This is a genomic window from Thalassotalea agariperforans (genome assembly GCF_053470345.1).
The window spans coordinates 1-115,343 of sequence record NZ_JBQMWH010000004.1 but is presented as its reverse complement, the minus strand read 5'-3'; the positions used below and the strand labels follow the sequence as shown (position 1 = coordinate 115,343).

The 115,343-nt window shown below is 37.9% G+C and carries 100 protein-coding genes and 1 rRNA gene (1 of these 101 running past the window's edge); 69 read left to right on the top strand and 32 right to left on the bottom strand.

Features of this window, described 5'->3' with window-relative positions; genetic code table 11:
* Both ACSLUO_RS07760 and ACSLUO_RS07755 read left to right on the top strand, forming a co-directional pair.
* A protein-coding gene (locus ACSLUO_RS07760; protein WP_448247696.1) for a methyl-accepting chemotaxis protein crosses the window boundary here: on the top strand, positions 1 to 656 show its 3' end. The gene continues 2,140 nt to the left of window position 1, outside the view; only the last 656 of its 2,796 coding nucleotides appear in the window; its start codon lies off the left edge, out of view; it ends in the stop codon at positions 654 to 656.
* A 62-nt stretch (positions 657 to 718) separates the two neighbouring features.
* Positions 719 to 997 (top strand): putative quinol monooxygenase, encoded by a 279-nt coding sequence (locus tag ACSLUO_RS07755; RefSeq protein WP_448247694.1) that lies wholly within the window; start codon positions 719 to 721, stop codon positions 995 to 997.
* Between the two features lie 7 nt (positions 998 to 1,004).
* On the opposite strand, the gene ACSLUO_RS07750 is transcribed toward ACSLUO_RS07755, so the two are convergent.
* From ACSLUO_RS07750 to ubiE, 4 genes are read right to left on the bottom strand one after another with little or no spacing between them, the layout of a single operon-like run.
* Positions 1,005 to 1,370 (bottom strand): VOC family protein, encoded by a 366-nt coding sequence (locus tag ACSLUO_RS07750; RefSeq protein ID WP_448247693.1) that lies wholly within the window; start codon positions 1,368 to 1,370, stop codon positions 1,005 to 1,007.
* An 11-nt stretch (positions 1,371 to 1,381) separates the two neighbouring features.
* Complete coding sequence (gene ubiB / locus ACSLUO_RS07745) at positions 1,382 to 3,019, bottom strand: ubiquinone biosynthesis regulatory protein kinase UbiB (RefSeq protein WP_448247691.1); 1,638 nt, start codon at positions 3,017 to 3,019, stop codon at positions 1,382 to 1,384.
* Between the two features lie 19 nt (positions 3,020 to 3,038).
* Positions 3,039 to 3,674 carry a ubiquinone biosynthesis accessory factor UbiJ gene (locus ACSLUO_RS07740; protein WP_448247689.1) on the bottom strand — a complete coding sequence of 212 codons (636 nt, stop codon included), beginning with the start codon at positions 3,672 to 3,674 and terminating at the stop codon, positions 3,039 to 3,041.
* 3 nt (positions 3,675 to 3,677) lie between these two features.
* Positions 3,678 to 4,457 carry a bifunctional demethylmenaquinone methyltransferase/2-methoxy-6-polyprenyl-1,4-benzoquinol methylase UbiE gene (ubiE, locus tag ACSLUO_RS07735; protein ID WP_448247687.1) on the bottom strand — a complete coding sequence of 260 codons (780 nt, stop codon included), beginning with the start codon at positions 4,455 to 4,457 and terminating at the stop codon, positions 3,678 to 3,680.
* A 664-nt stretch (positions 4,458 to 5,121) separates the two neighbouring features.
* Here ubiE and polA point away from each other — a divergent pair.
* On the top strand, positions 5,122 to 7,872 hold the full coding sequence (gene polA, locus ACSLUO_RS07730) for a DNA polymerase I (RefSeq protein ID WP_448247686.1): 2,751 nt from the start codon (positions 5,122 to 5,124) through the stop codon (positions 7,870 to 7,872).
* Positions 7,873 to 8,304: 432 nt separating this feature from the next.
* Positions 8,305 to 9,294 (top strand): 2-hydroxyacid dehydrogenase, encoded by a 990-nt coding sequence (locus ACSLUO_RS07725; RefSeq protein WP_448247684.1) that lies wholly within the window; start codon positions 8,305 to 8,307, stop codon positions 9,292 to 9,294.
* A 175-nt stretch (positions 9,295 to 9,469) separates the two neighbouring features.
* Here ACSLUO_RS07725 and ACSLUO_RS07720 read toward each other — a convergent pair whose 3' ends face one another.
* The 6 genes from ACSLUO_RS07720 to lysA all read right to left on the bottom strand — a co-directional run bounded on the left by ACSLUO_RS07720 (position 9,470) and on the right by lysA (position 16,654).
* Positions 9,470 to 10,729 carry a diguanylate cyclase gene (locus tag ACSLUO_RS07720; RefSeq protein ID WP_448247682.1) on the bottom strand — a complete coding sequence of 420 codons (1,260 nt, stop codon included), beginning with the start codon at positions 10,727 to 10,729 and terminating at the stop codon, positions 9,470 to 9,472.
* A 41-nt stretch (positions 10,730 to 10,770) separates the two neighbouring features.
* Positions 10,771 to 12,942: a DNA helicase II gene (uvrD, locus tag ACSLUO_RS07715; protein WP_448247680.1), complete on the bottom strand. Its 2,172-nt coding sequence runs from the start codon at positions 12,940 to 12,942 to the stop codon at positions 10,771 to 10,773.
* 33 nt (positions 12,943 to 12,975) lie between these two features.
* Positions 12,976 to 13,698, bottom strand: coding sequence for an HAD-IA family hydrolase (locus ACSLUO_RS07710; protein ID WP_448247678.1), 723 nt, complete (start codon positions 13,696 to 13,698; stop codon positions 12,976 to 12,978).
* A 33-nt stretch (positions 13,699 to 13,731) separates the two neighbouring features.
* Positions 13,732 to 14,427, bottom strand: coding sequence for a DUF484 family protein (locus ACSLUO_RS07705; protein WP_448247677.1), 696 nt, complete (start codon positions 14,425 to 14,427; stop codon positions 13,732 to 13,734).
* Between the two features lie 31 nt (positions 14,428 to 14,458).
* The gene (gene dapF, locus ACSLUO_RS07700) at positions 14,459 to 15,289 is read right to left on the bottom strand and encodes a diaminopimelate epimerase (protein ID WP_448247676.1); all 831 of its coding nucleotides are present in this window, start codon (positions 15,287 to 15,289) and stop codon (positions 14,459 to 14,461) included.
* Positions 15,290 to 15,406: 117 nt separating this feature from the next.
* Positions 15,407 to 16,654 carry a diaminopimelate decarboxylase gene (lysA, locus tag ACSLUO_RS07695; RefSeq protein WP_448247674.1) on the bottom strand — a complete coding sequence of 416 codons (1,248 nt, stop codon included), beginning with the start codon at positions 16,652 to 16,654 and terminating at the stop codon, positions 15,407 to 15,409.
* 250 nt (positions 16,655 to 16,904) lie between these two features.
* On the opposite strand from lysA, the gene cyaY reads away from it, so the two are divergent.
* From cyaY to ACSLUO_RS07665, 6 genes are all read left to right on the top strand, one after another.
* Positions 16,905 to 17,225: an iron donor protein CyaY gene (cyaY, locus tag ACSLUO_RS07690; RefSeq protein ID WP_448247672.1), complete on the top strand. Its 321-nt coding sequence runs from the start codon at positions 16,905 to 16,907 to the stop codon at positions 17,223 to 17,225.
* Positions 17,226 to 17,292: 67 nt separating this feature from the next.
* Positions 17,293 to 18,222, top strand: a complete 930-nt coding sequence (gene hemC / locus ACSLUO_RS07685; protein ID WP_448247670.1) for a hydroxymethylbilane synthase — start codon at positions 17,293 to 17,295, stop codon at positions 18,220 to 18,222.
* Positions 18,209 to 19,018, top strand: a complete 810-nt coding sequence (locus tag ACSLUO_RS07680; protein WP_448247668.1) for a uroporphyrinogen-III synthase — start codon at positions 18,209 to 18,211, stop codon at positions 19,016 to 19,018. The genes hemC and ACSLUO_RS07680 overlap by 14 nt, the downstream gene beginning before the upstream one ends.
* Positions 19,005 to 20,369: a uroporphyrinogen-III C-methyltransferase gene (locus ACSLUO_RS07675; RefSeq protein WP_448247666.1), complete on the top strand. Its 1,365-nt coding sequence runs from the start codon at positions 19,005 to 19,007 to the stop codon at positions 20,367 to 20,369. Before ACSLUO_RS07680 ends, ACSLUO_RS07675 begins: the two co-directional genes overlap by 14 nt.
* Position 20,370: 1 nt before the next feature.
* Positions 20,371 to 21,558 carry a heme biosynthesis HemY N-terminal domain-containing protein gene (locus tag ACSLUO_RS07670; RefSeq protein WP_448247664.1) on the top strand — a complete coding sequence of 396 codons (1,188 nt, stop codon included), beginning with the start codon at positions 20,371 to 20,373 and terminating at the stop codon, positions 21,556 to 21,558.
* A 12-nt stretch (positions 21,559 to 21,570) separates the two neighbouring features.
* Positions 21,571 to 23,748, top strand: a complete 2,178-nt coding sequence (locus ACSLUO_RS07665; RefSeq protein WP_448247663.1) for a sensor domain-containing diguanylate cyclase — start codon at positions 21,571 to 21,573, stop codon at positions 23,746 to 23,748.
* Between the two features lie 60 nt (positions 23,749 to 23,808).
* Here the strand turns inward: ACSLUO_RS07665 and fre are convergent, their stop codons facing one another.
* Together fre and ubiD are read right to left on the bottom strand one after the other, a co-directional pair.
* Complete coding sequence (gene fre / locus ACSLUO_RS07660) at positions 23,809 to 24,504, bottom strand: NAD(P)H-flavin reductase (protein ID WP_448247661.1); 696 nt, start codon at positions 24,502 to 24,504, stop codon at positions 23,809 to 23,811.
* Positions 24,505 to 24,605: 101 nt separating this feature from the next.
* On the bottom strand, positions 24,606 to 26,078 hold the full coding sequence (gene ubiD / locus ACSLUO_RS07655; RefSeq protein WP_448247659.1) for a 4-hydroxy-3-polyprenylbenzoate decarboxylase: 1,473 nt from the start codon (positions 26,076 to 26,078) through the stop codon (positions 24,606 to 24,608).
* Between the two features lie 190 nt (positions 26,079 to 26,268).
* Here ubiD and glpE point away from each other — a divergent pair, with 190 nt between their 5' ends.
* Together glpE and glpG are read left to right on the top strand one after the other, a co-directional pair.
* The gene (gene glpE, locus ACSLUO_RS07650) at positions 26,269 to 26,601 is read left to right on the top strand and encodes a thiosulfate sulfurtransferase GlpE (protein WP_448247658.1); all 333 of its coding nucleotides are present in this window, start codon (positions 26,269 to 26,271) and stop codon (positions 26,599 to 26,601) included.
* A gap of 8 nt (positions 26,602 to 26,609) precedes the next feature.
* A complete protein-coding gene (gene glpG, locus ACSLUO_RS07645; protein WP_448247656.1) occupies positions 26,610 to 27,455 on the top strand; it encodes a rhomboid family intramembrane serine protease GlpG in 846 nt (281 codons plus the stop codon).
* A gap of 90 nt (positions 27,456 to 27,545) precedes the next feature.
* Here glpG and ACSLUO_RS07640 read toward each other — a convergent pair whose 3' ends face one another.
* Positions 27,546 to 27,929 carry a flagellar basal body-associated protein FliL gene (locus tag ACSLUO_RS07640; RefSeq protein WP_448247654.1) on the bottom strand — a complete coding sequence of 128 codons (384 nt, stop codon included), beginning with the start codon at positions 27,927 to 27,929 and terminating at the stop codon, positions 27,546 to 27,548.
* Between the two features lie 114 nt (positions 27,930 to 28,043).
* Positions 28,044 to 29,396 (bottom strand): MATE family efflux transporter, encoded by a 1,353-nt coding sequence (locus tag ACSLUO_RS07635; RefSeq protein WP_448247652.1) that lies wholly within the window; start codon positions 29,394 to 29,396, stop codon positions 28,044 to 28,046.
* Between the two features lie 105 nt (positions 29,397 to 29,501).
* Here ACSLUO_RS07635 and ACSLUO_RS07630 point away from each other — a divergent pair, with 105 nt between their 5' ends.
* Positions 29,502 to 30,062: a chorismate--pyruvate lyase family protein gene (locus ACSLUO_RS07630; RefSeq protein WP_448247650.1), complete on the top strand. Its 561-nt coding sequence runs from the start codon at positions 29,502 to 29,504 to the stop codon at positions 30,060 to 30,062.
* 9 nt (positions 30,063 to 30,071) lie between these two features.
* On the top strand, positions 30,072 to 30,935 hold the full coding sequence (gene ubiA / locus ACSLUO_RS07625; protein ID WP_448247648.1) for a 4-hydroxybenzoate octaprenyltransferase: 864 nt from the start codon (positions 30,072 to 30,074) through the stop codon (positions 30,933 to 30,935).
* Positions 30,936 to 30,959: 24 nt separating this feature from the next.
* Here the strand turns inward: ubiA and ACSLUO_RS07620 are convergent, their stop codons facing one another.
* The 4 genes from ACSLUO_RS07620 to plsB all read right to left on the bottom strand — a co-directional run bounded on the left by ACSLUO_RS07620 (position 30,960) and on the right by plsB (position 38,033).
* Complete coding sequence (locus ACSLUO_RS07620) at positions 30,960 to 32,303, bottom strand: response regulator (protein ID WP_448247647.1); 1,344 nt, start codon at positions 32,301 to 32,303, stop codon at positions 30,960 to 30,962.
* Complete coding sequence (locus ACSLUO_RS07615; protein WP_448247645.1) at positions 32,293 to 32,640, bottom strand: Hpt domain-containing protein; 348 nt, start codon at positions 32,638 to 32,640, stop codon at positions 32,293 to 32,295. Before ACSLUO_RS07615 ends, ACSLUO_RS07620 begins: the two co-directional genes overlap by 11 nt.
* The gene (locus ACSLUO_RS07610) at positions 32,633 to 35,377 is read right to left on the bottom strand and encodes an ATP-binding protein (RefSeq protein ID WP_448247643.1); all 2,745 of its coding nucleotides are present in this window, start codon (positions 35,375 to 35,377) and stop codon (positions 32,633 to 32,635) included. The genes ACSLUO_RS07615 and ACSLUO_RS07610 overlap by 8 nt, the downstream gene beginning before the upstream one ends.
* Before the next feature lie 211 nt (positions 35,378 to 35,588).
* On the bottom strand, positions 35,589 to 38,033 hold the full coding sequence (gene plsB, locus ACSLUO_RS07605; protein ID WP_448247642.1) for a glycerol-3-phosphate 1-O-acyltransferase PlsB: 2,445 nt from the start codon (positions 38,031 to 38,033) through the stop codon (positions 35,589 to 35,591).
* A gap of 216 nt (positions 38,034 to 38,249) precedes the next feature.
* Here plsB and ACSLUO_RS07600 point away from each other — a divergent pair, with 216 nt between their 5' ends.
* A complete protein-coding gene (locus ACSLUO_RS07600) occupies positions 38,250 to 38,981 on the top strand; it encodes a substrate-binding periplasmic protein (protein ID WP_448247640.1) in 732 nt (243 codons plus the stop codon).
* Positions 38,982 to 39,101: 120 nt separating this feature from the next.
* Here ACSLUO_RS07600 and ACSLUO_RS07595 read toward each other — a convergent pair whose 3' ends face one another.
* From ACSLUO_RS07595 to ACSLUO_RS07585, 3 genes are read right to left on the bottom strand one after another with little or no spacing between them, the layout of a single operon-like run.
* Positions 39,102 to 39,521: a phosphate ABC transporter substrate-binding protein gene (locus tag ACSLUO_RS07595; RefSeq protein ID WP_448247638.1), complete on the bottom strand. Its 420-nt coding sequence runs from the start codon at positions 39,519 to 39,521 to the stop codon at positions 39,102 to 39,104.
* A 10-nt stretch (positions 39,522 to 39,531) separates the two neighbouring features.
* Positions 39,532 to 40,704 carry a porin gene (locus ACSLUO_RS07590; protein ID WP_448247636.1) on the bottom strand — a complete coding sequence of 391 codons (1,173 nt, stop codon included), beginning with the start codon at positions 40,702 to 40,704 and terminating at the stop codon, positions 39,532 to 39,534.
* Positions 40,705 to 40,747: 43 nt separating this feature from the next.
* Positions 40,748 to 42,367 carry a methyl-accepting chemotaxis protein gene (locus ACSLUO_RS07585; protein ID WP_448247635.1) on the bottom strand — a complete coding sequence of 540 codons (1,620 nt, stop codon included), beginning with the start codon at positions 42,365 to 42,367 and terminating at the stop codon, positions 40,748 to 40,750.
* 250 nt (positions 42,368 to 42,617) lie between these two features.
* Between ACSLUO_RS07585 and ACSLUO_RS07580 the strand changes: the two genes are divergently transcribed.
* Entirely contained in the window at positions 42,618 to 44,324 is a 1,707-nt protein-coding gene (locus tag ACSLUO_RS07580) for an RluA family pseudouridine synthase (protein ID WP_448247633.1), read from the top strand.
* Positions 44,325 to 44,351: 27 nt separating this feature from the next.
* Here the strand turns inward: ACSLUO_RS07580 and ACSLUO_RS07575 are convergent, their stop codons facing one another.
* The gene (locus tag ACSLUO_RS07575; RefSeq protein ID WP_448247632.1) at positions 44,352 to 47,462 is read right to left on the bottom strand and encodes an HD domain-containing phosphohydrolase; all 3,111 of its coding nucleotides are present in this window, start codon (positions 47,460 to 47,462) and stop codon (positions 44,352 to 44,354) included.
* A 390-nt stretch (positions 47,463 to 47,852) separates the two neighbouring features.
* Between ACSLUO_RS07575 and lexA the strand changes: the two genes are divergently transcribed.
* The 5 genes from lexA to ACSLUO_RS07550 all read left to right on the top strand — a co-directional run bounded on the left by lexA (position 47,853) and on the right by ACSLUO_RS07550 (position 53,634).
* Complete coding sequence (lexA, locus tag ACSLUO_RS07570; RefSeq protein ID WP_448247630.1) at positions 47,853 to 48,467, top strand: transcriptional repressor LexA; 615 nt, start codon at positions 47,853 to 47,855, stop codon at positions 48,465 to 48,467.
* Between the two features lie 364 nt (positions 48,468 to 48,831).
* On the top strand, positions 48,832 to 50,394 hold the full coding sequence (gene coxB / locus ACSLUO_RS07565; protein WP_448247628.1) for a cytochrome c oxidase subunit II: 1,563 nt from the start codon (positions 48,832 to 48,834) through the stop codon (positions 50,392 to 50,394).
* 69 nt (positions 50,395 to 50,463) lie between these two features.
* A complete protein-coding gene (gene ctaD, locus ACSLUO_RS07560; RefSeq protein WP_448247944.1) occupies positions 50,464 to 51,999 on the top strand; it encodes a cytochrome c oxidase subunit I in 1,536 nt (511 codons plus the stop codon).
* Between the two features lie 153 nt (positions 52,000 to 52,152).
* The gene (locus ACSLUO_RS07555; RefSeq protein WP_448247626.1) at positions 52,153 to 52,722 is read left to right on the top strand and encodes a cytochrome c oxidase assembly protein; all 570 of its coding nucleotides are present in this window, start codon (positions 52,153 to 52,155) and stop codon (positions 52,720 to 52,722) included.
* A gap of 30 nt (positions 52,723 to 52,752) precedes the next feature.
* On the top strand, positions 52,753 to 53,634 hold the full coding sequence (locus tag ACSLUO_RS07550) for a cytochrome c oxidase subunit 3 (RefSeq protein ID WP_448247625.1): 882 nt from the start codon (positions 52,753 to 52,755) through the stop codon (positions 53,632 to 53,634).
* Between the two features lie 77 nt (positions 53,635 to 53,711).
* Here the strand turns inward: ACSLUO_RS07550 and ACSLUO_RS07545 are convergent, their stop codons facing one another.
* On the bottom strand, positions 53,712 to 53,921 hold the full coding sequence (locus ACSLUO_RS07545; protein WP_448247623.1) for a DUF2909 domain-containing protein: 210 nt from the start codon (positions 53,919 to 53,921) through the stop codon (positions 53,712 to 53,714).
* A gap of 43 nt (positions 53,922 to 53,964) precedes the next feature.
* Between ACSLUO_RS07545 and ACSLUO_RS07540 the strand changes: the two genes are divergently transcribed.
* The 5 genes from ACSLUO_RS07540 to ACSLUO_RS07520 are packed head-to-tail and all read left to right on the top strand — an operon-like array spanning position 53,965 to position 58,132.
* Positions 53,965 to 54,756, top strand: coding sequence for an SURF1 family protein (locus tag ACSLUO_RS07540; RefSeq protein ID WP_448247622.1), 792 nt, complete (start codon positions 53,965 to 53,967; stop codon positions 54,754 to 54,756).
* A 24-nt stretch (positions 54,757 to 54,780) separates the two neighbouring features.
* A complete protein-coding gene (locus ACSLUO_RS07535) occupies positions 54,781 to 55,359 on the top strand; it encodes a redox-active disulfide-containing membrane protein (RefSeq protein ID WP_448247621.1) in 579 nt (192 codons plus the stop codon).
* Complete coding sequence (locus ACSLUO_RS07530; RefSeq protein WP_448247619.1) at positions 55,359 to 56,507, top strand: COX15/CtaA family protein; 1,149 nt, start codon at positions 55,359 to 55,361, stop codon at positions 56,505 to 56,507. The genes ACSLUO_RS07535 and ACSLUO_RS07530 overlap by 1 nt, the downstream gene beginning before the upstream one ends.
* On the top strand, positions 56,504 to 57,424 hold the full coding sequence (gene cyoE, locus ACSLUO_RS07525; RefSeq protein WP_448247617.1) for a heme o synthase: 921 nt from the start codon (positions 56,504 to 56,506) through the stop codon (positions 57,422 to 57,424). The genes ACSLUO_RS07530 and cyoE overlap by 4 nt, the downstream gene beginning before the upstream one ends.
* A gap of 45 nt (positions 57,425 to 57,469) precedes the next feature.
* Entirely contained in the window at positions 57,470 to 58,132 is a 663-nt protein-coding gene (locus ACSLUO_RS07520; protein WP_448247615.1) for an SCO family protein, read from the top strand.
* 17 nt (positions 58,133 to 58,149) lie between these two features.
* On the opposite strand, the gene ACSLUO_RS07515 is transcribed toward ACSLUO_RS07520, so the two are convergent.
* Positions 58,150 to 59,226, bottom strand: coding sequence for a polysaccharide deacetylase family protein (locus ACSLUO_RS07515; protein ID WP_448247613.1), 1,077 nt, complete (start codon positions 59,224 to 59,226; stop codon positions 58,150 to 58,152).
* 173 nt (positions 59,227 to 59,399) lie between these two features.
* Here ACSLUO_RS07515 and ACSLUO_RS07510 point away from each other — a divergent pair, with 173 nt between their 5' ends.
* Entirely contained in the window at positions 59,400 to 60,680 is a 1,281-nt protein-coding gene (locus ACSLUO_RS07510) for an MATE family efflux transporter (RefSeq protein ID WP_448247612.1), read from the top strand.
* 35 nt (positions 60,681 to 60,715) lie between these two features.
* Here the strand turns inward: ACSLUO_RS07510 and ACSLUO_RS07505 are convergent, their stop codons facing one another.
* Complete coding sequence (locus ACSLUO_RS07505) at positions 60,716 to 60,961, bottom strand: hypothetical protein (protein ID WP_448247610.1); 246 nt, start codon at positions 60,959 to 60,961, stop codon at positions 60,716 to 60,718.
* A 45-nt stretch (positions 60,962 to 61,006) separates the two neighbouring features.
* Positions 61,007 to 61,585 carry a Fe-S biogenesis protein NfuA gene (gene nfuA, locus ACSLUO_RS07500; RefSeq protein WP_448247608.1) on the bottom strand — a complete coding sequence of 193 codons (579 nt, stop codon included), beginning with the start codon at positions 61,583 to 61,585 and terminating at the stop codon, positions 61,007 to 61,009.
* Positions 61,586 to 62,068: 483 nt separating this feature from the next.
* On the opposite strand from nfuA, the gene ACSLUO_RS07495 reads away from it, so the two are divergent.
* Entirely contained in the window at positions 62,069 to 64,621 is a 2,553-nt protein-coding gene (locus ACSLUO_RS07495) for a M14 family zinc carboxypeptidase (RefSeq protein ID WP_448247606.1), read from the top strand.
* Between the two features lie 44 nt (positions 64,622 to 64,665).
* Here ACSLUO_RS07495 and ACSLUO_RS07490 read toward each other — a convergent pair whose 3' ends face one another.
* Positions 64,666 to 65,415: a ComF family protein gene (locus ACSLUO_RS07490; protein ID WP_448247604.1), complete on the bottom strand. Its 750-nt coding sequence runs from the start codon at positions 65,413 to 65,415 to the stop codon at positions 64,666 to 64,668.
* Positions 65,416 to 65,515: 100 nt separating this feature from the next.
* Here ACSLUO_RS07490 and bioH point away from each other — a divergent pair, with 100 nt between their 5' ends.
* The 3 genes from bioH to ACSLUO_RS07475 all read left to right on the top strand — a co-directional run bounded on the left by bioH (position 65,516) and on the right by ACSLUO_RS07475 (position 67,665).
* The gene (gene bioH / locus ACSLUO_RS07485; RefSeq protein ID WP_448247603.1) at positions 65,516 to 66,298 is read left to right on the top strand and encodes a pimeloyl-ACP methyl ester esterase BioH; all 783 of its coding nucleotides are present in this window, start codon (positions 65,516 to 65,518) and stop codon (positions 66,296 to 66,298) included.
* 92 nt (positions 66,299 to 66,390) lie between these two features.
* The gene (locus ACSLUO_RS07480) at positions 66,391 to 66,687 is read left to right on the top strand and encodes a hypothetical protein (RefSeq protein WP_448247602.1); all 297 of its coding nucleotides are present in this window, start codon (positions 66,391 to 66,393) and stop codon (positions 66,685 to 66,687) included.
* Between the two features lie 3 nt (positions 66,688 to 66,690).
* On the top strand, positions 66,691 to 67,665 hold the full coding sequence (locus ACSLUO_RS07475; RefSeq protein ID WP_448247600.1) for a putative metalloprotease CJM1_0395 family protein: 975 nt from the start codon (positions 66,691 to 66,693) through the stop codon (positions 67,663 to 67,665).
* A gap of 98 nt (positions 67,666 to 67,763) precedes the next feature.
* On the opposite strand, the gene pyrE is transcribed toward ACSLUO_RS07475, so the two are convergent.
* Both pyrE and rph read right to left on the bottom strand, forming a co-directional pair.
* Positions 67,764 to 68,405 carry an orotate phosphoribosyltransferase gene (gene pyrE / locus ACSLUO_RS07470; RefSeq protein WP_448247598.1) on the bottom strand — a complete coding sequence of 214 codons (642 nt, stop codon included), beginning with the start codon at positions 68,403 to 68,405 and terminating at the stop codon, positions 67,764 to 67,766.
* A 23-nt stretch (positions 68,406 to 68,428) separates the two neighbouring features.
* Positions 68,429 to 69,145: a ribonuclease PH gene (gene rph, locus ACSLUO_RS07465; RefSeq protein WP_448247596.1), complete on the bottom strand. Its 717-nt coding sequence runs from the start codon at positions 69,143 to 69,145 to the stop codon at positions 68,429 to 68,431.
* 183 nt (positions 69,146 to 69,328) lie between these two features.
* Here rph and ACSLUO_RS07460 point away from each other — a divergent pair, with 183 nt between their 5' ends.
* The 26 genes from ACSLUO_RS07460 to ACSLUO_RS07335 all read left to right on the top strand — a co-directional run bounded on the left by ACSLUO_RS07460 (position 69,329) and on the right by ACSLUO_RS07335 (position 96,453).
* On the top strand, positions 69,329 to 69,829 hold the full coding sequence (locus ACSLUO_RS07460; RefSeq protein WP_448247594.1) for a DUF255 domain-containing protein: 501 nt from the start codon (positions 69,329 to 69,331) through the stop codon (positions 69,827 to 69,829).
* A gap of 8 nt (positions 69,830 to 69,837) precedes the next feature.
* Entirely contained in the window at positions 69,838 to 70,479 is a 642-nt protein-coding gene (locus ACSLUO_RS07455; protein WP_448247593.1) for a gluconate 2-dehydrogenase subunit 3 family protein, read from the top strand.
* Positions 70,476 to 72,185: a GMC family oxidoreductase gene (locus ACSLUO_RS07450; protein WP_448247591.1), complete on the top strand. Its 1,710-nt coding sequence runs from the start codon at positions 70,476 to 70,478 to the stop codon at positions 72,183 to 72,185. Before ACSLUO_RS07455 ends, ACSLUO_RS07450 begins: the two co-directional genes overlap by 4 nt.
* A gap of 85 nt (positions 72,186 to 72,270) precedes the next feature.
* A complete protein-coding gene (locus ACSLUO_RS07445; protein ID WP_448247589.1) occupies positions 72,271 to 73,185 on the top strand; it encodes a DM13 domain-containing protein in 915 nt (304 codons plus the stop codon).
* A 109-nt stretch (positions 73,186 to 73,294) separates the two neighbouring features.
* Positions 73,295 to 74,158, top strand: coding sequence for a YicC/YloC family endoribonuclease (locus tag ACSLUO_RS07440; protein ID WP_448247588.1), 864 nt, complete (start codon positions 73,295 to 73,297; stop codon positions 74,156 to 74,158).
* A 192-nt stretch (positions 74,159 to 74,350) separates the two neighbouring features.
* Positions 74,351 to 75,574 (top strand): tyrosine-type recombinase/integrase, encoded by a 1,224-nt coding sequence (locus ACSLUO_RS07435; RefSeq protein ID WP_448247587.1) that lies wholly within the window; start codon positions 74,351 to 74,353, stop codon positions 75,572 to 75,574.
* Positions 75,575 to 75,583: 9 nt separating this feature from the next.
* A complete protein-coding gene (locus ACSLUO_RS07430) occupies positions 75,584 to 76,405 on the top strand; it encodes a hypothetical protein (protein ID WP_448247585.1) in 822 nt (273 codons plus the stop codon).
* 150 nt (positions 76,406 to 76,555) lie between these two features.
* Positions 76,556 to 76,795 carry a helix-turn-helix transcriptional regulator gene (locus tag ACSLUO_RS07425; RefSeq protein ID WP_448247584.1) on the top strand — a complete coding sequence of 80 codons (240 nt, stop codon included), beginning with the start codon at positions 76,556 to 76,558 and terminating at the stop codon, positions 76,793 to 76,795.
* Complete coding sequence (locus ACSLUO_RS07420) at positions 76,788 to 77,012, top strand: helix-turn-helix transcriptional regulator (protein WP_448247583.1); 225 nt, start codon at positions 76,788 to 76,790, stop codon at positions 77,010 to 77,012. Before ACSLUO_RS07425 ends, ACSLUO_RS07420 begins: the two co-directional genes overlap by 8 nt.
* A gap of 167 nt (positions 77,013 to 77,179) precedes the next feature.
* Complete coding sequence (locus tag ACSLUO_RS07415) at positions 77,180 to 77,836, top strand: YagK/YfjJ domain-containing protein (RefSeq protein ID WP_448247581.1); 657 nt, start codon at positions 77,180 to 77,182, stop codon at positions 77,834 to 77,836.
* Positions 77,837 to 77,840: 4 nt separating this feature from the next.
* Positions 77,841 to 78,542, top strand: a complete 702-nt coding sequence (locus ACSLUO_RS07410; protein WP_448247579.1) for a hypothetical protein — start codon at positions 77,841 to 77,843, stop codon at positions 78,540 to 78,542.
* A 6-nt stretch (positions 78,543 to 78,548) separates the two neighbouring features.
* The gene (locus ACSLUO_RS07405) at positions 78,549 to 80,027 is read left to right on the top strand and encodes a hypothetical protein (protein ID WP_448247577.1); all 1,479 of its coding nucleotides are present in this window, start codon (positions 78,549 to 78,551) and stop codon (positions 80,025 to 80,027) included.
* 54 nt (positions 80,028 to 80,081) lie between these two features.
* The gene (locus ACSLUO_RS07400) at positions 80,082 to 80,411 is read left to right on the top strand and encodes a hypothetical protein (protein ID WP_448247575.1); all 330 of its coding nucleotides are present in this window, start codon (positions 80,082 to 80,084) and stop codon (positions 80,409 to 80,411) included.
* Positions 80,412 to 80,778: 367 nt separating this feature from the next.
* Complete coding sequence (locus tag ACSLUO_RS07395; protein WP_448247574.1) at positions 80,779 to 82,344, top strand: type I restriction-modification system subunit M; 1,566 nt, start codon at positions 80,779 to 80,781, stop codon at positions 82,342 to 82,344.
* Positions 82,341 to 83,528 (top strand): restriction endonuclease subunit S, encoded by a 1,188-nt coding sequence (locus ACSLUO_RS07390; RefSeq protein ID WP_448247572.1) that lies wholly within the window; start codon positions 82,341 to 82,343, stop codon positions 83,526 to 83,528. The genes ACSLUO_RS07395 and ACSLUO_RS07390 overlap by 4 nt, the downstream gene beginning before the upstream one ends.
* A 1-nt stretch (position 83,529) precedes the next feature.
* On the top strand, positions 83,530 to 84,753 hold the full coding sequence (locus tag ACSLUO_RS07385; RefSeq protein ID WP_448247570.1) for an AAA family ATPase: 1,224 nt from the start codon (positions 83,530 to 83,532) through the stop codon (positions 84,751 to 84,753).
* Between the two features lie 14 nt (positions 84,754 to 84,767).
* A complete protein-coding gene (locus tag ACSLUO_RS07380; RefSeq protein WP_448247569.1) occupies positions 84,768 to 87,884 on the top strand; it encodes a type I restriction endonuclease subunit R in 3,117 nt (1,038 codons plus the stop codon).
* A 51-nt stretch (positions 87,885 to 87,935) separates the two neighbouring features.
* Positions 87,936 to 88,961 carry a hypothetical protein gene (locus ACSLUO_RS07375; RefSeq protein ID WP_448247567.1) on the top strand — a complete coding sequence of 342 codons (1,026 nt, stop codon included), beginning with the start codon at positions 87,936 to 87,938 and terminating at the stop codon, positions 88,959 to 88,961.
* 2 nt (positions 88,962 to 88,963) lie between these two features.
* Complete coding sequence (locus ACSLUO_RS07370; RefSeq protein WP_448247565.1) at positions 88,964 to 89,593, top strand: hypothetical protein; 630 nt, start codon at positions 88,964 to 88,966, stop codon at positions 89,591 to 89,593.
* A complete protein-coding gene (locus tag ACSLUO_RS07365) occupies positions 89,594 to 90,616 on the top strand; it encodes a hypothetical protein (protein WP_448247564.1) in 1,023 nt (340 codons plus the stop codon).
* 17 nt (positions 90,617 to 90,633) lie between these two features.
* Positions 90,634 to 91,647, top strand: coding sequence for a virulence RhuM family protein (locus ACSLUO_RS07360; protein ID WP_448247562.1), 1,014 nt, complete (start codon positions 90,634 to 90,636; stop codon positions 91,645 to 91,647).
* A 660-nt stretch (positions 91,648 to 92,307) separates the two neighbouring features.
* Positions 92,308 to 92,616 carry a helix-turn-helix domain-containing protein gene (locus ACSLUO_RS07355; protein WP_448247561.1) on the top strand — a complete coding sequence of 103 codons (309 nt, stop codon included), beginning with the start codon at positions 92,308 to 92,310 and terminating at the stop codon, positions 92,614 to 92,616.
* A 2-nt stretch (positions 92,617 to 92,618) separates the two neighbouring features.
* On the top strand, positions 92,619 to 94,037 hold the full coding sequence (locus tag ACSLUO_RS07350; RefSeq protein ID WP_448247559.1) for a HipA domain-containing protein: 1,419 nt from the start codon (positions 92,619 to 92,621) through the stop codon (positions 94,035 to 94,037).
* 1 nt (position 94,038) lies between these two features.
* Entirely contained in the window at positions 94,039 to 94,641 is a 603-nt protein-coding gene (locus ACSLUO_RS07345) for a DUF6933 domain-containing protein (protein ID WP_448247558.1), read from the top strand.
* Between the two features lie 197 nt (positions 94,642 to 94,838).
* Complete coding sequence (locus tag ACSLUO_RS07340; protein ID WP_448247557.1) at positions 94,839 to 95,783, top strand: heparin lyase I family protein; 945 nt, start codon at positions 94,839 to 94,841, stop codon at positions 95,781 to 95,783.
* 193 nt (positions 95,784 to 95,976) lie between these two features.
* Positions 95,977 to 96,453, top strand: coding sequence for a methylated-DNA--[protein]-cysteine S-methyltransferase (locus ACSLUO_RS07335; RefSeq protein ID WP_448247556.1), 477 nt, complete (start codon positions 95,977 to 95,979; stop codon positions 96,451 to 96,453).
* A 282-nt stretch (positions 96,454 to 96,735) separates the two neighbouring features.
* Here the strand turns inward: ACSLUO_RS07335 and ACSLUO_RS07330 are convergent, their stop codons facing one another.
* Both ACSLUO_RS07330 and ACSLUO_RS07325 read right to left on the bottom strand, forming a co-directional pair.
* Entirely contained in the window at positions 96,736 to 97,734 is a 999-nt protein-coding gene (locus ACSLUO_RS07330; RefSeq protein ID WP_448247554.1) for a ThuA domain-containing protein, read from the bottom strand.
* Positions 97,735 to 97,876: 142 nt separating this feature from the next.
* The gene (locus ACSLUO_RS07325; RefSeq protein ID WP_448247552.1) at positions 97,877 to 99,754 is read right to left on the bottom strand and encodes a DUF5060 domain-containing protein; all 1,878 of its coding nucleotides are present in this window, start codon (positions 99,752 to 99,754) and stop codon (positions 97,877 to 97,879) included.
* Positions 99,755 to 99,907: 153 nt separating this feature from the next.
* Here ACSLUO_RS07325 and ACSLUO_RS07320 point away from each other — a divergent pair, with 153 nt between their 5' ends.
* The 5 genes from ACSLUO_RS07320 (at position 99,908) to ACSLUO_RS07300 (ending at position 105,776) form a co-directional block, all read left to right on the top strand.
* Positions 99,908 to 100,447: a YaeQ family protein gene (locus ACSLUO_RS07320; RefSeq protein ID WP_448247550.1), complete on the top strand. Its 540-nt coding sequence runs from the start codon at positions 99,908 to 99,910 to the stop codon at positions 100,445 to 100,447.
* A gap of 278 nt (positions 100,448 to 100,725) precedes the next feature.
* Positions 100,726 to 102,270, top strand: a complete 1,545-nt coding sequence (locus ACSLUO_RS07315) for an alkaline phosphatase (protein WP_448247942.1) — start codon at positions 100,726 to 100,728, stop codon at positions 102,268 to 102,270.
* A 12-nt stretch (positions 102,271 to 102,282) separates the two neighbouring features.
* Positions 102,283 to 103,926 carry an alkaline phosphatase gene (locus tag ACSLUO_RS07310; RefSeq protein ID WP_448247548.1) on the top strand — a complete coding sequence of 548 codons (1,644 nt, stop codon included), beginning with the start codon at positions 102,283 to 102,285 and terminating at the stop codon, positions 103,924 to 103,926.
* A 107-nt stretch (positions 103,927 to 104,033) separates the two neighbouring features.
* Positions 104,034 to 104,750, top strand: coding sequence for a hypothetical protein (locus tag ACSLUO_RS07305; protein ID WP_448247546.1), 717 nt, complete (start codon positions 104,034 to 104,036; stop codon positions 104,748 to 104,750).
* A gap of 438 nt (positions 104,751 to 105,188) precedes the next feature.
* The gene (locus ACSLUO_RS07300) at positions 105,189 to 105,776 is read left to right on the top strand and encodes a porin family protein (RefSeq protein ID WP_448247545.1); all 588 of its coding nucleotides are present in this window, start codon (positions 105,189 to 105,191) and stop codon (positions 105,774 to 105,776) included.
* 180 nt (positions 105,777 to 105,956) lie between these two features.
* On the opposite strand, the gene ACSLUO_RS07295 is transcribed toward ACSLUO_RS07300, so the two are convergent.
* Positions 105,957 to 106,994 carry a precorrin-2 dehydrogenase/sirohydrochlorin ferrochelatase family protein gene (locus ACSLUO_RS07295; RefSeq protein ID WP_448247543.1) on the bottom strand — a complete coding sequence of 346 codons (1,038 nt, stop codon included), beginning with the start codon at positions 106,992 to 106,994 and terminating at the stop codon, positions 105,957 to 105,959.
* Positions 106,995 to 107,096: 102 nt separating this feature from the next.
* Between ACSLUO_RS07295 and prmA the strand changes: the two genes are divergently transcribed.
* The 7 genes from prmA to ACSLUO_RS07260 all read left to right on the top strand — a co-directional run.
* Complete coding sequence (prmA, locus tag ACSLUO_RS07290) at positions 107,097 to 107,981, top strand: 50S ribosomal protein L11 methyltransferase (RefSeq protein WP_448247541.1); 885 nt, start codon at positions 107,097 to 107,099, stop codon at positions 107,979 to 107,981.
* 195 nt (positions 107,982 to 108,176) lie between these two features.
* Positions 108,177 to 109,142 (top strand): tRNA dihydrouridine synthase DusB, encoded by a 966-nt coding sequence (dusB, locus tag ACSLUO_RS07285; RefSeq protein ID WP_448247539.1) that lies wholly within the window; start codon positions 108,177 to 108,179, stop codon positions 109,140 to 109,142.
* 17 nt (positions 109,143 to 109,159) lie between these two features.
* The gene (gene fis, locus ACSLUO_RS07280; protein ID WP_448247538.1) at positions 109,160 to 109,447 is read left to right on the top strand and encodes a DNA-binding transcriptional regulator Fis; all 288 of its coding nucleotides are present in this window, start codon (positions 109,160 to 109,162) and stop codon (positions 109,445 to 109,447) included.
* Positions 109,448 to 109,581: 134 nt separating this feature from the next.
* Positions 109,582 to 111,183, top strand: a complete 1,602-nt coding sequence (gene purH, locus ACSLUO_RS07275; protein WP_448247537.1) for a bifunctional phosphoribosylaminoimidazolecarboxamide formyltransferase/IMP cyclohydrolase — start codon at positions 109,582 to 109,584, stop codon at positions 111,181 to 111,183.
* A 183-nt stretch (positions 111,184 to 111,366) separates the two neighbouring features.
* A complete protein-coding gene (locus tag ACSLUO_RS07270; protein ID WP_448247535.1) occupies positions 111,367 to 112,203 on the top strand; it encodes a class I SAM-dependent methyltransferase in 837 nt (278 codons plus the stop codon).
* Positions 112,204 to 112,220: 17 nt separating this feature from the next.
* A complete protein-coding gene (gene purD / locus ACSLUO_RS07265; protein WP_448247533.1) occupies positions 112,221 to 113,507 on the top strand; it encodes a phosphoribosylamine--glycine ligase in 1,287 nt (428 codons plus the stop codon).
* Positions 113,508 to 114,210: 703 nt separating this feature from the next.
* Positions 114,211 to 115,343: ribosomal RNA gene (locus tag ACSLUO_RS07260) — 16S ribosomal RNA — on the top strand; the annotation flags it as partial.

The window sequence follows — 115,343 nt, the reverse complement described above, 5'->3', positions numbered from 1 at the left end:
AAACCGCAGCGGCGATGGAGGAATTAACTTCAACTGTTCGGCAAAATGCTATTAATTCAAGTGAAGCCTTTAAGCTGTCTGAGTCGGTTATAGATAAAGCGAGTACCGGTGGCAGTGTCGTTAAAAATGCCATTGTTGCCATGGAAGATATTAATAAATCGAGTAAAAAAATTGCCGATATTATTAGTGTTATTGATGAAATAGCCTTTCAAACTAATTTATTAGCGTTAAATGCTGCGGTTGAAGCAGCAAGAGCTGGTGAACAGGGTCGAGGTTTTGCCGTGGTTGCCTCTGAAGTACGTAATCTCGCTCAACGTTCAGCCAGTGCGGCTAAAGAGATCAAAGGCTTGATTAACGATAGTGTTGAAGCCGTAGGGCAAGGTACAGACTTAGTTGATAAAACCGGTAAAACCTTTACCGAATTGGTAAAAGCAATTGAAGCTGTTGGCACTATGATCGGTGATATTGAAGGTGCAGGTAAAGAGCAAGCTATTGGTATTGAAGAAGTCAGTATTGCGGTTAGCCAAATGGATGAAATGACACAAGAAAATGCGGTCTTAGTTGAAAAGTCGGCTGAGGCAAGTGGTGCTATGGAAAGCTTAGCTAAATCATTATTAGAGCAAGTAGCTTTTTTTGATAACAACCATAAAAAGTAACTTTCATGTTTAGTTGAGACAATAATATGGTTTTGAATTCAAAATTATAACTGGAAATATTAATGACAATAACTCGGATTAATGAATTTACGGCTGCTGACGGTAAAGAAGCGGAATTGTTTGAATTTTTGCAAGACTTAACGGTTTATATTAGCAATTCAGCAGGTAATGTCAGTTGTGAAGTATTAAAAAATCAACAAAACGCTAGCCATATTGTAGTGATTGAAAAATGGCTAGATGAAGCTGCCCATAAGCAGAGCTTAGCTAATTACCCAGCAGAAAAAATGCAGGCTGCGATGAGTTTGATTGGTTTACCACCTAAAGGTGAATATTTTTTATAAGCACTTATTAATGATTAAATATACACTCAATTTTGACCCCCGCAGGGTCGAAAATAAATAATTGGGTGATGTGAATTTCATTATTTATTATGCTGCGATAAGGAATGTCATATTCCGCTAAGCGTTGTTTAAAGGCGACAATATTTTTTAGCTGAAATGCGACATGATCTAAATAACTTTGTCGCTCGCCCGTTAATGCCGCCGGTCTCTCAAATAAGTGTAATAAGGGTTTATCTTGATAATACAGCCAGTAGCCAGGGCGAGAAAGGGTTGGTCTACTACCGGCTCGTAAATCAAAAATATTCTCGTAAAAAGCTTTGGTTTCCGCAATTAACTCGGCAGGCACATCAACATTAAAGTGGTCAAAAATCACAAGTTAACTCCTTATTTTTTAAAGGTGAAATAACCTGCAACAGCCGACATAAACAGGGCAATTAAAGCAAGGTTATTTTGTTGCTGATTAAATAACAAAGTAGCACTGAGCAAACCACCAACAGCAAAAATACTATAGATAAGTTTACGGTTTTGCTGTTGTTGGGCTTGAGCTAATTGCTCAATCATTTGTGCTTGTTTAACTTGTGCTTCTTTACCTGATTTTAAATAGTCGTAAATTAAGTCAGGAATTTCAGGTAACTTTTCGTTCCAAAAAGGCAGATTATCTTTAATTTTTAAGAACACGGCTTTAACGCCCATTTGCTCTTGTACCCAGTTTTCTAAAAAGGGTTTAGCGGTTTGCCACAAATCAAGCTGAGGGTAGAGCTGGCGTCCTAATCCTTCAATATAAAGCAAGGTTTTTTGTAACAGTACTAGTTGTGGCTGTACTTCCATGTTGAAACGACGAGCGGTATTAAATAAATTTACTAATACTTGGCCAAACGATATTTCTGCCAGTGGTTTGTTAAAAATAGGTTCACAAACGGTGCGAATAGCAAATTCAAACTCATCAACACTGGTGTTGGCAGGTACCCAACCGGAGTCAACATGTAGCTCGGCTACTTTACGGTAATCACGATTAAAAAAGGCAACAAAATTTTCGGCTAAATAGCGTTTGTCTTCGCGATTTAACGTTCCAACAATACCACAATCTATAGCAATCCAAGTTGGATCAGCGGGCTCGGTAGCATCAACAAAAACATTACCAGGGTGCATGTCAGCATGAAAAAAGCTATCACGAAATACTTGCGTGAAAAATACTTCTACACCACGTTCAGCGAGTAGTTTCATGTTCACACCAAGCTGGTTTAGCGTGTCAATTTCACCAACCCCAACACCATAAATACGTTCCATCACTAGCACGTTTTTATGACAAAATTCACTGTAAATTTCAGGCACGTAAAGTACTTTGTCTTCTGAATTGCCTTGACTAAAGTTACGCTTTAATTGAATCGCGTTGGCTGCTTCGCGTAATAAATCGAGTTCGTCTAAAATAGTTTTTTTGTATTCAGCAACCACTTCTTTTGGGCGTAATCGTTTGCCGTCAGCTAACCAGCGGGCCATGATATTGGCAAATAAGCCCATAACGTTAATGTCAGCTAAAATGGTTTTACTGATGTCAGGTCGCAATACCTTAATAACCACTTTGGTCTCTTGTTGACCTTGTTTCATGGTAGCGGTATGCACTTGGGCAATCGAGGCAGAAGCCAGTGGCGTTAAGTCAAAGTCGATAAAATTAGCGTTGAAAGCATCTTCACCAATGGCCGCAATAATAATTTTTTCAGCTTGCTCACCTGAAAACGGTGGTACTTGATCTTGTAATAATGCCAGTTCATTGGCGAAGTCGTCAGGTAATAAATCACGACGGGTTGATAACATTTGGCCAAATTTAATAAATACCGGGCCAAGTGCTTCAATGGCTAAACGAAAACGCTGGGCTTGGCTTTTATCTTTGTGTTGGTTACGTAACCAAAAAATACTTAACCGTGCGAGTTTGACATACCAAGGCAAGCGCTTTTTCGGTAATAATTCATCAAGGCCGAATTGTAGAAACGTTTTTACAATTTTATAAAGTCTTAAGCTACTCACGTTTTCCCTTATGCTCTGATTATGAGACTGACAATTTGTTAGATAATTGATTAATGCGCTGACTCAGTTGTTCAACCGCTTGGCTTGTTTTATCAACTGCTTGATTAAATTGTGATAATTCAGTGTTGGTGACTAATAAACGTTTTTCATGAATAAGCCATTCACTAGCATCACTTGAAATTTGGCGGGCGGCAAAAGTTGCTTTTTTATGTACCAAGCCAATTAACTGAGACAATTGATAAGTCGGTATATCACCAATATGTTTGGCTAATTCTGACTGCCAATCAATATCAATATTTTCAAACAAGCTTGCAAATTGCTGAGCAATTTTAATATCACCTTGTAAGTCGAGCTTGTCTTGTTTGATCAGTTCGGTCAGCTGTTGTTCTTGTTTTAGTTGCCACAAGGTTTCTAAGCTCGTGCTGATGATGCAGTTATTCGAACTAGCATTAACCGTAGCATCGACGTTGACTAAAATGCTGTGGTTGATCACCGTTAATGTTAACGGAAAGCCAAGTTCAGCTAATAAAATAGTTAAGCTTTTTTCATTAAGCGTTGTTAATGCCGTATTACCATTAATGTTTAATGCTAAGGCTTGCTTGATGATTTTTTCAAGGGCTGAGCACAGCACTTGTTGTGGCATAAAAAAAGACATTAATTAAAATTTATAACCTTTATGTAAAGCAACAATGCCACCCGTTAAGTTTTTATAACTGGTTTGTTCAAAACCGGCATTGTCCATCATTTCTTTTAGGGTTTCTTGATCTGGATGCATACGAATTGATTCAGCTAGGTATTGATAGCTTTCACCATCTTTTGCTACTAACTCGCCCATTTTGGGTAGAATGTTAAACGAATAGAAATCGTAGGCTTTATTTAATAACTCGTGCTCAGGTTTTGAAAACTCTAATACCAATAAACGGCCTCCAGGTTTTAATACCGAAAAGATCGAACGTAGCGCTTTATCTTTATCGGTAACATTGCGTAAACCAAAAGCAATGGTCACTACATCGAAGGTGTTTTCTTCAAACGGTAACGCTTCCGCATTGGCTTGTACATATTCAATATTTTGTACTAAACCTTTATCACGTAATTTATCGCGGCCAACATTGAGCATTGAACTGTTAATGTCAGCTAAAATTACCTTGCCTTGGCTGCCCACCAACTGCGAAAACTTCGCTGTTAAGTCGCCAGTACCGCCTGCTAGGTCCAACACTTTATTACCCGGACGAACACCACTAGCGTCAATTGTAAAGCGTTTCCATAAGCGGTGAACACCAAATGACATTAAATCATTCATTACATCATATTGGGCAGCAACCGAATGAAAAACGCCAGCGACTTTCGAGGCTTTTTCTTCTGCTTTGACCGTTTGAAAGCCAAAATGTGTGGTGTTTTGTTCGTTGTCTTGTGACTGTTGTTTTTGCTCTACCGACATGCTGATGTTCACTGCTAACTAAAATTGTAGCTAGTTTACTGCATGCGTTGGCGTTCAACAATCTAGCAAAGGCATTTGTCGATGATTTATATCAAAATAAACGCTAAGAAAGCGGCAAACATCAATTTATTACTTAGAGCGTGTTAATCTAAGTTATTGAGCGGCTCATAAATGAAAGGTGATTAAATTTTCGCTTTTAAACGTTAGTCAGATAAATGTTAAAACTAACATAGCCGCTAGAGCACGTCAGTTTTGACTTAGATAATTTAGTTATTTGGTAAGGTAATATTACTTTAAAAAAAACTTAATAATTATCTGGTATTGCTGCTTTTTTCTGGTAACCTTTCATGCGTTATTTTCTCGAAGAAGAAAAGCAACGCAAGAATAAAGTGATACTTTTAGGCAATCGAAAAGTTTTATTCACAATAAAAATAATAATAATTTTGCATAAGAAAGGGATTCTTAAACTCACCTTTTTAAACAAAATCATGAACTTACAAGTAACTAACAGAATCGGCTTTTATTTCGATGCTGCGCTTTCCTGTGTTTGTCAACAAAGTTATCCACAGTTTTTATCTATTTATCAAATATCCATAATAGCCATGGAGCTTAGCGCTCGATTGTGGCATGCTTAGCCAAATTTTTTGTGACAGTTTACAGGCACATGGCAACTTCAAAGTTATCCCCACTTATCCTAGTTGATGGTTCATCATATTTGTTCCGCGCGTATCACGTTCCTTATTTACAAGCATTATCCACTGCTGATGGTCAGCCGACCGGTGCGATCACCGGCGTTTTGAATATGATCAAAAGCCTGAAAAAAGATTACCCTAACGGTAATATTGTTGTGGTTTTTGATGCTAAAGGAAAAACTTTCCGTAATGATATGTACCCAGAGTACAAGGCTAATCGACCACCGATGCCAGACGATTTACGTACCCAAATAGCGCCATTGCATCAGATTATTGCCGCGATGGGCTTACCGTTATTAGTGATTGAAGGCGTTGAAGCTGATGATGTGATTGGTACATTAGCCGAACAAGCGAGCCAACAAGGCATTGAATGTGTTATTTCCACTGGCGATAAAGACATGGCGCAGTTGGTTTCACCACATGTTCGATTAATTAATACAATGACCAATGTTGAGTTAGACGAAGCTGGCGTTATTGAAAAGTTTGGTGTTCGTCCGGATCAAATTATTGATTATTTAGCCTTGATGGGTGACAAAGTTGATAATATTCCAGGGGTGGATAAATGCGGTCCAAAAACCGCGGTTAAATGGTTATTAGAGCATGGCACGTTAGAGAATGTGATCGCCAATGCTGATAGTGTTAAAGGTAAAATTGGTGAGAATTTACGTAGTGCCTTAGCCCATTTACCTTTATCGTATCAACTTGCCACCATTAAGCTTGATGTTGAATTAGAACAATCTGTTGAGCAGTTATTACCGGTTGAACCGGATGTTGAAACATTAACTGAGCTTTATACTCGTTATGAATTAAAACGTTTATTAGCAGACTTAAATGCACCGGCTAAAGCTGAAGGTGCTGCCGCGCAAGTATTAGCAGAATCTGCCGATGAACAATCCTTGCCAGACGGCATTGCTGCTAATTATGAAATTATTTACAGTGAAGCTGTTTTTGAAGCTTGGTTAGCTAAGATTAGCCAAGCCGACTATTTTGCCTTTGATACTGAAACTACTAGTGTTGATTATATGCAAGCTGAGCTAGTGGGTTTGTCGTTTGCTTGTGAAGCGGGTCATGCGGCTTATGTGCCATTAGCACATGATTATTTAGATGCACCTGAGCAGCTCTCAATTGATTATGTTTTAGCGAAATTAAAACCAATTTTAGAAAGCACCAGCATTATTAAAGTGGGTCAGCATTTAAAATATGACGCTAATGTGTTAAGCCATTACAACATAACCTTAGCGGGTGTTGGCTTTGATACTATGTTGGAGTCTTATTGCTTAAATAGTGTTGCCACACGCCATAACATGGATGCTTTAGCGGAAAAATATTTAGGTTATAAAACAGTTCATTTTGAAGACATTGCAGGCAAAGGCGCTAAGCAATTAACCTTTAATCAAATCGATGTTGAAAAAGCCGGTCATTATGCGGCTGAAGATGCCGATATTACCTTACGTTTACATTTAGCAATTTTTGAAAAATTGGCGAAATTACCTGGGCAACTCAGTGTTTTCAAAGAAATTGAAATGCCATTGATGTCGATCTTATCGAAAATGGAACAAACTGGGGTGTTAATTGATAGCGATTTGTTAGATCAACAAAGTGCAGCTATTGGCCAACGTTTAATGGCGTTAGAAAATGACGCCCATAACCTAGCCGGTAAAAACTTTAATTTAAGCTCGCCTAAGCAATTACAAGAAATATTATTTGTTGATTGTAAAATACCGGTCATCAAAAAAACGCCAAAAGGTGCCCCTTCAACGGCGGAAGAAGTATTACAAGAATTAGCCTTAGATTACCCCTTACCTAAATTGATTTTAGAACACCGGGGATTAAGTAAATTAAAGTCAACTTATACAGACAAGTTACCTTTAATGATCAGCAAAAAAACGGGTCGAGTTCATACATCGTATCACCAAGCGGTTACGGCAACAGGGCGGTTATCGTCTACCGATCCAAATTTACAAAATATTCCAATTCGTAGTGAAGAAGGGCGAAAAATTCGCCAAGCCTTTATCGCACCTGAAAATTATAAAATAGTGGCTATTGATTATTCGCAAATTGAATTACGGATCATGGCACATTTGTCGGAAGATAAAGGGTTAGTATCGGCATTTTCAGACGGTCGAGATATTCATCAAGCAACCGCGGCTGAAATTTTTGCTGTCCCATTAGAAGAAGTTAGCACTAACCAACGTCGTAGCGCAAAGGCAATAAACTTTGGCTTAATTTATGGCATGTCAGCGTTTGGCTTAGCAAAACAACTAGGTGTTGCTCGTAATCAAGCACAAGATTATATGGATAAATACTTTGAGCGCTATCCGGGGGTTTTACGCTATATGGAAGACACGCGTCAGCAAGCAACCGAGCAAGGCTATGTTGAAACCTTATTTGGTCGTCGTTTGTATTTGCCTGATATAAAAGCAAAAAATGCGATGCGTAAAAAAGGCGCTGAGCGAGCCGCGATCAATGCTCCCATGCAAGGTACTGCTGCGGATATTATTAAAAAAGCGATGATTGCCGTGGATGCTTGGTTAGTTGAAAATAATGATCCGCGTATAAAAATGACCATGCAGGTGCACGATGAGCTGATATTTGAAATTCACCAAGATATTTTAGATGAAACGATCAATCAATTGGTTGAATTAATGAATAATGCGGTTGAGTTATCAGTACCATTAATTGCAGAAGCAGGCTTTGGCGATAATTGGGATGAAGCGCATTAAGCTGAGTTTAATGGTTTAGTTACCCCAAGGTCAGGTTAGTTTTCATGGCCTAAAAAAAGTAAAAAGGTAAGATAAAATAGTTAGCCTCAAAGCAATTTGGGGCTTTTTTATAGTTAAAATTACTTTTTGTAACATTTATCTACGAAAAAGCACGTATTAAATGCTTGTCTACTATTGTCTTCGTAGAACAACTACTCTATACTTTCTTCATTGCTTCGGCAACACTCTCTTATTTTGAGTTTTATTTTTATTAAGCTTCCCCTTATAGCTTTAGGCCAGTGTTTAGACACTGGCCTTTTTTTATCTCCTATTTTTATACTGAATGGTATTACTCTTAAATTCTGATTTAGATCATTAATCATTGTTGATTTTTGTTTTATGATCTATCTGTAGTACGAGTACTGTTATCACTTTGTTGGTCAGGAGCATAAAATGTTTAAAGTTGCAGTGTTTAGTAGTAAACAATATGACAAGGATTTTTTACTTGCCAATAATCATTATCAGGAGCTTGAATTAACGTTTTTTGACAGTAAATTAACGCAGGAAACGGTTGAGCTTGCCAATGGTTTTGACGCGATTTCTATATTTGTTAATGATGAAGTTGATCAGCCCGTACTGACTCAGTTAAATCACTTTGGTATTAATATTATTGCATTACGTTGTGCTGGTTTTAATAATATTGATATTGAACAAGCCCAAAAATTAAACTTTCAACTTTGTCGTGTGCCAGAATATTCACCTGAAGCGGTGGCAGAGCATGCAGTAGGTTTGATGTTAACCTTAAGTCGCAAATTTCATAAAGCGTACAATCGAGTTCGTGATGATAATTTTTCTCTTGATGGGCTAATGGGCTTTAATCTACATGAAAAAACCGTTGGTGTTATTGGTACCGGTAATATTGGTTTAGCAACCTTGAAAATTTTAAAAGGCTTTGGCTGTCAGCTGTTATGCCATGATCCGGTCGAGAACCCTCTAGCGTTAGCATTAGGGGTTAACTATGTTGATTTAAATACGCTATATCAAAATGCGGATATTATCAGTTTACATTGCCCTTTAAATGCACATACTGCACATGTAATTAACGCAGAATCGCTTTCTTTAATGAAAAATAATGTCATGCTGATCAATACGAGCCGAGGTGGTTTAATTGACAGTAAGGCGGTATTACAAGCGTTAAAGCAGAAAAAAATCGGCTACCTAGGACTTGATGTTTATGAGTTAGAAAGCAAATTGTTTTTTGAAGATATGTCGGCAGAAATTATTGATGACGATGTTTTTCAACGCTTTTTAACGTTTCCAAATGTATTAATTACCGGTCATCAAGGCTTTTTTACCAAAGAAGCATTAAATACGATTGCCAAGGTCACGTTGGAAAACCTTGATAACTTATTAAATAAAAAAGCTTGTCAGAATTTGATTTAAGCCATTATTACTAAAAACTAATAATGGCTTTTGGCTTTTAGCTTTTGGCTTTTGGCTTTTAGCTTTTGGCTTTTGGCTTTTAGCTTTTGGCTTTTGGCTTTTGGCTTTTAGCTTATGGCTTTTGGCTTTTAGCTTTTGGCTTTTGGCTTTTAGCTTTTAGCTTATGGCTTTTAGCTTAATGGTGCTCTTCTTCACCCGACACAACAATTTGATTACGGCCATTTTCTTTTGCGGCAAATAAGGCTTTATCAGCAAGTTGTATGTGGTGGCCTAGATCACCGCTATCACTAAAACAAACACCAATACTAATGCTTGTTGAAATTTGGTGATCTTGATATTGCATAGCAGAAACTGCGATATCACGACGAAAATCATCTAATTTTACGTGGAGTTGATCGTTATCATCCCCGGCCATTAAAATGGCAAATTCTTCACCACCTAAACGTGATAATAAACCAGTGCCTAAATGTTTACGCATATAAAGCGTTAATAATTTTAGTATATGATCACCAGCTTCATGCCCATAATTTTCATTAACTTGTTTGAAGTGATCAAGGTCAACCATGGCCAAACAGTAGGCGAGATTTTTTTTCCGATAATAGTTAAGTCTAGCTGTGCCTTCACGGAAAAATGCGCGACGGTTCGGAAGTTCCGTTAAATAATCGGTATTAGCAGCATGTTTAATTTGCTCAATATTCTGCAAACTTTCAATATTTTGGGTGATACGACAATAAAACTCTTCTGGGCAGAAAGGTTTACGTAAAAAATCATCAGCGCCATTTTTGATGAAACGTGCTGAATGAATACCGTTGCTAGCGCCAGAAATACCAATAATTGATAGGCGATCTCGGGCATATTTTTTACGTAATTCTATTGTTAGCCCAATCCCGTTTAGCACAGGCATTTCTAAATCAGTGATCACCATTTTAATGTTGGTGTTTTTTTCTACAATATCTAAGGCCTGTTCACCATTTTCAGCAACAAATACTGTAAAATTACGACGTTTTAATAATTCAACAATATGATTTCGTGCAGAACGAGAGTCGTCAACCACTAGAATGCCAATTTTGTTGTTAGTACGCTGCCAATGTAAAATGCGTTTTAAATAGAGAAAGGCTTGGCTATTTTCTTTTGGAATATAATCGATAACGGGTTGAGCAAGGATCTCTTGACGGGTTTGATCATCCATTTTTCCGGTTAACACAACACTTGGAATGCCATGAGACAAAACACAAGCAATTGCCTCGCCTTTCGGAGCATCAGGTAAGGCATAATCAATGGTGGCGGCAAAAAATTTTGTATCGCCTTGCAGAATTTCTTCAGTTTCAGCTAATGATTTAGCCACCGTTACTTCAAAACTTAATGCTTCACCAATTTGTTTGATCACAGTGGCGATAGGCCGACTATCTTCAACAACTAACAGCTTATCTGCCATATAATTCCCCAAGTTCTTGTTATTATTTATGTCTTTAATTTTTAAATTTTTTGTAAGTTAGCGTAAGCGACGACCAGCCATTTAACGCCAACCTCTTCAAAGTTTACTTGAATTCTACTTTGTTGGCCGCTACCTTCGTAGTTCAACACAACTCCTTCACCGAATTTAGCATGGTTTACCCGTTGTCCTAAATTAAAGCCAGTATTTTCAAAAGTTTCCATGGTAAATGTTGATGAAAATCGGCCGGTAGTTACTGGTTTTGCTACTTGGTTTTGCACACGAATTTCTTCTAAACACTCACTTGGCAGTTCACGTACAAAACGACTTTGCTTGTGGTATTTTTCTTGTCCGTATAAACGACGGCTTTCAGCATGACATAAATACAGTTTGGTCATGGCTCGGGTCATACCAACATAACAAAGGCGGCGTTCTTCTTCTAAGCGGCTAATATCTTCTTGTGATTGTTGCGATGGAAACATGCCTTCTTCAAGGCCGGCAATAAAGACCAATGGAAATTCTAGCCCTTTTGCTGAATGCATCGTCATTAATTGCACGGCAGGTTCATAATCATCAGCTTGTGATTCGCCAGACTCTAACGCCGCATGAGTTAAAAAGGCGGTGAGTTTTGTTTGCTCGTTTTCTAATTCAGGATCAATTTCATAAGTTTGGCAAGCGGTGACTAATTCATTTAAGTTTTCTATTCGGGCTTCAGCACGTTCACCTTTTTCAGCTTGATACATAGCTTTCAAACCCGAGTGTTGAATAACTTTGTTTGCTTGTTGATCTAAGTTTAAATCGCAAGTGTCATCTTCAAGTTGATCTATCAAATGAATGAAATTTTGAATGGCTTTGGCGGCTCGGCCTTTGAGCTCTTCATGTTTTAGCATATGGACACAGGCTTGCCAGAGCGTAGAGCCTAAACTGCGGGCAGCATCGCGAATTAAACTGATGGATTGATTACCAATACCACGAGTTGGAGTGTTAATAATGCGCTCAAAGGCGGCATCGTCATCACGACTATTGATCAAGCGTAAATAGGCAAGCGCGTCTTTAATTTCTTGTCGTTCGAAAAAGCGTAAACCACCATAAATGCGATACGGTAAATTCGCTTGCAATAATGCTTCTTCTAATAAACGGGATTGGGCATTACTGCGGTATAAAATAGCGACTTCATCAAGTGAACCATCATTGTTTTGCCACTCTTTGATCCGGCCAGCAATAAAACGGGCTTCATCTAAATCGTTAAAAGCGGTGTAGATAGAGATTTTTTCACCGTCGTTATCTTCGGTCCATAGATCTTTACCAAGGCGATTATTGTTATTACCGATCAGTTGATTGGCGGCATTTAAAATATTTGCCGTTGAACGATAGTTTTGTTCAAGACGAATAGTTTGTGCTTCGAAGTCTTTAACAAAGCGCTGAATATTCTCAATTTTAGCACCACGCCAACCGTAAATAGATTGGTCATCGTCACCGACAATCATGACACGGCTTTGTTTTAAACCAAGAATATTCAGCCAAGCATATTGAATGGCGTTAGTATCTTGAAATTCGTCCACCAAGATATGACGGAAACGCTGCTGGTAATGTTCAAGTAAAGCGGGGTTGTTTAGCCATAACTCGTGCGCACGTAATAATAACTCGGCAAAATCAACTAAGCCGGAACGATCACAAGCTTCTTGATACGCTTGATACACTTTCACAAACATTTGCTCGGTAGGATCGTAATGGGTTTCAATGTGCTGCGGACGTAAACCTTCGTCTTTTTTACCATTGATATACCAAAGAAACTGCTTAGGTGGCCATTTCTTTTCATCTAATTCTAGGGCGCGAACAATGCGTTTTACTAAGCGTAATTGATCATCAGAATCTAATACTTGAAAACTTTGTGGTAATTTAGCTTCTTGAAAATGCATACGTAATAAACGATGTGCCAAGCCATGGAAAGTACCTATCCACATACCGTGGGTATTGCCATTAACCGTTTGCTCAACTCGGGCGCGCATTTCGGCGGCAGCTTTATTGGTAAAGGTTACCGCTAAAATACTGTGTGGTGATGATTGCTCAACTTGTACTAACCAAGCAATACGTTGCACTAATACCCGTGTTTTACCGCTACCAGCTCCAGCAAGTACCAACATATTTTGTAACGGTGCAGCGACGGCATCGCGCTGTTTGTCATTTAACGAGTCAAGTAGTTCAGAAACATCCATAAAGGTTAATACACTTTTATATTAAGGTGCCGATCAAAAGTATTTAGCAAGATCAGTCACTTGGTTTAATTCTATGTCAGGCAATACCTTGATTGGTTTGCCAACATCATAACAGTTGAGCCAGGCACTTCGACAACCAGCCCGTTGTGCGCCAAAAATATCGGCATGACCACAATCACCGACATGCAAAATTTGCTGTGGTTTTACATTCAGTTTATTACTGGCGTGATGAAATAAATCATTGGCTGGCTTTTGTTTTAAGCCCTGACCCGCATGAAAAATATGCTCAAAAAAAGGCGCTAAGCCAATAGCTTGAGTACAGACATTACCATTGCTAATGGCAATTAACCGGTAGCGTTTACTGAGCGTGGCTAAAAATTCAGGGATCTCAGCAGGTACTGCCACTTGATTACGATGTAATAAAAAGTGACTCATTGCTTTATCAGCTTCAGTTAGCGCACATTGTTCAGCTAAGCCTAGCTGCTTTAGGCCTAACTGGTAAGTTGCTCGGCGTACTTCAGTAACATCATGAATTAATAGCGGATCAGTAGTTAATACTTGTTGCTGATAAGGCTGCCAAAAGTGGTGATCTGGCGGTTGTTGAGCTTGCTTAACTTGGTATTGGCTAAAGAGTTGCTGAAAATAGCTTTGCATTGCTTGATCTGTGTTCAGCATAACTTGACGATTACTATATAAAGTATCGTCTAGGTCAAAACTGATCACTTTAATGGCGCCGAGGCGGCGATTAAATCGCAAATTTATTTCCTAATAAAATTATATGATTACAGCTTATTTAGCTGAGCTTGAATGTAATTGACGATAAATAAGCTTACCCACTAACTTACGAAATTGGCCTAATAATAAGGTGTCCATTTTAGGGTCAAAATGTTCGGCATCGTCACTGATAATAGCTAAAAACCCGAAGGTTTCGTCTAGGTGCGATAAGCGAATTAATACGGCAGATCCGCTATGACCTTCACTCCCGAAGATAGCTTGTTGCTCAGCTAATTGTAAGCGACCAAAATAAAAGGGTTCATCCGCTAAGCGGTTATTTAGCACTTCGTGACAGTCATTACGAATAATGGTGGCATGTTTAAGCGCAACGGGGCTATCGACCCATAATTTACAATCAGCTAACGATAACAACTCAGTTGTTGTGGTATGCAAGCTGTTAAGAATATCGCTTAATGATTGGCAGTCCATTAAACATAAATACAAGTCACTGTATAACGTAAATAAGCTTTCATTGTGCTGAGCAATCGTCATCAGCTGAGTAATTTCTTCTTCTAAAGTATGCACTTTTTGACGAAGTTGTTGCTGCTGACGTTCAACTAAGGATACCACACCGCGATTTTTATCAACTAACCGTAGGCTGGTTAATAAGTCAGGGTTACGCTGAAAAAAATCAGGATTATCTTGTAAATAACTACTAATTAATTCATCGGTGATTAAGTCATTAGTATCAATTAAATTTTGTTCATTCATTATTATTTTTTAGTCACAATGTTATTGTTAATTACAGCTGAATTTGGCCATCATAAACATGGACAGCAGGACCGGTCATTTTGACCGGGTGACCAGGGCCTTTCCAGAATATTTTAAGCTGGCCGCCAGGTAATTCTACCGTTACTTGTTTGGCCAGTTTTTTCTGAATTTGACCTATGACAACCGCGGCACAAGCACCACTACCACAAGCTAACGTTTCTGCTGCACCACGTTCGTAAACACGTAGTTTAACAAATTCAGGATTAACTACTTCCATAAAACCAATATTGGCTTTTTCAGGAAAACGTTCGTGGCATTCAAGTTCTTTACCTAAGGTTTCTACTGGCGCATCAGCAACAGAATCAACCGTTAATACACAATGAGGGTTGCCCATAGAAGCAACACCACAAAGTACGGTTTCGGTTTCTGTGCGCAGTATATAAGTGCCTTCGGTTTTTTGTGCCGTAAAAGGAATTTTAGCTGGCTCTAATTCGGGTACCGGCATGTTAACGGTAATTTGGCCATCACGTTCAACAAACAAGGTCATTTTCCCAGAATGCGTGGAAACGCGAATTTTATTTTTGTTAGTTAATCCTTTCATGCGTACAAAACGAGCAAAACAGCGAGCGCCGTTGCCACACTGACTAACTTCACTACCATCGGCATTATAAATACGGTAGTGAAAATCGAGATCAGGATCGTATGGCGGTTCAACCACTAAGAGTTGATCAAAGCCTATACCGAAGTTTCGATCGGCTAAATGACGGATTTGTTCATTGGATAAATAAACATTTTGGGTAACATTGTCTAAGACCATGAAGTCGTTACCTAAACCGTGCATTTTTGAAAAGTTTACTAACATTATTTTTACTACAACCTATTTAAAATTTTGCAAAGCTACAAGCTACAAGCTACAAGCTACAAGCTAGAAGCTGCAAGCCAAAAGCTTAAGGCTTAAAGCTTGAGGCTTAAAGCTTAATTAAGGCAATAATTGCTCACCTTGCCATAACTGTTCTAGTGTTTCACGTTGGCGAATAACGTGTGGTGTTTCACCATCAACTAATATTTCAACCGCACGTGGACGACTATTGTAATTTGAGCTCATGGTAAAACCATATGCACCCGCCGAACGAATAGCTAATAAGTCACCTGCTTCAATAGCAAGTTGGCGCCCTTTACCTAAAAAGTCACCGGTTTCGCAAATAGGGCCAACAATGTCGTATTCAGCAGCAGCTTTGCTGTTATCTTGTTCTACTTCAATAATCGCTTGCCATGCTTGATATAACGATGGACGAATTAAGTCGTTCATTGCGGCATCAACAATAGCAAAGTTACGGCCTTCGTTGGTTTTTAAAAACTCAACTTCGGTCACTAAAATACCGGCATTCGCCATAATGGCACGGCCAGGTTCAAAAATTAATTTTAAATCATAACCAGACAGTTTTTCTTCAATGGCTTTGGCATATTCACTTGGCGCTGGTGGTGTTTCACCATCGTAAGTTACCCCTAAACCACCACCAACATCAATGTGTGATAATTTAATACCGTTGGCGGCAAGACGGTCGATTAATCCTAAAACACGATCTAAGGCATCTAAAAACGGTGACATTTCCGTTAATTGTGAGCCGATATGACAATCAACACCTTTAACCGCTAAGCTAGGCTGAGCAGCAGCGTAAGCATATAAACTTTCGGCTTCATCAAAGCTAATACCAAATTTGTTTTCTTTTAAACCGGTTGAAATGTACGGATGGGTACCCGCATCAACATCAGGGTTAACACGTAGAGAAATTGGCGCCACTTTACCCGCTTTTTCGGCAACGCTAGCAATGCGTTTTAATTCCGCAGCAGATTCAACATTAAAACAATATATGCCTTTATCCAAAGCGTAAGCAATTTCGTCTGAGGTTTTACCCACACCTGAAAAAACCACTTTTCCGGCATCACCACCTGCTTGTAAAACACGTGCTAATTCACCTTTAGAAACAATATCAAAGCCTGAACCTAAACGTGCCATCACGTTTAATACAGCAATATTACTATTCGCTTTGACGGCGTAACATACTAAATGTTCACGGTTGCCAGCAGCTTGGTCAAAGGCATGCCAATGACGTTCAATAGTGGCACGAGAATAAATATAGGCAGGAGTGCCAAATTGACGAGCGATATCTGTAACGGCGCAATCTTCAGCATAAAGCGAGGCACCTTTGCGGTTGAAAAAATCCACGGCTATTTTTCCTGTTTTTCTACGGGTTGAACTTGATTTGGTTGTTCGTTTTTAGGCTTAGTGGGTGTTTCGTACAAAGATCCTTTCAAGCCACAGCCAGATAGGGTTACAATGATGATTAAACTAACGAAATATTTCAATTTTTGCAGACACATAAACTTATTAACGATTTGCTTCACATGATAGTCGTTTTATAATCCGATGAATAGCAAGAATTACACTCAATTGATAAAGTTTTAAAGGAAAAGCCATGAATGACAGCCAATATAATTTAATTGCTGACGAACTATTATTAGCAGTTGAAGAAGCAATTGAAGATTGTGGTGAAGATATTGATTACGAAGGCGTGAGTGGGTTATTAACGTTAACGTTCAAAAATGGCACCAAAATTATCATTAATAAACAAGCACCTTTGCACCAAATTTGGGTAGCAACAAAGTTTAATGGCCATCATTTTGAGTTAATCGACGGCTTATGGCAAGACAACCGTGGTAGTGGTGAATTTTGGCAATTTCTTTCGGCTGCCGTTAGTAAACAAGCAGGAACACCATTAACTTTGTCGGCCGAATAATAAATTAAGCTAAATATTGTCGAATAAACAGTAACTGATAAATTATCGTAAACAGTAAGAGAATTTCATGAATAATATTGTACGCATTGCTACCCGTAAAAGTGCTTTAGCCTTATGGCAAGCTGAATATGTAAAAACTCAGCTTGAGCATTTTCATCCTGATCTAACGGTAGAGCTAGTTCCTATGGTGACAAAAGGCGATATTATTCTTGATACGCCATTAGCTAAAGTAGGTGGTAAAGGGCTATTTGTTAAAGAGCTAGAAGTGGCAATGTTAGAAGGGCGTGCTGATATTGCGGTGCATTCGATGAAAGATGTGCCGGTAGAATTTCCTGAAGGGTTAGGCTTAGAAGTGATTTGTCCACGTGAAGATCCGCGTGATGCTTTTGTTTCAAATCATATTCAAAGCTTTGAAGATTTACCACAAGGCGCAATTGTTGGTACTTCAAGTTTACGCCGTCAATGTCAAATAAAAGCGTTACGCCCTGATTTAGATATTCGTGATTTACGTGGCAATGTGAATACACGGTTACGTAAATTAGATGAAGGTGAATACGACGCGATTATTTTAGCGGCGGCAGGGTTAATTCGTTTAGAAATGCCCGCGCGCATTCGTCAATTTATTGCGCCAGAAGTGATGTTACCTGCCAATGGCCAAGGTGCTGTCGGTATTGAATGTCGAACCAATGACCAGCGCATTAAAAGCTTATTAGCTCCATTAGAGTGTCAAAACACCCGTTATCGTGTGTTGGCTGAGCGTGCGATGAATCGCGCCTTAGAAGGAGGTTGCCAAGTACCGATTGGTAGCTTTGCTGAATTAACCGATGATAACTTGTATTTACGTGGCTTGGTTGGCGCAGTTGATGGTAGTCAAATAATTCGCGATGAAGTGAGCGGTCATGTTTCAGAAGCGGAAGCATTAGGCTTAGCGCTAGCCGATAAGCTATTAGCACAAGGTGCCGATGCGATTTTAAAAGCGGTATATGAACAAAACTAATATTATTCAATTGTCGGATTATAGCTCAATACCTAGGCCGTTAAATGTGTTAGTGGCAAGACCTGAGCACAAAGGGCAAGCTTTGGTTGCTAGCTTGCAAGCGGCTGCGATTAACGCTCAACATTGTGCTTTATTTTGTTATCAAGCCGTTGAAAAACCTTTTTTATGTAAGTCCTTACTTACCTTTGACGATAATGCTAAATTGATTTTTGTTAGTGTTGCCGCCGTTGAATATGCTAATGATATTTTGCCTTGTGCTGCTTGGTGTTATCAACAAGTGTTTGCGGTTGGGCAAGCCACACAAGACAAGTTAGCGGAGTTAGGTATTAATGCTATTTCACCCGAACAACAAGATAGTGAAGGGTTATTACAGATCAAAGCATTAGAAGCCGTAAACGGTGATAATGTGATTATTGTTCGTGGTGATTCCGGCCGAGAATTAATTTTTAAGACCTTGTTGCAGCGAGGCGCAAATGTGGTTTATGCGCAAAGTTATCAGCGTGTGTGGGTGACACCTCCGATGCAGGATATTAATCACTGGTACGAAAAAAAGGTGAATTGTATTGTCACTACCAGTGTCGCAATATTAGAGAATATGCTAGCTTTATTGTTAACCGACAAAAAGTTAAACGCTGAAAATCATTGGAAAAAATCCTGTTATTGGCTAGTGGCAAGTGAACGCATTGCTGAGCGAGCAAAAGCGTTAGGGTTAAATAGAGTGATTAATGCACAAAGTGCCGATAATCAGCGATTATTGGATGTGATTATTGAATTGGAACAAAATGATGACAGATAATACTGACAATAAAAATACCAGCACTTCAGCAAAAGTTACACAAAGTGATGTGGTCAGTGCAGCAGAAAAAGATGCGACAACATCTGAAGGTACAGAACAAGCTGCTCCGGTAGAAAAAACAACAACAGCAGCAAGTCGTAAAGTTTCTGCGCGCACTCAAACTAAAACAAAAGAGTTGCAGCCAAAATCGTCGGTGTCAAAAATAGCGGTAATTGCTTTGATCTTAGCTATATGCGCACTTGCCATGATGGGAAGTGCTTATTATTGGTTTATTGAACAGCAACAAATGAATCAAGCGTCGTTATTAACAAAAACGCAAAAACAGCTACAAACCCAGTTAACGCGAGAGCAAGCAGCCACAAAACAGTTATTAGCCAATCAACAACAATTGTTCGAACAGCGTTTAGCGAATATCAGCGAAGCGATAAGTGTTGATAATCAAAAAACCATTGATAAATTACAGCGTACCGTCAATCGTTTAAGTGCTACTCAACCAACTGATTGGTTAATGCATGAAGCTGAATATTTAATACGCGTGGCCGGTCGAACCATTTGGTTAGAGCGCGATACCAAAGCGGCAATCGGCTTGTTAACGGATGCCGACCAACGTTTAAAAGAGCTAAAAGATCCAAAATTTTTACGAGTACGAGAAGTTATTCATCAAGACATTGAACAGCTTAAACTGTTACCTGTGTTAAATACCGAAGAGGTATTATTGTCGATAATGGCGCTTGGGCAGCAAGTAGATCAACTACTCTTATCGTTAGCTTATGTCCCTGAAAAGAATAATGAAAACGACAATTTAGTGTTATCTGATGATGCCAATGATTGGCAAGAAAATTTAAGTAAAAGCTGGCAGCGTTTCTTAGCCGACTTTATTACCATTCGTCGTCATAATGCGAGTGTTGAGCCTTTGTTATCGCCAGCGCAACAACAAAATTTAATGATTAATTTAAAGCTAAAACTTAATCAAGCTGAGTGGGCTGTAGCTAAAGAAAAAGCGCAGTTATATCAACAAGTATTAGCAGACATACAAACTTGGTTAACACGTTATTTTGATATGGAGAAAGACGTTAATCAGCGTTTTTATCAAACCATAGCAAGTTTAAAAAATGAACGTGTGGCGATCGACTACCCTTCAGAATTAAAAGCATTAGCCGCCATTCGACAAATTATTAATAATAAAGCAATATTTTTGGATGAAGCTGAAACTAAAGAGCAGTCAGCACCTATCGAGCAACCTAAGCAAGAGGTGATAGAGTTAGCGCCTGAAGCACCACCTGAAGATACTGAACCAACTGATACACCAGCTCCAGTAGATGCTCCTGCTACAGTAATAGACGAGGCTTAATATGAAACGTTTAGTGCTGTTTTTTGTTCTGTTTTTTGCTGCGGTAGCCATTAGCCCATTATTGATTGGTGAAAAAGGTTATATTTTAATTTCGATGGGCAACATCACCATTGAATCGACCGTAGTCACCGCCAGCATTTTTCTTATTATTTTATTTATTGCTTTATTAATGTCATTAAAAGTGTTTCGCGGTGGCATCCGTTTAGGCAAAGGAACTTGGTTTCGTGTTACTACGGCAGGTAAACGCAAAGCTCAACGTCAATTCAAACAAGGCGTTGCTACTTATTTGTTAGAAGATTATGCCGAAGCTGAGCATTTATTAGTAAAAAGTGCGGATAATTCTGGTATGGCATCCGTGGCTTATTCATTAGCAGCTTTTGCTGCCCAGCAGCAATCGGCGGATGCTAATACTGAATATTATTTAGATTGCCTTAGCAAAGAAGCCTCTTCATCAGATAGTCTTGAGCAAGTGCTAGTGATCATTAAACAACAGCTGAAGTTAAAAAATTATACTAAAGCCCGAACGTTAATTGATGACTACCATAAACATATTGGCCATGACTCACGTTTATTGGCGTTAGAAATTGAATTAAGCTTAATTGAGCAACGTTTTGAACATGTTATAGCTTATTTGCCAAAAGCGGAAAAAAATAAAAAAGTTAATCAAGCGTTAATATATCGCTGGCAATATCAGGCATATTTAGGCCAATTTGAGCACTTAATCACTCAGGGTGATCAAACTAAGTTAGTAAATTATTGGCAAGATTTAGCAAGAAAAATTCAGCATAAACAATCGGTTGTTTTAGCTTATTGCCATGTTTTAGCAAAACATCAGTTAACTCAATCACTTGAGCAAGTTTTATTACCGGCCTTAAAGTTTGATGCCTCAATGGAATTTGTTAAACAGCTGCGTTTTTTACCTATCGGTCAATGCCAAGGTTTGATCACTTTAGTACAGAAACATCTTCATAAAGATAATCATAGTAGCCAGTGGTTAAGTTGTTTGGGCTTTTTAGCTTTTGCCGATAAACAATTTGATATGGCAGCAAAAGCTTATGCTAGTTTGTTTCATCAAGACGATGGTTATGACCAACAAGATGCTTTGTTATACGCTAAAGTATTAATGGCAAAAAATGAGCATCAACAAGCTAACCAGCTGCTATTGCGTTATGTGACAACAAATAAATAGGTTAACTCTTTCATGGCAGATGAGGCCAAAACAAATCTAGCAGTAACCGTTAACGCTAACCAAGCTAAGCCTTGGCTCTTTGCTATTTTGATGGGCTTGTTCGGTGCAGCCATCAATAGCATTCCTTTACCGTTATTACCTGAAATTCAATTAATTCTTGGTAATGCCGCCTATGTGTTTGTTGCAATGCATTTGTTGCCGCGGTACACCTTGGTAACGGCATTTATTACGTTAATTCCTGTTTATTTTATTTTTGGTCACCCTTGGGGATTTTTAACTTTTGGCTTAGAGGCTTGGTTTATTGCCACTATGCGTTCAAAAGGCTGGTATGTACTCATTGCTGATATGGTGTATTGGCTACTTATTGGTATGCCGTTAACTTGTGTCATTATTTGGTTTCAAGTTGTTGAGTTTACTAGCGCAGACTTGTTTACTGTGTTTAAGCAGGGATTTAATGGCCTTTGGTATACCAGTATCGCGTGCTTTTTTATGTTTATTTTTAATGAAAAATTAAAAATATATTGGCACCATCAAGCCCCCACACACCGAACCTTGCGGGCAAAATTAATGTACTCGCTGGTATTCGTTACCACAACCGCCTTATTTGGTTCAACGCTATTAATCAGTAATCATTTTATTCAAACGTCAAAAAATTTAGTGGATAAATCACTGCAAGATACGAGTAAAAATATTGCTGAGTTTATTGATTTATATATTGAAAAAAATCAACAGGGCTTAGAGCTCGGAAGCGCCTGGTTAACACAGGTTGGTGCTCAAGATTATGGCAATATTTTAACCAAAATTACAACGGTATATCCGGCTTTTAAGGCGCTTTACCTTGCAGATGAGCGAGGAGAAATACAACAAGCCATGTTAACAACCTCGGCTTATGAAAATACTTTATTGCCGTCAGCATTAGTTGCTTCAAAATTTGGAATTGAGCAACAAATTGGTGGGCAAAGCACCTCGCCTGCTTTTAAGCTTGATGGTTCCATGGCAATGCCAATGGTGGCGCTTAATACTCATTTTTCAGTAGCCACTATCGACAGCAATATTCAGGCGTTAAAACAAGATTATGTACTTGAAGGTGTTCTAGATCTTAATCAACTAGCAAAAATAGCCTCGGCAGAATTAGATAACTTATCGGTAAGTACCGTTATTGTTGATCAACAGCAAAATATTATTTTTGCTTCACCGGTACTTAATTTAGCGAGTTTAACGCCATTTTCTCATCAATTGCTGGAAAATACCCGTTACTTACAACTATCGGCAGAAGGCAATAAACGTTATGTTTTTAAAAGTGCTAAAACGAAAAATGGTTGGCAAGTTTTTTCATTAATTGATCAGTTGGCATCAAGTAATAATGTAAAAAATGAATATTTAAGCATATTTATAATTCTATTTTTTACTTTGATTATCACCGCTTATTTTGCTGATCAATATGGTCGCCGGTTAACTAAGCCACTTCGTTTTATTGTGAAGCAGTTAGCTAAACAGCATAGTAAAAAAATGCCTGAAGCCATCAGTGCGAGCTCTGAAGTTATTCATTTATATAATGAAATTGTTAGTAACAGAAATAAGTTATATCAATACCAAGAACAGTTAGAAGAAAAAGTGGTAGAGCGGACTAAAGAGCTTAATGAAGCGAATAAAAAACTTGAAAAGTTAGCACTTTATGACGGTTTAACACAAGTGCATAATCGTCGTTATCTTGATGATAACTTTGCCTTGATACAAAAGTCGGCTGAACGAAATACGGCGTTAATGTCGTTGATCATGGTAGATTTAGATCACTTTAAACAGCTTAATGATAATTATGGTCACTTGGTGGGGGATAATTGTTTAGTGAAGGTGGCCGAAATTCTTAAAGCCGCCTTTGATCGAGGCAGTGATATGGTAGTGCGTTTTGGTGGCGAGGAATTTGTCATTGTAGCGCCTTATATTACACCAGCTGCATTAGCGACCAAATTAGAAGAGTTAAGAAAAGCTATTGAGGCGGTAATATTTCATACCGGTGAAAATGAATTGTTTACAGTAACAGCAAGCTTTGGCGCCGTGATCGCGGATGCTTCGTTTTCAGGTGATGTATTAAAATGGGTGAAAAAAGCCGATGAATGTTTGTATCAAGCTAAAGACGCTGGACGCAATTGTTATCGCATTACTGATCAAGTGGCTCGATTAAATGATTAAAGATACTTATTAGGTATCTTTAATCATTTGGCTCTTGAGCCTGATCTTGAGTTTTATTCGTTAGATATAGGCAAAAGCATCGGCATACATATGCTCAACGAGAGCGCCTTTTTTAACAAAATCATCACGAATAATACCAACCATATCAAAGCGACCGGCTAAATAAATATCGTATTCGGCAAAGTTTTCAATGTCGGCCATTGCCGCTTGATGTAATAAACCTGTGCGCCCTTGCCAAGTAACATCCGGCGTTTGTACTACCGGAATAAATTGGCTGTTAGCAATACGGTTAATACACGCTTCAGTTTGAGCTAATTCATATAAGGCTGAAGGTTCACGTACACCCCAATAAACCGTGACTGCACGCTCAGAGCCTTGTTGTGCTAAATATTCAAACATTGATTTTATGTAAGAAAAACCTGTGCCGCCAGCGAGTAATAATAATGGTCGTTTACTGTCGTTGATCAACCCTGCATTGCCTAGCGGTATTTCAACGGTAACACTGGTATTGTTTTGAATACGTTCGATAACTTGCATGGCATAGCTGTTTTCATCAAAAGCGCCAATTTGCAATTCAATGAATTCACTACCGGGTGCGCTGGCAATAGAAAAAGGGCGTTTGTCGTCATCACTCATGACAAAATTTAAGTATTGACCAGCAATGAAGTCAACCTGTACTTCAGGCTTTAATAATACTTTGTAAATCGAGGGTGTTAGTGATGTCAGCGCTTCTACCTGACAAGTAATTGTTTTCATTGTGAGTTTAACCTTGAGCCATTAATGGCAATATATAAATTTTTAAATTAGTTAGGCACTATAAACAATCGTTGTTAGTGCTTGATAACGGGCAATAATGATTATTCAGCATCGATACCTAGCTCTTGCCATAAGTCATCAACTTCTTGGATCACCGCATCGTCCATGACAATAGGTTCACCCCATTCACGGTCGGTTTCTCCGGGCCACTTGTTGGTTGCATCCATCCCCATTTTTGAGCCTAAGCCGGAAACAGGAGAAGCAAAATCTAAATAATCAATTGGCGTATTATCGATTAAGGTCGTGTCGCGACTTGGATCCATGCGTGTGGTCATTGCCCAGATCACGTCTTTCCAGTCACGTGCGTTGATATCGTCATCACAAACAATAACAAATTTAGTGTACATGAACTGTCGTAAGAAAGACCAAACACCCATCATTACACGCTTAGCGTGGCCGGGATATTGTTTTTTCATGGTAACAATTGCAAGCCGGTATGAACAACCTTCTGGTGGCAAATAAAAATCGACAATTTCAGGAAACTGTTTTTGTAAAATAGGAACAAATACTTCGTTTAAGGCGACACCTAAAATGGCGGGTTCATCAGGTGGACGGCCAGTATAAGTACTATGATAGATTGGATTTTTACGTTGGGTCATATGGGTTACGGTAAAAACAGGGAAGTTATCGACTTCGTTGTAATAACCGGTATGATCACCATATGGGCCTTCAGGTGCAACTTCGTCTGGGTCGATATAACCTTCAAGAACAATTTCTGCCGAAGCCGGAACTTGTAGGTCATTACTGATACATTTAACGACTTCAGTTTTGCTACCGCGTAATAAACCGGCAAAGGCATATTCAGATAAAGAGTCAGGTACTGGTGTTACCGCACCAAGAATGGTGGCGGGATCTGCGCCTAAGGCAACTGAAACTGGATACTTTTCACCAGGGAATTGTTTTTTAAATTCATAAAAGTCTAAAGCGCCGCCGCGATGAGATAACCAACGCATGATCAGTTTATTTGGCCCTAATAATTGCTGACGATAAATACCTAAATTTTGGCGTTCTTTATGCGGCCCTTTAGTAACGGTTAATCCCCAAGTAATTAAGGGAGCTACGTCGCCTGGCCAGCAATGCTGAATAGGTAATTTGGTTAAATCGACTTCATCACCAGTAAACACTTCTTGCTGACAATTGGCTTTTTTTAACACTTTTGCCGGCATGTTCAGTACTTGTTTGTAAACAGGTAATTTATCAAGGGCATCACGAAAGCCTTTAGGTGGCTCAGGCTCTTTTAATAACGCTAATAATTTACCGACTTCGCGTAATGCTTCAACATTGGTTTGTCCCATCGCTAAGGCAACGCGTTTAGGTGTACCAAATAAATTGGTTAATACTGGAATGCTAGACCCGATTGGATTTTCAAATAACAGCGCAGGGCCACCAGCTCTTAGTGTGCGATCACTAATTTCTGTCATGGTGAGATGCGTTGAAATTGGTTGAGTAATACGTTTTAACTCACCAAGTTCTTCTAATTGCGCAATAAAATCGCGTAAGTCGTTATATTTCATGTTTAAGCTAAAAGTTTAAGCTAAAATTTGTCGGGCATTATAGCGTTTGAAAGCAATAAACGCATTGATCTATTGATGAAATCCACGGAAAACTTAGTTTTCTTGAAAAATAGCCATAAAATGCCACTGTTTTTACCGATAATATGGTAAATTAGCGACAATTTTTTCGCCTTTGTTTAGGACGTTTGTTGTGACTACACCAGAAAACCAATTTAAACATATGTCGGTTGCCGAATTAAAAGCGGCGATGGCTGACAACGCGCCGGTTGTTGTTGATATTAGAGATTTAGCTTCTTTTACTCAAAATCATATTCCGAAAGCCATACATTTAACTAATGATAGCTTAGCCGATTTTATGCGTGATGCCGATTTAGATGCGCCAACGGTTGTCTGTTGTTACCATGGCATTTCAAGTCAGCAAGCCGCGCAATATTTGATCAGCCAAGATTTCACCGATGTTTATTCACTTGATGGTGGCTTTACCGAATGGCAAGGTTTGTATCCGAACGATACTGAAAATTAGGCGACATTATGAATGAATTAAATCATCAGCTTGTCTTAATTCAACATCATAATATTGCCTTGTTGTTTGCTAATTATTTAACAGCGCAAAATATTTCGGCAAAGTTGCAAGAAAATGAGCAAGGTTTTGTGGTGTTATGTGCTCAAGCACAGGCTGAGCAAGCTAAGCAGTTGTTTGATGAATTCATTCAAAATCCACATCACCCTAAATACCAATCGGCAGCGTGGCAACAGTCGGAAGTTAGTGATGTCCGATCATCGTCACCAGCCTTGGTTGATGTGTTCAAAGCTAATTTTATAGCACATGCCGGCGTAGTAACTCTGACTATTTTTAGTTTGTGTTGGATAGTGTTTATTGCCAGTTATTTTGGTTTTGCACGCGAAGTATTCAGCAGTTTACAGTTTTATCGCCAGCTAAACCTTGATGGCCTACTTAGTGAGCCGCTGCGGATCTTAACACCAGCCTTTTTTCATTTCTCGTTATTACATATCACGTTTAATACTTTATGGTGGTGGCAACTTGGCGGTGATATTGAGCGTCAGTTAGGTAAAGGCAGTTTAATACATGTTTTATTATTAACGGCGATAGTGTCTAATGTTGGGCAATTTATGGTGTCAGGGCCAAACTTTGGTGGCTTGTCTGGCGTAGTTTATGGCTTGTTTGGTTATGTTTGGTGGCTAGGTTGGCTAAAACCTGAAAAAGGGCTAGGTATATCAAATGCGCTAGTTGGCTTTTTATTGGTGTGGCTAATGTTAGGTTATTTGGATGTTTTACCGGTGAATATGGCAAATACCGCCCATTTATTTGGCTTGCTGACCGGTTGTTTGATGGCATTATTAAAAGCTAAAAGCTAAAAGCTAAAAGCTAAAAGCTAAAAGCTAAAAATGAAAAAGGGGTATTAATTTACCCCTAACATCAATAAATATTGGTTAAATTGTTTGCGGTTAGTTATCTAGCCATTGGGTAAATAATAATTTTTTTACCAAGGGTTTACCGGTTTCTTTGGTTAATAAACTTTTTACTTTTTCTTCACACAGGCGTTGAATTTCCGTACGGCCTTTGATGGATTTTACTTTTTCTTCTTGTTGCTGACCAATAATACTAATAATAGCATCACGTAATAACGGCGAGTGATGTTCAACCACTTCTAAATTATTTGAATCTTCAATCATTAACTCGACAGTTAAGCGAACGTAGCCCATTTTTTTCTTAACCGCGACATAATTAGTGACAATTTCAGGTTCAAAACCGAAATAGGCATAATCAGCAGCCTGAGTTGGCATCATGGCGGAGATAGTTAATACGGCAAACAGGAAAATTTTCTTCATAAAATGGTTTAATTTATTTTTTTGACTGTTAATCATAATAACGCGAAATGGTTAAATTTCCTCTATTTACTGTAAAATTTTTTATAATAATTAAGTATAAGCGGTTGTTATTCTTTAATGAGTTAGGTTTTTTAGCCAATCTCGTTTGTATGCTCGCCATGCAAATAAAAAGACTTTAGTAACTTCTTCAGAATAAGCAATTAATGCCACCCAAAAAAGTGGCAGCTCAAAATAAAATGCTGCTAAAGCAGTGAGTGGTATGCTGATCACCCACATACCAAAGGTATCAATATACAAACTGGTTTTGGTTTCACCACCGGCTCTGAGTAGCCCCATGGATAATGTCATATTGGTTATTTTTAACCAACCACCAAAACAAATAATCGCAAATACTTCTGTGGCTAATTGTAAGGTTTCATCGGGTAGATTGGTAAAAGGGATAAAAAGCCATGACTCACTCATAAACATTAGTACACCAACGGTTAAACCCGAGATAGGGGCTAATAGTGCAAAGGTTTTGGCAATTGCCCAAGCTTCTTTAAAATCAGAGGCGCCAAGACGTTGGCCAATCATGATGGCACAAGCAGAAGCAAAGCCTAAAAACACCGCAATAAAAATTCCTTCTATTGGCGCTAAAACACTCATCACGGCGAGTTCTTTGGTGCCTAACTGCCCATAAATGAGTTGATAAATAAAAGTACCTAATGACCAAACACCAAAACTGAACATCATAGGCCAAACAAGCATGATGAGCTTTTTCCAAGCCTTTTTATTAATTAAACTTGGGAAATCGGCTCTGGTGGGTTTTAGATAATGTTGTGCCTTTTTCAGCACAACAAGGAGTAAAATCAAATGAAATAAACGGGATACTGTTGTGGCAATTGCTGCACCAGTAACACCAAGAGCTTCTATACCTAAACCGCCGTTAATTAACCAATAATTGAGTATGACATTACAAATAATGGCGCTGGTACTTAACAGTAAGGGTAATTTTACTTCGCCAGCACTGCGTAAAGCATTTTCATAAACCATGATGACCGCGAGGAAAAATAGGCTAGGCATAGTGAGCCATAAATAAGTTTCACCTAAACTGATAACTTCAAGGTCATTACTGCCTAAACTCATGGTGCTGTCGGCAAAATAAAAAGTCAGTATCACTATCGGGATCATCACTAATATGCCGATGCTGATACCCATTAAAATGGATTGACGAATTTTGTCAATTTTACCGGCACCAAAGTATTGCGAAGCTAAAACACCAACACCCCAGCCTAAGCCAGTAATGATCACTAAAATAACAAATTGAATACGATTCGCTAAACCAACGGCTGCAACAGCGGCATCGCCTAAGTGACTAACCATCATGATATCAATCATGCTGAGTAAGGTTACAAGGATATTCTGTAACGAAATTGGCCAAGCTAATTTGAAACTGTTTTTGATTGATGAAAAATGAATGAGTGACATAAGGCTCTTAAAATCGCGGTAAATAGGGCTTTACCCAGCAAGGGGGATAGACTGAAAAATTAACCCTGTTATTATACGCCTTAATCACGTTTTCTGTTATTAAATATGCATTCTTTATCCAACTTGTTTCCAGTAAATTTAACGGCTCAATGGCAAAATCAGCCGAGTGCGCCAATATCAGCACAATTAAGAGATTGGTTATATGAGCCAACCTCATTAACTGCTCGTTTAAATCAGCATTGCCAAAGTTTTTATGTGGAAGTATTAGGACAAGAAGTGATCGCATGTCCTGCTGATGAAGCGTGTGAAATAGTAAGTGCAGGAGAAAAGGTATTAGCACGGGAAGTGTTATTGTATTGTGATAACCAACCCCATGTTTTTGCCCGTAGTTTATTACCATTAACAAGTTTAACTGGAGAACAGGAGTTATTAGCTGAGTTAGGAGATAAACCTTTAGGTCAGGTGATTTTTAATAACCCCTCGTTAGAACGAAAGCTAATTCAAATTGCGCCTTTTAACGAGCAAAGCAGCGTTGGCCAGTTAGCACAAGCCTTATCATTAAGTGTTTCAGAGACTTTATGGGGACGGCGCTCATTATTTTACCTTGAAGCTAAACCGTTAATTGTTGCCGAAGTCTTTTTACCACCCGCCCTAGCTTACCAATAAGAATTTATCATGAATATGACGCTCACCACAAAATGGCAAGGTTTTAAACAAATTACCCGTATGGATAAACCCATAGGCACTTATTTATTGTTATGGCCAACCTATTGGGCATTATGGGTTGCCGCTGATGGTATTCCCAATTTACATTTGTTCTTGGTGTTTTCATTAGGTGTTTTTGTGATGCGCAGTGCCGGCTGTGTGATTAATGACTTTGCTGATCGCAACGTTGATGGCCAAGTACAACGTACAGAACAAAGGCCGTTAATTACCGGGTTATTAACTCCTAAAGAAGCTATTTTTATTTTTATTGCTTTGCTATTTATTGCTTTATTATTGGTACTAACACTCGAGTTTCATACCATCATGCTCTCGTTTGTTGCCGTATTTTTAGCAACACTTTATCCCTTTATGAAACGTTATACACATTTACCGCAAGTGGTGTTAGGTGCGGCTTTTAGTTGGGGTATGATCATGGCTTTTGCTGAAAGTTATGGCAGTGTTCCTAGCGTAGCTTGGTTGTTATTTGCGGCTAACCTATTTTGGACTGTGGCGTACGATACTATGTATGCGATGGCGGATAGGGAAGATGATCTTAAAATAGGTGTTAAATCTACCGCGATTCTATTTGCTCAGCACGATAAGCGCATTATTGCGTTGTTACAAATAATCACCTTAGGTTTGTTGTATACGGTAGGTGAATTGTTAGCATTTGGTTGGCCTTATTATTTATCGTTAATTATCAGCGCGGGTTTTTTTAGCTACCAGCAAATATTGATTGTTGAGCGCGATCGACAAAAGTGCTTTCAAGCCTTTCTGAACAATCACTTTGTTGGTTTAATTATATTTATCGGTATTTTTGTTGAGCATTTATAAAACCGAAATCCCCCTAAAGAGCTTTTATGTTTGATCAAGCGATTCGTTTTCAGTTGAAATGACCCGCTGTACGGTGTTGATAATTTGTTCTTTGGTTGATGGTTTCATGATGTAGCCTTTTAAACCATAAGCAGCCCATTTTTTTACTAATTCTTTATTCTTATTCCCCGTTAACGCAATAATGGGAATGTCGCGACCACCAGAAATACTACGAATTTTTTTCGTGGTGTTTAAGCCATCAAGTTTTGGCATAAACAAGTCCATAATAATTAGATCGTAACGTTTTTCTTTAATATATCGTAGGGCGACTAAACCATCTTCAGCTTCTTCGGTAATAAAGTTCTCGTGTTTTAATACCGTACTTAACATTTCACGATAAATGGCATTATCTTCAACAATTAGAATGCGATAATCATCATTCTGTTGGCTTACTTGGTTGAGATCATCGAGAATTTCCTTTGCTTGACCTTCATGCTCATCAACTTCATCGTCAAAATCAAGGGTGTCAAACATACCTGGATTGGTTTTTTCTTTTTCTTGGTTTTCTTTGGCGGTTCTTTCGATCAAATCATTCATTTTTTCGGCTTTTGTTTTGATCGATGCTTGGTGATGTATTAGCCCTTTAGCTTCTTGAGCTTTTTCTTTTACGTTGTTTTTTTGTGAGAGCAACTGCGCTAACAAACCATCTAAACCGGCATTAATATCACTTTCTAATAAAGATAATAAAGGTTTTATATGTTGCTCTGTAATTGTGTCCATTAACTCTTTTGTTTGTGCGGTGGAAAAATTATTAGGCCCTTGGAAGTTTTCCGTCGCTTTAACTATGCCTGTGTAGCTATTTTGGATATTGTTAAGTAAGCCTTGTTTCAGTTCACCACTTTGATCAATTAAGGCTGATAATTCGTTATCTACTTCATCAAACACGCTGTCACTTAACTGCACGACTTCTTCATCTTTATTGAATAAATTCAGCGCGCTATGCACTATCATGATCAAGCGGAATTTTTCATATAATGGTTGATAGACAAAATAGTTTTCAAATAAGCCTTTAATACAGCACCTAAAAGCAACACCGGCTTCTTTGTTTTTACATAATAAAATACTGAAATGTGGGTAAGTCAACTCGGCCTCGTCTAAGAGGTAAGAGTAATAAGCAACACTTTTTTCAATGCTTGAAAAGGCAAACAACAAAACCGTTGGCTGGTTGGTTTTAATATATTTAGTAGTATCATCGTTGTAGGCAACATTACAAAAATCTTTAAAGTGGCTCGTTAATATGTTTACGGCCCCTAAAACATCTTCGCTGTTTTCATGAATCATAACTATTTTTGGATGACGAGAAGCTAATCCAGCTTTTTTATTGCTCATTCATTATTGCTCCATAAACTAATTTTAATGACTGATTAATAAGAATAATTTGCTGTTTACAAGTTGCTTTATCATTGTTTAATGCGTTGTCTTCTAAGGCTTGTAATAAATCTGCCGTTTGCTCTGCGCCAATCGCTTTAGCGGAGGTTTTAATATAATGAGCTTCTTCTTTTATGGCGGCAAAGTCATTTTGATTAAACATAGCGACAATTTTTCCAATTGATTCTTTTGCTTGCTGTAGAAATTCAATTTCAAATTTTCGAATTAATTCGGCATCATCACCAATTAAGTCTTTAATGATGTTTTTATTTAATATTTGTCTCTCTGAATCAGTCATTTTTATACCACTTCTGTAAAACATCTTTTAAATGCGTTAATTGGATAGGCTTACTTACAAACTCGTCCATACCAGCAGCTAAACAATGCTGATCATCACCACTCATGGCAGCACCGGTAACCGCTATAATAGGAATTCTAGAACGCTTTTCTTTAATTTCTAGTTCACGGATTAATCGTGTCATATCGTAACCATCAATATTTGGCATGTGGCAGTCGGTTAAAATAAGTTTGTAGTTACCTGCTAGCCATTTATCTTTACCATCTTGGCCGTCATCTGCAATATCACAGGCGTAGCCTAGATTTTTGAGCTGTTTGACAATTAATTTTTGATTTAAAGGGTTATCTTCTACTACTAATATTCCGCCTTTGAGCTCTGGTGCTATTGGCTCAAGTTCTAATGGTAGCTCAAGATCGCTTAAGTCTAATTCATCAATTTCAAGCTCAAAATGACCAATCCAATTTTTCTTGATGGTTTCAATCAGTTGAATTCTAGTTATTGGTAATGAATGAGTAATGTTAGCGCCAGGGAATAATGCGCGGGCAGCTTCAACATGATCATGTCTTACGGCAACACAAATATGGTGCTCATTAAGTAAAGGAATAATAAATTCTTCCGCATATTCTTGATTAGCATGGAGATCATCAACAAAAACAAAAATGAGATCAGATTGGCTAGGAGCAAAATCTGTTTCAAATAAATTACAGCTGTAAACATTTGCCCCTTCGTCTGTTAAATATTGAGCATAGTTAGTAATTTTTTGCTGATACTGGCTATTAAAATAAGCCAATGAAATATTAACGGCGGATAAAGATTCGACATCAAGCGCTCGGGTTTCTTGGGAACGCCATAACGGTAGTTCAACGTCAAAACAAGAGCCTTTACCTTTTTCACTGGTAAGGGTAATTTGCCCCCCCATCATTTCAGTTAACTTACCACAGATGGCCAGACCTAAGCCGGTACCACCATATTTCCGAGTTGTTGAACGTTCAGCTTGAATAAAAGGTTTGAATAGTTTGTGTTGGGTTTCTTCATCAATACCAATACCGTTATCAATAATTTTAATACTGATAGTACAAACATAATCGTTAATTTCGATGACGCTGGCATCGACAGAAACACAGCCTTCTTGCTCTGTGGTTGTTTTCGTGAATTTTAAGGCGTTACCAATTAAATTGAACAGAATTTGCCGAACGCGAATTTGGTCGCCAATAATAAACATGGGAATTTTAGGATCTTCAAATAAATCTAAATGGATTTTATTTTTATTTGCCACGGGGATGAAAACTTTAATCACATTATCAATAACTTCAGCAATGGAAAATACTTGGTCTTCAAGTACTAATTTTTCAGCTTCAATTTTATTAATGTCGAGAATATCATTTAAAATATAAACTAAATTTTCGGCAGATGTTTTTGCTGTATCAATTAAATCGACTGAATCAGGGGTTTGTTTGGTGGTAGCTAATAAATCTAACGAGCCGATAATAGCGTTCATTGGCGTTCTTAATTCATGACTCATCATAGATAAAAAGTCAGACTTTATTTGATTAGCATTTTCGGCATTTTCTTTTAATTTAAGTAGTTCTTTGGTGCGCTGTTCAACGTGATCTTCAAGTTGGCTATTTAATTCTTTAAGTTGTTTTTGCGCGGTATAAATTTCGGATTGATCAATGATCACCCCGTCAATGCGGCAATTGTTTCCTAAAAAATCTTTTCCTACTTTACCTTGACTTAATAAGTACTTGGTTTCACCGTCAGGCATGATTATTCGGTATTGTTTTGAAAAATTCTCGCCTGAAGATAAAGATTGAGCCATAGCCGTTATTATTTGGGCGCGGTCATCAGGGTGATAGGTTGATTGCCATTTTTCTATGTTACCAATATCTTCCGGTTTGAGCCCTAGTATGTCATTAGTGAGGCTATTCCATTCCCATCGCCAAGAGTCTTGGTCTGTTAATTCGGCATGCCAGGTGCCTATTTTTCCAACTTCCATGGCAATGTTTTTACTTTCAATGGCTTTGTTCATTTCTGTTAGCGTATTTTTTGCTTGCGTACAGTCGGTTAAGGTACCCATAACGCTATAGGGGGAGTCATGCTCACGGTGTAATTCCCCTTTAATATGTAGCCAACGTAAGCCTTCTTCAGTTTGCAATCGAAATTCAAAATTTAATGGAATGCCATACTTAATGTGTTGTTTGAAGAAAATATCAAAAATAGAACGATCTGAATGAAATATTTGTTTTTTAAAGTCATCCCAAGATACTTCTTCTGTAATGTTTTTATTTATGAGTTTTTTAAACTTAGCACTAAAAAAAGGCGTTTTAGATTGTATTTTATATTCCCATACACCAATGTTTGCGGTATCAATGGCATGGTTTAGGCGAGCGAGAATCGCTTGTGTTTTTTGCACCTTTTGTTGTTGTGGTTGAATAAGCAGCCAGTGTAAATCATCATTAGGTGAATAATTAATACTAATATTAAAAGCATTCGATTGATTGCTTGTTGATATTAATCTTGCTTGATTTTCGAAGGAGCATTGAAGCGGCTGTTGATGTTCATTCGCTAAATTATCAAAATGGAAAACATCGTAAATATTCATGTTGATAATGTTTTTAGTGGGTAGTTTTAATAATTCACGGGCTAATTCATTATAAAAAACAATTTGGTTATTACAGTTTGTTTTAAGCAGAGGGAAAGGGAATACGTCTTGCTCTAATTGTTGTGAAACGGCCATTTTTTTCCCTACTGTCTATCATTATTTTTACTGTAACTAGTTGTCAATTAAGCGCATAAAATTAAATGACAATATATTGAGTATAGGCGGGATTTGTATTTTTTAAATGTAATGGCTGGAATTTTTCTTGTCTTAATACCAGTGACGATGTGTTGTGGCTAAGGGAATTTATAATGCGCCGCCTGTGCAGACTCAGGCGGCGCTAACTAGGTTATTGATTGTCGTTTAAGGTTTGTAATATTTTAATATCAACTAATCGACTAACTATGACGGTTAAGGCATTTAATTGCTCATTGGCAATATATAAACCATCGTCATTGGTTTCAATGTAACCAAGGGTTTTCATGTGGTTAACTAAGCTAGACTGGGCTTTTTTGTCGATAAACTCAGGTGCATGAATATTATTTAATACCGATAAACGGGTAGCGATTAACACCATGTTATCTTCCAGTGCTTTTTTAGCAATAGGAGCTGACTGAGTTAATAAATTGGTGATAATAACAAGTCGCTGAACCGTTGCTTCAGCGCATTCGCTTAATGAGCGTATTTTAGCTTGGGCTTCAGTTTCTTCAAAGACAGACCAAAATCCAGCCTTACTTTGTTTAACAATAGCTTGGCTTTCAAGTGAGGTTAATACTTGGTTAACTTGTTTTTTTACATCACTAGCTTGTTGCCATAAAAAGAACTCTGGCTTAATAATCTCTACTAATTTTTGCATTTGCTCAATTAATTCATCATTAGCCAACTTTGGAGCGTTGTCTAATAGTCGACAAACTAACGCCGGTAATAAGAAGGCATGAATGATGTTGTTACGGTAGTAGCTCATTTCTAAGGCAGCTGATTCATCTAATGAGATCACTGTGCCTAAGTTATCTTCAGAGACAGTGACTTTATTAAGCGAAATAGCATCATCAATGAGAGCCATACCATCATGCTCGGGTAACGTTAAACCTTGGCTGTAAGGAGCATCCACTTGTACCTTAATGAAAAAATCAAGCTGCTTGGCTAATGATTTTTTCGATAGCGCTTTGTTTTCACTTGCATGAAGAATGAGAGCGATCAGTGATATGCCATTTAATGCAACGGCATTATTTATTTCAGTCATTACTTGATGACTTAAGATGTTGACCGAGGGAGTTAACCAGCTGGGTTTTTGTGGCTCAATTGCGTCAATTGCTGCTTGCCAGTTTGGTACTTGCTGATCAAGAAAATTATTAATATTGATAGGCTTACCAAAATTAACAAAGCCTTTGCCGTAATTTCGTAGGTTTTTAATTGCTTTTAGTACCCCAAAAATAGATTCTTTTTTCTTTTTACTTCCGCTTAATTCTTTGTGATAAGTACCTACTTCCATAACATGCTCATAACCAATATAAACAGGCACTAAGGTAAGAGGGCGATCAATACCCCGCAATAAACTTTGAATTGTCATGGCTAACATGCCGGTTTTAGGCGCTAATAAGCGGCCGGTTCTACTGCGGCCACCTTCGGTGTAATATTTTACCGAATAACCACGTTCAAATAAGAGCCCTAAATATTCCCGAAAAATGGTGGAATATAAACGATTGCCGCGGAAACTTCGGCGAATGAAAAAAGCACCTGATTTTCTAAAAATAGGCCCTGCTGGCCAAAAATTAAGATTAATACCTGCGGCAATTCTTGGCGTTACTAAACCTTGTTGATAGATAACATAGGTTAATAACAGATAATCCATATGGCTTCGATGGCAAGGAACGTAAATAATTTCTTGGCCATCTTCGGCTAACTTGCGTAAGCGGTCGGCATTATTAACAATAATCCCGTTGTATAAACGGTTCCATAACCAGCTTAATACACGTTCACCTAAACGTACCATAGAATCGCTATAATCACCGGCAATCTCGTCCATGATTTTTAGCGCATCTTTTTTAATTTTTTGCTCGCTAACTTTTTTACTTTTTGCCTCATCTGCGATTAATCGTTTAATGGCAGGGTTCGCTAATAATGCGGTGAACATTTGCTGGCGATGCATTAAACGAGGGCCCGAGGCGGCAATAGTTTGACGATGAAAATGAAAGCGAGTAACACGTAATAATTTATGTGCTGTTTGAATATCTGAGCCGTGTTTGTTGACTAAAGAACGGAAAGAAAAGGCATTACTAAAACGGACTAAAGTATGGCGACCAAAAAATAAAACGATAAAAAATTTACGCAACCAAGTAGGCGAGGTTTGTTCTGAAAATACCGAACCAATGGTGGCTGAATTTTTTTCTTTGGTTGGTTTGCGACCCCAATTTAAATTAACGGGTACTAATTTAATATCCAATGCTTCATCTTGATGGTGTAACGCAAGTAATTCAGCACCTTCACTTAATACTTTGGTCGCCTCTTTTTCCCGCCAACCAAAAACAGGGCTTGGTTTTTCTAAACATAATGTTCGTCTAAACGTTTTGTTATTAATAACAACATCTTCAAGTGGATCTGGGAAGTTCTGTTCTTTACATGCTTTTTGTAACGCTAAAATATCGCTCGCAGATTGCGTGCGTATAATGTAAAAAATAGGTTGTTTGTCATTGTTTGTTGGTGTTGCTTGCTCTGCGCTGATCACTCGGCAACGAACTAAAAATTTTAACGGTAACTTTAATAATACATAAAAAAGTGAACGGAATGCTGACATCTTGTTTTATCCAAGCTTATTTATGACGGATATTTTAGCATTTAATATTAAGGCCGAATAGATAGTGTCTTAGCCTAATTTATCATTAAATAAATGAGGGGCATGAGAATAGCTAATATCTTTAGCTACTATTGTACTTAGCTTAGTTTCATAGTTTAATGAAAACCGTATTACGGAATAACTTAGTTTTATAACAAAGTCTGGTTAAGGGTTTATTTGAAATTTTTACTGTTTGTTTTTATTAATGCTATCTCAATAACGACTTCTGCTTGTGAAATGAAGATAGCTATTCGCGATACCGCACTGTATTCAACTAAAGATGCTGATGGTAATTGGTATGGCATTGATATTGATATTTATGAACATTTAGCTAGCGCGATATCCTGCGAGACACGTTATATTGAATTGCCCTTTGCCGATGCTTTGAAATTGTTAAAATTAGGCCAGATTGATGCCTTAACACAATTATCAAAGTTACCTGAACGATTAGCAACAATTAGCTTTGTTGGGCCGGTCCGTCATGAAATCTTTGGTTTAGTTACATCTGCTACTGTACCTGAAACTATTAGCAGCCTTGATGATATAGCAGAGTTACCCTATCTTTTTGCAAAAAGGAAAAGTACTTATTTAGGCGCTGAATTTCATCAACTGTTTACTCACAACGTAAATTTTTCGTCAAAGTTTATCGAGCTTACGAATGTTCATCCTCGTATTCAATTAATTTTAAAAGGTCGTGTTATTGGCTTTTTTGATGAATCTAATTACCTTGCATATGCGTTAAAAAACCTTAAACATTATGATCAATTAAAGCTTCATCCTTTAACGATAGATAATGGCGAGGTGTTTATCGGCTTAAGTAAAAAAAGTTTTACTGATGAACAATTAACAATATTAAATACGGCTTTTAGTGAGTATAAACAGCTAAATAGAACATCTGCCGTTCAGTAGAAATGCCTTTAATTTACAGTATCTCCGTTTTAATAAGAGCAAATAAAAAAGCTTATATTGATTAAATATAAGCTTTTTATATGATTTTACTTTTTAAGGAGTCGTTAAAAGTAGCAGTTGTTACTTAAATACTTTCACTACTTTTACCGTGTCATTTACTTTGTTGGCGTCAACATAAGCAATAGCTTCTGGATTATCGGCAACAAATTTTAGGGCTTCTTCATCAGAGCCAGATTCAACTAAAGGTTTGGCTTTACCTGAAAAAATTAGCTTTGACCAATAGGCTTTTACTTGTTTACTCGACTTACCTAGTGCTTTTTGTTCAAATTCTGTGCGGATATCATCGCCTGATTTTAAATTCACCGCTTTAATGCTATCACCACTTTGAAAAGATTTGTTTTTACCTAAAAATATCCGATTAATATCATCTTCGGAAATGCTATTACTATTGCTTGGATGGACAATAATGGCAATATCAGCCAGTGCCATTGTGCTGACAAAAGATAATGCTAGGGCTAAAGTACTTTTAAATATCTTCATAATATCCTCCTTAAAATAATGTTACTAATGCAACACGGAATAAGCCAGCATCGTTATTACTATTACTATTATTGTCGTCAGAAAAATCGGTATATTCAAATTTTAATGCTGCTGAATCATGAAAGTCATAACGTGCGCCTAGCATGATGTAGCTTTCTTCAGAATTTTGATCTGCAACAAATCCCTCAATACCGCCTTTTAATAGATCAAGATTAGAATCTAAACCAAACGGAATATCAGTGGTAAAAACATTACTTTGGTTGTCGTCAACACCGTAAGTAAGATGAACTAATACTGAGTCGAATTGATAACCGGCCATGAGGTAATATGACTTTTCTTCAGCTAATGGGGTATTTTCAATTTCTAGTTTTGTATATTCACCAACAATGATTAACTCATCAAAGTTCATTTGAAAGCCAAATTCCATAAAGCTGGCATCGTCTTTTTCAATTAAGGTGTTATTGGCGGCATCAATTAATGCTGGTGCTAATTGGGGGACGGCTTGTGAAAATCCGTTAAAACCATTAGCTAGAAAGCTTAAATCATTAAAAGGAATAGAGACGTCAGCGACAAAATAAGCGCCTCTAATGGTTAGCCAGTCATAATTAAAGGTTGAAGATAAACCTGTCATGCCATTTATATCGGGAGTTGGAGTTTCTCCAAAAGCATCGATTTCATCAGTATTACGACCATAAATACCATGGAATGTCGCATCAACATCACCTAAGGTTGTATTGTATACTGCTCCTAAACCGTCAAAGGTATCGAAGATAAGATCATAAACTCCTTTAGGTGGTGAAATCCAAGGATAGGCATAGGAAACATCTAGAAAGTCCGAGTACATGTAAAATGGCGCACGTTGGCGGCCTGCTAATACCCTTAAATTGTCATTAACGTCATAACTAACAAACGCCCATTTAAATTCAGGGTCCCAATCGTCAACACCTTTCGCGGTTAACTGAACGGTAACACCAAGACCATTCTCTAAATCACTAGAGGCTTGTAATGCCACAAGTGAACCTTGTTTAAAATTAAAGTCATTATCGTAACCATACAAACGATCATCATTTGATGTGGTTGCCCCGCCAACAATCGAAGCAAAGCCATTTAAATGTATTTCAGCATGCAACGAGCTAGATAATAATGCACTTGCTACAGCGAAAGAGAGTAATCTTTTTTTCATATTAAATTTCCTTTGTATTGTTAACATGTTGTTTAATATATTTTTATACTTTGAACTGTAAAGCTATTGCTTCCAGCGTTGAGGCAAGTTCCGATAATTCATTACTTACCGAGGCGACTTCAGACGATGCCTGTGATGCTTCGTCTGCACATTGTTGAATGTCTTCGACATGATTGACCATAATGTTTGACACTTCAGTTTGTTGCTCCGTTGATCTAGCAATGGCATCATTCATTTGTGAAATTACTGCGATAGCCGAGGTAATTTCTAATAAACTTTCACCAGCTTGGTTAGCACTCTCAACACTGGATTCAACGCCAGCAATTGAGCTTTCCATAGTACTTACGGCTTTACTTGCTGCCCCTTGTAGCTGTGCTAACATTTGATTAATTTCTTCGGTTGATTCTTGCGTTCGTGAGGCTAAATTTCTCACTTCATCAGCAACCACAGCAAAACCTCGGCCTTGCTCACCGGCACGTGCGGCTTCAATTGCGGCGTTTAATGCCAATAAGTTGGTTTGTTCTGCAATGCCTCGAATAACTTCAAGTACTACGTTAACTTTATTCGTATCTTGTTGTAATTGATTAATAATTTCAGATGATTCCATGACAATATTCGCCAGTTGTCTGATTTCGATCACTGTTTTATCGACAACTTGTTTGCCATTACTTGCTTCATTATTGGCGTTACGAGCTGAAGACACGGCATCAGCAGCGTTTGTTGTAATGTCGGCAACACTTTGACTCATTTCTTCTACGGAATGGCGTGATGCGGTAACACTGTCACTTTGGCGCTTAAAGGAATTAATGGTGTGTTCAGATAAACGTTGAATATTATTGGCGGTTTTGGCAAGTGGCATGGCGGTATTAACGACATCTTTAATAACCCCTTGTAGCTTTTCAATGAAGCTATTAAACCAAAAAACTAAATCACCAATTTCGTCTTTATTGGTGGTTTTTAAACGTACTGTTAAATCACCGTTGTCTTGGGCGATATTTTTAAGCGAAGCAATAACATTGTTTAGGCTACGACAAATTGAACTGGCAATAGGTACAGCGACAGCAAAAAGTAATAAAATGGTGACACTACCTAAGATAATCCCAACCGTAGACGTGGATTCTACTTTGCCACTGACAGACTCAAAAGCATTATTAAAAGACTTATATTTTTCATTTTGAAAGGCATTAAGTTTCTGCTGTAAGCCATTAAGTTGTTCCGCCATTTGGGTACTACGGTCACCCAAGGTATCAAAGTCCATAGTGCCATCAACCATCTCTTTTGATAGGGCAAAGGCATGTTCATAATAAACATTAAAGTCTGTTAATAATGATTTTAAAAAGGCAATATTATCTTTATCTATTTGGTAAGATGCGGTGACTTTATTGCGAAACTCGTCGGCATATTTATTGGCGGTGGTTAATAGATCTTCTTCCCCCATGGTCGCGGCATTACCTAGAGTTTCTTTAATTTTATCTAAATGAATTAAGCCGTATTCAGAGGTTCGTAAAAATTGGTATTCGACGACATAGGCACGATCTAATTGATTTACAATTTGCGACATTGCCAACAAGCTAGTAAACAGGTAAATGGCAAAGCCAACTGAGCCAACAATAGGAATCAATAAAATTTTAAATCGAATAGAAAGGGTTTTAAATGACGACATATAAAAGTAGGTTCCGTTAACTGAAAGTTAATATGATCATGTAGTTGATTATAGACACTTTTTAAAAAATGAAACGTTAATTTTTATATTTTAAAAAATATTAGGAATGACTTTGTTACGTATGTTTAACAGAGATATTCATAATTTTAACTTTTATGGTCTTTAATAAGGCGGTTAAAAATTATACCGTTGTATCGGTTACTTGTAGGTTATTGTTCGTTTTACCGTTAAAATTAACGTGTTTTTATTTATGTTTGGATGTTTTGTGAATTACCCTTTAAAAAATTCGGATTGTTTTACCCGATTTCAACAATCGATTGCAGACATTAAATTACCCGAGCGGTTTACTTTTCCTTTTTATTATCAACCTCACCAACTTGCATTGCTGGCGGCACAAGAGCTGCAGCAGCACATTAGCCAACAAGTGACTTGGCAGCACAATTTTTTTGATAAAAGTGACGATGCAGTGCCAGCAGGTAAAATGTTTGGTGTTTTAGTGGTTAAAAATCAACAAAACGAGATTGGTTATTTAAGTGCGTTTTCGGGCAAGTTAGCCGATCAGAATGTTTTGCCAAACTTTGTGCCGCCGGTTTTTGATTTGTTAGCTAAAGAAAGTTTTTTTATTAAAGAGCAACAAGTTATTAATGATATTAATAACAAGATTTCATCCTTAGAAAATTCACCTGAATTTCTTCGTTTGTTAGACAATGCTTCATTACTTTCAGAACAAAGCCAAGCAGTAATAGAAAAAGAGCGCCAGCACATCATTCAAAGCCGACAAATACGCAAGCAATGTCGAGAGCAAGCTAAAGTTAACTTATCGGTAAAAGACTATGAAGCACTTGAGCAACAATTAAGTAAAGAAAGTGTTTGGCAAAAAATTGTTTTGCGAGAGTTGCAAAGTCATTGGCAAACAAAGCTTAACGAAACTAGTGAAAAGTTAGCGTTATTGCAGACACAAATTCAGCAGTTAAAAACCCTACGGAAAAACAAATCTGCTGAGCTGCAAACCTTTATTTTTCAGCAATACCAATTTCTAAATATAAATGGTCAATACAAAAATTTAGCCGAGCTCTTTCAAGAAACGGAGAGTAAAATACCACCGGCGGGGGCGGGCGACTGCGCTGCCCCTAAACTATTACATTATGCCTTTAAGTATGGTTATCAACCTTTAGCCTTGGCGGAATTTTGGTGGGGAGCGGCACCGCAATCAGAACTGCGCCGCCATGGTAATTTTTATCCTGCTTGTCAAAATAAATGTCAGCCTATTTTAGCGCATATGCTGACTGGCATGTTAGTTGATGACAATCCATTATTGCTTAATCCTGCCGAAGGCAAACAGCTAGATATTTTGTATCAAGATGATGATATTTTAGTGGTTAATAAGCCGGCTGAGTTTTTATCTGTGCCAGGAAAAAATATTAGTGATAGTGTTTATTTACGTATTAAGCAGGCATTTCCGCAAGCTACTGGGCCATTGATTGTTCATCGTTTAGATATGTCAACGTCAGGTTTAATGGTTATTGCTTTAACAAAATCAGCCAATAAAACGCTGCAGCAGCAGTTTATCAAACGAACAGTAAAAAAACGTTATGTTGCTTTACTTGATGGGGTTATTGCGCAAGATGAAGGTGATATTGATTTACCGCTACGAGTGGATTTAACTGATCGCCCTCGTCAATTAGTGTGTTACCAGCATGGCAAATCAGCGCAAACGCATTACCAAGTGATTGCTCGCAACAAGCAGCAATCTCGGGTTTATTTTTATCCTAAAACGGGGCGAACTCATCAATTAAGAGTGCATGCTGCACATAGCCTTGGGCTAAATTCACCGATTGTTGGTGATGATCATTATGGTACTAAAGCCGAACGCTTACATTTGCATGCAGAATCATTAAGCTTTGTGCATCCTGTTACTGGGGAGCCGCTTTCTTTTGTTCAGAAGGCTGACTTTTAATATTCAGCCATGTTGGGCTGTGTTGGGTTAGGTTGTTTTTACCTGTATTTGAATATATTTGCTTATATCAACGGTATCTATTTGTGCATCAGATAGATATTTTTTGGCATACTTTAAATAAATACCTGAAGTGAGAAAGAGTTCGAAGATGTCTTGATCAACATGCTGATCTTTTACCATTTTTGATAAAATATCGATAGCGACACTTAGCGGTTTTGCTTTTTTGTAGGGGCGATCAGCCGCGGTAAGAGCTTCAAAAATATCAGCTAGTACAAGCACTCTTTCGGGTATTGAAAGATCATCTTTGGTGAGCTTTCTTGGGTAGCCAGTGCCAATTAAGGTTTCATGATGAGTAGAGGCATATCTTGGGACTTTAGCTAACTCTGGTGGAAAGGGCACATTTTCTAGCATTTTGATCGTGCTAATAATGTGTTCATTTATTTTAAACCTGTCTTCCGCAGTTAAAGTACCCCGCTTAATTTTAAGGTTGTATAGCTCACCTAAATTATATTTATATTCGGTCGGGGTAATTTTTATGCCGTGCTTTTCATCATAAGAAATGGCTTTATCATGCTGAATTAAATGTTCAGGTTTATCCGAAAGCAAATATTCCGTTGCCGGTAATCGTTCTTCAGCGAATGACACTCTGAGTTCTTCAACGGGTGAAAGCCCTATTTTGTCGTCAAAGTTTCGCTGCCAAGTAACCTTAGCAAGTTGCTCTAATCTTTGAATGTTTTTTTCATCCATGAATTCGCCACCAATATTTGAGGAAGCAATAAATGAATAGTCTTTGATTAAATCGGCTTGTTCTCGTTTAAGTTTACGTTTAAGAGCCAATTTTTGTTCAGGGTGTTGAGCAAGCTTTTGATAAAAATTTATTTCAGCATCACGCCACAATACTTCAAATCGCATTCTAATTTCGTGGATCCGGTTATAAATTGCTTCGAGTTTGGTTCCTTTATCTACGATATGTTCAGGTGTGGTGATTTTGCCGCAATCATGTAACCAAGCCGCTAAACTAAACTCTCTAAATTCATCTTCATTATTAAATTTAAATGATGCAAAAGGTTTAGAGTTATCTTCTGCCGCCGCTTTAGCTAACATGATGCCTAATTCGGGAACTCTTTCACAATGGCCGGCGGTATAGGGAGATTTATCATCAATAGCTTGAGCAATTAATTCGATAAATGATTCCATCAGGGCTTTTTGATTATTTTCATGGGCCTTAATTGATTTGCTCATATCAACCATTGACGTTGCGAGCATTTGAATTTCTCTGATACTGCTTTTTAGGGTTGTTACTTGGCCAAATTGTCTATTCTGAATTTTTTGGTTTTCTAATACCAAGCGCTTTATCGGAGAAACAATTGGTGTCGCAAACAGCCAAGAAATAGGCAAAATTAGCAGTAGACTAACCGTGGTGATAATAATGGATAATTTTATTTTTTCACGGCTTGAAGCAAGTACTGCTGATTTTGGTACTGTGATCGCAAGGTAGTCTGTTTGAGTGGGGTTTAAACTTAGCGGCATAAGATAAACGTATTTATCAGTGTCGTTTAGTTCAATTTCTAACAACGTTGAAAAGTTTTTTTGTTGTTTTATCAGCTGAGTTAACTCAGGGTTAGGTACGGTGCCAATAGTTTTAATCGCTTGTTCTTTGTTATTTGCTAACCATTTTTTATCAAGCGCTTGATGGAAACTCATGGGGACATTTTCAATGGCAAAATTTAATAAATCGATTAAATCTTGTTGTTCTTTATGTGCTAAAAAATGAATGGTATCAGGGAAAACTTTACCAGATAAATGACTTAAAGAATGGTATTGAATATTTTTGATAAAGTATTGGTTTTGTAAATATTTTAAAACAATGTCGTTGTCTAATCCGGCATCTACTTGACCTTGGCTTACTTGAGTTAATAGGGTTCGGGAATCAGCGACTTCAACTATTTTGATATCGGGGTAAGTTTTTTTTACCACCTCAATAATCGACCAGCCTTTAGGTATTGCCAGCGTTTTGTTCGCTAGGCTGGTTAAGTTATCAATTGTTGAATGGTTCGGCTGAGTAACAACGGAAAAAGGCGTTTGAAATACGGCTTTACTTAGCGGTCCTTTTTTATGATTGTTTGCGGTTGGGAAAACGGAATGCAACATGTCCAATTCATGCGATTCAAATTTTTCAACTAACTCGCTCCAAGTAAAACCATTCACAAAAGTGATAGGTAAATTGAGCATATCTGAAATGGCATAAAGTAAATCAACGCCATAGCCATGAGGCTCGCCACCAACACTAAAGTCTATTGGTGGCCAGTTGCTTTCATTAGAAATTTTAATATTGGGGTATTTAGCTAATGTTTCCAGTTGAGCTGGATTTAACGTTAACGGTGCCAGTTTGGGTAAGGCGGATGTTGTCTGTTGTTGATTTGACGCAATTAATTCACCGAGCGCATTAAAAATATACATCTCGGTTGATAATTGATTTGATTGATGCTGACTGGCTAAATAATCGGATAAATTTGATAAGGGAATATCAGCAGCTAAAACAGTGTTACTGTTTTTTAACTTGATTGAGTACGTTTGACCGGGAGCTTGTAAATGGCTAAATAAATAAGGTTGTGTTTTGTGTACTTGATTGATTTGAGCTTGTTTAAACCAAACCCTTTCTTTAGGGTTGTAATTGGTCTTTTCTGTGTGAGTTACTCGTAACTTAAAGTTATGGTCGTAATAATGTGTTTGTTTTATCTTATCTTGAATATCAATTACTAACCATCGATCACTAATTGCTGCTTGATATTGTTGACGAACGGTTTCACTGGTCTTTAAGTTGATAACTTCATAAAAGTGGCCATTATCATAACCGACATACAAGGCATAAAGCAGTGGATTGGTTTCAATGATTTGTGACAACAAGGAGCGTAGGGCTGTTTTATCTTCACTGCTTTTATCAATAATTTCTTGGCTTTTAGATAAAATACGAACGGTATTTTCTGCATTTTCATTGATGCTTTTTAAATAATTTGCGGTATTTTGAGTGGTTAAATTAAAAAGCTTAACTCTAGATTCAATTGCAAGATTTTCACTGAAATAGTATTGCAGGCCGATAGCAATTGAAGCGGTAATAATCGTTGAGAAAATAAACACGCTCACCACGGTTAAGCGTATGGAAAACTTAATTCTTCTCTTGATTTGTTTTAATAATACTAACAAGTTATTAACTATCCATGTTATCTACTTAAACATAAAACTAGCATTAACAAATTAATAAGTATAGGTTTTTTGTATTATTTTTAGGCATGAAAATCATCGATATATTAACACCATTCTCTTCAATCAATGCCTTTCTTCTAATCCTTTAAATTCTTGCTAAGCGATTACTTTCTTATACGGATTGGTATAATACCTAGCGCTTTTAATATTGCTTGATTATTTTTACGGTTAAATAGCCGCTTTATTTTAAGTGATAGTTTACTTGAGTTTATATACAGTCTGTATATACTGACAGTTATCACTGTATAAAGTAACAGGAATAATATGCGTCCATTAACCCCACGACAAGGTCAAATATTTGATCTGATCAAAGAAAAAATTGCCGAAACCGGTATGCCGCCAACTCGAGCTGAAATAGCTGATTTTTTTGGTTTTAAGTCAGCAAATGCGGCAGAAGAGCATTTAAAAGCGTTAGCCAAAAAAGGCTATATTGAAATGTTACCAGGTACTTCAAGAGGCATTCGTTTAGCCGAAGAATTTATTGAAGAAGAAGGATTACCTTTGATTGGCCGTGTTGCTGCGGGTGAACCTATTCTTGCCCAAGAACATGTGGAAGAGCATTACAAGGTAGATGGCAGTTTATTTCACCCTCATGCCGATTATTTGTTGCGAGTTCATGGCGAAAGTATGAAAGATATTGGCATACTCGATGGCGACTTATTAGCGGTTCATCAAACCACGGATGTTAAAAATGGCCAAGTAATTGTTGCCCGAGTGGAAGATGATGTCACCGTTAAGCGCTTTAAGCGTGATGGTAATATTGTTTATTTACATGCAGAAAACGAAGACTTTTCACCTATTAAAGTTGATCTTGCCAGCCAGCAATTTAATGTTGAAGGAATTGCGGTTGGGGTTATTCGAAACGCCGATTGGATGTAAACTTATATTTATTTTTTGAAAAGGATTAATCTTGATCCTTTTCTATCTCTGTCTTTCTCATCATTTTTTCATTAATTTTCATCTAACACCTATCGTAGCTCCTTTTAGAGTTAATACTCCATTGATTTTATTGGCTTTTTAAAGTAATTGCTCAAAAATTAAACATTGACCTATGTCAATATTTGAGTAATTCTAATTCTGAAAGTGAACAAAAAAATAACTAAATAATTATAAAAGACAACGGCTTTCAGCCTTTTTGTCACAATAAAATAACCGATAAACAACAGAATATGAGTCAGTGGGCTGTGTATTACTCTGTGTGCTTATTTTGTTTTCTTTTAAAGGACAGAGGAGATGTCGAGTGATGAGACGTAACCTAGGTTGGCTGTTTTTGGGAAGTATTGTTTCCAGTTCAGCTTGGGCTGATATGCAACTAAACCTAACAAAAGGTGTTACTGCAGTTAGTCGTGAAGTTTATGATTTGCATATGTTAGTCATGTGGATTTGTACTGCCATTGGCGCTGTGGTGTTCGGTGCTATGTTTTGGTCGATGATATTCCACCGTAAATCAAGAGGTGTAAAAGCAGCTACCTTTCATGAAAGCACTAAGGTTGAAATTCTTTGGACCGCAATCCCTGTTGTTATTCTTATTGCAATGGCTGTACCTGCAACAAGTACGCTAATTGATATGGAAAATAATGACAATTCAGATATTACTATCCAAGTTACTGGCTCCCAGTGGAAATGGCACTATAAATATTTTGACCAAGATATTGAATTTTATTCCGTATTATCAACACCAAAAGAACAATATCAAAACCAAAATGGCAGCTCTGCCCAAAAAGGTGAACATTATCTGCTAGAAGTGGATAAACACTTAGTGATCCCGGTGAATAAAAAAGTACGTTTTTTAATTACTTCTGACGATGTTATTCATTCTTGGTGGGTACCCGCGTTTGCGGTAAAACAAGATGCCAATCCAGGTTTTATTAACGAAGCTTGGACGATTGTTGATGAACCCGGTATTTATCGCGGCCAGTGTGCTGAGCTATGTGGTAAAGATCATGGTTTTATGCCTGTGGTTGTTGAGGTAAAAACCGAAGCAGACTACGCCATTTGGCTTGATGAACAAAAAGCGTTAATTGCGCAAGCGGCAGCTGCTGAAAAAGCCTCATTAAATGCCACTTTAGGCTTAGATGAGTTGATGACATTAGGTGAGCAAACTTACATGGCACATTGTGCTGCTTGTCACCAACCAACCGGTTTAGGTTTACCGCCAGCGTTTCCTGCTTTAAAAGGCAGCCCAATTGCCTTAGGTGAGGCTGCTGCTCATATTGATATTGTGGTAAATGGTCGTGCTGGTACTGGTATGCAAGGCTACGGTAAACAACTGACGTTAAAAGAACTTGCTGCTGTTGTGACTTACGAACGTAATGCGTGGGGTAACAATACTGGTGATGCCATTCAGGCTGCAGATGTTGGTGCTATCGTAGGTACCGCACCGGTCGGTGAAGTTGAAGCGGTTGTTGCAGAGGTTAAAGAGCAAGTTGCTGACACCATTGAAGAACTCAGCCCAACCGAAGACTTAAATAAAACCTATAGCTTAGATGAAATGATGGTTATGGGTGAAGAAGTATATGCCAGCTCGTGTGCTGCTTGTCATCAAGCGTCAGGCGAAGGTATGGCGCCGGTATTTCCTGCTTTAAAAGCCAGCCCAATTGCCCTTGGCGATGTTAATACCCACATTGATATGGTGTTAAATGGTAGTGCTAAAAATCCGGCAATGGCAGCTTTCAAAGGTATGTTAACCAATACACAAATGGCCGCAGTTGTTACTTACGAGCGCAATGCTTGGGGTAATAATACCGGTGATGTTGTTCAACCCGCGGACGTTGCTAATTTAAGCAACCAAGCAAGTGCGAAGTAAGGAGGCCTTATTATGACAACAGAAACACTTCATGATTCGCACGCTGATGGCGAGCATCACGATCATAAAATGACCGGTATTAAACGCTGGTTATACACCACTAACCATAAAGATATTGGCTCAATGTATCTTTGGTTTTCGTTCATCATGTTTTTAACCGGTGGTGCCATGGCCATGGTGATCCGAGCTGAATTATTTCAGCCAGGATTACAAATTATTGAGCCTGACTTTTTTAACCAAATGACCACAGTTCACGGCTTGATCATGGTATTTGGTGCCATAATGCCGGCCTTTACTGGTTTGGCTAACTGGATGTTACCCATGATGATTGGTGCGCCGGATATGGCATTACCGCGATTGAATAACTGGAGCTTTTGGATTTTACCTTTTGCCTTCAGTATTTTATTGATGTCATTTTTTATGGAAAGCGGTGCACCTAACTTTGGTTGGACTTTCTACGCACCGTTATCGACAACTTATAGTAATGGCAGCACAGCGTTTTTTGTTTTTGCTGTTCATATTATGGGCATATCATCGATTATGGGGGCAATTAATATAGTTGTTACCATTATGAATTTACGTGCACCAGGTATGACGTACATGAAAATGCCACTGTTTGTTTGGACATTTTTTATCACGGCTTATTTGTTAATTGCCGTAATGCCGGTGCTTGCCGGTACGGTTACTATGGTGTTAACCGATACCTACTTTGGTACTAGCTTTTTTGATGCTGCCGGAGGTGGTGATCCTGTAATGTTCCAGCATATATTCTGGTTTTTTGGTCACCCTGAAGTGTACATCATGATCTTACCTGCTTTTGGTATTGTTTCTACCACTATTCCAACGTTTTCACGTAAAAAGCTCTTTGGTTATAGTTCCATGGTTTATGCCACGGCATCCATTGCCTTCTTATCGTTTATTGTTTGGGCGCACCACATGTTTACTACCGGGATGCCGTTATTTGGCGAACTGTTTTTCATGTACTGCACCATGTTAATTGCGGTGCCTACTGGGGTAAAAGTGTTTAACTGGGCGGCAACGATGTGGCGCGGTGCTATCAGTTTTGAAACCCCGATGCTGTTTTCTATTGCCTTTGTCATTTTATTCACCATAGGTGGTTTTTCTGGCTTGATGTTAGCGATGACTCCAGTCGATTTTCAATATCATGATACTTATTTTGTGGTGGCTCACTTTCATTATGTACTGGTAACTGGCGCGTTATTTTCTATTTACGCTGGTGCCTATTATTGGTTGCCGAAATGGACAGGATATATGTACAACGACACCTTGAGTAAATGGCATTTTTGGTGCTCGTTAATTTCAGTTAACTTGTTGTTTTTCCCAATGCACTTTTTAGGTTTAGCAGGTATGCCACGCCGTATTCCTGATTACGCCTTACAGTTTGCTGATTTTAATAAATGGGTCAGTATTGGTGGTTTTGCTTTTGGTCTATCACAATTGATCTTCTTAGTGTTAGTGATCAAATGTATTCGTGGTGGTAAAAAAGCGCCGGCAAAACCTTGGGATGGTGCCGAAGGGTTGGAATGGACGGTGGCAAGTCCAGCGCCATATCATACATTTAGCACACCACCAAAAATTGATTGATTTTAAGCTGGCTAGTTTGTCCGCTATTTTTGTTGGCAATGCTCATGTAGAAATCTACATTCCGCGTTGCCGCCGCAATAGCAAACAAACTATCGGCGCTTAAATTTCAATCAATAGTTTGAACGCAATAAATGATTATAAAATAGGAAAACCATGTCAGAGCAAGAGTCACAAGTTAAGCAAACGCTTACTCAACAAGAAAATTCCGCTAAAACCGTGAAAAAATTGGTGCTAGTGGTGTTTGCTATGTTTGGGTTTGGCTTTGCATTAGTGCCTTTGTATGACGTGTTTTGTGATATCACCGGATTAAACGGCAAAACCAATACAAGTGCGGCAACTTATCAAGCGGATGGGGTTGATCGTAGTCGGGTAGTAAAGGTGCAGTTTTTAAGTCGTAACGCCAAAGGGATCCCTTGGCAATTTGAACCTATGGTTAATGAAGTAAGTGTTCATCCAGGTGAAATGAAATTAGTGAAGTTTTACGCAAAAAATGAGTCGGTACGCGATATTGTTGGTCAAGCAGTGCCATCTGTATCGCCAGGTAAAGCGGCGGTATATTTACAAAAAATTGAATGTTTTTGTTTTAATAGCCAGCCGTTAAAAGCCAGTGAGGAGGTAGAAATGGCCTTGCAGTTTTATGTTGATCCAGAGCTGCCAGCGGATATTTCAACCCTTTCTTTGTCTTATACTTTGTATGATATTACCGAAAATGCAGGCTCATAAGGCTAGCTTCTTAAAAATAGAGGAAAGACGATGACAACTAAAGAATATGAATCGTATTACGTGCCAGCACAAAGTCACTGGCCAATTGTTGGCGCTGTAGCATTATTTATGATCGCCATTGGCGCAGGTGAATATGTTTCAACATTACAAGTGGAAGAAGCTGGTTGGGGGGGCTGGGTATTACTGGCGGGCATCGCACTTATTATTTATATGGTAGTTGGCTGGTTTGCTAATGTTATTGATGAGTCAATGGCGGGTAAATATAGCCATCAAATGGACAATTCATTCAAACAAGGTATGAGTTGGTTTATTTTTTCCGAAGTTATGTTTTTTGCCGCCTTTTTTGGCGCATTATTGTATGCCCGAACTTTTTCGGTGCCATGGTTAGATGGAGCGGGTAACAACTTTATGACCGGTGAAGTATTGTGGCCTGAATTTACTGCTACTTGGCCATTAATAAAAACGCCAGATGGCACTGAAACTCAAGGAATGGGATGGAACGGTTTACCCTTGTATAACACGCTGATTTTATTAACGTCGTCAGTTACCGCTCATTTTGCTCATGTTGCTTTAGAAAATAACAAGCGTAGCCAATTAAAGCTGTGGTTAGGTATTACAGTGTTATTGGGTATTGTTTTTTTAATTTTACAAGTAGAAGAATATATTCATGCTTACACACAAATGAGCCTAACACTTGCCAGCGGCATTTATGGTAATACCTTTTTTATGCTTACCGGCTTTCATGGTTTTCATGTCACCTTAGGTACTGTGATGTTATTAGTGATGTTTTTCCGTGTGTTAAAGGGGCATTTTACTCCAGAAAACCATTTTGCTTTTCAAGCGGCAAGTTGGTATTGGCACTTTGTTGATGTGGTATGGGTGCTACTGTTTGTTTTTGTTTATATTTTATAAATAGAAATTAAGTATGGATGAGGTGTGTGGTGATGTTGTGTTACACACCTCGGTTAATTCAATAAATTGATTTAAACTTAATAAGGACGAGGGTTTGGGGTGATCACCCCAGTTACAATTAATACCAATAATAAAATGACAATTGCCGCTGATGTCATTACGCGTCGACCGATAAACTTCGACATACGGGGTTGTTCAGGATCGTTTTTATTCATGATCATTAAGGCTTTAAATAAGTTGTATATCATAAAAGCAATTAAACACACGACGATAATTTTAACTAACATTCATTTTCTCTTTTTATTTTATTAATCGGTTTTTTCATTATCTATGTCGGCAGTTCAACAATCAGCACCAACAAAACCTAATTATTTAGCCATTAACTTTTTATGGTTAGGGATTACCTTGCTGGTATTTTGTCTATTGGTCAAGTTAGGATTTTGGCAAACAAGCCGAGCACAAGAAAAAACAGAACGGCTTGACCGTATTCAGGCATTAGTTAATCAACAAGCTCTGTCATTAGATGACATTGTAAAGTTGAATAGTCAGGGTGATGAAATCATTAATGATTTACCTGTGAAGTTATCCGGTCAGTTTAATCATGAGATTATTTTTTTATTAGATAATCAGATGTTTAATGGCAAATTTGGTTATCGTGTTTTGCAATTATTAACCACCAACCATACTAAGCACGCGGTATTAATTAATTTAGGTTGGATCGAAGGTGACAGAACTCGTCAAATACAGCCAAACATTGAGGTTTTAACTGGCGAGGTGGAGTTAACAGGGCATGTGCGGTTAATTGAGCAAGGTATTATGCTAACAGAGCAAAACTTCGAACCACAGGCATGGCCAATGTTAATTCAACAAATTGAAATAAACAAAATGGCCGAATTAATTGGGGTTGAACTATTGCCCTTTGTTATTTACTTAGATAAAAAAGAATCATTGGGTTATCAAAAAAATTGGCAGCCAATAGTAATGCCGCCAGAAAAGCATCAAGGGTATGCGTTTCAGTGGTTTAGTTTAGCAATCGCATGGTTATTATTAATGATCTGGGCGGCAAGAAAAGCGCAGCTTGCTAAACAAATGAAAGCTTCACAGCCGAACAGACAACAATAAAAAGTAAAACATAAGGCTCGCAGTATGGAATTAACGGACAATAAACAAGTACGCAATAAATCTCGTAAAACCTTTATTATGGTGATTATCGCTTTTATTTTACCTGTGCTGATCGCTAAGCTGGCGCTAGAATTTAATTGGCTTGAATATGGTGTTACTAATAAAGGAGAGTTAATTAGTTCCTCAATGCGTGTTGAAGATTTTGGCGTTGAAATGGCATCACTCGCAAAAGAAAAACAATGGCTGATGTTATATGTATTACCAAAAGATTGTGAAAATCTTTGTCAGCAAGTTTTACATGGCATTAATAATACTTATGTGGCCTTAGGGAAAGAAATGCCACGTGTTACACCTACCGCTTTATATCAAAAACCTTTAACTAGCGAAGCATTAGCTTCAATTCGTGCTCATGATTGGCATATCGAGCAAGCGAGTCAAAAAGCTTTAAATAATGCTCAGCAAAGTAAATTATATATTGTTGACCCCTTAGGCAATGCTTTTATGAGCCATAATTTACCTATGGCAACAGCAGATATTCCGCCATTTGGCAAAGCAGTCGTCGCCGATATGAAAAAATTACTGAAATATTCAAAAGTGGGGTAATGATGGAGCCAGTAGCAATTAATAAAAATAAAACTGCTTCACTACGTAAACTGGTGTTAGTTAGTATTCTCTTAGCCATTTTAGTGGTCAGTTTAGGTGCATACACTCGATTAACTCATGCTGGTTTAGGTTGTCCTGATTGGCCTGGTTGTTATGGTTTATTAGATGTCCCTAAAACGGCAGAGGAAATTAGTAAAGCACAACAAGCGTTTCCTGAAAGACCTGTTGAGCCGCATAAAGCATGGAATGAAATGATTCACCGTTATTTTGCCGGCACCTTAGGGTTATTGATCCTTGCTATCGCAATTATCTCGATAAAAATAAGAAAGCAGGGTGCACCGTTTAAACTACCTTTGCTTATTCTCGCTGTGGTTATTTTTCAAGCCGCGCTGGGTATGTGGACAGTAACAATGAAATTAATGCCAGTTGTTGTGATGGGGCATTTACTTGGCGGTTTTACCACGCTTTGTTTGTTGTTTTTATTGTATTTACGTTTAGGAAATACGGGCTTAGCAAATAGTCAGTTAAGGACGAATGAATTAGCACAAGTACCTCTGGAGCAAACAGGTGCAATTAGCAAACTTAAAAATTGGGCGATGTTAGGTATTGTGATCTTAACTTTACAAATAGCGTTAGGTGGCTGGACATCATCTAACTATGCAGCACTGGTGTGTACCGAATTACCCATTTGTCAAAATGGTTGGCAAGAGCAACTCACCTTTATTGATTCGTTTGATTTAATTCCGCCTGAAAAAGAGAGTTATGAGTTTGGCCATTTAGATCATAGTGAAAGAGTCACCATTCATGTTATGCATCGAATTGGCGCCATGATCACTTTTTTATATTTAGCTTGGCTGTCGCTGATGGTTGTATTGCATCGTCAAACGCCATCCTTAAGAAGAACAGCACAAATTGTCTTTGCTTGTTTAGTATTACAAGTTGGTTTAGGAATTAGCAATATTTGGTTTTCATTACCGTTATTTGTTGCGGTAAGCCATAATGTGGTTGCCGCTTGTTTAATGTTGGCGTTAATTAAGTTAACGTATCAATTAATACAAGTTCGGGGTTTGGCGGTTGCATCCACTAATGACGTGATCGCTTCGTCAAATCAGACAATAAAGACGGTACAGGGGGCAGAAAGTTTATGAGTAACTCTAATGTAGCTCCAAGTCATACAGGCGCAATAACTACGCAGCATGCGTCTTGGCGTGACTATTATGAAATAACTAAACCGCGAGTTGTTGCTTTGTTAGTGTTAACGGCTTTAGTGGGGATGTGTTTATCTGTGCCGGGTGTGATCCCATGGCAGGTCCTGATCCCATCTATGTTAGGCATTGGCTTTTTATCGTCAGCAGCAGCGGCTATCAATCATATTGTTGATGAACGTATCGACAGCATTATGGGGCGAACACATAATAGACCTATTCCAAATGGTAAAATAAGCCAGCTTAACGCCATTATTTTTGCTGCCAGTTTAGCCATTGTTGGTTTTATTGTCTTGTATACCTTGGTTAATCCGTTAACTGCTTGGTTAACTTTGTCTGGGCTGGTCGGTTATAGCTTTGTTTATACTATGTACCTTAAGCGTGCCACCCCACAAAATATCACCATTGGTGGTTTAGCGGGGGCGATCCCTCCGTTGTTAGGTTGGACTTCAATGACCAATGAAATTCATGCTCATGCATTATTATTGGTATTATTGATTTTTACATGGACACCACCACACTTTTGGGCACTAGCGATTCACCGGAAAAATGACTATGCCAAGGTGAATATTCCCATGCTGCCAGTAACTCATGGGGTTAGTTTTACTAAAACCCAAATTTTGCTCTATACCGTACTGTTATTTGTTGTTGGGTTATTGCCTTATTTGGTTGGCATGAGCAATTGGCTATATTTAATTGGGGCCGTGGTATTAAACTTAATGTTTTTTGTTTATGCTTGGAAACTGAAATTTAGCGCGGATGAAAATACCGCCATGGATACCTTCAAATTTTCGATTGTGCACTTAATGGTATTGTTTATCATTTTGTTGCTTGATCATTATTTACTGCCGGTGAGCTAATACCCCCTAAAATTTTTAATCTTATTAATGGTTGTGAAGTATTAAATGAATAAATTGTTATATTTGATTGTGGCTGGCGTGGCGTTAGCGACGGGGATTTTTATTTATACCGCGTTAAGTAATAAAGCAGAGATGTTGCCGCAACCGGAGCATGCGCTGTATTATCAGCAAAGTCGGCTGATCAAGCCTTTTGAGATGACCGATCATCAAGGTCAGGTTTTTAACAATCAATCATTAGTTGGTAAATGGTCTTGGGTATTTTTTGGTTACACTTCTTGTCCTGATGTTTGTCCAACTACCTTACAAGAGCTTAATTTTGCGTTTGATCAACTGCAGGCGATTTCACCATTAAATCAAGTACTCTTGGTTACGGTTGATCCTAATCGTGATAGCCAAGAGACGTTGGCGCAATATATTAATTATTTTCATCAAGACTTCATTGCCTTAAGAGCAGGGCATGATGTGTTGTTTCCTTTTGCCCGTAATTTGGGCTTAATGTATGCCATTACCGATGATAACGAGAGTAAAGCAAACAACAGCTACTTAGTTGACCACAGTGCGTCGATTGTTTTAGTCAATCCTCAAGGAAAAATTGCCGCTATTTTTAAACCTCAGCATGTTCTTGGCCAGTTACCAACCGTTGATGGTGAACAGTTAGTGGCGGATTTTGCTAAAATTGTCAAACTTTCCGAAAAGCCTAAAGCCTAAAGCCTAAAGCCTAAAGCCTAAAGCGGATACCAATCGCCATTAGGTTTTAAAATCATCCAAGCTTGAGAATACCAATAATAGCGTCCGGCATGTTCAATGCTTGGCGCAGTACAATTTGCTCGTACTCTACCGCTGGGCAAGTCAGCATTAAAAACAATTTTAAACAGGCTATCGTTTGACCATACTACGTTTTGTCTGCCAATGCCGGTAACATAACAACTTAGTTGTTTTGGGTTAATATCGTCACTTATTACCTTAAATTCAGCTGATGTTAATTCACCATGTTTAAATAAAGCGTTAGCTGTAATACCTATTGGTTCAACCGCCAGTGGTAATGAATTCAATTTGTCGCGCAAGCCTGCTAACTTATCGTATGGTTGGGAGGCTGGAAAGCGTGGAATACTGGTTAAACGGGTATTTGAACCTACCGCGCCTGATTGCTGACCAAAGGCGATAAAATTGTTGTCGCTAAGCCACTGCTCAACTTCTTGGGTAAACTCGCCATACGGATAAGCAAAATAACGCCAGCTTTGGCCAGTATGTTGTTTGATCACCTCTTCGGCTTTAAGTATCGCTGCGCCTCGTTGTTCTAACCAAGCTTGCTGTGATAAGCCTTGCGGAATGCGAGCAAGAGAGTCGTGATTAAAACCATGATTGGCAATAATAACTCCCTGGTCTGCTAAGGCTTTTAACTGTTGCCATGATAAATAACTATCGGAATTACGATCAATAATGGCGGGATTTATAAAAATGGTAAACGGGTAATTAAACTTATCTAATAAAGGTTTAGCATAGGTTAAATTGTCGATATAGCCATCATCAAAGGTGATCGCTACTGTTTTATCGGGCAGTTCTGCTTTTTGCTCTAAGGCATGGATTAACGTTGATAATGCCACCACTCTGAAGCCTTCATCGGCAAGATATTGTAAGTGTTTTTCAAACTGTGCGGGTGTGATACTGGTACTTTTGGGCGTATTTTCACTGACATGGTGATATTGCAAAATTACCGCTGCGGCAGCAGGTAAGCAAAAATTGATCATTAAAAAGAAAAAGCTAATTAAGGGAAAGTGAAATTTTTTGATGTTTTTTGTCATGACATTGATCATTGTTAATATTCTGTCGTATTAAATTATTAAGCCTTCATTACTTTAAAAATACAGGTATTCTATGTAAAAACCTAGTCAGTCTTACTAATTTAACGAGATATTTTTTGCAACAAACTAATTCAACAACGTATCACAAATCATTATTTGTTTTAGCAATTCCAATGATTTTATCAAATATTACCGTGCCTTTGTTAGGCTTAGTTGATGCTGCCGTTGTAGGTCATCTTGAGCATGCCTATTATTTAGGAGGTAGTACAGTTGGTGCGATGATCATTACTTTTATCACTTGGTTATGTGGCTTTTTACGTATGTCGACAACTGGCATGACGGCACAAGCTTATGGGCGTAAAGATGAAATCGGCAATCTATTTTGCTTAACCAGAGGTTTATTGGTTGCCGTTGCTTTAGGTTTTGTTTTTATTTTATTGCAAGCTTGGTATCTAGATTTTGCCTTATGGCTCGCTGGTGGCTCAGATCAGGTTCAGTTTTATGCTCGCCGTTATAGTGAAATTCGCATTTGGGGCTTACCTGCGGCTTTAGCCAATTTGGTGATTGTTGGTTGGTTATTGGGTAACCACCAAGCTAAAACAGTGATGTGGTTGTTGGTAATTACTAACTTACTTAATTTGCTTTTTGATTTATGGTTTGTTTTAGGCTTAGAGCTGAATGTTGAGGGTGTTGCTTATGCCACCTTAATTGCTGAATATTCGGGGTTATGTATTGGCTTGTGGTTAATTTTTTCTCGGCAAAAAAACTGGTGGTTGTTAATTAAAAATAAGCTGCTATTTAATTGGCCAGATTTGTTGGCAGCGCATGCCATGAAACAATATTTTAGTTTAAATCGTGATATTTTAATTCGTACCTTATGTTTAGAAATTTGTTTTGTTTTTATTACTTTTCAAGGGGCCCGATTAGGTGATGATGTTGTAGCTGCAAATGCCATTTTGATGAATTTTTTATTGTTAATTTCTTTAGGCCTAGATGGTATTGCCAATGCTGCTGAAGTACTCGTTGGTGAGGCGAAAGGGGCAAATAATCCAAACAAACTAAAAAGTATTGTTGCTACTTCACTATTCTGGACTGGCATTTTTGCCGTGGTTTATGCTTTATTTTTTACCTTGTTTGGAGATTGGTTAATTCGACTCATTACCAGTATTCCTGAGGTGATTAAGCTAGCGCAAGATTATGTTGTTTGGTTGTGGTTAATGCCGCTATTAGCTTGTTGGTGTTATTTATACGACGGTATTTATATTGGTTTAATGCAAGCGAAAATTATGCGTAACAGCATGATCATTTCAACCTTTATTGGTTTTTTCCCGCTATGGTATTTATTACAAGAGCTGGGCAATCATGCGATTTGGGCGGCTTTCTCGATGTTTATGATTTTACGTGGTGTAACCTTGGCTTGGCATTTTCATCGGTTTGTAACCAAAGCACCATAAGAACAGTGCTAGGTTATATAATTTATGTGTGTGCGTTATTTTTTAGTTCTAGGATGGCGATTCATCATGGTCAGCATACGAGCAGCAAAAATACCAAGATAACCCCAAATAGCTAATAAACAACCTAAACCAACTAAGGCTAAGGCAAAAAGTTGTAAATATTGTACTGGTTCGGTAATAAAATAGATAAGTCCGAGTCCGATAGCAAATAGTATTAACCCCGCTAAAAAGTAACTAAAGCTTCTCGTTGGTGTTTGTCCTAATTTATATAATAAGTTCATCCTGACTCTCGCTTATCCTATTTTTATTATTTTTTACATTAACGTTTAATAATAAGAATGCTCACCGCGTTCGTGATCGGTTGCATCTTTAACACCTTTAATTTCACCGGCCATTAAGTCAATTAATTGCTTTTCAATACCGTCTTTTACCGTAACATCTATTTGACTACAACCATTACAGCCACCGCCAAATTGTAATACCGCATAGCCGTCTTCAGTAATTTCTACTAAGGTACATTCACCGCCGTGACCTGCTAGTTGTGGATTAACCTCAGACTGAAGAAAATAATGAACACGCTCAAATAATGGCGCATCATCAGCTACTTTTTTTAATTTAGCGTTTGGTGCTTTTAAGGTCAACTGTGAACCCATTTGATCTGTAACAAAATCAACTTCCGCATCATCAAGAAACGGTTTGCTGGCGCTATCAACATAAGCAGAAAAGCCGTTAAAAGGTAATTCAAGATCGTCGCTTTCTACGGCATCAGGAGGGCAGTATGAAACACCACATTCAGCATTTGCAGTGCCAGGGTTAACTACAAAAATACGAATGTTTGTACCTTCACCTTGTTGTGATAAAAGTTTTACAAAATGGGCTTGTGCGCTTTCTGAAATATTGATCATTGTGTTCTATTACTCATTTAAAGGTCTTTAAAAGTAGGTAAAGCTATTTAGCTAATTCCGACTAAAATACTCAAGTATGGTTATTCTACTCTGCTCAGCTATAGGTGGCTAGTTGATTATGTTATAACAATAAACTAATTACGCTGATTTTGGGTTAATGGTTTTTATAATTGATTGAAAAGAAATATAATTACCTGAAAATAGAATAATAGTTATGCCGAGTTTAGGTTAAATAACCTGAACTCGGGATAAGAAATTAGCTAACAATATGAAATAAATATACTTTATGATATTTCACACATTCTAGCTTGATGTTTTTTCTTAGTACAAGGCAAATTTAAGCGCCAATAGCGAGCCTATTGCAATTAAATTTAACGCAGTAATAAGGAAAAACAGCTGCTAGAAAGCAAGTTGTTATGCCGAGTTTAGGTTAAATAGTAATGTTATTCTTTCTTATAAAATTAATCTGTTGAGGTTAGAAGCATGTTTTTAAGATGTTGTTTAGTGATTTTAGGTTGTTGGAGCTTACTGATAACAACAACAGCTAAACCGGTTAGCGGCTTTTTACCTAAACAACAAAATTATCTTGATAATATCTCGGCCCCTGAGCAAGTGTTAGGTTTTGAACTAGGGCAGCGACACGCAAGACATCATCAAATACTCTCTTACTTTACAAACTTAGCGAGCCAATCAGAACGCGTTAAAATCACTGAAATTGGCGAAAGCTATCAACACCGAAAACAAGTATTAGTAACCATTTCAAGTGCAGAAAATTTAACGAACTTAGACGCTATACTTGCCAAGCGTAAATTACTGACTAAATCGGATGAATCTGAGCCTTTGGTTATTTGGCTTGGTTATGGCGTTCATGGTGATGAGTTATCAGGCGTACATGCGGCAATGGCGGTTGCTTATTATTTAGCGGCAAGTCAGGCTGTTGCGATTGAAACGTTATTAGCTGATACTGTGATTGTAATGGAGCCAAGCGTTAACCCTGATGGCTTAGATCGTTTTGTCACTTGGCTAGATACTTTTGGTGGCAAAGTTGTCAATGCTGATCCCGCTCATATCGAACATCATCAAGCTTGGCCGACTGGTCGTACTAATCATTATTGGTTTGATCTTAATCGAGATTGGTTATTGTTATCGCAACAAGAAACACAAAATCGTTTGGCTTATTATCATTTATATCAGCCTCATGTATTGGCGGATTATCATGAGATGGGGCCAAATAAAAGTTACTTTTTTCAACCCGGCGTGCTTAGTAGAACCCACCCATTAACACCCCGAAATAACATCACGTTAACCAATCAGTTAGCCAGTTTTCATGCTACGGCATTAGATAGTCATGATCGGCTTTATTTTTCACAAGAAGGGTATGATGATTTTTTCTATGGTAAAGGCTCTACTTACCCAGATATTAATGGTGGTGTTGGTATTTTATTTGAGCAAGCCAGCAGCCAAGGTTTGGCACAAAATACCGTCAATGGCGTATTAACTTTTGAATACGGTATTGAAAATAATATTTTTACATCTCTTTCAACTATTCGTGGCGCTTGGGAAAATCGTCAGGCATTAAAAAAACATCGGCTGAGCTTTTATCAACAAGCCAAAGAACTGGCTGATGATGAGGATTTTGATGGGTATTTGTTGCATGAAGCCGATGATAATTACCGGTTAAATGCTTTGTTAAGCAAGTTAGCTCAACATCAAATTCAAGTGTATGGCTTAACTCAAGATTATTCTTTAGATAAACAAGTGTTGGCAAAAAACAGCACTTATTATGTGCCGTTAGCACAACCTCAATATCGTGTTATCAAAGCCTTGTTTGAACAGCAAACTCGTTTCCAAGACAATAGTTTTTACGATATTTCCGGATGGACTTTACCGCTGGCAATGAATATCGCATTTCATGAAGTAGAAAAAACACGTTCGCTAAAGTTGACAAAAGATGTGTGGCAGCCAGTTACCCATTTTCCGGCGCAAACGGTTGAAAAAAGTTATGCTTATGCAATTGAGTGGCATGACTATTTAGCGCCGAAAGTATTAAACGAATTATTAAATAATCAGTTAAAGGTGAAAGTTGCAAGCGAGCAATTTACCGCGTTATCAAAAGGTAAAAAGCAAACCTTTGCTAGTGGTACTTTAATTATTCCAACAGCTAACCAACAACAAGCGCATTGGCTTGATACTCTTTATCGTTCCGCTAATAACAATGGCTTAACGGTATTGCCATTATCTTCAGGCTTAACGAGCCAAGGTGTTGATCTGGGTAGTCCCTCCATGGTTGATTTAATACCTGTGAATGCTTTATTAGTGGGTGGTAACGGGATTTCAGCGTATGAAGCGGGTGAAGTCAGGTTCTATCTTGAAGAAACGCTAAATATGCCGTTAACAATTGTGGAAAAAGAGCGCTTGTTAGCCGTTGATCTAAGTGCTTATAGCCATGTCATTATGGTGGATGGTGATTATCAATCGTTTAGTGAAACTATAGCTAATAAATTAACCGAATATGTAGAGCAAGGCGGGGTTATTTATGCTCAAAAGCACGCCGCTAAATGGTTAGCCGACAACCGCATTCTTAAAGCACGTTTTGCGACACAGCATTCTATTAGTAGTATGTATATTAATGGTAAATTATCTTATCAACAACAAGCGGAAATGGCTGCGAAACAGCGTATTGCTGGTGCCATTTTTGATACAACACTCGATTTAGGCCATCCATTAAGTTATGGCTATAAAAACGCTAATTTACCTGTATTTCGCAATAGTACCTTGATCATTGAAAAAATAAATGTGCCTTTTGCACAAGTACTAACTTATAGCCAAAAGCCTTTATTAAGTGGCTATACAGACGAGTTAATGCTTGAACGATTAGCTCAAGAACCGGTTTTAGTTGCCCATAATTTAGGAAAAGGGCGAGTAATTGCTAGTAGTGATAATTTATTGTTTCGAGGTTATTGGTTAGGCACAGCGAAATTATTTGCTAACAGTTTGTTTTTTGCCAAAGTGTTTAATAATCAATATTCGCGTTAGCCAATAGTTTACTTAACCCTCTTGCCATCGGGCAGTTTAGGCGGTTAAATTTTTTCTATTGCTAAAGCGATAGCGATGACAATAATGTGCTTAACACCTGATTTTTTGAGTAGCTTTGCCAGCTCGTTGACTGTTGTGCCAGTGGTTACAACATCATCAAAAATTATCACCTGTTCGGGTAAGGTTTTTGTGTTCATTGTTAAGTTAGGATTTAAGCGAAAAGCATTTTTTAAGTTTTTACGGCGTGCAACCCCAGTTTTACCTACTTGTTTTTCGGTGGCTTTGTGGCGTATTACTAAATTATTTTGATAATTAAGCGCGAGTTGTTTGCAGATATGCTTCACTATTAAATGGCTTTGATTATAACCCCGCTCTTGCCAGCGATTAATATGGATAGGCATATTGATAACAACACTGTTGTTTGTGCTAAGTTGTAATAAGCTTTGGCGATGCTGAAAGATAAATAAATGCGCTAATAATTCGGCCAGTTCAAACCTATTTTGATATTTTATTTGATTTAACCAGACATTAAACGGCCATTGATAAGGTGCTAGGCATAACAATTGATCTATATGTTGATGGCTGACATGTTGTGCTACTTTGGGCCAAACTAATAAATTATCGTACTGCTTATGAAAATAAGGCAAATCGGCTAAACAATATTGACAAATTAGCGGCATGGTTTGGCATTGTCCGTTACATAACAAACATTGACTAATATGCGCTTTTATTGTTTTTAGCTTTAATTTAGTTAATTGCTGGTTAACGCGGTTAAATACTCTAATCAATGTCATATTTAGCTCTTGATATAAGCTAACCTGAGTTGAGCTTATATAGTCCCTTAGGTAAAATAACGAGTTCCTTTTCGAATTATAAATAAGCATGAGCAATAAGTTGAAATTTTCCAGTTTTGGTAGTGGTACTCCGTTAGTTTTTATTCATGGCTGGGGGGTAAACTCTGCGGTATGGCAACCAATAATTGAGCCTTTAGCTAAACATTACCAAGTAATCACCATTGATTTACCCGGCTTTGGTGAAAATGCTCATGTTCAACTTGACGATTATTCGTTAGCAAATATTGCTAATTTAATAGTACAAAGTATTGGTAAACCAGCAGTGTATGTAGGTTGGTCGTTGGGCGGCTTAGTTGCAAGTGAAATTGCGCTATTGATGCCAACGCAAGTTTTAGCTTTATGTACTGTCGCCAGCTCTCCCTGTTTTATGGCGCAAGATGATTGGCCGGCAATAAAGCCCGAGGTATTAAAAGGCTTTCATCAACAATTAGCTGAGAACCCAGCATTAACCATTAAAGGCTTTTTAAAAATTCAAGCTATGGGAAGCCCTAATGTTAGGCATGATATTAAAGTCATCAATGATTTAGTGATGCAATATCCGATGCCAGAAAAAGATATTTTAGATAAGTCTTTATCCTTGTTAGAAACGACCGATCAACGGCTTAACTTAACTGATATAGCACAACCCTTTTTACGTCTTTATGGTCGTTTAGATGGATTAGTGCCAAGGCAAGTGGTTAAAAAGATTGATCAATTGGCGCCTCATAGTCAGTCGCATATTTTTCAACAGGCGTCACATGCACCGTTTATCTCTGAACCAGAAGAATTTTCTGCACATTTACATGCGTGGCTACTCACTCAAAACCTTGTTATCGCTAATTAAGATAAAAAAGCAAAGATTTACTTTTAAGATTTTTTGTATAATAATTAACCACAATAGATTCGTGAAAGTAAACTGTTGTATCAGGAGTTATTATGGAAATTCAATCAGCCTTTAATACTGGCATACAAGGTTTTAATAATGCTCAGCAAGATGCTAACGAAGCTGCATTAGCGATTGCTAGTGAAACCACATATAACGCTGAAGACCCTACTCAAGGGCAAGCGGTTAATGATAGCGTTGTTGCTCAAAATACCACTTCAGGTGATTTATCAAAACTGAATCAAGAAATTGTTAAATTAAGAGTCGCCGAACACCAAGCCGCAGCTTCGGGTGAGGTTATAAAAACAGCCGATGAAACACTAGGTACTTTGTTGGACGTAAGAGTGTAACTGATGAATATTACCTCGCAAATTAATACGCCGCCTTTAGCGACGGTGGTTAACCCACCGACGGATAGCTTGCGTCGTGATAATTTACAGCGAGAAGTGATCACTCAACCGGCAGCCGTTAGTCGACCAGCGGCGGAAAAGGGCACTGCATCTGATAAAGATAAAGCGAAAACGCCGGCGCAAAATAATGAACATATTGATTTTGCTAATATCAAAAAGCAGGCAGAAATTGCTAATTCCACGATTTCAGATCAAAGTGAGCAAGAACCACAAGAAAAAGAGAGTTCACCAGAGCAACCCGTAGCCGAGCAAGAAGAAAAAGCTGAAAAAAACTCGGCGCAAGATGAGCAAAAATCGCCACAAGCAGAGTTTGCTGAGCAGCAAGAAATTCATCAGTTGTCACAACGCGATCGGGAAGTACGCTCTCATGAATTAGCCCATGCTGCCGTTGGTGGTCCTCATACGGGTTCACCAAACTATGAATTTACGGTTGGCCCTGACGGAAAAAAATATGCGACGAGTGGCGAGGTCTCAGTAGATTTATCACCGGTTTCGGGCGATCCACAAGCAACCATAACTAAACTGCAAAAAGTGCATGCGGCCGCTTTAGCGCCGGCTAATCCGTCAGTACAAGATACTAAAGTTGCTGCCCAAGCTGCCCGTTTAATTTTACAAGCACAATCTGAGTTACTGGCGCAGAAATTAGAAAAAACTGAATTTTCAGGTAAAACAGCACCAGCAACATCACCAACGCTGGATAGATTTGCCATTGAGCAATCAGAGAATCGTGATGAGAAAAAAAGCAGCAGTAATAATTTTGATCAATTTATTACTGAAACCTTAAATGCGCAGGAGCAAGTTGCGCCAAGTCGTTCGGAAGATGTTACAGCTCGTGCAACTCGAATTGAAAGTTTTTATCAGTCAATCACACAAGCTTACGATAAACCACCATTAAGCCACTTTAAATTATCGGCTTAACTACTACGCTATTAACTGTATTTAAATAACAAATTTTAAGCACAACAAAGCCCGTTTATACGGGCTTTTGTATAGTGACGTTAGTATTTTTGTGCCACTTAAATACCATAATCAACACGGTATTGTTTAATATTCGCTAAATGTTCAGCCATATCACTTTGTGTTTCTAAATAAGTGATTAAATCAGCTAAGGTAACAATAGAAATCACTTTAGTGCCAAAGTCACGCTCTACTTCTTGAATAGCGGATAACTCGCCTTTTCCTTTTTCTTGACGATCAAGGGCGATTAACACGCCGGAAAGTTCAGCTCCATGGTTTTGGATAATTTCCATTGATTCACGAATAGCGGTGCCGGCTGTGATCACATCGTCAACCAACATGACTTTACCCGCAAGTTCAGAGCCCACTAAACTACCACCTTCACCATGAGTTTTTGCTTCTTTACGATTAAAACAATAAGGCATATCCATATTGTGATGATCAGCCAGTGCAACGGCGGTAGTTGTAGCGATTGGAATACCTTTATAGGCTGGGCCAAATAGTAGATCAAAAGGAATGCCTGAATCGGCAAGGGCAGCAGCATAAAAGCGCCCTAAACGCGCTAAATCACCACCGGTATTAAATAAACCTGCATTAAAAAAATAAGGGCTTGTTCGGCCTGATTTTAAGGTGAATTGACCAAATTTTAATACATTTTTGCTTAAGGCAAATTCAATAAATTCTTGTTGATATGCTTTCATAATATTTCCTGAAAATCTTCTGTTTAACTATTTAATGCGGCTTTTTGAATGTCGAATAATTCATTAATGCTGTGTTTAGCTAATTTCATCATTTCATTCATTTCATCAAAGCTAAATGGCTCTTCTTCAGCAGTGCCTTGAATTTCAATTAATTTACCTGTTTCTGTCATCACAACATTCATATCTGTCTCAGCAGCAGAATCTTCAGGGTAATCTAAATCAGAAATTGGCTCACCGTTATAAATACCAACAGAGACAGCAGCAATCATATGCTTTAACGGATTGGTTTTAATAATATCTTTCGCACGCATATAGTTAATTGCATCAACTAACGCAACACAAGCGCCGGTAATTGATGCTGTACGAGTACCGCCATCGGCTTGAATAACATCGCAATCAATGGTGATCATGTTTTCGCCCAATGCCGTTAAATCAACTGCTGCACGTAAAGCACGGGCGATCAAACGAGAAATTTCTAAAGTACGACCACTTTGTTTGCCACTGGCGGCTTCACGACGCATACGGGTATGAGTAGAACGCGGTAACATACCATACTCAGCCGTTACCCAGCCTTTACCTTGACCTTTAAGGAAACGAGGAACACCCTCTTCAACGGTTGCTGTACAGATGACTTTCGTATTACCAAATTCAATTAAAATTGAACCTTCAGCATGAGCTGTAAATTGACGAGTAATGGTGACCGGACGAATTTGGCCGTTAGTTCTGCCGCTTGGACGCATAAGAGTTCCCTGTTAGTAATTAATTGCTGCGCATTATAATGTTTGTCTGACTATTTTGACAGCACCGAAGCCGATTATCTCGGTAGGTAAATAAGTATACGGCTCAAATAAATTGAAATATAGTTTAGTGAACTAAGGTCTTAATGTAGGCCTACAGTCAAGTGTAATAAATTGGACGTTTTCATGAAGTTTTTAGTATTAGTGTTTTTAAGTTTCTTATTGTTTAATCCAACTGTTTTTGCCAGCCAAGCGTTACCGGCTTATAGCCAGCATTATGATGATACTCGTAACCCGTTTGATGATGCCAAAGCGGCTATTAAATTGGCGAAAGCAAGCAACCGTAATGTGCTTATTGAAATTGGCGGTAAGTGGTGTGGTTGGTGTACTAAAATGGATGCCTTTTTAACGGCAAACCCTAACGTTGCCGAGCAGCTACATAAACACTTTGTTGTGATTAAAGTTAATGTTAGCGACAGTAATGAAAACGAAGCCTTTATGAAAGGTTTACCTCCTGTGTTAGGTTATCCCCATATGTATGTTGCATCCGCAAATGGCAAAATGTTGTTATCAAAAGATACCGCAGAGCTATTAAATAATGGTGAATACTCGGTAGATAATTGGTTAGCTTTTATTGATAAATGGCGACCTAATGCACTTTCAGGCAACGAACAAGTGACGGAATAGGGGATCTGATGACTTCATTTTTTGATGTTTCGTACCAAACGCCTAGTTGGCTTAAACAAAAGTTAACCCGTCGTCATTTATTAAAATCAGCGGCTGGCGCAAGTGCCGTTGCGGCACTACCACGATATGCCTTTGCTTCTAAAGCCGATATGGCAGCGATTGTTAAAACCGACCCTTGGTTAACGCTTGATGCGGTATTGCAGCATTTATTGCCGAGTTCAGAATCAGGTCCTGGGGCGGTTGAGATACAAGCAAGTAATTATCTTTATCAAACATTAACTCAACAGCCGATTGATGATGAAGAAAAACAGTTCATTAATAAGGGCGTAGGTTGGTTAAATGGTTACAGCCAAAGCCAAAAAGCAAAAAAATTCGTGCAACTAACAACCGCTGAAAAAGAAGCAATGTTACGGGCGATTAGTGGCTCGCAAGCCGGAGAAAACTGGCTGAATACCTTAATTAATTATTTGTACGAAGCCATGTTGTCACCACCAATTTATGGGGGCAACCCAAGCGGTATTGGTTGGCAGTGGTTACAGCATCAAGCAGGTTTTCCATTACCTGCAACCGGCCAACGTTATTATGAAATTCCGGGTCGATACCAAATAAAAGTTAACAACGTGCCAGTTGAGGAAAAAACCAAATCATGAGTTTTGATATTTGTATTGTTGGCAGCGGTGCTGGCGCATCCCCCGTTGCTTATACCTTGGCGAAAGCGGGCGCAAAAGTTTTAGTGTTAGAAAAAGGCCCGTGGTTAACCGAAAAAGAGTTTTATAAAGACGAATTAGCCATCAGTTTACGTGATGCCTACAACCCAAGTTTAGCCGATGAACAGCATGTAATTGAAGATGAATATGTTAGAGACGACGGCACCAGCTATTGGCACGGCGAGCCAACGAGTGAGTCAGGTTGGAGTTTTTGGAGTGGCACTGTTGTTGGTGGTTCGTCAAACTTTATGAGTGGCTATTTTCATCGTTTAAAACCAAACGACTTTCGGTTAAAAAGTGAATTTGGTGCTATTGAAGGCGCTAACATTGTTGATTGGCCAATTAGTTATGATGAATTAGAGCCGTATTATGCCATGGTTGATAAGATTGTTGGTGTGTCTGGAAAAGTCACTAACCATCCTTTTCAAGAGCCACGCTCAGCTGATTTTCATTTTCCGCCGTTAGCAGAGCATCCTATTTCAAGTTGGATTGATAAAACCGCAACTGAGATAGGTTTTCATAGTTTTCCTGTACCACGGGCAGTGTTATCCACGCCAGCCATGGGGCGAAACAGTTGTGAATATTCTGGCTATTGCTCAAGTTATGGTTGTTCATCAGGTGCTAAAGGTAGTGGTAGGGCGGCATTATTAAACCACGCGGTTGCTTCTGGAAATTGTACGATCAAGCCACATGCTAAGGTGTTTAAAATAGCCACTGATGAGCAAGGTGAAATTTCGGGTATTCATTATTACGACAAAACAGGCAAGGTAAAGGTTGCACAGGCAAAATATTATGTTGTGGCATGTCAGGCGATTGAAAGTTCACGTTTATTGTTGGCGTCTACCGGTAAAAAATTTCCTAATGGTTTAGCAAATAACCATGGCCAAGTCGGTAAAAATTTAATTTTTAGTGCCGGCGGTACTGGTAAAGGTGATTTCTTTTTTGACGACTTAACCGAGCAACAAGCCGCGCAATTAAAAACCGTAGGCCCTTTTATCAACCGAGCATTACAAGATTGGTATGAAATTGACGATAAAACTTTTGGCGGTAGTAATCCTCAAGGTAAGGCAAAAGGCGGCACTATTGATTTTCTGTTTCATCAAAACCCTATTGCTAGAGCTATGGGCAGTCAATGGGATGAAAACGACAATTTAGTTTGGGGCGAACAGTTAAAGCAAAATTTAATTACCGAATTTACAACCTATAAAACTTTACGCTTTGAAGTGTTTAATGATTGGTTGCCAACCGATAATTGTTTTGTGACTTTAGACGATAAAATTACCGATAAATGGGGTGACCCTGTAGCAAATGTTCGTATAGGTTTTCATCCACATGATTTAAAAGTGGGGGCTTATTTAGCCGAAAAAGGCGAGCAATTACTTAATGCCATGGGGGCAAAAAATGTCACTTCATCCGTAAGTGGTGCACCCCCAACCAATTTAATGGCGGGCGGCTGTCGATTTGGTGATGATCCTAAAAGCTCCGTGCTTAATAAATACTGCCAAGCCCATGAAGTGGATAATTTATTTGTTACCGATGGTTCGTTTATGCCAACGGGAGGCAGCGTGCCTTATACATATACCATTTATGCTAATGCCTTTCGAGTGGCAGAGCATATTAAACAGCGCTGGCAAATTAATGCGTCATAGTTATGTAAATGTTATACATTTGTGAAAGTTTTTTAAGTTTTAAAGGTCTAAAGTTAAAGAGACTTAACTTTCAAGAGACGTGAACATGAACAAAAAACTTGCTGCTATTACACTTATTTCTTTAGGGCTGTTTGCATGTGGTGGTAGCGGCGGTTCAAACTCTGAAACACCAACACCAACACCAACACCAACACCAACAACATATACGGGGATTTTTGTTGATTCTCCCGTGCAAGGCTTAAAGTACCAAACGGCCACACAAGCAGGCACAACTAATGCGATGGGAGAGTTTATTTACCAATTAGGAGAAAAAGTAACATTCTCGATTGGTGGCATTACTTTTCCAGAGGTTGATGTTAAAGCAATCATTACGCCTTTAGATATTTTTCAGACCGAAAACCTTGAGCATAGTGGCGTAATCAATATGCTGCGTTTATTACAAACTCTTGATGTTGACGGTAATGCTGAAAATGGCATTGAATTAAGTTCGTTAATTCATACCTTAGCGGCGAATTTAACCATTGATTTCACCAGCCAGACTTTTGAAGAGCAAATCGCTGAATTTGTGATTGATAACAATGCCATTAACATCAGTTTAATTTCAGCCCAGCAAGCGCTCGCGCATTTTAGAGAAACGTTGATGATATCAGAGCCAAGTAGCTGTGGTGACGATCATGCCAAAGTTGGCTTTACCGGTAGTTTTAATACCTTAGCGCATAATGTTAGCGGAACAGCAGAAATTATTGACAACTGCACCATTAAAATTAACAACTTTACCTTTGATGGTGATGGACTAAGTGTGTTTTTTTATGGCGGTATTAATAGTGACTTTGAAAATGGTTTTGCTATTGGCAGTGATTTACTCGGACAAGTATTTAGCAATGAAACAGTAACAATTAAATTACCAAATAATTATAGCCTTGATGACTTAACGGATTTAAGTGTTTGGTGCGTGCCTGTAAAAGTTAATTTTGGCAGTCTTACTTTCACCGCTCCCTAATTGTAAGTGCTACTCAGTGATTATTAGCGGCTAGCACTAGCTAGTTAATATTCACTGAGGCATAATCCCTATCATTATTTTTTTGATCTTTTCAGTATAGGGATAGTTTATGATCCACAGTATGACAGCATTTGCCCGCCATGAAGTTAAAGGCGACTGGGGTAATGCCGTATGGGAAATTCGCAGTGTAAATCAACGCTTTTTAGAAACCTACTTCCGCCTTCCTGAGCAATTTAGAAGCATTGAACCCGTATTAAGAGAGCGTTTTCGCAAGCAACTTAACCGTGGCAAAGTAGAATGTAATTTACGATTTACCGCTAATGAAGCAAGTAAAGGTAACCTTTCGTTAAATCAAAACTTAGCTAACCAGCTTATTCAACATGCCAACTGGGTAAATGAACAAACCCTAAATAGCCAAATTAATCCGATAGAAATTATGAAATGGCCAGGTGTAATGGAAGCGGAAGAAGCGGATATGAGCCTTATTCAAGCTGAAGTATTGGCCGGCTTTGATCAAGCATTAACTGATTTTATTGCTGCGCGTGCCAGCGAAGGCGAAAACTTAAAAGCGCTGATCATTCAACGTTTAGATGGCATTACTGATGAAGCTGACAAAGTAAAAGCATACATGCCTGAGGTTATTCAATGGCAACGTAGCCGTATTATCGATAAATTTAACGATGCAAAAATTGAATTAGACTCAACGCGCGTAGAGCAAGAGTTAGTACTTTTAGCGCAAAAAATGGATGTAGATGAAGAAATTGATCGTTTATATAGCCATGTAAAAGAAACCAAAAGCATCCTCAAAAAAGGTGGTGCTCAAGGCCGTCGTTTAGACTTTATGATGCAAGAATTTAACCGCGAAGCAAATACCCTAGGTTCTAAATCTATTAACGCAGATATCACTAATTCAGCCGTTGAACTTAAAGTGTTAATTGAACAAATGCGTGAGCAGATCCAGAATATCGAATAATGTTTTTCTTTGTTCTTGTATGTAAATAAATCATTGTAAAGCCTCACTTTTGTGGGGCTTTTTGTTTTCTGTTGTTCTATACTGTTTCGTAAAGTTAACTTTAAAATGGTTACTAAAATGGTTACTAAAGTAATTAGTAACCATTTTGTTTGATGGTTTTAGTATTTTAGTAACCACTAGAGAAAAATATCTATGAATGACAAACAGATACGAGCATTTATAAAAACAGGTGAAATTGCCCGAAAGCAAATTAGCGATGGATTATATATTAGGGTTCAAACAGCCGGTAAAGCCTATTGGGAAGTTAGATATAGCATGAATGGTAAAAGAAGGTTTATGCGTATTGCTGGCGGTCAATATCCGAGTATGTCTTTAGCTGTTGCAAAATTAGAGTCTGCTCTGATCAAACAAAAAAACAGAGAAGGTATCGATCCACTTGCAGAGCGTGTTCGAGAAAGTAAAGTAACAATTAAAACAGTTAATCATCTTTTTGATGATTGGTACGTTGAGTTATCAAAAAGGCTTAAATTCCCTAATATCCCTAAAAGAATATATCAAAAAGAAATTAAGCCACTTATCGGTGATTTGGCCATAGAACAAGTTAACGCTCGTGATATAAGAACTATTATTCAAAAAGTATCGAATAGTGGCCGCCCTTCAATTGCTAATGACACTTTAGCTTATTGTAAGCAGCTTTTTAATCATGCATGTAAACTAGACTTAGTTACTGCTAATCCCGCAAGCGCTTTTAAAGTATCTGACGCCGGCGGTATAGAAAAAAGCAGAGACCGTATTCTTGATACTAAAGAGCTTGAAATTGTTTTTAGTATATTTAGAGAAAATCAAAATATATTTACTCGTGATAATTATTTAGCCGTAGCTTTATTGGTTAGTTTAGGAGTGCGAAAAGGAGAATTAATTGCAGCTAAATGGCAAGAGTTTGATATTGAAAAACAGCTGTGGAATATGCCTGAAGAGAGGAGTAAAACAGGCGTTGCTATAACAATCCCTTTAACTGAAAGCGTGCTCAACTGGCTTAAAGAGTTAAAGGTGAGATCTGCAGGATCCGAATATGTGTTCCCATCAAGGCGAGCGAGTAAGCGTCGAGGCTACATATCGGATGACACTTTAAACCATGCTTTGGCAAAAATGTTTGGTATGAAGGTAGATAGCAACAAGGAACCTTACCCTAACTTACTAGGTAATGCTGGCGTGAAACATTTTACAGTACATGATTTAAGAAGAACCTGTAGAAGTTTATTAGCTAAAGAGGGGGTGGCTGGGCATATAGCTGAAAGGTGTTTAAACCATAAATTGAAGGGCGTAGAAGGGATATACGATAGGTATGACTATTTTGATGAAAGAAGAGAGGCACTAGATTTATTAAATCAGGTTTTATCTCCAATTATAATATAAGAGTATGCAATGTTTTCAGATAAAGAATTAAAGCTACAAATAGCCGATATGAATAACATGATTTTTCAAGATTCTGTTAAACCAAGGCTAAGCCAACTCGGTATAGAAATACCAGAAAGTGAATTGTTAGAAGTTCTTATGGGAGATGATGACCCTTTTGAAAAGCTACTTCAGCATATTGAAAATAAAATTAATGCTCTCTCAAAAAATAAAAACCTTTATTTAGGTATTAGCAATGATGAAATGAATATGCGTTTTGGAACCGAACTAGGGAAGTTGTCTGATAATGTAGATGTTTTAAGAACGTATGTTGAAGCTGCTAGAAAATTGAATAACAACATAACATTATCTAATACTGATTTAGATATATTTCTTAAAACTGCTTTTGCTGCTGGTAGATTATCAGGTTCGCATGATACTAAAATGTTATGTCAACGACATATGGAAAATGGGGTTAAGAGTACTATAAAAACCCCTACTAGTGCTGGTCGAGTCACTAAAGAAAAATATAGACCTGTACAACAATTAGTCGAATCAATGTTAACGCATTTAAATCAAAGTAAAGAATTTAGAGCCTCTACATCAAACATTTCGGAAGCAATATCTAGCTTATTAGTAGATTTTTCAGCGATTGGTGATAATAAAAACATTGATTCGTTAAAGGTATATGTCAATAGATTTCCAACAAAACGTAATATAGAAGACTTGCTTAAAGGTAAAAATAAATCTTGGGAAGATAAAAGTTTAAGAATAATTCAATATAAAAAAGTTAAAGAAATACTCACAAGTAAATTTACAAATAAAAAAATAAAAAAATTATTAATTCATTGATTATCAATGTTGTAGAGTATTTTATATACGCATGACACTGTTAGTAGGATGCTCTTAGCGCATCAAGCATTAATAATTAGCCTCGAACATAGTAATACAATATAGAGCATGATTAGCTCATTAGTACGAACTTAATCTGAGGTAGATATTATGAATACATCACCAACCCCTTTCATTCAGTCAACTGATCGCCTAGTACGCGAAAAAGAGAGACAATTAATTACACAGCTAAGTAGAACCTCTGCATGGAATCTTGAACAACAAGGATTATTTCCCAAACGAAGAAAATTAAACCCTGCGGGTGGTTCATCAGTGTGCTGGCTGTATTCAGAGCTAATGGCGTTTGTTAATTCTAGAGAGGTTGTGGGGGCAAAGGTAAGTCATGATTAATAAATCTAAACCGCCTATTGAACATTATATCGAAGAAAATCGGCTAGTGCGTAAGCCTGAAATACAAAAATTACTAGGTATAAGTAGGGCTACATTGTGGCGAAAAATTAAATCAGGCAATTTTATTGCGCCAGCATTGGTGCAAAATGGTCGTTCAGTTTGGCTTTTTAAAGATGTCTTAAGGTATATGGAAATACTAAAACAAAAAAGGGAGTGATAGAGCTTCATAGTTTTATGTGAGGATGAAACACTTTGAAACAAAGCTTCCTTTTAACTTGAGATAATTAACGTCTTGTATCTTTATATTCAATCAGTGTGTTAGCTGTTTTTAGCAAGAGGTTCAAGGCGGATATTAAGTAATATAACCGATCTTGAATATTTTACATGACCTTTTTAATAACTAAAGAGAATTCAATACTTTTTCCATTTAAAGATCATTCTTATCCTGTTTACAAAACTGATAAAGGTCTAAATAAAAAAGCATTAATTCGTTTATTTACTTTAATTGAAAAATATAAATCTCATTATTCAAAAAGTGCAATATTTAGAATAGATCTACATCCCGATAGCTACACGTCGGATAATAAAATTATTTCTTCATTTTTAGCCAAACAAATTAAATTATTGGAAAAAAAATATAGCTGCATTGTTAGTTATTTTTTTGCACGAGAACAAAACTCATCAGATAAACAACATTATCACTTAGCTTTATTTTTTAGTGGCCATAAAGTAAATCATCCTAGTGTTATATCCAATGAAATAAAAAACAATTGGAAAAGCCACTGCGCGGGTTCGATTCATTTTGTTGAAAACCCAATGTATACAATTAAAAGGGGAGATAAAAGAAGCATTGATCAGGCAATATATCGCTTGAGTTACTTAATTAAAAATTATACCAAAGAAAAAAATGGTAAAGGTCAAAGCTACGGGTTAAGTCGTCTTAAATATAAGGGAGAGATGCATGAGAGCGATTTTTTATTTGTAATCCCAGAAGTTACATACCGAAATTTTAAGAAATATAAGATGGGTTCTAAGAGCTAATATAATGTCAAAAACTCAATATGCGAAAAAAACAAATAACTATACGCTTGATCCTAAAACTAGGCGCGCACGTTTTTTAAAAAACAATAGTGCGGCTATTGTACACGGAGGTTATTCAAAGAACATTTCTGAAGATGTTCTTAATGCAATTAAAGATACAGATCTTGGTTATGAGGTTGGAGTATTAAAAGGTCAACTAAGCAATATAGCAACAATGGGAATGGGGGTTGTTGCTGATCTTATTAAGGTTGGTGAAAAAGCGGAAGCTCTAAATATTGCACTATCTTGTGCTGATAGAAGTGTAAAAATAGTGCCTCAAATTCAGAAAGCTATTGAGTCATACATAACATCAAAAGAGCTACTCGATGATAAAAAAATCAAAATAAAAAACCGTTGGTTAAATAGCCTTCGCGCAGGTAAATGTGAGCCATCAGAAGTAGCATATCAATTTGAAGTTCAACAGTTAGGCGAATTACCTAGTTATGTAGCCCAAATGCTGGCGCTTGAATTAAAGAACCCGAATATAGAATTAGTCGAAGAACTCTATACTAGAGATGAAATAAAACAAAAGATTAATGAGTATTGGCAAGAAGTGGAATTAGAGCCTAATTTACAGGATTCTCGAAGTAAAGAAATTGCTATTGAAAAACAAAAAATAAATCAACAGCTAACTTCATCAAAAGTAATTCACTCAGAAACCGATTAAGTATATATGAACAAAATTAAAACGATCATGTCTGATCCTCGTTATCTTGAACTGTTAAAGTGTTTTCAAAAGGATTGGGTGGGGTTTGCAGCAGTATTAGCGAACAAAAAACCAACATGGCAGCAACGATTGATTATATCTGAAGTACAAAAACAAGGTTCAAGAGTATCTGTATCAAGCGGACATGGTACAGGTAAGAGTGATATGACAAGTATTATGATCTTAGCTTTTATTATTTTAAATCCTGAAAGCAGGGTTGTTGTTGTAGCTAATAATGCAGCTCAAGTTCGAAATGTTATATGGAAATATATAAAAGTTAACTTTAAAACTGTTTGCCGAAACGTTCCTTGGATTGAAGCATATTTCGAACTCAATGAACGAGAGTTTTTTGCCGTGGGGTATAAGGGAATATGGAGCTGTATTGCTAAATCTGCTCGTTTAGGAAATGAAGAAGCGCTCGCGGGGGAACATTGTCATACCTATTTAATTGTTGTAGATGAAGCAAGTGGCCTGCCTGATAAATCATTACAAATATTAAGTGCTGCGCTTACAGAAAAGCATAACAATATGTGTTTATTAAGTCAGCCAACAAGAAATTCTGGATTTTTTTATGATACTCACCATAGGTTAGCTAAAACGCAAAACCAGCCTAATGGAATTTGGCACTCAATTATATTAAATTCTGAAGAATCGCCGCTGGTAACACCCAAATTTATAGGGGAAAAGTTACTTTCCTATGGTGGCGAAGACTCTCCTGAATATCAAATCAAAGTATTAGGCCAGTTTCCTAATAATCTTGATGGATATTTACTAAGTCGTCTAGATTGTGAGCGTTCAAGTATATCAGCGCCAGCGATAAATAATGTTGAATGGGGATGGGTTGCTGCGTGTGATGTCGGAAACGGTCGGGATAAGTCTATTATAAATATTTGTAAGGTATCAACAGCTCCCCCTGAAAGTAGATTAATCGTTTCTCATAGTATTATTGAAATGGCATCAGATATTGACCCCATAGATTTTGCTTATGAAATAAAGAAGTATGTAGAGCCTTATATTGAGCAGAATATTACTATTCTCATAGATGGTGATGGTATTGGTTTTTCTACGATAAAAATAGCTAAGCAGGAAGGTCTTAACGTTAAAGAAATACGTTGGGGTAAACCGGTGTTTACTAAAAAACTACAAAGTCGATTTATTAATGAGCGGGCTTATAGCCACATTATGATGCGAGATGCGATTAAAACAGGGCGTATGAAAATTGATGACGATGAGCGTACTAAAAATCAAATTAGCAGATTACCAGTTTCGTTGAATGAAATGGGGAAATGGGTTATTTGCTCTAAAAAAGAAATGAAAGAAAAACATAATATTAAATCACCGGATCGATCTGACACATACTGTTTTATGTTTTTGGCTAGCCCTAAATCACTTGAGTATAAGGATGAACTGATTGATGAAGGCGAATATTTAGAATTTTTAAACTGAACAAACTCCGCGCGCGTGTCGTAGGTGTTAAATTAAATCAATAGGAAATTAATCGTGAAAAGAGATACAAAAGTTGCTTTGTTAGAAATACGCTTTGAATTAGAAAAGCTGTTAGGTAAAAAAGAAGATTGGTCTGTAGATAAATGCTTAGAATTGATTAGCCAAGATGCATTTGTGTCAACATTGCTTGATGATTATGACTTAGAAATAGGTCAAATGACTATTAAATTTTTAAAAAAAGAACACTGGGTAAGTGGTTTATTAGAAAGCATAAATGAATGCTTACAATATGAAACCTACCCATTAAAAAATAATACGAGTGGATTTGCTGTTGTTATCCATATTATTAATCAGCGTCTGGGGTTAAATGTATTTCATCCGTGAGTTATTCATAAACATAAATAGGTATGATTTTTATACATGTTGTAGATTATTAGTGTATTTTGAATGGTGGTTACTAACTTGGTTACTAACTTGGTTACTAACTTGGTTACTAACTTGGTTACTAACTTGGTTACTAATAAAGTAAATAGTGCTGTTCAGTGGAGTTAACAGTTTAGTTTAATTGAAAATTTCGATACTATTTAATGATATTACATAGAATACTGAATAAATAGAAAAACAGTTTATTTTTAGTGAACTTCCTATCAATATTAACTTCTAGACAAGCGTACTTAATAGGTATTTTACATACCATATATAATACAAAAAACAGCTCTTAATTAAGATTTATTTAAACAGGAATTAAAAAATGACAAGTACCGAGCAACGTAAGGCACTACAAAATCAAATCTGGAAAATTGCCAATGATGTACGAGGTTCTGTAGATGGCTGGGACTTTAAACAATACGTACTGGGTACACTGTTCTACCGCTTTATCAGCGAAAACTTTGTTGAATATATTACAGGTGGTGATGAAAGTGTTGATTACGGTGTAATGGATGATAACGATAGCCTTCTGGCTGATATTAAAGATGACGCAATTAAAACCAAAGGTTACTTTATCTACCCAAGCCAGTTATTTTCAATCATTGCTAAAGGCGCGAACAAAAACGAAAGCTTAAATACTGACTTAGCCAAAATATTTTCTGAAATTGAAAGCTCTGCTAACGGCTATGACTCGGAAGATGACATTAAAGGTTTGTTTGCTGATTTTGATACAACGAGTAATAGACTGGGTAATACGGTAAAAGATAAAAACTTAAGATTAGCTGCCGTGTTAAAAGGTGTTGCAGAATTAAACATTGACCAATTTGAAGACAATGAACACGACCTGTTTGGTGATGCCTATGAATTTTTAATCTCAAACTATGCCGCTAACGCAGGTAAGTCAGGTGGTGAATTTTTCACGCCGCAACATGTATCTAAGTTAATCGCGCAATTAGCTATGCACAAGCAAACCAGCGTTAATAAAATTTACGACCCCGCAGCAGGCTCTGGTTCGTTATTGCTACAAGCTAAAAAGCATTTTGATTCACATATCATCGAAGAAGGTTTTTTTGGTCAAGAGATCAACCACACAACATACAACTTAGCGCGTATGAATATGTTTTTGCATAACATCAACTACGACAAGTTTAATATGCAGCTAGGTAATACGTTAACTGAACCGCATTTTGGTGATGATAAACCATTTGATGCTATCGTTTCTAACCCGCCGTATTCAGTAAAGTGGGTTGGCTCAGACGATCCAACACTGATTAACGATGACCGTTTCGCACCCGCTGGGGTATTAGCGCCTAAGTCAAAAGCCGATTTTGCTTTTGTACTTCACGCACTTAATTACTTATCGAGTAAAGGCCGTGCCGCTATTGTTTGCTTCCCTGGTATTTTTTACCGTGGCGGTGCTGAAAAGAAAATTCGCCAATACCTTGTTGACAACAACTATGTTGAAACCGTGATATCACTGGCACCAAATTTGTTTTTTGGCACAACGATAGCGGTAAATATTTTAGTGTTAGCTAAAAATAAAGCTGAAAATGCTATCCAGTTTATTGATGCCAGTGGCGAAGACTTTTTCAAAAAAGAAACTAATAACAACGTGATGACAAACGAACATATTCAAAAAATTATGGATGTGTTCGATAGTAAAGAAAACTTAGAACACGTTGCCTTGTCAGTTGCCAATGAAGATATCGCTACTAATGACTACAACCTTTCTGTGAGCAGTTATGTTGAAGCCAAAGATACTCGGGAAGTAATTGATATTACCAAGCTCAATACGGAGCTAAAAACAACCGTCGCCAAAATTGACCAGCTACGAAGTGATATTGATGCCATTGTCTCTGAAATTGACAGTGCGGAGGCTCAGGCATGAGCCAGTTCTGTTTTGTAGCAAAGTTATTGGATGGTGCTGAGGTTGAGTTAATTGACTTAGGTGATCTCAGTATAAAAATTTCATCTGGGAAAAATAAGAAAAAAAGCACTGATGGTTTATATCCAGTTTTTGGTTCAACCGGGATAATTGGAAGGACAAATAACAAAGTTTATGACAAAGACATGATTTTGATTGCAAGAGTTGGCGCTAATGCTGGACGTGTGAATATAGCTCAAGGTGAGTATGATGTTTCGGACAACACATTAATCGTTGAAAATAAAAATAGTATTATTTTAAAGTACTTATATTATTATTTGGTAAATATAAATTTGAATCAATATGCTCAAGGAGCTGGTCAGCCGTTGATTACAGCACGTCAACTGAAGTCAATTCAAATCCCTATACCATGCCCTGATAACCTAGAAAAATCATTAGCAATTCAGGCTGAAATTGTACGGATACTAGATAGCTTCACCGAGCTAACCACCGAGCTAACCACCGAGCTAACCACCGAGCTATATACTAGGAAAAAACAACATAACTTTTATCGCGAGCAGATAATACGTGGCTCAAGTAATAAAGAAGAGAAGTTGGCAGATATTGCTGAAATATATTTAGGTTTAACTTATACCCCCAAGTATGTAGATAGCGGGGTAAAATTCATATCAGCGAGAAGTACATCTAAGGACTTTTTAGATCTTTCTGATACAAAATATATCTCTGAAGATGAATTTAAAAACTCAACCTCAAATGCAAAACCAAAACGTGGAGATGTATTGTTTACACGTGTAGGGTCAAATTTAGGTCACCCTGTTATTGTTGATACAGATGAACCTTTGTGTATGTTCGTAAGTCTTGGCTACATAAGGGTTGATTCAAAAAAAGTTTTAAATTCATATATTAAACATTGGATGAATACTGATTTATTCTGGGAGCAGGTAAGAAAAAATACACATGGAGCAGCCAAGGTAAATTTAAACACGGGTTGGCTTAAAAATTTTAACGTAATACTCCCATCTATAGAAGAACAAAGTCGTATTGTTACTATCCTTGATAAATACGACTCGCTTACCACCTCAATCAGCGAAAGTTTGCCTCGCGAAATTGAATTACGTCAAAAGCAATATGAATACTACCGTGATTTGCTTTTAAGCTTTCCAAAGGTTAACGAGGTAGTAGCTTAGTATGACTAATACACTTTCTGATATCGCACTGCATTTAACTACCCCAAAGGTCGTTCAAAAGACTGCACCTAGAAATCCGAATGACACTCATCAGGTTGAAGAGTCAAGACCTGTACCCAAAGTGCAACTAATCTACGCGTTCAATGGTACAGGTAAAACAAGATTGTCTAAGGAAGTTAAACACTTAATATCCCCTTTACCAGAAGCTGAAGCTGATGAAAATAATGACGTTTCTCGTACAAAATACCTTTACTATAATGCATTCACTGAAGATTTGTTTTATTGGGACAACGACTTAGAAAATGACGCAGAACCAAAACTTAAAATACAAGAAAACACCTTCACAGACTGGGTTTTGAAAGATGAAGGCCAAGATCAAAATGTAATTGAAAATTTTCAAAAATATTACGATGACAAGTTAACGCCAAGATTTAATGAAGAATATTTAAAGAATACTTCTGATCCAAATTCAATTGTAAAGGCTTTCAGTGAAGTAAGTTTCACTTTTCAAAGGGGAAATGATGAGCCTTCAGAAAACATTAAGATATCGAAAGGTGAAGAAAGTGGTTTCGTCTGGAGTTTATTTTATACTTTGTTGAAACTGGTCATCGAAACATTAAATTCGCCCGAAGATGAGCGTTCAACAGACCAATTTAATCAACTTGAATATATCTTTATTGATGATCCAGTTAGCTCACTAGATGAAAATCACCTTATTGATTTAGCCGCTAGCTTGGCTCGGTTGGTCAAATCAAGTAGCTCAAATAATTTGAAGTTCATCATAACAACTCATAGCCCACTATTTTACAACGTACTACACAATGAATTGAAACGAGCTCAAAAATACATTTTGAAAAAGTACGATGATGGAAGCCATGATTTGCTACCTCAAAGCAACGATTCACCATTTTCTTATCATTTACAGTTGAAAAGTGAGCTTGAAAAGGCAATTGAATCAGGTCAGCTACACAAATACCATTTTAATTTTTTGCGAAATATTCTTGAAAAAACATCCACCTTCTTGGGTTATGAAAAGTGGGGCGATTTACTTCCTGAGGTGGAAGGTGGTAGTGAAAACCCATATGCTCGCATCATTAATATTTATAGTCATTCTGAACATGCTAGTGAAGAAGTTTCTACTATTTCAGATGAACATAAACGAGTATTGGGCTACTTGGTCAGCCAACTGGATGAAATGTTTAAGTTTAGAACTAGTCCACAATAACGGAACAGTACAAAATGACTAATTATAAAACAATTGCTGAGTCGAATAATTTCATTGTATTAGACAAGTACAGCAAGGAATGGCAAGTAGCCGAAGGCTACCAGAGCGAAAGCGATTTGGAACATGAATTAGTCCAAGATTTAGTTAATCAAGGCTATGAGTTTGTTCCCGGCTTAACCAATACAAAAGCAATGCTAGCTAACGTAAGAGTGCAGCTACAAGACTTAAATAAAGTTGAATTTACCGAAGGTGAATGGCTACGTTTTGTTGAAACTTTTTTAGATAAGCCAAGTGAAAATATCGTCGATAAAACTCGGAAACTTCACGATGACTACGTGCATGATTTTATTTTTGATGATGGTCATATTCAAAATATTTACTTACTTGATAAGAAACAAATTACTCGAAATAAAGTTCAGGTAGTAAAGCAATTTGAGCAAACAGGCAGCCATGCAAACCGTTATGACGTGACTATTTTAGTGAACGGTTTACCTTTAGTACAAGTAGAGCTTAAAAAACGCGGTGTTGCCATTCGAGAAGCCTTTAACCAAATACACAGATACAGCAAAGAAAGCTTTAATGCTGATAATTCGTTGTTTAAATATCTTCAGCTATTTGTGATATCTAATGGTACAGATACTCGTTATTTTGCTAATACTACCCAGCGTAATAAAAATAGCTATGACTTCACGATGAATTGGGCGAAGTCTGATAATAACCTGATAAAAGATCTTAAAGATTTTACTGCAACGTTTTTTCAGAAAAACACCTTGCTGAATGTATTACTGAATTACTCGGTATTTGACGTGAGCAATACCTCGCTCGTAATGCGTCCATACCAAATTGCAGCGTGTGAGCGAATTTTGTGGAAAATAAAAAGCTCGTTTCAAAGCAAAACGTGGAGCAAGCCAGAAAGTGGCGGCTTTATTTGGCATACCACGGGTTCAGGTAAAACGCTGACCAGCTTTAAATCAGCCCGATTAGCAACCGATTTAGACTTTATTGATAAAGTGTTTTTTGTGGTTGATAGGAAAGATTTAGACTATCAAACCATGAAGGAATACCAGCGCTTTTCACCTGATAGTGTTAATGGCTCTGACAGTACCGCTGGGTTAAAGCGCAACTTGGATAAAGACGATAATAAAATCGTGGTAACGACTATCCAAAAGCTAAACAACTTGATGAAAGGTGAAGCTGATTTACCTATCTTCAATAAGCAGGTGGTCTTTATTTTTGATGAATGTCATCGTAGCCAGTTTGGTGAAGCGCAAAAGAATCTTAAGAAGAAGTTTAAGAAGTTTTATCAGTTTGGTTTTACAGGTACGCCTATTTTTGCAGGTTATAATGCCCTCGGTGCCGAAGACACTGCCAGTGTGTTTGGTCGAGAGCTACATTCGTATGTGATCACCGATGCCATTCGTGATGAAAAAGTACTGAAGTTTAAGGTGGATTACAATGATGTTCGCCCTAAATTTAAAGAAATTGAAACAGAACAAGACGAGAAAAAGCTTAGTGCATTAGAGAATAAAAAAGCGTTAATGCACCCAGAGCGTATTAAAGAGATTTCACAATATATATTGAGTAACTTTCGTCAGAAAACACACCGTAAACAAGCTGGAGCAAAAGGCTTTAATGCCATGTTTGCGGTAAGTAGTGTTGATGCAGCTAAGTTATATTATGAATCGCTGAACAACCTACAAAAAGATGAAAGCAGGCCATTACGCATAGCGACAATATTTTCGTTTGCAGCGAATGAAGAGCAAGACGCTCTAGGTGATATTGAAGATGAGAGCCTTGATCTTTCTGCTATGGATAGTGCGATGAACAGCAGTGCTAAAGAGTTTTTAAGTGCAGCCATTGATGACTATAACGGCCACTTTAAAACCAATTTCAGCGTAGACAGTAACGGCTTTCAAAACTATTACCGTGACTTAGCCAAACGTGTTAAATCGAAAGAAGTTGATTTATTAATTGTAGTAGGCATGTTCTTAACGGGCTTTGATGCCCCAACACTAAATACGCTATTTGTTGATAAAAACTTGCGTTACCACGGCTTAATGCAAGCTTATTCACGCACAAACCGCATTTATGATGCCACTAAAACTTTCGGTAATATCGTTACATTTCGTCACTTAGAAAAAGCGACTGTAGATGCGATCACCCTATTTGGTGATAAAAACACTAAAAATGTGGTGTTAGAAAAAAGCTATGCCGAGTACATGGAAGGCTTTACTGACGTTGTAACAGGTAAAGCAAGGCGTGGTTTTATGGCTGTCGTTAATGAGTTAGAACAACGTTTTCCAAATCCCGATGATATTGTTAAAGAAAAAGACAAAAAAGCGTTTGCTAAGCTTTTCGGCGAATATTTACGCGTTGAAAATGTGCTTCAAAACTATGATGAATTCGCGAGCTTAAAAGCCTTACAAGAAGTTGATTTAAGTGATGCTGAAGCGGTTGAAACATTTAAAGAACAACATTACTTAGATGATGAAAAATTAGCTGAATTGCAAACGATTCGACTACCCGCAGATCGTAAAATTCAAGATTACCGTTCTTCATACAACGATATCCGTGATTGGCAGAGACGAGAAAAAGCCGCTGATGCTAATGACAAATCGACTATTGATTGGGACGATGTGGTTTTTGAAGTGGACTTGCTTAAATCCCAAGAAATCAATTTAGATTATATTCTTGAATTGATTTTTGAACATAATAAAAAGAACAAAAATAAGTCTGACTTGATTGATGAAGTGCGCCGCTTAATTAGGGCTAGTTTAGGCAACCGAGCTAAAGAAAGTTTGATTGTTGATTTCATCAACAAAACAAATTTGGATGACATTAGCGAAAAAGCTAACATAATTGATGCCTTCTTTAAATTCGCGCAAGCAGAGCGTAAACGTGAAGCAGATGAATTAATCAAATCTGAGGACTTGAATGTAGCTGAAGCTAAACGTTATATTTCTACTTCGTTAAAGCGAGAATACGCCAGTGAAAATGGCACAGAATTAAACTCGACGTTGCCTAAAATGAGCCCACTTAATCCGAAATTTAAAACTAAGAAACAGACTGTTTTTCAGAAAATAGCTGCGTTTGTTGAGAAGTTCAAAGGGGTTGGTGGAAAGTTGAATTAGGTGTTGGTACTTTCAACTATTGCCACATAGATAACAAGGAAAAGGATGAACATGTCTACAGTTAAACGAATTGAATTTGGTAACTACACATTAAAATTTGGCGAGCATAAAGTATTGCTAGATTTGTTTGACGAAGTCGTAATGCCTTCGTTTCAAGAAATGAGATACATAAGAAAACTTAAGGATAAAGGTGAGTACTTCTTTTTAGATACAAAAATTGTTGTATTGAATGATGATAAAAATAGTCCTGAATTGGGTATCACCGGTCGAATTGTTAAAAATACCAAGTTAAAAAGGGAACAAATTTTTAGTAAAGAAAGCGGACTAGTTGAAAAAACAGGCGAATTAGAAACCGCGCCAAGTTCCACTTTTTTATTGGTATTGAGTAATCACCGTTTGATTTTATGTCAGGAAACAACAGGCGCTCCAAACATACAGAATTTTCAATCAACTAGTCAATATTGCCTAAGTGCGCGCTATAGAGAATTTATTCAGGAAGAATACGACAAAGATAAAGAAGAAAAAAAGAAGAATAATGAGTTATCGGCAAGAACTAAGAAGGCTCTTAAAGAACATCTTCCGCGCCCATTTTTAAGAATAACGCCATTGCCCGACAAGCAAGACCTCAATTCTTTCGTCGGCCGTTTTAAACATATTGATGAACTTACTATTAAGCTTCTTCCAACCAACAATGAAGAAATTGATAATGATGATTTTTGGGCATCATTAGACAGCGTTGGCAATGAAATGAATAGTAAGAGAACGGCCTTGAAGTTTAGCAATACTAAAGAAGGGCTAAATGCAGCTCAAGCGCTTGAGCAAACAAGCTCTGCTACTGGTTTAGGAAATTCAGAAGTTAAATTTAAAGGCTATGATGAGCAAGGAGATACAATTAGGGGTAGTAATGATGATTTTAGTCTAACTGTAGAGTTAGAAGATATCCCAAAGGATATCGAGAGAGCGGCTCAAGTTAAGTATGGGCAGTTCAAGTACCTTGTTCAATCTCAAGTAATCAAGCTTCCTCAGCTAGTTGGCAATGCTGCTGAGAAAGTTAAGTCAATTTTTGAACGGTTATGATTATGAACTTCGAAGAGTCTGAACTAACAAGCGAAAAAAGTCTTTGGGATGTTTATTGGTTGTCTCGAACAATAAAGCCAAGTAAGTTTCAGTTCTTTTCTGTTGTTATTGTGATGTTAGCTTTAGCGGTAAATGCCTTCGTACTTGAAACGGAGATTGCATTTATACTTACCGATACTAGGAAGTGGGCTTCTGCTGGTTTTAATTTCTCTATAACAACACTAGGTTTTTTGATTGCTGGTTTTACAATATTTGCGACTTTATCCAAGCCTGAAATGATGTTGGCGATGATGTCGCATAGAAATAAAAAGACTAACCTACCTACGCTTAAATATAACTTCTTCACATTTATGAAAGTCTTCATAATGTATATAGTGTTTTCAGTTCTATATCTTGCCATAGAGCTTTTTGGTCAGAATGGCGGGCTACTTTCAAATTTGATCGCTTTAATGCCTTACAGTACGTGTTTAAAAGTAACTCTGATAAAAGTGGCTTATATTATTGTTGGCTGTAGCTTTTTTTATCTTTTATTGTTGTTAAAGACCTTTGTTTTTAATATCTACACAATAACGATGAATTTCCTTCGGTGGGAATATAGAGAACTTAAAAAACAAGACGGTACAGGAGGTTAAATGGCAATTTATCAAGTAACAGACAACGAAATAAAAACAATCTCCAGAACCACGTTTTCTGAATCGGGGTTAAAAGAACGTGAAGATTTACAGCGTCTCCTTAAACATCAAATCGAGATCATTTCGCCAGACACTTTAGTTGTTGCTGAAGAGTTTGGTGAATGGGATGAAAGTCGCAGACGCATTGATTTATTAGGTATTGATAAGCAAGCCAATATAGTTGTTATTGAACTAAAGCGCACTGAAGATGGTGGTCATATGGAACTGCAAGCGGTGCGATATGCAGCAATGGTTTCTACGCTTACGTTTGATCGTTTGGTTGATATCTACGCCGACTACATTAAAGCCAATGACCTAGATCTAGATGCTGAAGCCTCAATCCTTGAGTTCTTAGGTTGGGACGAAAAAGAAGAAGACGAATTTGCCCAAGAAGTAAAAATCGTACTAGCTTCAGCCGAGTTCTCGCGTGAATTAACAACTACGGTAATGTGGCTAAATGATTATGGCTTATCTATTCGTTGTGTTCGAATGCACCCATATGAAAGTGACGGTAAAATATTGCTAGATGTACAGTCAGTAATACCTATTCCTGAAATTGAAGATTATCAAGTTAAGATACGTGAGAAGAGGCAAAAAGAACGAGCCTCGCGTTCTGGTGGCAGAGACACAAGCCGATATTCAATTTACTTTAATGACGAACAAGTACACGCTCACATTCGTAAATCAGATATTGGTTATTGCACTGTGCAATTGCTTAACAATAAGGGCTTGATTAATCAGAGCGTTTTTGAGTTCTTGAGATCCGATAACACATGCTCCTTTCCGCTGATAAAATTAGAATCAGAAGTCACGGAAACAAACAAAAAATATAATAAGTATCGTGTATCTCGTGACCCTGAATTGATATACGACGGCAATGAATATTATGTCGTACGTAATTGGGGCAAAGAAAGTGCAGAGGAATTTGCCAGCAAGATAACGGATAAGTTTCCCTCAATTACATACAAGCTTCATCAAGATTAATTTAGGTAACATGTATTGTGACAGAAATAATTAGCAGTGAGTCTAGAGGTCAATTTTTTATTTACCAAACCGATGATGGTAGAACTCAAATAGAGTGCAGATTAGAAGAAGACAATTTATGGCTTAGTTTAAATCAAATAAGTACCTTATTTGGGCGAGATAAGTCTGTTATCTCTAAGCATTTAAAGAATATATATGACGATGGTGAACTTGTACAAAAGTCAACCGTTGCAAAATATGCAACAGTTCAAATAGAGGGTTCAAGAGAGGTTAATCGGCAATTAGAGTACTTTAACTTAGATGTGGTTTTTGCTGTTGGCTATCGAGTTCGCTCTCCGCAAGGTATTCAATTTAGACAATGGGCAACACAAACCTTACAAGAGTATTTGGTTAAAGGGTTTGTGATGGACGATGAGCGTTTAAAAAATCCAGAATCTAGTGTGTATTTTGATGAACTGCTTAATCGTATACGTGATATTCGGTCATCTGAAAAAGTATTTTGGCGAAAAATTTGTGATATATATGCCACGAGCATTGATTATGATGGCAAGGCACAAACGAGTATTAAGTTTTTTGCGCAGGTGCAAAATAAAATGCATTGGGCTGCTCATGGTCATACAGCCGCGGAAGTTGTTTACCAACGCATAAGTTCAGATAAACCTCATTTAGGGTTAACACATTTTGCTGGCGATGAACCCACGAGAAAAGAAGTTGTAACAGGTAAAAACTATTTATCTGAGGATGAATTAGATACGTTGAATCGTTTAGTGGCTAGTTATCTTGAATTCGCAGAGCTTCAAGCTAAACGTGGTAAATTAATGAGAATGGAAGATTGGTCTAATAAACTAGACGATTTTCTAAAATTAAGTGAATACGATATTTTAACTCATGCAGGTAAGATATCTGCTGAGCAAGCTAAGTTGAAAGTGAAGGAAGAATACAATAAATATCGACGTGTAATTGATTTAAAACCTAGTAAAGTTGATCAGGATTTATCCGCAGCTATAAAAAAATTAGATAAGAATAAATAAGCCGATAAATGTTATCTTGCTTTTTTAGTGGTTACTAAAGTGGTTACTAATGTTGTTTTTTTGGTTTTATTTTTATTTTAAGTTATTGGTATTTATGGTTTAAAATGTTTTTATCTATATTCAGATCCAGAATATTGAATGATATTTCAATTTGTTTTATGTTGTCAAAAATACCAATAAAAACCGTCATTTAGACGGTTTTGTTTTTTCAGGATATTTACTAGTTATACGCTTTTTCAGAATAGTAGTGACATTGAGTTTATTCAACTAACTGCCTTTGGGAGCAATTCATCACATGCTAAAAAATACTTCTCCTACCTGATAAATACTTGCTTAAAAAAGTTTAAGAGCTAACTAGGTAATCAAGAATTACTATTTTGCGTTTATAACGTGAAGGGAATTTCCAGCGCGTGTGCCGTTGACCGCGGGTTACATAGGTTGGCGGTTAACTGATGAGCAAGCGAGGATTAAGAAAAGTACCTTTTAGGGGTATCCAATCATTATTCACCAAATTCGGTGAATAAAGTAATTAATGTACAATTCTATGAATTAAATTCACCATTATTGGTGAATTTAATTGAATAATGCTTTAGCGTATCTATAATCACTACATACGGTGATTAATTATTTTTGTATCTTGTTTCTAATAGGTAAGTAAATATGGCAAAGAAGGTAACTGTTTCTGAACTACCTTGCGAAGAGTTTATTGGTAATGCCGAGGTACTGGGGCAACTGATCAAAGCTAAGCGTACAACACTCGGTATAAAACTGGCTGACTGTGCTGCTTTGTGTGGTATTGGTATTAACACATTATCTCGTCTTGAAAATGGTAATGGCAATTGCACACTAGCGGCTATGTTCGCTGTTTTGAATGGTTTAGGTATTAAATTAACCACTAGCGCGTTAGCCAACTCTGAAAGCCATGAGAAAAATGATAATTCAATAACAATTGAGAGCGAGTGGGTTTAGCCGTGTTATCAAAAAATAGGGTATCGACCAATAAGCAAAATGAGGCTCAATCTTCAGCCTATCAACTCAATGTAATGTACGGTGATAAAACCATTGGTGTTTTGTCTTTGGATAGCAGTACTCACTTATTAAAGCTCGCTTATTCTTCTAATTGGCAACAGAGTGGCTTTGCTATTTCCCCTCACTTGATGCTGAACAACCTACATAACCCAACAGTGGCTTATAACTACCTTGATAACGCATTGCCTGAAGGAGAAGCTCGTAAATTATTAGCTGAAAACCTTGGTGTATCAGAAAAAAATGTCTATTCACAAATTCGTGCGTTAGGTAACGATCTTGCTGGTGCTATTACTTTTATGTCAGCAGCCGAGAGTGATTCGATAAATAATCCAGATTACAAATTAACACCAATATTCAGAGCATTAGAACAAGATGAGCTCATCGCAAGGCTTGATACAAAAGAAGAATTTGGTTTATTGACTTGGGATGACAAACCTCGGCTTAGTGTCGCGGGCGTGCAAGACAAACTTAACGTATTTATTGATGATGAAACGAATGTTGATAAACGACAAATTGGTTTTGGTGATGGTTCGCTCTGCTCCACGCATATTTTAAAATTTGAAAAGAAAAACTGTCTGAACTTGGTACTCAATGAATATTTTTGCATGAAACTTTCAGAGGCGGTTGGTTTGCCAACCGCGAGTGTTGAGTTTAGTCGCTTTGGCATGCACCCCGCGCTGATTGTTGAACGGTTTGATCGCAAGTATGTTAAAGATTTAAACAAAGTTATGCGGCGTCATGTGATTGATGGTTGCCAAGCGCTCAATTTATCTCGGGAGCATAAATACGAGAGAAACCTTGGTGATGGTCGAGATGTGAAGCATATCCGCGATGGTGCAAGCTTAGAAAAGCTATTTGCATTCACTGATGGTATGTCTTCGCCAATAGAAAGCAAACAGTGGCTGATAAATTGGCAGCTTTTTAATTTGATGATCAGCAACTATGACAGCCACGGTAAAAACGTTTCTCTCTTTTTTGATAAAACGAATGTGCAATTCACACCTGCTTATGATCTGGTCAATATCGCGATGTTTCCACAGTTTAAACATGTGTTAGCTATGGCGATGGGGGATGAATTTGAGCCAAAAGATATTCATGCCTACCAACTTGCTGACTTTGCTGAAACTTGCAACATAGATAAAAAGCTATTGTCTCGGTTATTAGTATCACTAAGCGATAAAGTCATTAAGCAACTGGAGAATCATAGCTTAATTAATGAATTGATAACTTTTGATGAAAAAACAGCGAACATTCTTACATCTGATGATATTCAATACTTTAATAGTTTGGCTAAACACATTTTAGAAAAAACTAAGAATTTAAAGGCGCAAGCAGCTGAAATACCAAGTATTAAGGTTTAACATGATTCATTTATATTGCACTCAAAAACTTATTGCTAAATTACCTGTTGCCGAAGGCTTATTGTGTGAAAAGCAGCCGGAAGGTGAGCAACTAAAATCAAGCATCAGAGAAGGCGGTTCTGAAATTATTCTAAACAATCCGCTTTCGGGCTGGCACGCAAATTTGTTAATTTTACAACGAAGAAATTGCGTGCTACTGGTACATAATCAAACCCGTTTTCCTGTGTTTATGATTGGTTTAACTAAACCTGATTTCGCCGCATTTGATTATCATTTTGCTGATTGCTTTATGAATACCTTATTAAAGGTCGGCGCTAACGAAGAACAGATGCAAAGCGCACAAGATCTACTAGCACCTGTGTCTATTAATAACTCGAATGATCGTAGTGTGCAGGGAACGCTAAATCAGATGAAAGGTGATATTGAGCATATGCTTTGGTACGATAATGCCAAAATTACGGAATGCTCACCTTATAAAACAGCCGCTTGGTTAGCGCAAAGGCCTTGTAATGTGAAAGGAAAAAAAGACTGTATTTGGCCTGTAGATGCGATGTTGGAATTATTAAGTGATAACTTTATGTCTAATGATGAAGCGGTTCATTAATTACAAATCACACTCTTTTTCGCTAAGATGCTGAAATACAATGTATAGACTGTATTTGCTGACAGTTTGAGTCATCATTATTAAAATCTTTAGAAATGATGGATTAGAAAAGTAACATAGATTTGTGTTTTTTATTTTTCTACTACAAGTAGTAGGCCCAGAATGTAGAATAGGCACTTAGGTAAAAAGAGGTAGTTATGTTTGGTTTAAAAAAAGTTTTTTTGGTTGGCTTTACACAAAAAGTATTTGTGCCTTTATCTTTATTTATTTGTAGTAGTTCAGTTTTTGCTGAAAGCACTTACAAAGTTGATGAGTCATTTGAAAAGGGTGGTTGGAACGCTGAGAGTCCTTTAGGTTTTACGCCAGGTTTAAAAAAAGAGTTAGCTAAAAACTTTATGTTTAATCAACTACAAGGCGATCACGCGTTTGTGTTAGAAGATAACATTGTTCGTTATGGAAACTATGCCGCCAAACTGGTTTGGAAGCATGAAAATCCAGCGGCATATAATGGCGATAAGAAGAAAATAGACAATGTTGATCGTAAGGCTATGTTTCATGGTTTTAAAACCGACAAAGTAATGGGAGCAGAAGCATGGTTTGGCTTTAGCTTTTATTTTCCTACTGAAGGTACTCAAACTGAACTTAACCATTGGCTGTTTTTTCAAATTCATGGCAGTGCCGATAAAAGACTGAAAGAGCATTCTCGTAATCCACCATTTAGTATCACGATGACCGAGGAAGGTTTACGCGGAAGCTGGAAGTGGGATCCTGATGAAAACAGCATCACTAGAACTGGAAAGGGAACCGAATATTATACTATTCCAGGCGCTAAAAGCGGTTATTTAGATAGATGGGTTGATTTTGTTTTACATGTAAAAGTGGATTATTCAGAGTCAAAAACTGGCTTGTTAGAGCTTTGGGTTGATGGGAAAAAAGTACTAAATAAACATAATATTCAGTTTGGCTATAATGATGATAAAGGAATTTATCCATCTTGGGGCATGTATTTTAATGGTAATTTAGATGTCATGAAAAATGATCATTACTTATACCTTGATGAAGTGAAAATGAGTGATGACATTAATGCAACATATGAAGATGTAGCGCCGAGAGGAAATCGTAGCCAACCAACTCCAAATTAATAGCAGCCAGTTTCATAGTTAGTGGTAAATTTAAAAGGTGTTTGTTGAGGTTATTGGGTAGCATAAATCAAGGTTAAAAGTTTTAACTTTGATTTGTGAAAGAACGCTAAAAGAATGTGAGAGCATGTTCTATACGTTTATATAATTTAGCAATTAATTAGCCTAGCGTTTTCAATTTTACTGAGGGCATAAAATGACATTAGTAACGGATAAAATCGAGGTTGGTTATTTAACCATTCCTTATGGCTTTGTTCAGATCACAATCACAGAGCAAGCGGTTACTGGCATTCATTTTGTAGATGCAATCAATAAAACTGAAACAGACAGTGCGCTGATGTTAAATGTTAAGCAACAACTTAAGGCTTATTTTAACGGGCAACTAACATGTTTTGATTTACCGCTGAATAGCCAAGGCACTGAGTTTCAGAAAAAAGTGTGGCAAGCGTTAATGACCATTCCTTATGGGCAAGTGGTGAGTTATCAAACCATAGCGGAGCAAATTGGCGCACCTAAAGCTGTACGTGCTGTTGGCGCAGCAAATGGTAAAAATCCTATTAGTATTATTGTGCCATGCCATCGAGTGATCGCTAAAGATGGAAAATTAACGGGTTATTCTGGTGGTTTAAATCGTAAAAAATGGTTGTTGGGAATAGAAGGCTACGCTTGCTAACTTAATACCAATTTCATTAAATTATTGCCCTCTTGTGCGGGTTAAAATATTCCATGGCTGCGTTGCTTTCAATCCCAATAACCAGCTATTGTTCAATTAAGCGCCTTGCCATGATTTATTCTTCTTACGCACAACATGATCACAAACTTAATGGAATTGGTATAAGCTGAACGGGCTGATATCAAGCGTGTTTTCATTGGTTTACTGATTTGATGTAAAAAAATAAACTCTTAACCGTGGGGATTAGCGGCTAAGAGTTTATGGTGCAAAAAACGTTTTTTATTAATCAATAAATTGGCGGCGAGTTGCGTTATTTTCTGTTGGGAAGTCTTCTGGTACAGGAATAGTTACCGCACCGGTTGCAGCCCATTCAGTGCCTCGTAAAAAAGTAGTAATAAAACCTACACCTTCAAAAGCATTATGGTCATGCCCTAAGGTTGAGTGGAAAACACGACCTTTATGGTAATCAATGGTCATTAAAATAGGCTCTTGTCGTTCAATACCATTTTTAACGTTACGTGGATATGCACTAGCTAAAATTGTCATATTTTGAGCTGGGCCTCGTAACTTCGCGTACAATTCATCTTTAGTGTGTAACCATACTTCCGGTAAGCCTTGAGTAATCGGGTGAGTGGTATTACGTAACTGAATAGGGAATTGATGCGCAGGGCTATGGAAACCAGCATTACCTTTTGATGTGTCGGTGATCAGTTCATCATGTTTATTGTAATAAACATAAGGGCCATTTTTTTCTGTTCTATCGCCCCAACCACCTAAACCTATCATCTTGTTATATTCTAACCAGTTCGGGAAAGCATTGTCAGCAGCATGTATTACCACTAAACCACCGCCGTTACGCATGTATTTTTCAAATGCCAGTTTAGTTGCTTTTGGCCATGCCGCTGTTTTCCAACCTAAATTTGAAACCACCACATCGTAATTTTCAAAGTTAGGTTTAAAGTTAGCATCACTTTTAGGCTCTTTTAACGTTTGATAATTTTTACCATCATTTAATGGGAATTTATCAATATAATTATCATAACCAGTTGAACGCCATAAAAATTCTGTACGGTATACATCAACAGTGAAAAAGCCGGTTTCTTCTAAATAGCGTTTCATCATGCGTGTGGATTTTGGCCAAACCATGTGATTATTTTGCCCATCCACAATTAAAACTTTTAATTGAGTTTTGGTTGGCGATTCTGTTTTTTCTGGTGAATTTTCACAACCCGATAACATTAACGATAAAACTATACTCAGGCCAACTAACCAGTTTTTCATGTTTAACTCCATTCTTTATAAGTTTACTTTAAGTAAATACTGCATCACCTAATTATTAGTGAGCGCTAACATAGCGTATTTGCCACGATAAATCTATATTCGCCACTGTCGATTATGTAAGCGCTCATGTATTGTAGGTAAGTTATTGTTTTTTGATTAATATTGCCCAATCTTTTCCGTCATTAATCGGCGGTTTACCAAGTTTGGCGTTATGTGTTCCCCAAAAAATATTGCCTTCTTTTTCAATGTTGATGTTGTCAATACTTCCTTTTTGGAGCTTACCGCCTGTTCTTGGGTTAAACCAACTTACGCTGTAATTACCTTTTAATGGCTTCATTTTTATCGACACGTCATATTGAGAATTTTTAACATAAACAATGTAAAACTCACCAATATCCGCTAAGGCCCAAGCGTTATTAGCAGGAGCACCAGCTGTATTGATAATTATTTCATCATGATTTTTTGCTTTATGGTAAGGCACATTACTGAGTTTAAAAAAGTCTAAAACATGCTTTGCTTGTTGCCAGAATAACTCACGTGTACGCCAGCTTTGTGCGGTGAGGTCTGAATGTTCGTGGGCATAACCAAAATACCATTCAGTACCCCAAGCGCCAGCAGTATATGCACCCCAAAGGCCATTCATGCGGGCTAAGTTATGCTCTGGATCTTCAGAATCTGGCGGTAGGTTAAATTTATGGTGCCCTGGCTCGTCAACTGACACAGCAAAAGGGCGACCATTAGTTGTAGGTAAAGTTCTAAGGCGTTTAGTTTCGGGGTGTACCAAACTGTAATCTTCTCTTGATGTTTGTAAAGATAAGCCAGTATAAAAACTGTCAGCACCTAAAAGATCGTCAAAACTTAAGCCGTTATGAATAACCACTAAATGGTGATAAGGGTCATTTTCCTGAAAATATTTTGCCATGGCTAAACGCTGAATTTTACTTTGTGGCATGCTTTTATATTTGTTATGCCATTCGCCATTCTCTTCACCCATATTCCAATTTAAGGCTAAATGATGTGAGAAACGGGCAATTAATTCACGGTAATAAATTTGGCGATGTAAGCCTAAGCCGCCGTTATCTAATAAACCTTGGTTTTCATCTTCTTGAGTTTTGAAATGTAAAAATAAGCCTCTGCTTTGTGCGTGAGCAAAAATAATTTCCCATTGCGCTAATTTTGATACATCAAAGCGATCATAGGTGCTGTAATCAACATAAGGAAATACGTTTTGATCATCGCCTAAAATATTTAAGGTTAAAAATGAAATAGAATTCATCCCCTGATCCGCAATATAATTGAGTGCGCCAATTAATCCTTTGCCTTTATTGCCTTGCCAAGTAGGGTCACCTTTTTGCCAATCTTGTACGTGAGGTTGCCAGTTTTTTACTAAATCATCTTTATGGCCGTCGTTATGAAAGCTGCCGTCAAAGTCTGCATAGGCTAATAAATTTTCAGGTGCGTCAGGGCCAGCCTTAATAAAGTATTCGCCATTGCCAGCAAAACGTAAATAAGCTTGGTTAATATATTCTAAACGGCCTTTGGCGCGTAAATCAGGGAGTTTTTTATTATTTTCTTTTACGGTAAAAGCCCCTTTTTGTTGATCCATAAAGCCCGCACTTTCTCCGGGGTGTGCTATGGTTGAAACTGCAGCATAAGGACCTTTGCGAAAGTCTGCCTGCCATGTCCAGTGGCCTAATTCATCAGGCGTAAAGTTTACTCGCCATTTATTACCTGCGGTGGCACTGGTATTAGCTGCATCACCGTCGGCGGCGAAAAATCCAGGAATAACGTAACTTTTACCTGTGGCTGGATGAACAAACTCAACATTTAAGCGGTAATGAATAAAGGGATTAAGTTTGTCGTTTTCTGAAGTTTGTGGGCCGTCAAAGGTTAATGATGTTTTATGCCAAAGACGTAACTCGCCACTTTGTTTTACGGCAACATCTGCAAGAGAATGTTGGCTGATAAAAAAACTTAAGGTGAGAAATAAGAGTTTTTGTATTGTTATTGGTTTTATCACAATATTTCCTTTTGTCGCGGTTCTCGAAAAAATGTATTATGGCTAGGCCGTAAGCCCAGCGGCTGTAAAATCACCTGATCTTTAGGTGAATTCATCAGTGTTGTATTGATACAACACTTAAGTTAACGCTAACAAATATGAATTTATACGCTAATGGCATTAAAATCTACCATTTTTAAAATTGAATTGTCGATTTCAGATATGGATCGGAACTATTATGCCGATCATCAACTTACTATTGCTCGCCATCCATCAGAGTCAGACAAGCGAATGATGTTAAGGGTGTTAGCCTTTGCATTTAACGCCAGTGAGCACTTAGCTTTTACTAAAGGTTTAAGCGAAGTTGATGATCCTGATTTATGGCAAAAAAACTACAGCGATGAAATTGAGCTATGGATTGAGCTTGGTCAGCCGTCAGAGCAACGTATTAAAAAAGGCTGTAATCAAGCTAAGCAGATGTTAGTTTATAGCTTACAAAATGGTATGTTCGACGCTTGGTATCAAAAAGAAAAGAACCATATTAATACCCGTAAAAACCTTGCTATTTATACTATTGCAGAAGATGTTGTTGAAGGCTTAGCTAATTTAGTGACCCGCCAAATGCAAATTCAATGCACTATTCAAGATGGACAAGCTTGGTTTAATTTAGGGCAAGACAGCATCGAAGTATCATTGACTCAAATTAAAGAATAATGCGTTCTTATGTTTCTGGGCGCACTTCCTTGCGCCCAATATATTAATTCCTGCAAAACGAATCCTTGCATCATCATGGCTTTATTGCCATGTCAGGTTATTCATTTTTCTGTTACAAATTTTTCGTCATTGCGTCATTTAACAGTCACTTAGTTGTCACACAAACCTCTTACTCTCATTCTGTTTATTTATTTTGTTATCAATTTTATTAATTAACATCAGAGGAATGAGTTATGAACTCAACATGGGTTACACGCTCAGCAGTAACTGCTGTTTTGATGGCTGCAACAAGTCATGCGGGTGTTTTGCCAGACGTACAAAAAAATAGTGCTTGGTTTACTGAAGCCGATAAAAAAGTACAAATGAAAGCCGAACAAAAAATTCACAAAAAAACAAAGAATGTTATTTTGTTTGTTGGTGATGGCATGGGCATTTCAACTTTAACCGCGGCGCGTATTTTAGATGGTCAAAACAAAGGTTTATCAGGTGAAGAAGGATATTTAAGCTTTGAAACGTTTCCGTATTCGGCGCAAGTAAAAACCTACAATGTTAATGCTCAAACGCCTGATTCTGCCGGTACAATGACCGCGATGGTGTCGGGTATAAAAACGGATGCCGGTGTTATTGGTGTTGATGAAGATGTTAGCCGAGGTGATTGTTTATCAGTTGCTGGTAATGAATTAGTTACTGCGATTGAGTTAGCAGAAATTAAAGGTTTATCAACGGGGGTTATTTCTACCGCACGTATTACTCATGCTACTCCTGCGGCAACTTATGCAAAATCACCAGAGCGTAACTGGGAAGATATTTCTGACATGGATATCGACAATCATCCAGAGCGTGCAGCTTGTGAAGATATTGCTTCACAATTAATTAATTTTGAAAAAAACTTAGAAGCGCGTTTTTCAGGTGTTGATGTTGATGGCTTAGACGTAGTAATGGGTGGTGGTCGTCGTCACTTTTTACCAAAAGATGCGGCTTATAATAGTGCTGATGCAGCTTCAAGTGTTGAAGGTGATCGTACCGACGGCCGTGATTTAACGGCTGAATGGCAAGCAGAATATCCAAATGGAAAATACGTGATCGATCAAGCAGGCTTTGATGCCATTGTTGCTGACGATACGGATAAAGTGTTTGGTTTGTTTAATGAATCACATATGCAATATGAAGCAGATCGTGACAATGATATTGCCGGTGAACCTTCTTTATCAGAACTTACCAGTAAAGCGATTGATGTTTTAGACAATAACAAACGTGGTTTTATGTTAGTTGTTGAATCGGGTCGTATTGACCATGGTCATCATGCGGGCTCTGCTTACAATGCTTTAACTGACACCATTGAATTTGCTAATGCCGTGCAAGCTGCGGTAGACAATACAAATCCAGAAGAAACGTTAATTTTAGTAACGGCTGATCACAGCCATGTATTTACGATTGCCGGTTACCCTAAACGTGGCAATCCAATTTTAGGTAAAGTGGTTGCGGTTGGTGCAACTGAACCAACATTAGCGAATGATGGCATGCCTTATACCACGGTAGGCTATACCAATGGTTTAGGCTTTCGCGATTTAGGGACAGAAACCGATGCGGATGCAGCTTATAGTGAATCAGCAGCAGCTGGCCGTCAAAACTTAAGCGCCGTTGACACACACACTTCAGGTTTCCATCAAGAAGCGCTTATTCCTTTAGGTTCAGAAACTCATGCTGGTGAAGATATTAGCTTACATGCGATTGGACCAAATTCACAGTTAGTGCAAGGTGTTATGGAGCAAAGTGTTATTTTTCACATTATTAATAAATCACTTGGCTTAGTGGCTAAATAAGAGGAACACATAATGAAATCATTAAAACTATTGTCACTATCAGTACTGGTTGCATTAACGGCTTGTGATGATTCAAACGACTCAAAACCCGCTGTTAAAGCAAGCGATATTCCAGTGAGTGTACAAAATAGCTGGTATCAACAAAGTGAAGCAAGAGTTGAAGCGGCTGAAAAGCAAGTGAATAATATTGAGAATACTCGTGGTAAAGCGAAAAATGTTATTTTATTTGTTGCTGATGGTATGGGGTTATCAACGGTAACCGCGGCTAGAATTTTAGCAGGACAGCAGCTAGGTAAAATGGGTGAAGAACATCAATTAAGTTTTGATAAAATGCCGTTCTCTGGTTTTTCAAAAACCTATAATGTTGATGCCCAAACACCAGATTCAGCGGGCACGATGACGGCCTTAGTGTCAGGTGTTAAAACGGATGTTGGTGTTATTGGTGTTGCTGAAGGTGTATCTCGTGGTGATTGTACAACGGTTGCTGGTAATGAATTAGTGACTGCGTTAGAGCTTGCGGAAATTGCTGGTAAATCAACAGGTATTATTTCAACAGCACGTATTACCCATGCAACGCCAGCGGCAACTTATGCTAAATCAGCTGATCGTAACTGGGAAGATATCTCAGATATGAATATTGATAACAACCCTGAACGTGCCGCGTGTGAAGATATTGCTTCACAATTGGTAAATTTTGAAACTAATTTAGAAGCACGTTTTTCAGGTGTTGATGTTGATGGTATTGAAGTGGTAATGGGAGGCGGTCGTCGTCACTTTTTACCAAAAGATGCGGCTTACAACAGTGCTGATGCAGCATCTGGTGTTGAAGGCGATCGTACCGATGGTCGTGATTTAACGGCAGAATGGCAAGCAAGTTACCCTAATGGCGATTATATAATTGACCAAGCAGGTTTTGATGCCATAAATGCGGAAAATACTGAACGGGTATTTGCTTTATTTAATGAATCACACATGCAATATGAGGCGGATCGCGTTAATGATATTGCCGGTGAACCGTCATTAAGTGAGATGACAGAAAAAGCCTTAGCTGTATTAGATAACAATGATGATGGTTTTTTCTTAATGGTTGAATCAGGACGAATTGACCATGGTCATCATGCCGGTTCAGCTCATGGTGCGTTAACAGATGCAATTGCTTTTGCTGAAGCGGTACAAACGGCAATGGATAATACTAATCCAGAAGAAACGTTAATTATTGTAACCGCAGATCATAGCCATGTATTTACCATTGCCGGTTACCCTAAACGTGGTAACCCAATTTTAGGTAAAGTCGTTGGTATTGGCCAAACTGAACCAAGTTTAGCTGCCGATGGTATGCCATACACTACTGTGGGTTATACCAACGGTTTAGGCTTTAGAGACTTGGGTACAGAAACTGATGCTGATGCCGGCTATGGAGTACCAGCGGCAAATGGTCGTCAAGACTTAGCCAATGTTGACACACAGTCACCGGGTTTTCATCAAGAAGCATTAATTCCGCTAGGTAGCGAAACACATGCAGGGGAAGATGTTGGGGTTTATGCACAAGGGCCTGGAGCACACTTAGTGACAGGAACTAACGAACAAAACCTTATTTTCCATGTTATGGATTATGCGGCTGACTTGGTTGCGAGTGCCGAAAAAGCCATGCAATAAAAGCCGACAACACTGCTAGGATAGATAACATCGTTAATCACGGTGTTATCTATTTTTCTTTGCTATTCTTTTATATTCTTTCAGTTTTTTACGATAAGCCACAGGTTATGAAATATTTAATATTATTGTTATCCCTTTTCAGTTTTTTTAGTGTTAGTCAAACTTGCCAACAAAATCCAGCGCAGCTGGTTGCTCATTATCAAACGAGTCAGCAATTATCACAGCCAGCATCGAGTGAGCTTAAGGAAATTAATCAGCAATTTAGTTTGTATCGAAATGGCAATGCTGTTATTCACCAATATCCAGAGCAAGGGCTTGCGCATCTTTGGTTTCAAATGAAAAACCAAAAAGTATCGTTAACGCGCTACTTTTTATCTGCCCAGCGTGGTATTGAATATCAACCACAAGAAATTACCGATGTTGAAACATGGCAGCAAAAGCAGCAATTATTGGCGGCTGATTTTTTAGATAAATTCACTTTGAGATCTCAAGCAGGTGAGGGTTGTCATTTATTGCAGAATTTTGTTTATCAACAAGGTGAACATCATTTTGAATTAACGTGGTATCCCGCTTTGCAATTGATTAAAGACTTTAAAGCTACCAGTCCGCATACCGTTGAGCAATGGACATTGACCGAATTGAACCTTGAAGCGAAAACGGTTAAAGAAAAGTTTATCGAACTTAATCAATTTAATACCACAGATTACAGTGATATTGGTGATAATGAAGCTGATCCCTTTTTGGCTAAAATGATCCAACAAGGTTTTAAAACGGAAGTTATAGTTACTGAAAATAACTCTGCGCATCATGGCCATGATCATTAAGGACAATTGAGCTGCTGATACCATCTTACAACCTCTATTTTTATGGCTACAAAATAGAGGCTGCTCTTGTGTTTTCTTATCAAGCCCACGTTTGTGTGGGCTAACAAATACTTCTAACATACGCTGATTTAAATTCTGGCTGAGCTGCTATGTAAATTATCAACCATGACTTGGCAGCACAGCGTTTAGCATAATTAACTCTTTTATCCTTCAAGTAGAACACAAGCTAATTTTAAAGAGCGTTGAAACGGAATGTTAAGCTTTGTTTATTATTAAGTTTTTAATTTAAATTACAGTACAAAATAATGGATAAAGTTAATTGTTAACTATTTTCATTTTATTTAGGTTGTGATACTTTCATACAAACATAATAAAATGATGTTGGTTTTGTAGCCCCAAATACTAACGAAAATCTTAAATAGGGCATGGAGATTGAAAATGAAAAAAATAGCACTAGTATCTGCATTATTATTATCAATGGGTACCGCACAGGCTGCTGAAACTTTGCGTTGGGACAGCATGTCAGTTTCTTATGATTCTGTCGACTTAGATGGTGAAAAAGTGTCAGGTTTTAGTCTTTCAGGGACGAAGTTAGTTGCTGAAAACGTATTTCTAGAAGTGAACTATGGTTCAATATCTGACGATATTGATGTTGCTAATATGAAAATTGATGTCGAGATGGACTCATTCTCAATTGGGGCTGGTTATCGCCATGCATTAGCTGAGAATACTGATGTTTTTGGTATTTTTTCATTTGAAGATGTTAATAGCAAAGCCTCGTTAGGTGATATATCTGAACGTGATAATGGTAACGGATATGGATTAGAAACAGGTATTCGCTCACTTGTCACCGAGCAATTAGAACTGATGGGCTCTATCAGTTATATCGCAATTAAAGATGATTCTGAAACAAGTTTCAATGCTTCAGCTTTGTATCATTTCACCGATCAATTTTCAGCGGGTTTAGGATATTCAACAGCTGATGACGTTGATGTAGTTAGCTTATCGGCGGTTTGGTTTTTCTAAATATTAGTAAAGAGATTATTAGCGGAATTACGGTTTGTCGCATATGACCCAATAGTGGTCTGACAGATTGAATTCCGCTTTTGTTGTTTAACTTTTACTGCAGTGTATTTAAATAGTTAGCATCATAAAGCTTATGAGCCAGATCGAAGTTAATGCTATTTCGATGGGGTTTCTAAATACCTAGCCACCACTAACAATTTCTTGTTTACGAATACCACTTAAATCCAAGGCAGCATTAGGTTGTAATGGTGTATAACCAGATAACAAATAAATCACTTTTTGGCCTTTTTGCGCAAGTTCTAACGCATGTTGGAAATTAATGGTGATATCACTGCTGATCGTTTGAGGAAATTTATCGGCGTCGCGGCGCACATATTCAATTAAACCCGTATTTACTTCTTCATCATAAAATACCGCATCAGCAAACTGTAATTCACGGTGTGCTTTTAAAGTTAAATTATCTGGATCGCCATTTTGGGTGTGAATAAAAACAATCTCACCATCAGGTGGTGGTGTTTTTTCATTTAAATTTGAAATCAGTTGTTGTTCAGCGGTTTTAACGTCGCCACCTAAAATGAGTTGGCCAATACTGCCTTGCAGCATATTTTCCCAAAAAATTCGACGATTACGTATGCCTTTTACTCGTGCTTTAACATGATCACGAAATTTAAAACAAAAGTCTGCTAAGCGGCCATAACCATTGGGTAGCATTTTATCAAGTTGTTCACGCAACATTCGCACTAAGACTGGCGAGCTGCCTGAACTGGAAATTGCCACTATCATAGGATCACGGTCAATAATCGCTGGCGTGATATAACTACATAATTCAGGTTGGTCGACAACATTTACTAACAAATTTAAGCGGTTTGCTTCTTCTGAAACACTGGCATTAACGGCTTCGTCATCCGTTGCTGCGATGATCAGGTTTTTTTCTGTCATTAAGCCGGTTTGATAATTATGTGGATGCCAAGTTAAGTTATTACTTTTGATCAACCGTTCAACCGTTGGTGATAATTGTTCGCTGACAATGGTGATTTGCTTGGTTGTTTTTAATAACAGCTCAATTTTACGAGCGGCGACATCACCGCCCCCAATAACGAGGGCATTAATTTGTGAGGCGTTTAGAAAAATCGGAAAATATTGCATAAAAGTTAAGCTTGTTGCGCCATAAATATCATGAGGTAAATATACCTGCTTAATGAGTTGATATATATACAAGTAAGAAAAAATACCTCTAGATAAATGTATTTAACACCTACCTGCAAAACTTAACAAGTGGTAAACTTTCGCCAATTTATTTATCAAGTATGAGAGTAACCCATGCCTTGGATTCAACTTCGACTAAACGCAGATGAAGATACTGCCGAAAAATACAGCGACTGGCTGATGGCTTGTGGCTCACAAGCAGTCACCTTTATAGACGCACAAGATACGCCGATTTATGAGCCTCTACCTGGTGATGAAGTAATTTATTGGCATAATACCGTGGTAATGGGGTTATTTGATGCCAATCACGACATGGATAAAGTTGTTAGCTATTTACAAGGTATTCACCCAGATAAACAAGCAATGCAATACAAATTGGAACAGCTTGAAGATAAAGACTGGGAGCGTGAATGGATGGATAACTTTCATCCGATGAAATTTGGCGAACGCTTATGGATTTGTCCTAGCTGGCGTGATGTACCTGAACCTGATGCGGTTAATGTGATGTTAGATCCAGGTTTAGCGTTTGGCACGGGTACTCATCCAACCACTGCATTATGTTTAACTTGGCTTGATGGCCTTGATTTAACCGGTAAAACTGTGGTTGATTTTGGTTGTGGCTCTGGCATTTTATCGTTAGCGGCCTTAAAGCTTGGCGCTAAAAAGGTGATCGGTATTGATATTGATCCACAAGCATTACAAGCAAGTTTGGCGAATGCTCAGCGCAATGGCGTTGAAGATCGTTTAGAACTTTATTTACCTAAAGATCAGCCACAATTTAAAGCTGATGTTGTCGTTGCTAATATTTTAGCGGGTCCACTTCGCGAACTGGCACCGGTTATTATTGACTATGTTGGTGAACAGGGATTATTGGCATTATCTGGTGTGTTAGAAAACCAGGCGGAAGAATTACAGCGCATTTATGGCCAATGGTGTCAGATGGATCCTATTGCGGTGCAAGAAGAGTGGGTACGATTATCAGGTAAACGTCAAGGGTAAATCTCTTTTTTTGTGAAATATTTTGTGAGAGGAATTGTACAGTTTTGTACAATTTCTGTTCACTTCAATGATTTGCAAAATGTCAATAAAAAAAAGTGCAAAAAAAGCAACTTTTGTTCAATTTATATCCTTTTCAAAATTCAAAAAAACACGTACACTGTGCGCCCTTTTGATAGGTAGCTCAAAAAAGCAGCAGTGAAAATAGGTTCATACACGTTAGACAGCAATGTCATTCTTGCACCAATGGCGGGGATCACAGATCAGCCATTTCGACGACTTTGTTGTCGGTTAGGGGCAGGGCTTGCGGTATCTGAAATGATCTCGTCAAATCCGAAAGTGTGGAAAACTGAAAAATCAATGCGTCGAATGGTGCATGACAACGAAGCGGGTATTCGATCAGTACAAATTGCTGGTTCAGATCCTGAAGAGTTGGCTTTTGCTGCGCAAGTTAATGTTGAAAACGGTGCCCAAATTATTGATATCAATATGGGGTGTCCGGCAAAAAAAGTAAATAAAAAGCTGGCAGGTTCAGCCTTATTGAAAGAACCAACATTAGTTGAGCAAATCGTGAAAGCAACAGTCGCTGCTGTTGATGTTCCGGTGACCTTGAAAATACGTACCGGTTGGTGTGAAAACACGCGTAATGGTATTGAAATAGCTAAAATTGCCGAAGCTAATGGCATTCAATCATTAGCGGTGCATGGTCGAACGCGTTGTGACTTTTACAAAGGCAATGCTGAGTACGATACGATCAAGGCGATTAAAAACGCAGTTTCAATTCCAGTTGTGGCTAATGGAGACATCACCAGTGTTGAAAAAGCACGTGAGGTCCTCGATTACACAGGTGCAGATGCGATAATGATTGGCCGAGCGGCACAAGGGCGACCTTGGATATTCCGTGAAATTAATCATTATTTAGCAACGGGAACAAAATTAGCGGCACCTTCATTGGATGAAGTGCGCTCAATACTTATTGAACATGTAATGGAATTGCACAAATTTTATGGCGAGTTTATGGGGCTTCGCTTTGCCCGTAAACATGTCTCTTGGTATATGCAGGTGCATGACCAAGAAAAAACGTTTCGATCAAAGTTTAATGGTTTGGAATCTGCCAACGAGCAGCTTGCACTATTAAATTTGTATTTTGATAATTTAACTTAACTAAGAGTCTAAACTTCATGTTTGAACAAAATAATTCTTCTCCATTTGTTACTGGTAACTTACAAACTCAAGCCGAGTCTTCACCTTTACGTAGCCAAGCTAAAATCGCTATTAGCAACTACTTATCGCAATTAAACGGCAATGACGTTGATAATATGTACGACTTAGTACTTTCTGAAATTGAAGCTCCTATGCTTGAAGAAGTAATGAAGTATACTCGCGGTAACCAAACCCGTGCAGCTAACTTATTAGGTATCAACCGTGGTACGTTACGTAAGAAGCTTAAAAAATACGGTATGAACTAATACCCTGCAGGTCAGCCCTGCAAATAAAAGCACCTAAGGGTGCTTTTATCTTTTCTACGGATAGAACATTCGCCAAGTAAACGGCATAAAAAGTAAATAAATTTTATTATATTTTAAAGGTTTAAATAGCATATATGGATAACCCACGCCCTATCAAACGCGCTTTGTTAAGCGTTTCGGACAAAACTGGTATTGTTGAATTCGCCCAAAGCTTAGCGCAAAAAGGGGTTGATATTTTATCAACTGGCGGTACTGCAAAATTATTAGCAGATAACGGTATTAAAGTAACAGAAGCGTCTGAGTATACTGGTCACCCTGAAATTATGGACGGTCGTGTAAAAACGTTACACCCTAAAATTCATGGTGGTATTTTAGCGCGCCGTGGTGTTGACGAAGCGGTAATGGCTGAAAATAACATCAGCGCTATTGATATGGTTGTTGTTAACTTATATCCATTTGCTAATACAGTAGCAAATGATGATTGCACATTAGAAGATGCGGTTGAAAACATTGATATCGGCGGCCCAACTATGGTTCGTGCAGCAGCTAAAAACCATAAAGATGTTACTATTGTGGTTAATGCTTCTGATTACGAACGTGTTATCGCTGAAATGAATGCTAATGAAGGTTCATTAACGTATAAAACTCGCTTTGACTTAGCTATTTCAGCTTATGAGCACACAGCTGCTTACGACGGTATGATCGCTAATTACTTCGGCAAAATGTTACCAGCTTACGGTGAAACTGAAGGTGAAGTAGATTTCGACAACAAGAAAAAATTCCCACGTACAGTAAACAGCCAGTTTATTAAAAAGCAAGATTTACGTTACGGTGAAAATTCGCATCAAGATGCCGCGTTTTATGTGGAAGCAAACCCAGAAGAAGCCTCTGTATCTACGGCTACACAAATTCAAGGTAAAGCACTTTCTTATAACAATATTGCCGATACAGATGCGGCATTAGAATGTGTGAAAGAGTTTGACGAACCAGCTTGTGTTATTGTTAAGCATGCTAACCCTTGTGGGGTTGCTATTGGTGACAACATTTTAGCCGCTTATGAAGGTGCTTATGTTACTGATCCAACATCAGCTTTTGGTGGTATTATCGCCTTTAACCGTGAATTAGACGCAGATACGGCGGAAGCGATTGTTTCTCGTCAGTTTGTTGAAGTAATTATTGCGCCAAGCATTTCTGAAGCCGCTGCACAAATTGTTGCCGCGAAACCAAATGTCCGTTTATTAGAATGTGGTCAGTGGAATTCACAAACTACCGGTTTTGATTACAAGCGTGTTAATGGTGGTTTATTAGTACAAGATCGTGATCAAGGCCGCGTTGCCGATAGCGATTTAAAAGTGGTTACTAAACGCCAACCAACTGAAGACGAAATGCGCGACTTAAAATTTGTCTGGAAAGTGGCAAAATTTGTTAAATCTAATGCCATTGTATATGCAAAAGGTAGCACAACCATTGGTGTTGGTGCCGGTCAAATGAGCCGTGTATATTCTGCAAAAGTTGCTGGTATTAAAGCGGCTGATGAAAACCTTGAAGTTAAAGGTTCAGTTATGGCATCAGATGCTTTCTTCCCATTCCGTGATGGTTTAGATGCTGCAGCTGAAGCAGGCATTACTGCGGTAATTCAACCAGGTGGTTCAATGCGTGATGATGAAGTTATTGCTGCTGCGGATGAGCATGGCATCGCTATGGTCTTTACTGGTATGCGTCACTTCCGTCACTAAAAATGACTTTATGGCTAGCTTGCTGTGTTTTTACATGGTCAGGCTAGCTTTTAAATATCTTGAAATATTTAGTAATAAAATCAATGATAAAATATTGAACTTTAAGTTCAATCATCACTGAATGTTTGTTATTTATCTGCTATAACATAACCACTAAGTTTTTAATCGGTTATGGAAAATAATATGAAAAAAATAACAGCATTTATTACAGTTTCTCTTCTAAGTATCGGATTTATTACAACGGGTTGTGGCTCAACAACAGACACCACCCAACAAGTTATCGATAATAAGCTTGATTTAGCCATTGCCGGTTCACAGCGTTCGGCTAAAAATAAAGCACGAGATATTTATCGTAATCCGAAAGAAACGTTAGAGTTTTTCGGTTTTAATTCTTCAATGACAGTTGTTGAGTTAGCGCCAGGCGGTGGTTGGTACACTGAAATTCTAGCACCAGCGCTAAAAGGCAGTGGAAAATTATACGGAGCACATTATCCGGATACAGGTGAAGACAACTATTACAGTAATTCTCGTCGTAAATTAGAGAAAAAGTTAGCTGAAAATGACATTTTTAGCGAAGTAGTTTTAACCGATTTTACGCCGCGTCAACCAAGTACCTTAGCACCTGCTGGTACTGCTGATTTAGTGTTAACTTTCCGTAACCTACATAACTGGAAAGAAGATGGTGTTTTACAAATGTATAAAGATGCGTTTGTTGCTCTTAAGCCTGGTGGCATAATGGGAGTGGTTGAACATCGCATGCCCTCGTCACAAAATTGGGCTGACAATCAGAGATCGGGTTATTTCCCTGAAGAATTAGCAATTAGTTTAGCAGCGCAAGCGGGTTTTAAACTGATCGCAAAAAGCGAAATTAACGCTAACGCAAATGATACTGCCGATCACCCTAAAGGGGTGTGGAGCTTACCGCCGGTCTTAAGACTCGGTGAACAAGACAAAGAAAAATATTTGGCTATTGGTGAAAGTGATCGTATGACACTGAAATTTTATAAGCCGAAAAATTAATTATTAGGATCAATTAAATGAAAGTTTTAGTTATTGGTAATGGTGGTCGTGAGCATGCTTTAGCATGGAAAGCGGCACAATCAAGCCAAGTTGAAAAAGTATTCGTTGCACCAGGTAACGCAGGTACTGCAACAGAAGGTAACATCGAAAATGTTGATATTTCTGTTGGTGATATTCAAAGTTTAGTTGCTTTTGCTAAGCAAGAAAAAATTGAATTAACGATTGTTGGCCCTGAGCAACCATTAGTTGATGGTGTTGTTGACGCATTTCAAGCTGAAGGGTTAACTATTTTTGGTCCTAGTGCAAAAGCTGCTCAACTAGAAGGTTCGAAAGCTTTTACTAAAGACTTTTTAGCTCGCCATAATATTCCAACAGGTTACTATAAAAATTTCACTGAAATTGAACCAGCACTTGCTTATGTACGTGAACAAGGCGCGCCGATTGTTATTAAAGCTGATGGCTTAGCAGCCGGTAAAGGGGTAATTGTTGCCTTAACTCTTGAAGAAGCTGAAGATGCTATCAAAGATATGCTTGCCGGTAATGCTTTTGGTGATGCAGGTCATCGTGTTGTTATCGAAGAGTTTCTTGATGGTGAAGAAGCAAGTTTTATTGTTATGGTTGACGGAAAAAATGTCTTAGCATTTGCGACAAGCCAAGATCATAAGCGTGCTTATGATGGTGACCAAGGTCCTAATACTGGTGGCATGGGCGCATATTCTCCGGCACCTGTCGTTACACCTGAAATTCATCAACGCATCATGAATGAAGTGATCATGCCAACAGTTGAAGGTATGGCGAAAGAAGATGCGCCATATACGGGCTTTTTGTATGCCGGTTTAATGATTGATGCTGATGGTACGCCTAAAGTCATAGAATATAACTGTCGCTTTGGTGATCCAGAAACCCAACCGATTATGATGCGCTTAAAATCTGATCTTGCAGAACTTTGTTTATTAGCCTGTAATGGTGAATTAGATAAAGCGACCATTGATTTTGATGACAGAGCGGCTGTTGGTGTGGTCTTGGCTGCGGGTGGTTATCCGGGATCTTACAATAAAGGTGATGTCATCACCGGCTTAGAGTTGAATACAGCTGATGACGCGAAAACATTTCATGCTGGTACATCATTAGATAACGGTAATGTCGTGACTAATGGTGGTCGAGTTTTATGTGCGACAGCATTGGGTAATAATGTCACTGAAGCGCAACAAAAAGCCTATCAATTATTAAAACAAATTGATTGGCAAGGTGTTCAATATCGTAATGATATTGCCTATCGCGCGATAGAAAGAGAACAAAACTAGTTATTTGTTAAGTTTATTTTCTTAAAAACCCAGCATTAGCTGGGTTTTTTATTAGTAAAATTTAAATTGTTTAATAATTGAGTTATTGGAAAATATATCAATTATTGCCGCAAAAACAGCCAAGGTGATGTTGGTAAAGGCCAATTAAAACGCGATCTGCATAAAAAAACAGCGAACAAACATTTATTTCAAATTAATTGCAAATAAGTGTTGACCCCAGCCTAAAAATCTCTAAAATGCGCTCCACTTCTTCGGGACAAACCCAAGAGGTTGTTTTGAACAGTTAAGTTGTCTGAATAAGGGATTTAACTGAGAGATAAGTTTAGAAAACGTTTTGAAGGGTTGATAAAAAATTCTTTCAAAAAAGATTCAAAAACTTGTTGACAACAAAACTGAGTTGCGTAGAATGCGCATCTCGCTTCGGGCAAGGCTTTCAAGTCAGTCGAAGCAACAAGTTAAACGAATGCGATTTAACTTGAGTTATCTTTAAAAGATAACGTTCTTTAACAATTAGTTATCATGCAATTTGTGTGGGCACTCACATTAAATGCTAATTCATAGTCCTTCGGGACAACTTAGCTTTAATGATGAAGTTCACATAAAAACTATTACTTATTAATTTAAGTAAAACATATGTTTTAAAGTACAGATTCATAGAGCAGTAACTTATTTACTTTTGGTAGATAGTTACACAAACGATTTTTAATTGAAGAGTTTGATCATGGCTCAGATTGAACGCTGGCGGCAGGCTTAACACATGCAAGTCGAGCGGTAACAGAGAGAAGCTTGCTTCTCTGCTGACGAGCGGCGGACGGGTGAGTAATGCTTGGGAATATGCCTTAAGGTGGGGGACAACAGTTGGAAACGACTGCTAATACCGCATAATGTCTACGGACCAAAGGAGGGGCTCTTCGGACCTTTCGCCTTTTGATTAGCCCAAGTGAGATTAGCTAGTAGGTAAGGTAATGGCTTACCTAGGCGACGATCTCTAGCTGGTTTGAGAGGATGATCAGCCACACTGGGACTGAGACACGGCCCAGACTCCTACGGGAGGCAGCAGTGGGGAATATTGCACAATGGGGGAAACCCTGATGCAGCCATGCCGCGTGTGTGAAGAAGGCCTTCGGGTTGTAAAGCACTTTCAGTTGTGAGGAAAGGGTAGTCGCTAATATCGGCTATCTGTGACGTTAGCAACAGAAGAAGCACCGGCTAACTCCGTGCCAGCAGCCGCGGTAATACGGAGGGTGCGAGCGTTAATCGGAATTACTGGGCGTAAAGCGTGCGTAGGCGGTTAATTAAGTCAGATGTGAAATCCCGGGGCTCAACCTCGGAACTGCATTTGAAACTGGTTAACTAGAGTATTGTAGAGGGTGGTGGAATTTCCAGTGTAGCGGTGAAATGCGTAGAGATTGGAAGGAACATCAGTGGCGAAGGCGGCCACCTGGACAAATACTGACGCTGAGGCACGAAAGCGTGGGGAGCGAACAGGATTAGATACCCTGGTAGTCCACGCCGTAAACGATGTCAACTAGCCGTCTGTTTCCTTGAGAAGTGGGTGGCGTAGCTAACGCGCTAAGTTGACCGCCTGGGGAGTACGGCCGCAAGGTTAAAACTCAAATGAATTGACGGGGGCCCGCACAAGCGGTGGAGCATGTGGTTTAATTCGATGCAACGCGAAGAACCTTACCATCCCTTGACATCCAGAGAATTTTCTAGAGATAGATTAGTGCCTTCGGGAACTCTGAGACAGGTGCTGCATGGCTGTCGTCAGCTCGTGTTGTGAAATGTTGGGTTAAGTCCCGCAACGAGCGCAACCCCTATCCTTATTTGCCAGCG

What these genes read in the sequence shown, in the direction of transcription:
- ACSLUO_RS07755 (WP_448247694.1), top strand. Translation starts at nt 719, where the DNA reads ATGACAATAACTCGGATTAATGAATTTACGGCTGCTGACGGTAAAGAA.
- ACSLUO_RS07740 (WP_448247689.1), bottom strand. Translation starts at nt 3,674, where the DNA reads ATGTCTTTTTTTATGCCACAACAAGTGCTGTGCTCAGCCCTTGAAAAA.
- ubiE (WP_448247687.1), bottom strand. Translation starts at nt 4,457, where the DNA reads ATGTCGGTAGAGCAAAAACAACAGTCACAAGACAACGAACAAAACACC.
- polA (WP_448247686.1), top strand. Translation starts at nt 5,122, where the DNA reads ATGGCAACTTCAAAGTTATCCCCACTTATCCTAGTTGATGGTTCATCA.
- ACSLUO_RS07725 (WP_448247684.1), top strand. Translation starts at nt 8,305, where the DNA reads ATGTTTAAAGTTGCAGTGTTTAGTAGTAAACAATATGACAAGGATTTT.
- ACSLUO_RS07720 (WP_448247682.1), bottom strand. Translation starts at nt 10,729, where the DNA reads ATGGCAGATAAGCTGTTAGTTGTTGAAGATAGTCGGCCTATCGCCACT.
- uvrD (WP_448247680.1), bottom strand. Translation starts at nt 12,942, where the DNA reads ATGGATGTTTCTGAACTACTTGACTCGTTAAATGACAAACAGCGCGAT.
- ACSLUO_RS07705 (WP_448247677.1), bottom strand. Translation starts at nt 14,427, where the DNA reads ATGAATGAACAAAATTTAATTGATACTAATGACTTAATCACCGATGAA.
- dapF (WP_448247676.1), bottom strand. Translation starts at nt 15,289, where the DNA reads ATGTTAGTAAACTTTTCAAAAATGCACGGTTTAGGTAACGACTTCATG.
- cyaY (WP_448247672.1), top strand. Translation starts at nt 16,905, where the DNA reads ATGAATGACAGCCAATATAATTTAATTGCTGACGAACTATTATTAGCA.
- hemC (WP_448247670.1), top strand. Translation starts at nt 17,293, where the DNA reads ATGAATAATATTGTACGCATTGCTACCCGTAAAAGTGCTTTAGCCTTA.
- ACSLUO_RS07680 (WP_448247668.1), top strand. Translation starts at nt 18,209, where the DNA reads ATGAACAAAACTAATATTATTCAATTGTCGGATTATAGCTCAATACCT.
- ACSLUO_RS07675 (WP_448247666.1), top strand. Translation starts at nt 19,005, where the DNA reads ATGATGACAGATAATACTGACAATAAAAATACCAGCACTTCAGCAAAA.
- ACSLUO_RS07670 (WP_448247664.1), top strand. Translation starts at nt 20,371, where the DNA reads ATGAAACGTTTAGTGCTGTTTTTTGTTCTGTTTTTTGCTGCGGTAGCC.
- ACSLUO_RS07665 (WP_448247663.1), top strand. Translation starts at nt 21,571, where the DNA reads ATGGCAGATGAGGCCAAAACAAATCTAGCAGTAACCGTTAACGCTAAC.
- fre (WP_448247661.1), bottom strand. Translation starts at nt 24,504, where the DNA reads ATGAAAACAATTACTTGTCAGGTAGAAGCGCTGACATCACTAACACCC.
- ubiD (WP_448247659.1), bottom strand. Translation starts at nt 26,078, where the DNA reads ATGAAATATAACGACTTACGCGATTTTATTGCGCAATTAGAAGAACTT.
- glpG (WP_448247656.1), top strand. Translation starts at nt 26,610, where the DNA reads ATGAATGAATTAAATCATCAGCTTGTCTTAATTCAACATCATAATATT.
- ACSLUO_RS07640 (WP_448247654.1), bottom strand. Translation starts at nt 27,929, where the DNA reads ATGAAGAAAATTTTCCTGTTTGCCGTATTAACTATCTCCGCCATGATG.
- ACSLUO_RS07635 (WP_448247652.1), bottom strand. Translation starts at nt 29,396, where the DNA reads ATGTCACTCATTCATTTTTCATCAATCAAAAACAGTTTCAAATTAGCT.
- ACSLUO_RS07630 (WP_448247650.1), top strand. Translation starts at nt 29,502, where the DNA reads ATGCATTCTTTATCCAACTTGTTTCCAGTAAATTTAACGGCTCAATGG.
- ubiA (WP_448247648.1), top strand. Translation starts at nt 30,072, where the DNA reads ATGAATATGACGCTCACCACAAAATGGCAAGGTTTTAAACAAATTACC.
- ACSLUO_RS07620 (WP_448247647.1), bottom strand. Translation starts at nt 32,303, where the DNA reads ATGAGCAATAAAAAAGCTGGATTAGCTTCTCGTCATCCAAAAATAGTT.
- ACSLUO_RS07615 (WP_448247645.1), bottom strand. Translation starts at nt 32,640, where the DNA reads ATGACTGATTCAGAGAGACAAATATTAAATAAAAACATCATTAAAGAC.
- ACSLUO_RS07610 (WP_448247643.1), bottom strand. Translation starts at nt 35,377, where the DNA reads ATGGCCGTTTCACAACAATTAGAGCAAGACGTATTCCCTTTCCCTCTG.
- plsB (WP_448247642.1), bottom strand. Translation starts at nt 38,033, where the DNA reads ATGTCAGCATTCCGTTCACTTTTTTATGTATTATTAAAGTTACCGTTA.
- ACSLUO_RS07595 (WP_448247638.1), bottom strand. Translation starts at nt 39,521, where the DNA reads ATGAAGATATTTAAAAGTACTTTAGCCCTAGCATTATCTTTTGTCAGC.
- ACSLUO_RS07590 (WP_448247636.1), bottom strand. Translation starts at nt 40,704, where the DNA reads ATGAAAAAAAGATTACTCTCTTTCGCTGTAGCAAGTGCATTATTATCT.
- ACSLUO_RS07585 (WP_448247635.1), bottom strand. Translation starts at nt 42,367, where the DNA reads ATGTCGTCATTTAAAACCCTTTCTATTCGATTTAAAATTTTATTGATT.
- ACSLUO_RS07580 (WP_448247633.1), top strand. Translation starts at nt 42,618, where the DNA reads ATGTTTGGATGTTTTGTGAATTACCCTTTAAAAAATTCGGATTGTTTT.
- lexA (WP_448247630.1), top strand. Translation starts at nt 47,853, where the DNA reads ATGCGTCCATTAACCCCACGACAAGGTCAAATATTTGATCTGATCAAA.
- coxB (WP_448247628.1), top strand. Translation starts at nt 48,832, where the DNA reads ATGAGACGTAACCTAGGTTGGCTGTTTTTGGGAAGTATTGTTTCCAGT.
- ctaD (WP_448247944.1), top strand. Translation starts at nt 50,464, where the DNA reads ATGACCGGTATTAAACGCTGGTTATACACCACTAACCATAAAGATATT.
- ACSLUO_RS07555 (WP_448247626.1), top strand. Translation starts at nt 52,153, where the DNA reads ATGTCAGAGCAAGAGTCACAAGTTAAGCAAACGCTTACTCAACAAGAA.
- ACSLUO_RS07550 (WP_448247625.1), top strand. Translation starts at nt 52,753, where the DNA reads ATGACAACTAAAGAATATGAATCGTATTACGTGCCAGCACAAAGTCAC.
- ACSLUO_RS07545 (WP_448247623.1), bottom strand. Translation starts at nt 53,921, where the DNA reads ATGTTAGTTAAAATTATCGTCGTGTGTTTAATTGCTTTTATGATATAC.
- ACSLUO_RS07540 (WP_448247622.1), top strand. Translation starts at nt 53,965, where the DNA reads ATGTCGGCAGTTCAACAATCAGCACCAACAAAACCTAATTATTTAGCC.
- ACSLUO_RS07535 (WP_448247621.1), top strand. Translation starts at nt 54,781, where the DNA reads ATGGAATTAACGGACAATAAACAAGTACGCAATAAATCTCGTAAAACC.
- ACSLUO_RS07530 (WP_448247619.1), top strand. Translation starts at nt 55,359, where the DNA reads ATGATGGAGCCAGTAGCAATTAATAAAAATAAAACTGCTTCACTACGT.
- cyoE (WP_448247617.1), top strand. Translation starts at nt 56,504, where the DNA reads ATGAGTAACTCTAATGTAGCTCCAAGTCATACAGGCGCAATAACTACG.
- ACSLUO_RS07520 (WP_448247615.1), top strand. Translation starts at nt 57,470, where the DNA reads ATGAATAAATTGTTATATTTGATTGTGGCTGGCGTGGCGTTAGCGACG.
- ACSLUO_RS07515 (WP_448247613.1), bottom strand. Translation starts at nt 59,226, where the DNA reads ATGACAAAAAACATCAAAAAATTTCACTTTCCCTTAATTAGCTTTTTC.
- ACSLUO_RS07510 (WP_448247612.1), top strand. Translation starts at nt 59,400, where the DNA reads ATGATTTTATCAAATATTACCGTGCCTTTGTTAGGCTTAGTTGATGCT.
- ACSLUO_RS07505 (WP_448247610.1), bottom strand. Translation starts at nt 60,961, where the DNA reads ATGAACTTATTATATAAATTAGGACAAACACCAACGAGAAGCTTTAGT.
- nfuA (WP_448247608.1), bottom strand. Translation starts at nt 61,585, where the DNA reads ATGATCAATATTTCAGAAAGCGCACAAGCCCATTTTGTAAAACTTTTA.
- ACSLUO_RS07495 (WP_448247606.1), top strand. Translation starts at nt 62,069, where the DNA reads ATGTTTTTAAGATGTTGTTTAGTGATTTTAGGTTGTTGGAGCTTACTG.
- ACSLUO_RS07490 (WP_448247604.1), bottom strand. Translation starts at nt 65,415, where the DNA reads ATGACATTGATTAGAGTATTTAACCGCGTTAACCAGCAATTAACTAAA.
- ACSLUO_RS07480 (WP_448247602.1), top strand. Translation starts at nt 66,391, where the DNA reads ATGGAAATTCAATCAGCCTTTAATACTGGCATACAAGGTTTTAATAAT.
- ACSLUO_RS07475 (WP_448247600.1), top strand. Translation starts at nt 66,691, where the DNA reads ATGAATATTACCTCGCAAATTAATACGCCGCCTTTAGCGACGGTGGTT.
- pyrE (WP_448247598.1), bottom strand. Translation starts at nt 68,405, where the DNA reads ATGAAAGCATATCAACAAGAATTTATTGAATTTGCCTTAAGCAAAAAT.
- rph (WP_448247596.1), bottom strand. Translation starts at nt 69,145, where the DNA reads ATGCGTCCAAGCGGCAGAACTAACGGCCAAATTCGTCCGGTCACCATT.
- ACSLUO_RS07460 (WP_448247594.1), top strand. Translation starts at nt 69,329, where the DNA reads ATGAAGTTTTTAGTATTAGTGTTTTTAAGTTTCTTATTGTTTAATCCA.
- ACSLUO_RS07455 (WP_448247593.1), top strand. Translation starts at nt 69,838, where the DNA reads ATGACTTCATTTTTTGATGTTTCGTACCAAACGCCTAGTTGGCTTAAA.
- ACSLUO_RS07450 (WP_448247591.1), top strand. Translation starts at nt 70,476, where the DNA reads ATGAGTTTTGATATTTGTATTGTTGGCAGCGGTGCTGGCGCATCCCCC.
- ACSLUO_RS07445 (WP_448247589.1), top strand. Translation starts at nt 72,271, where the DNA reads ATGAACAAAAAACTTGCTGCTATTACACTTATTTCTTTAGGGCTGTTT.
- ACSLUO_RS07440 (WP_448247588.1), top strand. Translation starts at nt 73,295, where the DNA reads ATGATCCACAGTATGACAGCATTTGCCCGCCATGAAGTTAAAGGCGAC.
- ACSLUO_RS07435 (WP_448247587.1), top strand. Translation starts at nt 74,351, where the DNA reads ATGAATGACAAACAGATACGAGCATTTATAAAAACAGGTGAAATTGCC.
- ACSLUO_RS07430 (WP_448247585.1), top strand. Translation starts at nt 75,584, where the DNA reads ATGTTTTCAGATAAAGAATTAAAGCTACAAATAGCCGATATGAATAAC.
- ACSLUO_RS07425 (WP_448247584.1), top strand. Translation starts at nt 76,556, where the DNA reads ATGAATACATCACCAACCCCTTTCATTCAGTCAACTGATCGCCTAGTA.
- ACSLUO_RS07420 (WP_448247583.1), top strand. Translation starts at nt 76,788, where the DNA reads ATGATTAATAAATCTAAACCGCCTATTGAACATTATATCGAAGAAAAT.
- ACSLUO_RS07415 (WP_448247581.1), top strand. Translation starts at nt 77,180, where the DNA reads ATGACCTTTTTAATAACTAAAGAGAATTCAATACTTTTTCCATTTAAA.
- ACSLUO_RS07410 (WP_448247579.1), top strand. Translation starts at nt 77,841, where the DNA reads ATGTCAAAAACTCAATATGCGAAAAAAACAAATAACTATACGCTTGAT.
- ACSLUO_RS07405 (WP_448247577.1), top strand. Translation starts at nt 78,549, where the DNA reads ATGAACAAAATTAAAACGATCATGTCTGATCCTCGTTATCTTGAACTG.
- ACSLUO_RS07395 (WP_448247574.1), top strand. Translation starts at nt 80,779, where the DNA reads ATGACAAGTACCGAGCAACGTAAGGCACTACAAAATCAAATCTGGAAA.
- ACSLUO_RS07390 (WP_448247572.1), top strand. Translation starts at nt 82,341, where the DNA reads ATGAGCCAGTTCTGTTTTGTAGCAAAGTTATTGGATGGTGCTGAGGTT.
- ACSLUO_RS07385 (WP_448247570.1), top strand. Translation starts at nt 83,530, where the DNA reads ATGACTAATACACTTTCTGATATCGCACTGCATTTAACTACCCCAAAG.
- ACSLUO_RS07380 (WP_448247569.1), top strand. Translation starts at nt 84,768, where the DNA reads ATGACTAATTATAAAACAATTGCTGAGTCGAATAATTTCATTGTATTA.
- ACSLUO_RS07375 (WP_448247567.1), top strand. Translation starts at nt 87,936, where the DNA reads ATGTCTACAGTTAAACGAATTGAATTTGGTAACTACACATTAAAATTT.
- ACSLUO_RS07370 (WP_448247565.1), top strand. Translation starts at nt 88,964, where the DNA reads ATGAACTTCGAAGAGTCTGAACTAACAAGCGAAAAAAGTCTTTGGGAT.
- ACSLUO_RS07365 (WP_448247564.1), top strand. Translation starts at nt 89,594, where the DNA reads ATGGCAATTTATCAAGTAACAGACAACGAAATAAAAACAATCTCCAGA.
- ACSLUO_RS07355 (WP_448247561.1), top strand. Translation starts at nt 92,308, where the DNA reads ATGGCAAAGAAGGTAACTGTTTCTGAACTACCTTGCGAAGAGTTTATT.
- ACSLUO_RS07345 (WP_448247558.1), top strand. Translation starts at nt 94,039, where the DNA reads ATGATTCATTTATATTGCACTCAAAAACTTATTGCTAAATTACCTGTT.
- ACSLUO_RS07340 (WP_448247557.1), top strand. Translation starts at nt 94,839, where the DNA reads ATGTTTGGTTTAAAAAAAGTTTTTTTGGTTGGCTTTACACAAAAAGTA.
- ACSLUO_RS07335 (WP_448247556.1), top strand. Translation starts at nt 95,977, where the DNA reads ATGACATTAGTAACGGATAAAATCGAGGTTGGTTATTTAACCATTCCT.
- ACSLUO_RS07330 (WP_448247554.1), bottom strand. Translation starts at nt 97,734, where the DNA reads ATGAAAAACTGGTTAGTTGGCCTGAGTATAGTTTTATCGTTAATGTTA.
- ACSLUO_RS07320 (WP_448247550.1), top strand. Translation starts at nt 99,908, where the DNA reads ATGGCATTAAAATCTACCATTTTTAAAATTGAATTGTCGATTTCAGAT.
- ACSLUO_RS07315 (WP_448247942.1), top strand. Translation starts at nt 100,726, where the DNA reads ATGGCTGCAACAAGTCATGCGGGTGTTTTGCCAGACGTACAAAAAAAT.
- ACSLUO_RS07310 (WP_448247548.1), top strand. Translation starts at nt 102,283, where the DNA reads ATGAAATCATTAAAACTATTGTCACTATCAGTACTGGTTGCATTAACG.
- ACSLUO_RS07305 (WP_448247546.1), top strand. Translation starts at nt 104,034, where the DNA reads ATGAAATATTTAATATTATTGTTATCCCTTTTCAGTTTTTTTAGTGTT.
- ACSLUO_RS07300 (WP_448247545.1), top strand. Translation starts at nt 105,189, where the DNA reads ATGAAAAAAATAGCACTAGTATCTGCATTATTATTATCAATGGGTACC.
- prmA (WP_448247541.1), top strand. Translation starts at nt 107,097, where the DNA reads ATGCCTTGGATTCAACTTCGACTAAACGCAGATGAAGATACTGCCGAA.
- fis (WP_448247538.1), top strand. Translation starts at nt 109,160, where the DNA reads ATGTTTGAACAAAATAATTCTTCTCCATTTGTTACTGGTAACTTACAA.
- purH (WP_448247537.1), top strand. Translation starts at nt 109,582, where the DNA reads ATGGATAACCCACGCCCTATCAAACGCGCTTTGTTAAGCGTTTCGGAC.
- ACSLUO_RS07270 (WP_448247535.1), top strand. Translation starts at nt 111,367, where the DNA reads ATGAAAAAAATAACAGCATTTATTACAGTTTCTCTTCTAAGTATCGGA.
- purD (WP_448247533.1), top strand. Translation starts at nt 112,221, where the DNA reads ATGAAAGTTTTAGTTATTGGTAATGGTGGTCGTGAGCATGCTTTAGCA.